Here is a 115,343-nt window from a genome sequence, read left to right as displayed (position 1 = left end):
TTTATTCGGAGTGTATGGAATTCTGGGAATCGGATTAATGATGTTTGTTTTGCGTGGGCTTTATCCAGACCGACAATGGAATGATAAATTAATAGGCTGGGCTTTCTGGATGATCAATATCGGATTGCTGGTAATGGTAACCATCAGTCTCCTTCCTATAGGGATAATGCAGTCTGTAGCATCCATAAAAGAAGGTTATTGGTATGCACGTTCTGCAGAATTCATGCAGACAGATATCATGCATTTTTTAAGATGGATGCGTGTTCCAGGAGATATTTTGCTGACTGCTGGTGAACTGCTTTTGGTCATTTTTATCGTTGGATTGAAATTTGGCTGGTCACTGAAGGAAAAACGGTAGTATATTTTATTCAAAACTCAAAATTCTTTTTTATAAACATAAAGCTTTTCATCTGTAATTCTTATAATTTTAAAGGGTGCAAAGAAAGCGACTTTGTCGCGAATTAAGCATTATAATAATACATTTGCCTAAAAATGATCAATAAAATTGATCAAACCTCTTTGCTCCCTCAATATATAGAATCAAGCATTTAATTCTTTACGCTTATAAAATAAGATTCCATTTACATTAAAAAAGCCTTTAAATATCGAATTTAAAGGCTTTTATTTAAGATTTACTGCGTTACTTTCATTAGCGCATTGGTAATTTCAAGTTCTTTTTTTCTGGAATACGTAGAATCAAAAGGCTCCATCACATTGAATAAATACTGATAAAAAGGAGCAATCTGACGAACATTTTCAGCTTCCTTTACCGCCTTTTCTTTACCCATCTGCTGAAGTCCCTTTATAAAAACACTGAACTTTTTATCAATTGGTTCCATTGATTTTAAAATGTAAGCATGCGCTTTTTCGTTCTGTCCCAAAGTTTTGTAAGCATCAGTAACAGCTGAAACCACGATTGCATATTCCATCGGTTTTGATCTCATCTGCCTTTTGGCTATTGCTTTAAATGAAGGAGAAAGTTTTTGATAGTAATTATATTCTTCAAATATTCCTTTCTTAAGTGTTTCTGCCAGCTGAAGCCCTTTTTGTTCCTGTCCGGCAGCAATATATCCGGTAACCATTGCACCTAATGAACGTGGATCGTTGTATTTCTCAACGGGAATTTCTTTTGTGGCAAGATCCAGTAATTCCAGTGCTTTAGCTTTCTGCCCGCTTACCACAAGTGCAGATACAGCTCTAGTAGCAGACATTCTGTAGCCCAGAATATTAGAGGTAGCTGTTTCATCATAATAAATACTCAGGTCTTTAAAATTCCCCCATCTGAAGTTTTTTACCACCTGATAAAGAGAATTGGCATCTACTCTTCCCTTATCTCCATCTGGACTCTGAGGGGTATGGATAGGAACCAGCCTATAGCTGAAACCGTCAAACTGAAGATAGTCATCCAGATAAAAAATATTTTCACTGTCATACATTCCGCCTGAAGAGAAATTTATAGGACGTTTCCAATCAAAATTGGCCAGCATATCCAACATCATCAGGTTACTTTTGTAAAGCATATTCGCTTCGTAATTAATCATAATCTGATCTACAGCCTTGGGAAGGTCAGCTTTATTAATAGTACCTGATTTTACAGCATTTTCTTTATTTACAGGAAGAATAAATTTGCTCACCGGAAGAATATTGTATTTTTCATAATTTTCTCCAACATACATTTTCAGCAGCTCATCTTTTTCGGGTGATTTTAATTTCAGAAATTTCATAGCATCCTTTAAAGTAAGTGAATCCTGAGTCAGATATTTTCTGAACTCCTGAAAAGCCGTGTCTGGTGCACCCTGCTCTTTCAACATTTGGAAAATCTGTTCCCAATTTTGTTTTGTCATCAGATATACTGCGTCATTTACACCATCTCTGTATTCTTCATGGGTTAATTCTCCCGGAATTCCCATGGCATTATATGTTCTTCTTTTTACCTGATCAATACTCCATGGAGTGGCTAAAAGGGTAAAGTTGACCGTTTTAACATCATCCCTGAATCTTTCCGTTTCCTGAATCGCCCATACCGGAAAAGTATCATTATCACCATAAATAAATATGATATCATTTTTAGGCAGCGAGCGTAAGAACGAATAGGCGTAATCACGGGCTGCCGTCTTCTTGCTTCTGTCGTGTGAAGTATAATTCTGAAACCCCATCATAAAAGGAATTCCAAGTAAAACTATTCCCAGAACAATTTGAGCCGCATTGGATTTGACCTTAGCCTGAATCATCCAAAATATTGCTCCCGCACCCAAACCTATCCAGATCGCAAAGGCATAAAATGAACCCACCATTGCATAATCTCTTTCCCTTACTTCAAACGGCTTTACTCCGGTATAGAAAACAATCCCCATACTTGTCAGAATAAACAGAGAAAGTATTGCATAAAATCTCCCGAAATCTCTGTTCAGCTGGAAAAAGAAACCAATCAAACCCAAGATCAATGGCAAAAAGAAAAACTTTACTGTGCTTTCATTTTTAAACTTAGCAGGCATATGATCCTGATCTCCCAGTAATGCGTTATCAATAAAAGAAAAACCTGAGATCCAGTTACCATTGGTATTTTCCATATGTCCCTGAAGATCATTCTGTCTTCCTACAAAGTTCCACATCAGGTATCTTACAAAATAATATCCGTTCTGAAAGGAGATAAAATAATCCATATTCTGAGCCAAAGAAGGACGTTTTACCTTGATAATATCATAAGGCTTTACCTTCAGATAATCTTCTGCAGTAATGGAATCTCCTTCATATTTTGCTCTCAGTTCTTCGAAAATTCTTTTGGCTTCCGGATTGTTTGCTGCTTCTTCATTATCATAATTAAAGGTAAAATCAGGAGCTCCGTATAAAGAAATATAGTTGGCCATCACTTCTTTATCTTCATTGAACATTCTCGGCATAAAGCTGATGTGAGATTTATTAAACACATAGTTGAATCTTTCTCCGGCCTTTCTGTAAGTTCCTGTTTTTTCATCTTTTTCGTAAATATCTCCTGTGATCTCTTTTTTATAATTTCCATCTTCATCTTTTTCCAATCCGTTTTTATCGAGAAATGCGGTGTAGTTCTGCCCGTAAATGGTAGGCCAGTCCCCGTATTGCACCCTGTTATAATAATCTCTCATTCCGATAGCTGTATCCGGATCATTAAGGTTCATCGGAGGATTGGCGTTCGCTCTGATCGGAATTACCAACCAGCATGAGAATCCAATGATCATATACACAAGAGATAAAACTATGGTCTGATATACCTTTCTTTTGGTTTTTCTGGCATATTTAATCAACAGATAACTTATTACAGACATAAGAATAAATGCAGCAATGGTGCCTGAATGAAAAGGAAGCCCCAACCCGTTCACGAAAAAAATTTCAAGTTTTCCAAAGATCGTCATAATCAAAGGGAAAATAATCTTGAAAACAAATGCAAGAATTCCCAGCGTAACTAAATTAGCCGTCATAAAACTCTTCCAGGAAAAAGTATAATTCCGGGCATAATACACAAGACATATAGCCGGAATTGCCAGCATACACATCATATGCACTCCTACAGAAAGCCCTATGATGAAGAAAATAAGAATAATCCATCTCTCACTGTCAGCTGCTTTGGATTCGTTTTCCCATTTGGAGACAAGCCATACCAGCAAAGCAATAAACATAGAAGCCATAGAATATACCTCTCCTTCTACTGCTGAAAACCAAAATGTATCTGAAAATGTAAAGCATAAAGCTCCGATTACACCGGAAAAAAGGATAGAAACCTTCTGAGAACTGGTAATTTCTTCAAAATCTTTATGTAAAAGCCTTCTTAAAAAATGGGTAATTGTCCAAAACAGGAACAGAATGGTAAAGGCACTGAATAATGCTGACATGGCATTAATCACAATAGCATAATTCTCTGTATTTCCCAATGCAAAAATACTCGCTACCGCTCCCAAAATCTGAAACAAAGCAGCGCCCGGAGCATGGGTAACTTCCAGTTTCACTGCGGAGGAGATGTATTCTCCACAGTCCCAAAAACTCAGAGAATGTTCTATCGTTGAAAGATAAGTAACAAGTGCAATAGCGAAAAGGAACCATCCCAGTACGGTGTTCCATTTTTTAAAAGACCAATTTTTCATATAATATTTTCCAATATGTATATGACAATTGGGGAAAAGGGTTTATTACATGAAAGTTTAAAATTTCAGATAAAACGACTTTCAAATCATTTTAAACGTTCTAAAATATTTAAAATAAAACTTTTGTGGTTTAAAAATACCTACTGCCTTCTTAAATAGTAGAATTTTAGTATGTATTATTCAACCCACCATCCAAAGGAATGCTTGTTCCTGTAAGATAATTTGAATATTCTGAAGCCAGAAAAGCTACCAGATGACCGTATTCTTCAGGCTGCCCGAATCTTTTCATCGGAATTTTATTTTCCCTAGTTCTTTTTATTTCTTCTTCCGGAGCACCACTTTGCTGAGACTCATGAGCTACCAGTTTTTGAATTCGTTCCGTGTCAAAATATCCTGTTAAAACATTATTTACCGTGATATTATGCTGTGCAATTTCATTAGAAAGCGTTTTTGCCCACGCAATGACTGCGGAACGGATAGAATTGGACAATGCCAGATTCCCGATCGGTTCTTTTACTGATAAAGAAGAAACATTGATGATCCGCCCGTTTTTCTGTTTAATCATATTTGGCAAGGCCAGTAGTGTTGTTTCGCAAACTGTTTTAAAAAGAAGATCAAATGCTTTTTGATAATCATCTGTATTTTTATCAATGGCCAAACCTGGCTCTGGACCATTTGTATTGTTCACCAGAATATCTATTGAATGGTTATTAAAATATCCTGCAATAATTTTTCTATAGCCTTCAAAATCAGAAAAGTCAGCTACCAGATATTCATGTTTCTGATCAGCATGGATGACAGGCAGTGAAGAAACGAAATCTTTAAGTTTTGTTTCATTGCGGGCCATCACCGTTACATTGGCTCCACATTTTGCCAGTTCTATGGCAATTCCGGCTCCGATTCCCTGTGTAGCTCCTCCTACTAAGGCATTTTTTGAAAAAAGTTGAATATTCATCTTGATAATGAGTATTGATTAATTGATATAAATGTATGAAAAGCTTCCCCTTAAAAAAAAATCAGATTGAAATATTACAGAAACTACTTCCTGAATACAATAAAGCACCGGTATAAACCAGTGCTTTAGTATTTGTGTTATTAGAATCTTCTTTGGATGATTACTATTTGTTTGGGAACATTCAACAGATTAATCTCCAATTCGGAAAACAAGTATCTGGGTAGATGTTGCGGAAAGATTCATTCCTGCCCCTGAACAATTACCAGACTGGCCTCTTCCTAATGAGATTGTCCAGTTTCTGTTAGCTGGAAGTGTAGTGGCATAAGTAATTGTCCCTCCATGATTGGAAAGAGCACCTTCCGAATGTGACGCTGTATTATGAATTCTGGAAGTTGTAGCATCTAAAGGAAAATCTACAAAATAGGAACTGATTGTACATCCTGTAGCGTTGTGCTGCGCTTCATAAACAAATGTAATCTGGTAAGTTCCGGCAGGAAAAGTTATTGTACTTGTACCAGCATTATAGCTCATCCCCGGAATAGAATTCTTTATATTGGTCATAGGTACCACCTGCGACCCTCCTGCTCCTTGTGCCTGCAAAAAGTTAGTCTGAGACGTTTCTAATCGGAAAACCGCCGGACTAGGAATAGATAAAGAACTTAATGTACCAATGTTCTTTACAACTCCATTAGCATCAATCACCAACAGAGGATCCGTAGTACTGTTTCCTGCTCCCACTCCCTGCAGCCGTAATGGATTAGATCCGTTGATATGGAGCTTATTCGTCGGAACCGTGGTTCCTATTCCCATATTTCCACCAACGGTAACTGCTACGTCATTGGCTTGTTGTGCTACAGAAGGGATTCCAGTAGTGGGGTTATCCTTTGCACCATCAATATTAAATACTCCTTGTGGATTTGTTGTATTAATACCTACCTGTGCACTCAAAAAAAATAAAATTACTTGTCAAAAGAAGTAAAAGATAGACGAGTTTACGTTTCATAATAAATTCCTTTTTAGTTAATATTTAATACTTTTCTGAAATATGAAAGTGATTATTTCATTAAAAATTCAATTAATATAATCGCTGTCACTAAATCAAATATAGTGAATTTCACAAACAAGTGAACAATTTAAATGAAAAATAATAATTTATTTTTTAAAAAATAAACACAAACATACATGAAATAGTAAATTATATTTAAAATAATTTACTATTTATTAAATATTTAAAACATTCACTACTGCCGTATTTATATAAAAATTTGGTTCTTCAGAGCAGAACAAAACTCTTTATTATAAATAAAACAGAATGTTTATAAGTCAACTCAATAAAGAAACAGCCCTTCAATAAGTGATTGAAGGGCTGTTTTTAATTTTTGCTTATGAATTACTTCACCACGGTAGCTTCGAGCTCAACCTTTAATGTTTCAAATAAACCATTTACTTCCAGCATAGTTAAGGCCTGCTGAATTTCATGCTGAGCAATCCACTCCTGAAGAATAGGGAAATAAGGCCAAAGTTCTTCTGCAGAAGTTGTATAAATATTTAATCTGACAATACCTTTACATTCATAACCTGCTGAGATGATTATTTCTTCCAGATTGGCAATAGCCTGTTCCAGCTGGGATTTCATATCTTTATCACTGGATGTTCCGTCAGGATCAATAGCTGCCTGTCCTGAGCAATATAAAGTGCTTTCAACATTTTTTACTTCTACAGCCTGAGAATAACTTCTCTCATTCTGCCATTTCCACGGATTAACTGTTCTTTTTTCCATTGTATTGAATTTACTATATGTTTACAGTGCAAAATTGCAGAACAGGTATGACAAATTCCCGTGATCCGGATCACGATTATGATGTGAGTATTATCACATTTTATAGAGGCAATCGGCTCAGAGTTTCTCTGGACACACCTAAATAAGCAGCTAAAAGAGATTTCGGAACCCGCTGAACCAAAGACGGATATTTTTTTAAAAGCTGGTCATACCTTTCTTTAATTCCGGTTGTCATCATTGAAAGAGTACGCTGCTGGGCAGTAATAAATCCCATATAAGCTTTTTCAAGGAAGAAATGCTCCAGTTTAGGAAGTTGTGCACAGAGTTTTCTATAATCATTCAGCTGAAGACATAATACTTCTGTATCTTCCACACATTCGAGGGACATGGTTGCAGCAGTTTGTTGATAATAAGCAGGAAAATCAGTCTCCCACCAATCTTCCATAGCAAAACCGATGATATGTTCTTTTCCTGTCTCATCTGTATAAACCAGTTTCAGAAGACCTTTCAATACAAAATAATGATAAGTCACCGCCTCTCCTTCCTGAATTAAAAACTGATGTTTTTTATATTTTTTATAGGTAAAGAAGGATGATATGAGTTCAAATTCATCATCGTTAAGCGGAATTATTTTCTCGATATGTATTCGCAGCTGATTCAGCATATTAATTTCTCATGATCTAAAATACTATTTAAAAACTAAGGCTTTTGTTTCAGCAGTTCATCAATCTGTGTGCAAAATGAGCTTTTACTGTAATCTGCCAGCCCTTTATGATGCAGCCGAATTTCACCTTTTTTATCCAATACTACTGTTGTAGGTAATGAACCATTGTAAAGCGTACCAGGAATATTACCGGCAGGAACGAGGAAAGGAACTGTAAAGCCTTTTTCTTTTAAATAAGCTTTTCCAAGAGCAGTATTATCATCAAGGTTAACGGTAAGAAATACCATTTCCGGGTTGCTTTTGTAGTGATCATACAGTTTTTGGACAGACGGAAATTCTGCTCTGCATGGAGGACACCATGATGCCCAGAAGTTAATAAAAACAACTTTATTTTGCAAAGCAGAGGAATCAATAAGGGTTCCGTCTTCACTTTTCAGGATAAATCCGGCATAGGTAACTTTTGCTGAAGCATTTCGTAATTCTTTTGGCTCAGATATGCTTGAATTGAGAATTCCCGTGGAAGCAACCTGTCTCATCAGCCATGCCTTTGCATCTTTATTTACCAATATGATAATGAATAAGACGGTCAATATTGTGGTAAAACCATTCTTCTTTAGCCATGTTTTCAGATTTTCCATATTCTTCCACTTAATTCTTAGCCAATATAAGATTAATATTCCGATCAATATTCCAGATAAGCAATTTTTTAAAGCAAAAAAGCCTTTAAATTCTAAGATTTAAAGACTTCCTCTTCATTTATTTCAAGTTATTATCATGGTAATATTTTTTTCAATAGCTATATCGCATTCAATAGTTTTTTTCTGAAAATGAATAATAATGAGCTGAAAAATATCAAGTATGCAATATTGAATATCGCTCCTCCAACCCATCCGGAATAAGGAAGCGGCAAAAGACTTTTTATTGGAATAATAAACAAAGTCAGTACAAAAGGTGTTAGCAAAGCCATCCATCTCGGCAGCATGGTCTTATTTAAAAGGATGCAGACTGCAAAGGAAATCCATCCAATAGCCAGTACACCAATAGCGGATCCCCAGGCGATATTCAACATTTTCATAAAACCTCTTCCCGTTTCTAAGAGATAAGGATGAGAAACCGGATCCGTATGATAAACTGCTTTATAAATTTCCCCAACGTAAAAAAATCCGGCATGACCCAAAGGAGATAAAACCGCTCCAGCCATTAACACCCAATAAACAAAAACAGCATACCATTTTTGACCATCTCTAAAAAACCGATAGACAAGCCATGAGGCAGGAAGTAGTAAAGGGCCTGTAAGAGCGCCAATCAAAGCACCAAACATCAATCTGGAAGCCGAACCTTCCAACATCAAAGTGGCAAATTCAATATTTGCCTGATCAGCATACGTCTTTGAAAACAACGGATAATCTGCAGGATTCGGATCAAATCCTGCAACATAAATATCACCAATGATCCAACATATTGATACTGCTATTGCAGCAGCAAAAGACCAGTTTATTTTACCTGAATATTTCATAATTTTTTAAATAATTAATTTCAATAAATTTTACATAATTCTACTCTACACTTTCTCAATTAAATAATACAGAAAGCCTATCTTATTATTAAGAATAATTCTAAATAATAATTATCTTTGTGCAAAACTATTGTAAACATTCAACAGAAAGGGTACGTAAAACGGAATAAAAAGTCCGTCAAAAGGAAATTCTAAAAAAGGAACACTATGACATTACGGCTGTATGATGAAAACTTAGGAAATATACTGATGGAGAAGAATGATCCTGTCCCTTATTTCTTACCTGACGGGAATATTCAGGAATGCATCACCAAACTCTCTCCTCCCTATGGAAATGGTTTTTATCATGAAATAAGTTTTGCTAATGTTCATATCAGTTTCGGAAATATATCATTGACCAATCGGCTTCAGCTTTATCTTGAAAGTGATTTTGATTCGGTAGAAATGCATTTTAGCCTGAAAGGAAAAAGTAAGGCCATTTCAGGAAACTTTCAGAAAACCGTAGAATTTGACAGCTGTCAGCATAATATTATCTATGCCCATCACATGGAAGGCAGGATGGAATTTGAAGGCCCGGAAATGTATCTGTTTGAAATTAACCTGGCACCGGAATTTTTTATAAAATTTCTACCGGAGGATTCGGGACTGTTTGAAATGTTTAGAAATTCGATCAACAAACAAAATTCATCACTCATCAAGCCAGAGCATAACCGTATCACACCGGTAATGTATGAGATCCTGAATGATATTGTACATTCCAACAGAAAAGGAACTTTCAAACGAATCTATCTTGAAGCTAAAGTAAGTGAGCTTCTTTTGTTACAGCTTGAACAGTTTTTTGATAACGACTTCTTACCCTCTTCTCTTCAGAAAAAAGATATAGAAAAAATGTACGCTGTAAGGGAATATATTCTGAATAATTTAAAGTCAGAAAGTTCTCTGACTGAGCTTGCCCATCTTGTGGGAACAAATGAATTTACTTTAAAGAAAAGCTTTAAGGAACTTTTCGGAACAACCGTTTTTGGATTCTGGAACGACATCAAAATGGAACAGGCAAAAAAAATGCTTCTCAACAGTGATCTGAACATCAGTGAAATTTCAGACAGTATTGGTTATAAAAATCCGAGACATTTTTCTTCGGCCTTCAAACGTAAGTTCAATATACTGCCCAGTAAAATCAGAAACAGATAAAAGCTATAGCTTGTGGAATCCTCATTTATTTATTTTTTCCTGATAATAATAAAATTTGACTAATAATCGTTAATAATTTGTTCTTTAACAAAATCAATTGAAAAACAATAATAAATCAATATACAATGCATAATATTATTTTTTATGTAACAGTCTTATTTTATCCTTGCTTTTAAAATTCCCGAAAACCTGTTTTTTAATGGATTTATTTCATAATTAAATTGTTACGTGTAACAAATCCCCTATTCATCTAACTAATCGTACATCAATTAAATATTAATTCATATAAAAGAGATCTACTACTTTAAAATAAACTAATGCAAACATCCTTTTTAAAAATTACCGCTGCCACCGCTGCGCTCTGCTTCAGCACCCTGGCAATGGCTCAACAAACCTATTCTGTGAGCGGAACCGTGAAAGACAAAAAAAACGGAGAACTATTGATCGGAGTATCAGTAAAAGTAAGTGAAGATCCCTCCATCAACGTTGTAGCCAATGAATATGGGTTTTATTCTCTTTCATTACCCGAAGGCAATTATACCATCATTATTTCCAATCCGGGATATCAGGACTTTGAACAGCAAATTAAAGTAGATCAAAATATTAAACTTGATCTTCCTCTTTTCCCTGCAGAAACCACAGCAAAAGCTATTGATGAGGTAGTGATAACAGGTATTAAAAAGGACAAAAACCTGACCTCAGCTCAGATGGGAGCGGAAACATTAAGCATTAAAAACATAGAAAAACTGCCTGTTCTTTTCGGAGAAAAGGATGTTATGAAAACCATACAGCTGTTACCAGGTATCAAAAGCAATGGTGAAGGAAGCAGTGGATTCAGTGTAAGAGGTGGTGCTACCGACCAAAACCTGATATTACTGGATGAAGCTCCGGTTTATAATGCATCTCACCTTCTTGGTTTTTTCAGTACATTCAACAGTGATGCCCTGAAAGATGCCAGCATTATTAAAGGAAACAGCCCTGCACAATATGGAGGACGCCTTTCTTCTGTCCTGGATGTTAAAATGAAGGACGGAAACAACAAAGACTATAACATCAACGGAGGAATCGGTCTTATCAGCAGCAGACTAAGTGTGGAAGGACCTATTCAGAAGGAGAAATCCTCATTCATTGTTTCAGGAAGAAGAACTTATGCCGATTTGTTCCTTAAAACCAACAAAGATTACAAAGACAACAAATTATATTTTTATGATCTGAATCTAAAAGCCAATTATCAGATCAATGAAAACAACCGTATTTACCTTTCCGGATATTTCGGAAGAGATGTTCTTGGATTGGGAGATACTTTCAATACAGACTGGGGAAATACTACAGCAACATTGAGATGGAACAGTATTATCAGCAGTAAGTTATTCTCCAATACATCTTTCATTTACAGTAATTATGACTATAAAATCAGTCTGAAAAATGATGACACTGTATTTGATTTGAATTCAAAAATACGTGACTGGAATCTTAAACAGGACTTTACATGGTTTGCAGGAAACAAGCACTCTGTACGTTTTGGTCTGCAGTCTATTTATCACACTCTTACTCCGAGCAGTGCTTCCGGTACTACGGTGAGCAGCTTTGCAAGAAATCCGAGATATTCATGGGAAAACGCGGTTTACATCAATGATGATTATAAAGCTACAGAAAAGCTAACAATTAATTATGGAGCAAGACTTTCCATGTTCAGCGTACTGGGAGGCGACACATTTAACACCTATGAAAATGGTGTACTCACCGATAGTAAATTCTTAGAGAAAGGAAAATTCGGGAAAACCTATGTGAATATTGAACCCCGTATTAGTGCCAACTACCGTATCAACGAAGTCAGCAGTGTAAAAGGAGGTTATTCCAGAAACACTCAGAATCTTCACCTTTTAAGCAACAGCAACAGTGGAAATCCTACAGACCAATGGATAGGAAGCAGCTATACGGTAAAACCGGAAATTGCAGATCAGATCAGTCTGGGGTACAGCAGAAATTTCAACAATAATAATTATGAATTGAATGCTGAGATTTATTATAAAGACATGAAAAACCAAATCGACTTCAAAAACGGGGCTCAGATTGGTTTTGATACAGGAGCTGATGTAGAAAGTGAGCTGCTATTCGGAAAAGGAAGAGCCTACGGTCTGGAACTAATTGCTAAAAAGAAAAGCGGAAAACTGACAGGTTGGATTTCTTATACTCTTTCTAAGACGGAAAGAAAGATCAATGGAATTAATAATAATGAATGGTATAATGCCAGAATGGACAAAACCCATGATCTTTCTATTGTTGCCACTTACCAGCTTAACCCTAAATGGAGTTTTTCAGGATTATTCGTGTACAGTACAGGAAATGCGGTTACCTTCCCTACCGGAAAATATGAGCTGAACGGCCAAACCATATTCCAATACAGCAACAGAAATGCAGACAGAATGCCAGCCTATCACAGAATGGATCTGAGTGCCACTTACGAACCGAGTTCCAATAAGCGATTCCGAGGTTCCTGGACATTTGGTATTTATAACCTTTATGGTAGAGAAAATGCTTATACCATTAATTTTGAAGACAATCCTGACCGTCCCGGAACAACGCGTGCCATGCAGACTTCTTTGTTCCGCTGGGTACCTAACATCACTTATAATTTCAAATTCTAAATCATGAAAAATACTTTTTATATCATATTATCTCTCTTTGCATTAACTTCTTGTGAAAAAGAGATCGAGTTGGATCTGAATGATCAAAGCGGAAACATTGTTATCGAAGGAAACGTAACAAACAAACCGGGGCCTTATACTGTAAAAATCACCAAATCGGTCAGTTTTTCAGAACCCAATCAATATCCGGCTGTAACGGGTGCCCAGGTTATTTTAAGTGATGATACGGGACAAACGGAAACGCTTCAATATACAGGAAACGGAATGTATCAGACTACTGCATTTACAGGAGAACCTGGGAGAATCTATACCTTAAAAGTACAATCTGAAGGAAAACAATATACTGCCCAGAGCAAGATGCCCGCTGTGGTTAATTTTGAGGGATTAGAACAGAGCTCTTTCAAGTTTGGAGATAAAAATACGTATACCCTTTTACCTCTTTTCACAGATCCAATGCCGTTGGGTAACCGTTATCTTTTTAGTTTTACAATCAATGATCTTACTAAAAAATATATGAATACATTTTCGGACAATGTGAATAACGGATTAGCCAATCAACAGCCACTTATTCTTCCTAATGATGATAATAAAGGCAGGGATCATGAAGTGGTAGTAGGAGATAAAATTCATGTAGAAATGCAGTGTATTGACAATAATATATTCACGTATTACAGTTCTTTGCTTCAGATTTCAGGAGGTAATGGAGGAAGCGCTACTCCAGCAAATCCGCCAAGTAATATCAGCAACGGAGCTTTAGGCTATTTTTCAGCCCATACAACAGATACGCAAACTTTTGTGATCCAGCCTGTTACTCCATAAATTTAAAAAGGATATTCCAACTAACGGAATATCCTTTTTTATTCTCTGTCTTATCTTAATTTTCTTTTAAAAGCATAATACCTGTACAGAAGCCTATCATATCTGATCACACAAAAAAGTATTCCTGCAGTCGCAATCAGTACTTTTAAACGAATTATGCTATAGCCAAAGCCCCCAAGAATACATCCTGAAAAAAAACAGGTAATAATCACCAGTTTCAAGGCAATATTCTTTTTAAGCTGTCTCTTTTCATTTTCCCTTTCCTTAAAGAAAAGTTTTGAAAGCTCTATTCCTAAATCAGTAAATAATCCTGTAAGATGAGTAGTTCTCACCACAGATTGTGAAACTCTTGTTACCAATGAATTCTGAGCCCCCATTGCAAAAAGCAAAAGTCCGGCAATCGTATAAGGAGATATTGAGATTTTCAATATCTTATTATCTGCTATTCCCACAAAACTTAATATCAGAATTTCGGTAACCAAAGGAATAAGATGTGGCCGGAACATTTTATGTCCTGATGAAAATTCAACCATAAAACTTGAACAGAATGCTCCTCCCAGAAAACATATAATAAAGATAAAATATGTAAAAGCTTCACTGTAATGATCGAGAAGAATCTCTTCAGAAAAGAAAGCAAAATGCCCCGTTATATTGGTTGTAAGAACTCTAACAGACAATACCCCTACAATATTCACTATTCCTGCAACAAACGAAAGTGCTGATGCAAGCTTAAGATTGTGAAAGTAGGTTCTGTTTTTCCCTCTGTGTCTGAACATTTTAATTTTCTATAAGGGTTCTATTTTTAGGACTTAAAAAGAACAGCTGGATAAAATAAATAAGTAAAAAAAATAAATTAGAAATGTCAGCATAAAGCCGTGAAAAACATGTCCGCTTAAATATTTACCCAGTGTTCTTTAATTTACTATATCATTTTTTCAACGTAAATTCCTGATGTTTCATAATAAACAATGATCTTCTTATGAAATGAAAACAGCTTTCACAAAGTCCTCAGAAATCTATTGTTTCTTATTTCAGCACCAATTTTATTATTTTTGTAAAAGTAATTCGTTCAGAAAAAAAAGCTTGTGATATAGATCCGCTTAAAATGTGATTTAAGTTAAAAACTGAACGTAAATTCAATAGCCTGTATAGAAAAATTATGATCTCAAAATTTATTTTTAATAATCAGTATCTTTTTGATGAACTGCCTGAATATGATAAGAATCTGCTTACAGGAGCTATGAAAACAAAGAACTATCGTAAAAATGAGCCCATCTTTACTGACGGAACAAAACCTAATGGCGTTTACTATCTTAATGAAGGCAGAATAAAGAAATACAAGGTTGATAATGACGGAAGAGAGCAGATTATTTACATTTACAGTTCCGGTGAATTTTTTGGGTATTCTGCCATTCTGAGTAATGAATCTTATGGAGATACCACCTCAACACTTGAAAATTCTGTCATCTCATTTATTTCAAAAGACAGTTTTCTGGATATCCTAAGCCAGTCATCGGTACTTTCAAGGTTATTGCTGAAATCTTTGAGTCATGAATTCAGTGTAATGGCCAACCTTATTGCCGTTTTATCCCATCGTACAGTCCGGGAAAGAGCTGCTCTCAGTTTACTGATTCTTCATGATAAATATAAATCAAATGATGCACCTGATAACGAAGTATTTATTTCTCTTTCCCGTGTGGATCTTGCCAATATGGTAGGAACAGCCAGAGAAACTTTAGCCCGCATCATCAATGATTTTAAGCAGGAAAAGCTGATCAGATCTGAAGGACGGAAAATACAAATCACCGACTTTAAGCGGTTGATTCATATTGCCAACTTTTATTAATAAAACAATTGAAATTAAAAACTTCTTTTTCCTACTGACAAGCTGTTGTCATAACACTATCCTACTTTTGTCATGTAATTGTATAAATATAAAACAACATGAAACTTACCTCATTAAGAATTATCAGCAAAGATATCAAGACAGCCGTAGAATTTTATGAACAGACTATAGGGATAACCGCAAGATGGTACACTGAAGACTTTGCAGAGCTCTCTACAGATTCTATCACCATCGCTATTGGAAGTACCCGAACGATGCAGATGTTTTCGGAAGGCCTTACAGATTTCGCAGGAACAAAATCCACAATCATTGAGTTTTTGGTTAAAAATGTAGATGAAGAATATGAAAGAATTAAAAGTATAACGTCAGAAATCATCCAGGAACCTACAACAATGCCTTGGGGAAACAGATCATTGCTGTTCTGTGATCCGGATGGAAATATGATTAACTTTTTTACTCCCGTGAGTGTGGAAGCTGTAAACAAATTCAATTAAACTCTTTCATCAGTAAAAAATAGAAACCGCTGTAGTATTCAGCGGTTTTTTTATGCATTTTATTTAAATTTTATTTTCCTAGAAACTCAATGGCTTTCTCTACAAAAGCATTATGATACTGATAAAAAGAAGCATGTCCTGAATCCGGAAAAATTACCAGTTCCGCATGATCTAGATTCTGAGCCATATTTTTAGCATTCTGAACAGATACAGGAAGATCATTCTCACCATGCACAATCAGTACCGGATTTTTGATCTTATGTATTTCGGTAAGCGCAGCAGCATTAGGTTGAGCCCAGCTCAATACCGCTGTAAATTGCGAATTGGAAGCAACATCACTTAACGGAAGGTCTCTATCTGTTGTACGGAGCAGAACTCTTGCATAAGAAGCTTTTCCCTCCGCAACACTTTGGGCAGATTCTGTAAAGCCGAATTTCAGAAAGGAGGCCTCAGGGCTTAATCCTGCTGTTCCTGCAACAATAGTAGGAAGGTTAGACAATCCGATTGCCCCTTGAGGACCCGTTCCCGTTAATATTACTTTATTAATCAATGCTGGATTCGTTAGCACAATTCTTTGGGCAATAAAACCTCCCATGGAAAATCCCATGATATTAACTTTACTCAAATTCAGTGCTTTGATAAAATCGACTGCATCATCTGCCATTGCCTGAACAGTATTTGGGGTAGTTCCTTTTGAAGAGGCCACTCCTTTATTGTCGAAGATAATGACCTTATATTTTTCTGCCAATCCATCTGTCACCGCAGGATCCCAATCATCCATTGAGCCACCTAATCCTGGCAGCAATACCAATGGAATTCCATCTTCTTTTCCTAAAACACGGTATGCTATGGCATTTCCTTTAACAGTTATGAATTGGGTTTTGGCAGTTTGGTGGTTCCTGTTTTGTATCTCCTGCATCGTGGGAGGCTCGTTTTCTTCAGAGCAGGACATTGTCACTACTGTAAAAAGAGTTAAGCATAATAAGCTAACGGCTGAGATTTTTCTGATTGTTTTCATTGTTGTTTATTTTTGTATGATTATGGTGCAAACATAAAATACAAAAACAGGCGAAACACTCAAAAACATATGGAACAGGACATTTCGGCAGTTTAACTAGACAATTCAAAAACCGAAAAAGAGAGAGATTATGGTCTGCCTTAAAAATTTCAAGATAACCAAATCATTTCATTTTCATCATTATTTAGTTTTTTTCATCATTCTCTCTATCTCAGCCTTATCCAGATAGAAATTATCTGTCATCGAAATTCCATTTTCACTGATTGTAGCGCTCTTTGATACAAATTTCTTATCATTCCAATTAAGAATATAGGTTCTGGTATTGGTCATATAATTATTTGTTTTTTCAGTGCCATCCGATCTCATCGCAGTAATCCGGTTGAATTTGGCTTCATCCACTGCGATTGGTTCATTATTATATAAATATATCATTCTGTATTCCAAGATACAGCCATAATATTTCATTGCATATTCGTTGCAGTTCTGTTCTCTTAGCTTTATACTTTGGGGTCATAACTGGTTGATTTTTTCAATTTTTGTCTGGTCATCATTACCGAGATTATCAAACTTTATTTGTTCTATCAGTGACTGGCCCAGGCACACCTGAAAAACTACAGCAAAAAAAAGGATAAAAAAATTCTTCATAACGGAATTACTCAAAGTTAAAAGAGATGGGCTTAAGTTTAACCATAAAGTTAAAAATTAAACTTAAGGTGTACACTTACATCAATTATTTTTTAAAGTATAAAGAGCTTCCATTGCTTTTTCAGCATCTTTTTTCGATATAAAAATATGGTCATGGAAATAAGCTGCCACTACATTACAACTGATATTTTCTTTTTTCAATGCATTGGCAAAAGCTGCAGTGAGTCCTACAGCTTCCAGAGAAGAGTGAATATTCAGAGTGATCCAGGAAGAAATATAACTATACTCCAAAGACCATTTATCAGCAATAACCTTTTCTAAAACAATGGTAACCGCTTCAGTTTCCCGAAAGAAAAAAAGAATCTTTTCTATATCCGGTATTCCACCCAGGTTTTCAACGGTACAGAATACATATTCTCCATCATTTAATACCGGTTCCATATTCTGAATCAAAATGCTTAAATCTTTTTCTCCTGACATCTTTTTTTGTTGCAAAACTAAGATATAGATTGCAGCATCTGTTTATCAAATGATAAAAAACAAAAAAGGAGGCAGACTGCCTCCTTTTTGTTGTACTTGTAACCTATCAACTGAACCTCACTATATGTGTTTGTGTTTTTTTAAAAAAATTTGGTTTTAAGAAGCCCTGTTTAAGGGTTATTCATACACTTCTAATTTTTCATCAATTGTTTTTTTCCCATCATTTGCATTCTTATAACTATCGTTTATTATTTGAATAGCTATAATCATTATTTGTGTTTATATGAAATTTTTAAAATCGAAAACCATTATTTCTCATTGGCTTTTTCATTACTTAAATTTCACAGTACAAAGGAACGACATTGCGGAATAAAATCTTCTATAAAACCCATCGATACATCTCGATTCGAATATCGATATTTATCTATAAAAAATATTTTGATGATAAGAAGTGTAAAATCTTCTAAGAATTTCTATAGTTTATGGTGCGTTTTGACAAGCTCAATCAGCTCAACCATATTTTCTATCTTCAATTTTTCAAAGATATTTTTTTTGATTGTGCTTACTGTATTTTGTTTTATATTCAGGGCATTTGAAATTTCAAGGTTTCCGTATCCATCAGCATATAGCTCTGCTATTTCTAGTTCTCGCTTGGTTAACCCCATAAGAGGGCTTATCAGATTCGGATTGTGAACCAACTGCACCATAAGATTCCTCAAACGCTCAGAAAAATATTCACCTTTCTCTATAAAAGCTGTAATAGCTTCTCTTACCTCTTCTTCTTCACTCAGCTTGCTCAGATAGCCATTGGCACCTGCTTTCACAAATTTAAGTCCATGCAGCTCTTCTTCAAGTCCTGTAAAAACTAAAATTTTAATATCAGGATTAATCTTTTTCATATCAGGCAAAATATGCAGGCTGTTTCCGTCCGGGAAATGCGCATCAATGATCACCATCTCTATTCCTTTTGATTCTATCATCTCCAGTACCTGATTCAGGGATGAAGTCTGATAAACTTGAGCCTCAGGGACAATATCACTGATGACAATCTCCATTCCCTGGCGTACAATGCTGTGATCGTCTGCCAGAAGAAATATAATTTCTTTATTTTGAATTGGTGTTTCCATTATTGTTAATATTTAAATTAATCCTGAAAGTTACTTTAGTTCCTTTATGCAGTTTACTTTCAACTGATATATTGCCATCAAAAAGCTCTACAATTTCTTTTACCAGGTTAAGACCCAGCCCGGCTCCCAGGTTATCTACTTCATCAGATACCATGCCCTGATAATAAGGATCAAAAATTTTACCAAGATCAGATTCTGATATTCCTACTCCGGTATCTCCTACCGTTGTAATCAGGCAAATTTTATTTTCTGCCACCGGCTCAGTATTCATCACAAGATCAATCTGCCCATTCTCTGTAAACTTGTTGGCATTTCCGAGAATATTCATAAAAATCTGGTTGATTCTGATATTATCTGAAAATACTTCTACATTCTCAGGAATTCTATCCGCTACCACAAATCTGTTGTTTCTGGTTTCCAGATAAGGGGTAATAACTTTTACAATAGAACTGATCTCTTCCTTAAGATTGAAAGCCGATTTTATAAGTTCTTTTTCGGCGTTCTCATTTTTGGTGTATTCCAAAATCTGATTAGACTGCAGAAGCAGAGTACTGTTTGTAAATTTTATAGATTTAAGATAATCCTTTATCGTTTCATCCTTGGTTGTTCTGTGGATCTTATCTATAAAAATATTGATAATTTTCAGCGGAGACCTTAAGTCATGGCTCAGCATTCCAAGAATTCTGTTTTTGAAGTTAAGATTCTTTTTAATCTCTTTATTGGCTGCATTCAGTTTTTGCTCATACACAAATGCCATTCTTGTAAAATACATGATCAGGATGGATACAATAAACATCAGGATCATCAGTCCCAATACCAGATTCGTTCTGATCTGGTTATTATTGGAGCTTTGCTCGTTGTACTCTCTTTCAAGCTCTTTTTTAAAGTCTTTTATTGCATTTTCGTACACCTCTATCAGCCCATTACTGTACACCAATAGTTTACTGAAATTACTATAAAACTGTAAATTTTTCTTTTGGCTTTGAGCAGCAAGCTGCTGCATTTTCTTTACTTCAGCAGCATAATGTTTATCCATAGATTTTATGGTGTTGTCCATTTTAGACTTTACCTGAGAAATATCTATGGTTTTATTGTTGGTCATCGTAATCACCGTACTTTCCTTCTGAACATCCACTTTTCCCGTTACAGCATCTTTTAAACGCCCAAAAAAGCCTTTCTTTTTAACGGTATCAGCATAGGTACGTGTCTGAATATTGAAATCTTCAAAATCATTTTTATACTTTGCAGGTTCAAATGGTTTGTCCTCAATATTTGAAGGTGGGTTCAGGGAATTCTTGTATACAGAATCTATCAGTGTCTCCAGTTTTGCTGTCTTCTGTGAATCCTGGCGATGAGCTTCCAGACTTTTTTTCAGTCTTGGACTTGTATTTTCATATTCTCCAATCTTATCAAAATTGGTTTTGAGCTTTCTCAACGATTGAAAATAGAGCTGCAGATCATTATTATCCTGAGTAGCCATATATTTTTGCAGATGATCCTGTGCATCTAGAAAATCTTTCCGGGAATTGTCCGTCAATCCTCCCAGTGCACGGCTCTCCTCCAACTGATCTTTAATAAATTTCAGCTTTTTCCCGTTGACAAATTCGTTATAAAAAAATATGGCAATGATAACCTGTATCAATAAAATACAAAGGATCATTGAATAATGAACAACTTTTCTCAATTTAAAATTTAAGAATTTATTTTTCATATTTGTTTATCAGTTAAATTAATTCTTATACCCCACAAGTGAGTTTGATATTAATTCTCAACAATATACCATTATTTTCAGTAATTCTGCAATAGCTATATATCATTCATTTGGCAAAGTTAAAGTAATTTTTGTCTTCTTCTAATAATGAATATTTGATAAAACCCATAAAAATTAATTGTATTTTATATGAAAACGCTCTGTTAGCACTAAGTTTTATTCACGTAAACTCATTTTTTTAAATCAATTGCAAAAACTTGATGCTCAGTAAAATATTACTCATCTGTCTATTTTATTATAAATATTAAATGATACCCCGCAAAATGATGTCTGAATCACAAACAGCCATCTATTTTTTCCACTCCTTTTAAAGATTGAAACTCCCTGCTGTATATGGTTTTATTACCATTCCGTATTTCTACTCAATACAATAATTGGTTATTTACACTCTAAGAATATATACCCCCTTCTTTGTTACTTTGAAATGCTTTATTAATAGTGATAATATTCAATGGGAAACCAGAATATTCACATGTACCGGCAGATTCGTCTCTATACTTAACCTATCGTATAGCTAAGGCTCAGAGATTATTAAAGACCAGTAATGGTGGTACATTCCCTCATATAGTTGTCTTTACTTTTTCTGTGCCTCTTCAATACGATTATAAAAATAAAAAAATAACCTATGATTACAGAAAACTACGACGTAATTGTCATTGGCGGAGGAGCAATAGGTCTGGCCACAGCTTATCATCTCGGTCAGCGCCAGGCTAAAACTCTGGTGTTAGAGCAATACACCTTTGTGAATCAGCTGGGCAGTTCTGCAGGGGTATCACGTCAGTTCCGGATTCCCTATCCGGATGAATATATGGTACAAATGGCTTTGGATGCACAGCCTTATTGGGATGAACTGCAAAAAAAGACAAATACTCAATTGCTCGACAAAGTAGGAACATTATGGTTTGGAGATCCTGAAGTACACTCCACCGAAGGTAATATTGCGGAAGCTGAAAAATCTTTAAAGGCTTTAGGTGTTCCTTATACCACCTTAACATCAAAGGAAATTGAAGAACAATATCATTTCAAAAACCTTCCGGATAATTATACAGGCTTATTTCAGCCCGATGGTGCAAGCATTAATTTTAAAGCCACTATTGAAACCCTTTTAGGCCTTTGTCAGAAAGAAGAAACCGTTGAACTTAGAGAAGATTCTCCGGTATTGGAAATCAAACAAAAAGGTGAAATTTTTGAGCTCACCACTCCCAATGGAATTTATATCGCGAAAAAACTGGCTATTATTCCAGGGCCATATATCAACAGTGTCATCAACCTGCTTGATTTTAAAATAGAAGCCACATACTGGAATATGTCTTCTGCCTATTTTAAAAAGACCGATCCTACAATACAATATCCAACCTGGTTTGTATTCCAGAATGCAGCAGGAGATAACGGCAACCAATTTTATGGCTTTCCTTCCGTTGAATGGGATCATCCGCAATACATCCGTGTAGCACCGGATTTTGTCATCAAACCTTTAGATGAACCCAATGACCGGACTTTGATTCCCAATCCTCAGGAACTGGCTTATACTTCCCAATGGGTTCAGACTCATATGACCGGACTGAGCACCGAACCGGAATATACCTCAACATGTCTTATCGCACTGAGCACAATTCCCAATAAAGAACTACTGATTGATTTTGCGCCTTCTTATGTACCCAACCATAAAAACATTGTGGTCTATGCCACAGGATGGGCCGCCAAATTCACTCCTTTTTTAGGTAAAATCATGTCGGATCTTACATTAGACGGACACACTGATTTTGACATTACTCCTTTCCAATTAGGATATAAATATTTCTTAGCACTTTAAAATTATACAACCATGAATCAAGAAAACGTAAACAAAGATACCCCGCTGTATCCGGGAATGCAGCCCGACCTGAAAGTAGAAGTAGCCATCATTGGTGCCGGAACTTCCGGACTATACACTGCTTTCCGTCTGGTAACAGATAATAAATACAAAGGTCACGAAGTACAAATCTTCGATATGAGTGACAGATTGGGTGGAAGACTGGAATCCGTAATCATGCCCGGAATGAATTTCTGGGGTGAGCTCGGAGGAATGCGTTATCTGACTTCTCAGGAAATTGTAACCACTTTGATAGAAGGTTATCCGTTAAAAGAAAAAGACCTGAATAAAAGAACACCCGTATTAAAAGATAAGATGACTCCTGTTGAATTTCCTATGGGTGAACCGGAAAAACTCTATATGTACATCAGAAAAGAACGTTTTAAACAAAATGCATGGACAGAAGAGCAAAAACAGGACAATAAGCTGATTACCCGCTATTTTCTGAATGAAAATGATGAGGGATTCAGTTCTGATCAGTTATTTAATAAAATTATTTATAATGTATTAATGTCTGATCCGTGGGTAGCAGCAACCTATAAAGACAAGATCCTCGCAGGATCTGGCATTTATGATTTTACATTCAAACTGGACAGCAGAGATTGGGATGCTATAAAACCTAGAATGATTTACAATTTCCCCGGTTCTCCTTATGACAAACGTCTGGTAAATGATATCGGTTTCTGGAACCTGATCAAAGACCAGGTTTCTCAGGAAGGATATGAGTTCCTGGCGAATGCCGGAGGATATTATTCCAATACGATCAACTGGAATTCTGCCGAGGCATTTCCCTATATGGTAGGAGATTTTTCTGCCGATACTACTTATAAAACGATTGAGGAGGGATATGACAGCATTGCTTATGCAGTTGCTAACACCTATATGGAATATGACGGAGCGCGAATCTGGTCTGAAAATAAACTGATTACTTTCACTAAAGATCATCACTTAACAGCCACTCATAAATACGAGCTTACTTTCCTGAATATACAGAGCAACACGACGTGGAAAGTATACGCCAATTCAATAGTATTGGGCATGCCGAGAAAATCTCTTGAACTTCTGGATCAGAATAATTTCTTTTTCGATGCCAACAGGCATCAGGAACTGAATAAGAATATCCGTTCTATCATTATGGAACCGGCATTTAAAATCCTGATGGGCTTCGAACGCCCATGGTGGAGAGATCTTGGAATTGAGTCCGGCCATTCCATTACAGATTTGCCGATGAGACAATGTTATTACTTTGGTACCGATACTGAAACCAAAAATTCAATGTTATTGGGAAGCTACGGTGATATGGAAACTGAAACATTCTGGAAAGCGCTTTCCGATGACAAGGTTCTGTTTAAAGTAAGAGCTGCAAAATCCGCATCTCTGGAGGAATTACATAAATTCGATGACGTTCAGGCTACTCAGTTTATGGTGAATGAATTGATGAATCAGTTGAGAGAATTACACGGTGTAGATATCCCTGAGCCTTATGTAACTTATTTCAGAGACTGGACAGATGATCCTTATGGTGCCGGATATCACGCATGGAAAGCAGGTTTCTCCGTAAAAGATGTGATGCCTTATATGAGAAAACCATTGATGGATGAACAGATTCATATTATCGGAGAAGCTTATTCTGATCAGCAGGGATGGGTGGAAGGAGCTTTCTGTGAAGCTGAGAAAATGCTTCAGACCCATTTTAAATTAGACTGGCCATACTGGCTGGACACCAAGTATTATCTAGGATGGTAATCCTAAATACATAGTAAGATGATGTATAAATAAAGCTTCGGATTGTTCCGAAGCTTTATTGTTTTTAATTTTTATCTAAGAGATCCATTGTGTTATCAATTAATTTATTACATTTGCATAACTAGTTATATAATCAATTATACTTTATGGAATTATTTGAAAAAACAGGAAAAATTGCATTAGGCAGCAGACTGCGGTTTATGGCCTCAAATATTACGGATGAAGCTGCGAAAATTTATGAGCTGTATGATGTGGATTTTTCACCAAAATGGTTTCCGGTATTTTTTGTTCTTTCTGAAGAAGGTTCTAAAACCATTACCGAAATTGCTGAAGAAATAGGACATTCTCAGCCATCGGTGACAAAGATTATCAAAGAAATGATCTCAGCAGGCTTGGTAAAGGATAATCAAAAATCAGAAGATAAAAGGAGAAATATTGCGGGACTTACGGAAAAGGGAATAGAACTCTCTGCCAAAATAAAAATTCAGTGCACAGATATTGATCATGCCATAGATGAAATGATTAGTGAAGCGGCAAACAATCTTTGGGAAGCCCTAGCAGAATGGGAAAATCTGTTTGAGCAAAAATCTTTGCTCGCAAGAGTAAAAGAACAGAAAAAAATACGTGAAAGTAAAAATGTAAAAATAGTTGATTATCATCCAAAATACCAATCTGCATTCAAAGCATTCAATGAAGAGTGGATCTCGACTTATTTTGAAATGGAAGACGCCGATTATAAAGCATTGGATAATCCTGAAGAATATATTTTAAAGAAAGGCGGAAAAATCCTTGTCGCTCTATACAATGAAGAACCGCTTGGAGTCTGTGCTCTAATTAAAATGGATGATCCTGATTATGATTTTGAACTGGCAAAAATGGCTGTTTCTCCCAAAGCACAGGGAAAAAATATTGGCTGGCTGCTGGGAAGATCCATCATCAGCAAAGCCAAAGAATCCGGAGCATCAAAAATATACCTTGAAAGCAATACCATTCTGAAACCCGCCATCAGCCTGTATTACAAACTAGGCTTCCAGAAAGTAACCGGACGCTCAACCCCTTATCAGCGCTGTAATATTCAAATGGAATTAAATATAAAAGATTAAAATATGTACGATAAAAAAGTAGCCATCGTCATTAAAGATGATCTGCTGCCATGGCAGAAGCTTAATGTTGTTTCTTTTTTGGCCGGAAGCATCGCTATTGAGTTCCCGGAAACTCACGGTGAAAAATTTGTAACTGCAGACCAGGAAGAATTTCTCCCTTTCATAAAGCACCCTACGCTTATTTATAAAGCAGATAATACAGAAAAACTTCAAAGGGCATTTCGCCGCTCAAAAGACCGGGATCTCGCAATCGGGATCTATACCCACCAGCTTTTTGACACCCGGTCCGGTGAAGAGAATGTTCTTGAAATAGCAAAACATACTGCAGATAACCTGGACCTGGTTGGTATCATCGTGTACGGTGACAATAAAAAGGTAGATAAAGCTTTAGACGGATTAAAATTTCACGAATAAACACAGGCAACGTGGAAGATTTACCCCAAAATAACACCTGATTATTAAATGCTGGTAACTACAAATGCACAAATTTTTTATTTGTGCATTCTTTAATATAAAAACTAATATCTATCCTTCTAAGCGCTGTCAAAATATGAGCTGTTATATACTAATTCCATATCGCAATCATTAGTATTTTCTATTTTTCTAATGGAATCCTGAAACTATATTTTCCTAACTTTTCAGTTTGAAACAAAATAAAAAATGCATCGGATAATTCATTGTGTTATCTGAAATATTTAAATGGAAAACAACAAGCAAAACAGATTCATCATCTTATGACAGATAAAAATTTTAATCCTCAGAAAGGTTACACATTCAGTAAACATGTACCAGAGGAATTATCACATTTTGAACGGGTCTTTGATGTCTTCAAAGATTTGCTTACCCACACCTCCGGAGATATTGAAGAAGCCTTCGAGTGGCTGGATATGCTTGATAAAGAATATGATATTTTCAATGATGAATATACCTTACAGGATTTTGAAGAAGACTTGAAAAAAAGAGGTTATATCAAAGAAGAAGATCCTGAAGAAGGCAATACAGGAGGTGGAAAAGGCAAAAATATATTAACTCCCAAATTGGAGGCCGCTCTTCGTGAGTATGCCCTGGATCAGATTTTTGGAAAGCTGAAAAAAAACGGAGCAGGAAATCACCGTACCAATAAAACAGGAATCGGAGATGAACGCGATGGTGAAAACCGCTCCTTTCAATATGGAGATGATCTTGCGGCCGTAAACATGACGGAAAGCCTGAAAAATGCACAGATCAACAACGGAATTTCAGACTTGCGCCTGACCGAGGAAGACCTTATTGTAGAGGAAACCAAACATAAGGCACAGATGAGCACTGTCCTGATGATCGACATCAGCCACTCTATGATTCTATATGGTGAAGACCGCATTACCCCAGCCAAAAAAGTGGCTATGGCACTCGTGGAAATGATTAAACGGAAATATCCTAAAGATTCAATAGATATTATTGTTTTTGGAAACGAAGCATGGCCTATCAAAATCAAGGATCTTCCCTATTTAAAAGTTGGGCCTTATCACACCAATACAGTGGCAGGGCTCGAGCTTGCCATGGATATTCTCCGCAGAAAAAGAAATACCAACAAACAGATTTTCATGATCACCGATGGAAAACCGAGCTGTATTCAGCTGCCCAGCGGTGAGTTTTACATGAACAGTTTTGGTTTGGATGAAAAAATTGTTAACCAATGCCTCAACAGAGCTGCACAGGCCAGAAAACTGAAAATTCCAATTACTACTTTTATGATTGCACAGGACCCTTATCTCCGCCAGTTTGTAGAAGAATTTACAGCTCAGAACAAAGGAAAAGCTTTCCTAACAGGACTTTCAGGTTTAGGACAAATGATTTTTGAAGATTACGAAAAAAACAGAATAAGAAGAATATAAAATTCAGGTTTCAACCTTTAAAGCATTAAAAAAATCTTATCAGATAATTAGTATTACAAGAAAATGAAAAACGATATTACATTCAAAGAATTAAAAGACTCCGGTTATACCCATAAAACGATTAATGAGGAAATTCAGGCTAATTTAATTGCCCGAATTAAAGCTAAAGAACCCGTATTCGAAGGGCTTTGGGGTTATGAAGACACGGTTGTTCCGCAATTGAAAAAAGCGATTCTTGCCGGACACCACATCAATCTGCTGGGCTTGCGCGGACAGGCAAAAACAAGAATTGCAAGAAGTATGGTTAATCTGCTTGATGAATATATGCCTATCGTAAAAGGCTCTGAGATCAATGACAGCCCATTTGAACCCATTTCAAAATTTGCCAAAGATCTTATTGCTGAATTAGGTGATGAAACACCTATTTCATGGGTACACCGTTCTCACCGTTTCTATGAAAAGTTAGCAACTCCGGATGTGAATGTGGCTGACTTAATTGGAGATATAGACCCCATCAAAGCAGCTACCCTAAAATTGCCTTATTCCGACGAGCGTGTTTTACATTACGGAATGATTCCGCGTGCCAACCGTTCTATTTTTGTTTTAAATGAATTACCGGATCTACAGGCAAGAATTCAGGTTTCCCTGTTTAATATTTTACAGGAAGGAGACATTCAGATCCGCGGATTCCAGCTGAGAATGCCTCTTGATATTCAGTTCGTTTTCACAGCGAATCCTGAGGATTATACCAACAGAGGAAGTATTGTAACGCCGCTTAAGGATAGAATCGGGTCGCAGATTTTCACCCATTATCCAAAAACAATTGCGCTTGCAAGACAGATTACAGAACAGGAAGCACAGATTTCCGCCGAAGATAAAACACAGATACAGATTCCTGATCTGGCGAAAAATCTTTTGGAAGAAGTTGCTTTTGCAGCCCGTATCAGTGAGTATGTGGATGCGAAAAGCGGTGTCAGCGCCCGCCTTACTATCAGTGCTATGGAAAACTTAGTGGCAGCAGCTAAATTACGTTTGATTGAGTCCGATACTGAGAAAACAACCATCCGCCTGCTTGATTTCATGTCGATCATTCCATCGATCACAGGAAAAATTGAACTGGTATATGAAGGAGAACAGGAAGGTGCAGATTATGTAGCTAAAATCTTAATTGACAAAGCAGTAATGGCGCAATTTGAAAGTATATTCCCGCGTATTTCCAAACTGGAAAAAGAAGGAATCAAAACCCCTTATACCGACCTCATCAGATGGTTTAACAAAAATCATCTGGAGCTTAATTACAATGATACGGATGAAGAATTCTACGCTAAACTTGATAAGATAGCTCCTCTGACAACCATAGTGGAAGAAAATGCTTCTGATTTAAGTCCGGAAGACCAGAATTTCTGCAAAGAACTTATTCTATGGGCTTTAACCATCAGTAATAAAATTGATAAATCTGAGAATCAGAATGCCTTTACTTTTGACTCACCTGGTATTGGGCAATTCTTACGTAACTAAAATCACTGTGATAATATAAAGACAAAACCTTCAGATCAGCTGAAGGTTTTTATGTTTTTAAGAAATAAGATCAGTTTTACACCATATTGCCGCTTTTAAGTACGGCTGCACCAAAAGGATTATCTACAAGCCATAGCCATTCTCCCTCTTCATTTCTTTTCATAATACAGGAAGTATGACCTGTCATGTGTATAGAATGTCCGTCAGGAGCAATTCCTGTCATTTCCCACTGATCAATCCACATCGCAAGATCATTCACAACAGTGATATATGGAGTTTCGCCTTGTATATCCAGTTTTAGTCTGCAAATCTCACTCATTGCAAGTCCTATCTGATCAAGTCCTCTCAGCTCTCTCCCATCTCTGTCTATGTAGACTGCTTCAGGGTGAAAGCAACTTAATGCTCCTTTGGTATCTCCGTTTTTTATACAATTACGGAAATAGGCTACGGCACCCACTTCTGTTTTTCTGTTAAAATCATTCATTATTTCAGATTTCGGGATTCTATTTCCCTTTTCAATGCTCTCTTGTCTTTATTCCAGCTATTGGCGACAAAAAAAGCAAAAATTATAGGTAAAAAAGTCATTAAACCCAGGCCTTTACTTATCGTACTATAAATAGCAATACCAGCCAATACTCCCAGAATTATTGCATTGACAATATTTCGGGCTTCAATTGTTCTTTTCTTCTCTAAGAGCTCCTGATCGGTTAATTCTGACAATTCTTTTTCCATGGTTTAGTATAAGTTTCTGGTTGTTTTTGTTTTTAAGAGGGTAAAATATATTATTTCGAAATTCATTTTTCCTGAAAGCTAAAATACAATATTGCTGAGACATTTTTTTATTTCTTTTATTTGTAATTTATTTACATCGCTTATTTCGGAAAAATTTCAAAGCTTATGGAAGACAACCTGAATTGCATTTACAGAGTTATCAATTTCATGGAAAAGAATTACGATCAGCCTGTTTCTGTAAAGGAACTGGAAGATATTTCCCATTATTCTTACCGGAATATCCAGCGTATTTTTAAGTACAGCTGCGGAGAAACAATCGGAGCTTTTCAACAAAGATTAAAGGTAGAAAATGCTTATAAACGAATTCTTTACACCCAGGAAAACCTTACCTCCATTGCCATTGAAGTAGGTTTCGCCAATATCGCTTCTTTTTCCAAAGCTTTCAAACAACATTTTGGGATTTCCCCAAAAGCAGCAAGATTAAGTAAAGAAAAACTTCTGTGTGAAGATGAGATAATTCCTGTAACTTCTGACGAACTGCTGGAGCCGGAAATTATATATATTCAACCACTACAGGTGTACTACCAAAGCATTAAAACCTATTATAACAATGAAGAAATTGAAGTACTCTGGGAAAAATTCATGGAAAATGAGTTTCCTGATTCCGTAACAGAATATTTTGGGGTAATAGCAGACGAACCTTTAATTAAAACTGAAATCAACTGTAGGTATGATTCATGTGCTTCCATTCAATCTGCCAACAAAAAACTGCCTTCAAAAACAATTTTTGGAGGAAAATATGCCCGTTTTACGCATGCAGGAAGCTATGAAACAATAGACGAAACCTATACTAAAATTTATTCACGCTGGATTTTTAATTCAGGGCTTGAATTTTCGCACACTCCTATCATAGAAAAGTATGAAAGACATGCTAAACATGAAGATGATCAGCACAAACAGCTGACTTATATTTTATTGCCCTTGAAGTAAATTGTCAATTTGGGACAACTTTAAAAATTTTTGCAGATCTAATTTTGCATTATTAAAAAATAGATCAATTATGCAAAAAAAGAAAATTTTATTTACGCTACTCCCTGCTCTTTTACTTTCGTGTTCACAGACAGATACACCGGAACTTCCAGGTACTACAACCCCTGTTACTCCTGTTTACAAAATGCCGGAAGAATCTGCAACACACGAAGGAACCTGGCTTCAGTGGCCACACCAGTATCAATATGGAACAACCTACCGAAACCGTCTGGATGCAACCTGGGTAGCAATGACCAAAGAGCTGGTACAAAGTGAAAAAGTTCACATCATTGCCTATGACAGTGTAGAAAAGAACCGTATTACAGGACTATTAAACAGTGCCGGAGTTCCGCTTACCAACATTAATTTCAAACTTTATCAGACCGATGATTTCTGGGTAAGAGATAACGGGCCGATCTATGTGAAAGACCAAAATGGCCAGTTATTTATTCAGGATTGGGGATTTAACGGTTGGGGAAACAAAGCCGAATATAGCAAATGTAATGTGATTCCATCCAAAATAGCGGCAGAAACCAATATTCCAAAAATCAATCTCAATTCAGTGATGATCAATGAAGGCGGTAGTGTGGAAATTGATGGAAACGGAGTGTTAATGGCCTGTAAAAGTTCCATTCTTAATAATAACAGAAACCCGGGAATGACTCAGCAAGAGGCAGAAGCGATATTTACTAAAAATTTAGGAGTAACGAAATTTATCTGGCTGAATGGAAAAGCAGGTCTCGATATCACAGACATGCACATTGACGGGTTTGCCCGATTTGCCAATTCATCTACCATTATCACAATGAATCCGGATGACCTTAATTACTGGCAGGTTCCTAATGATGATATTGATAAACTGTATGATGCAACCACCAAAAGCGGAGCTGCCTATGAGTTTGTAAAAGTTCCTTTAACCAGAAATGACGTGATCACCACTTACGGAAAAAATGTAGGCCGTGCTTCTTACATCAATTATTATATTGCGAATAACCGTGTATTGGTTCCTAATTATAATGACCCGAATGATGCGGTAGCCAATAATATCATCCAACAGCTCTACCCTGGCAAACAGGTGGTTGGAATAGACTGCCGTAATTTATTTGCCAATGGCGGAATGGTACACTGTGTAACTCAGCAACAACCTCAATAAATAATCTTAAAAATAAAGCCTGCTCATTTTTTAGCAGGCTTTAATGATAGAGAATGCCAGTCGCCAAAAATAGCGTAAATTTGCTCTGCCCATCTTTGTAAGAGATGGTTTTCTATTGTAAGTATTATGAAAAAAACAGCACTTTCTTTATTCGTTCTTTTGAATATTGTTTGTAAGGCACAAAATTTTGATGTAATTCCCCTGGGGATATATGGTGGTGAGCAGGAAGACAATTTATCAGCTTATCTGGTAGGCGCTCCTAAAGACAATGCATTTCTTTGTCTTGATGCCGGTACTGTAAATGCAGGAATCCGAAAAGGGATTGAATTGAAAAGTCTTGAAGGATCAGCAGAATCAGTTCTTAAAGATCAGATAAAAGGATATTTTGTATCACATGGCCACCTGGATCATTTATCAGGACTTATCATTAATTCTCCGGCAGATTCCAAGAAAGATATTTTTGCTATTGCACCTGTAATTCAGATTTTGCAGAATCATTACTTTATCACAGATACCTGGATCAATTTTGCTGATCAGGGACAAAAACCTATTCTTGGAAAATACCATTATAATGAGCTTCAGGAAGGAAGTGAAATTCCTGCACCTAAAACTCCGTTTTTTATTACTGGTTATGAACTGAGTCATGTAAATCCTTATAAAAGCAGTGCTGCACTGGTAAGAAAAGACAATCATTATCTGCTGTACCTGGGAGACACTGGAGCAGACCGCATCGAAAAGTCTGACCGTCTGGATCATCTTTGGAACACGATAGCTCCGCTTGTTAAAAAAAGACAGTTAAACACGATATTAATTGAAGTTTCTTTTCCTAACAGCCAGCCTGAACATTTGCTGTTCGGACATCTTACTCCTAACCTGCTGATTGAAGAATTAAGTAAATTAAAAGAGAAAACCGGACAAAACAGCCTTGAGGGACTCAACATCGTAGTTACTCATAGAAAACCGACTGGTGATAATCCCGAACTTATCAAAAAAGAGCTATTGAAAAATAATCCTCTGAAAGTAAATTACATCTTCCCTGAACAAGGCAAAAAGATTAGTTTACCATAACAAAACATTAAAAGATGAAGCAAAAACAAGCTTCATCTTTTTTATTTTGGATATTCTCATCTACAATAGAAAATTTTAAAACAATGAAATACAACAACTTAAATCCAATTTATTAAAATTAGTAGATTTTTTCATTGTTTAATTAATTTATCATCGTAATATTGCAATATAAAATTAAAACAATGGGAGTTACTAAAACAGAAATTTATACTGAAGAACAAAATAAGCTTGCTTCTCTTCTTAAAGTTTTGGCGCATCCCGCAAGAATAGCCATTTTACAGTACATTATTAATCAAAAAGCATGTATCTGTAACGATCTTGTTGAGGAACTTGGACTGGCTCAGGCTACCATTTCTCAACACTTAAAAGAGTTGAAGAATATCGGAATCATCAAGGGTTCTATTGAAGGAAAATCTGTATGTTACTGTATTAATGAAAGTACCTGGAAGCAATTTCAAAACGAATTCAACCTGTTTTTTAATCAGGATGTAACTATAAAACAATGCTGCTAAGGCATTTTTTTTGAATAAACACATCGTAATATTGCAATATAACACTGAATAAATTTTAATCTATTATGAGACTATCAAAAATTAAAGAAATTCTACCTACACTGGAAAATGTAGAATTTCAATTAGAAAACGGAAGCTTTGTCCCAGAACATTTCCATGTAACGGAAATAGGACAAATTGTAAAAAACTTCATCGATTGCGGAGGGGTAATCCGAAATGAGAAAGTGATCAACTTCCAGCTTTGGGATGCCGATGATTATCAACACCGTCTGAAACCGGGAAAACTGCTTCACATCATTCAACTTTCTCAAGAACAACTGGGAATAGAAGATTCAGAAATTGAAGTAGAATATCAGGGTGAAACTATTGGCAAATATGATCTGGAATTTAACGGGAAAAACTTCATTCTGAAAAACAAAACAACCGCCTGTCTTGCTCAGGAAGCCTGCGGAATTCCTTCTGAAAAACAAAAGAAAAATCTGTCTGAATTACCTGTAACCCCAACGTCAGCGTGCAATCCGGAATCAGGCTGCTGCTAATTAATCCTAATAAAAATTATGTATCAAGAATTATTAAACACAATTAAGTCTTTACAATGGAAGGCAATAGATACCGATAGAAAAGAGGTTCTGGAACCTTTGATCAGCTTTATCCAACAAAAAGTTAACGATAGCAAAGAAATCAATCTGAATTTTATCTGCACCCACAATTCCCGCCGAAGTCATTTGGCTCAGGTTTGGGCACAGGCAGCTGCTTCTTTCTTTACTATTCCGAAAGTTCACTGCTATTCCGGAGGTACGGAAACAACGGCATTATTCCCAAAAATAGCGGAGACTTTAGCTATGCATGGCTTTACAGTTTTCAGTATTGCGGATACAGAAAATCCGGTCTATGCTATCAAATATGACGACAACAGCCATCCAGTTATTGGCTTTTCAAAAAAATATGACAGTCCGTTCAATCCAGTATCAGAATTTGCAGCGATCATGACATGCTCACAGGCAGATGGTGGATGTCCGTTCATTCCAGGAGCAGAGAAAAGGATTTCTATTACGTTTGAGGATCCTAAAGTTTCAGATAATACTCCGGAACAGGCATCAGTATATGCTGAAAGAAGCTTGCAAATTGCAGAAGAAATGTTCTATGTCTTTTCAAAAATCACAAAATAATTATGCAGCCCAGATTAAAATTTCTTGACCGTTATCTTACTTTATGGATATTTCTCGCCATGGGTATAGGGATTGCCTTGGGATATTTTTTTCCGGTTATTCCTACTATTATTAACTCGCAGTCGGTAGGAACCACTAATATTCCCCTGGCAATCGGGCTTATTCTTATGATGTATCCTCCATTGGCAAAGGTTGACTACTCTCTTCTGCCATTGGTATTTAAAGATAAAAAAGCAATTAGTGTCTCTTTATTTCTCAACTGGATCATCGGTCCGCTTCTGATGTTCGGTCTTGCTATACTCTTTTTAAGGCATGAACCTGATTACATGGCTGGTTTGATCCTTATCGGGCTGGCCAGATGTATTGCTATGGTCATCGTCTGGAATGACCTTGCCAAGGGCAACAGAGAATATGCAGCTTTGCTGATTGCTTTGAACAGTATCTTTCAGGTATTTACTTATAGCTTTATGGTTTGGCTGTTCATCAATGTACTTCCCAACCAACTGGGGCTTGCAAGTTTTAATGTAAATGTTTCCATGAAAGACATTACAGAAAGTGTACTGATCTATCTGGGAATCCCTTTTCTGGCAGGATTTCTAAGCCGTTATTTTCTTATAAAATCAAAAGGTTCGGAATGGTACAACAGAAAATTTATACCTCAGATATCCCCTGTTACGTTGTATGCTTTATTATTTACAATCGTTCTGATGTTTAGCTTAAAGGGCTCCAAAATACTGGAATTGCCAATGGATGTCATTAAGGTAGCAATCCCTTTAATTATCTATTTTGTTTTGATGTTTTTCGTAAGTTTCACAATCAATAAAGCATTAAAAATTCCATATGATAAAAATGCATCTATTACCTTTACAGCTACCGGAAATAATTTTGAGCTGGCTATTGCTGTTGCGATCTCAGTCTTTGGTATACATTCACCACAAGCATTTGTAGGCGTGATTGGTCCTTTGGTAGAAGTTCCGGTATTAATACTTCTGGTAAAAGCAAGTTTATTATTGAAAAGAAAATGGTATCATCAATAATCTGATAACCGCTAAAAAAAGCATCACCGAAACAGTGATGCTTTTTTATCTGGATGATATCAGTTTTTAATTAATTTATAATTTCCATTGCTCTCATCCTTTACTATATTATATCCGTCAGCTAATTCAAGGGTCCAGCCATCTCCCGATATCTTTTTATTCTCTGTTTTCACAGGACTTGATATTGAAATTTTATCCCAATTAGGACTCATTAAGGCTCCATTTTCAACAGTCAGAATGCCCCATAAATCCGTTACCCTAATATTAGGATATACAGTGCCCTTATCTTCCAATGGTACAATATTTCTTGGATCAAACGAAACATTCATTTTTTCAAATTTGATTTCAAAATGAGGCTGTTGAATGAATTTCAATTTGTATTCAGCAATCAGTTTTTTAGTTTTTTCTTCCCTCTCGGCTTCTTCTTTCATAATTGCCTTACCATTATATGCTCCGGATAATTTTTCAACTGTCTTTTGCAGAACAGCCGGAATCCTGATGTCAAAACTTTTAATGAAATAATCTGTCAGATCAGTTTTTGCATTGATTTTTTTGTTCCAGCTTGGGTCTCTCTGATAGAGCAGATATCCGTAAACAGGAGTTGTATGATAAGCGAATGAACGTACAAATGTGGGATTCTTCATAAAATCCTCTATCCCGCTCAAAAGAAATGATTTTGTCTGTTCATTATTTCTTCCACTCACAATGATTCCCGTAAACTCAGCCATTCCTTCATTCAGCTCCAATAAGTTTTCTGTGTTCCCCGAATCTTTATAAAGTATATTTCTATATTTTCTGAAAGTAAGCGCATTGGCCAGATGTTTCTGTAATTCTTTTTCTGAAGTTGACCGGACAGCCTTTTTCAGTGCTTCAAGTTCCAGCCGGAGATAAGCCCTGCCCTCTTTCTGATCAAGGTGATTATTTTCTACATTATTAAGCGTAAACCCCAATGAAGGTTGAATCCTGTGAAATGATTCATGCGCCAGCAGATTGATTCTGTTATTTCTATCGGAAGTAAGGGGAAGCATGATCATTGCCCATCTTTTGCCGGCCCAATTGATCGCAGTATTGGCAATATTAATCTTCGCAGGCAGAATTCCGGAATACATATTTCCATTGTGCTTCAGAATTCCTTCTGGATCCGGCTCATTGGTATATAATTCTCTGGTTTTCGGGTCAATTAAAATGACAGGGCCATATAAATCTTTATTCCAAAGTTGGATATTTTTCTTTGAGGCTGTTTTTAGTTCATTAAAATAAACAGCAATACTATCTTGCTTTTGCGCCTTTATACTGAAAACTGACAATAAAAATAAAGCGGTAAAAATAATCTGTCTCATGGTTAGTTTCATTATTATTAAGCTGTATCTACTATGGAAATGTAAGTATTAACATCTATATCAGATATTATTCTGGTTACGAATATAATGAATTACTAAAGATCATAATTACAGAAATATTTTATTCGGCAATAACTAAGATATGTGGAATATTTTTATCTATTTTAAATACAAAAAAATTAAATCTCATCAATCACAGGTCTATTCTTATCACCTTTCGAATCGGCATAACGGTAAACAAAATACCAGGTAATAACAATCTGAAACAAAATTACAGTGGGCAGAATAAAAGGATAATGCACAAATATATTTAATGAATCTCCGTGTGCCAGCATCATAGGTAAATCAAGGAAATTAAAGATAATAATTGTCCAAAGCAAAGCCTTGCTTCCTTTAAAATACCACCAGCAAAATAGTCCATAAACAAATTCAATGATAAAATTCAGAATGGGATAATCAAGAATACCCAATCCAAAAACCGGTTTGGCAGAGAATGGTGACAGCTGAATATCCTTCTCATGAAAAATAACATCAATCATGACATGAGATAAAACTCCAATGGCAAAAGCCAGCGCCAATTTTCTGTTTTTATACCCCCAGTTGATCACACAAAACGAAAGTACTGCCGCAGCAACTCCTGAAAAAACTGAATGTGAATACGGCAGGAAATCGAGATGTACCCTACCTCCGGAGATTGAAAAATGTTCCCAACCCAAATAGTTAAAAAATACCCATAACACTTCTACAAGTTGTACAGAAATCAAAAGTGGAAACAATGGAAGTTTTGGATTATTTTTTTTAATGAGTAAAGCTGTAGCAGCGTGATTAATAGCATACATAATATCATATTTATATATGCAAAGATGCGCCAGCTATTTTACATACGCTTGTATGATTTGGCTATTCTGCAATAAAATTGATGGAGACTGACCGAACATCCTTTTGAAAGTCCGGTTGAAGTGAGGAGCATCTGAAAATCCCGCTTCCAGAGCAGCTTCTGTGATATTCTGCCCATCGAAAATATATTGCAAGGCTATCAAAAGTCTTGCCCAAAGAATATATTTTCTCACCGGAATACCTACCTGCTCTGTAAATAAATGAATAAGCCTGCCTGGAGATAAATGAACCAAAGCCGACAGGCTTTCAATTTTCAGAGTCCCATTTTGTGGCTGCTTAAGAACTTCCAGAATTTTAATAATCCTGTCATCCATATTCTCACTTTCATTTGTGTCTGACAGTTCCTGAAGAAATTGAAGTACTGTATTAAAAATAGGATCAGCAGTTGTATTATTAATCAATAAGGGTTTCATATCCGTCAAAAGTTCTTCCACTACAGATTCCGGTAGTGCTGCTATTTTTTTCTCAGATAAGTAAACTTTCTTAAGCCTCGTTCCTATTTTACTTTCCGGATCAATATTGATCAGTAAAAAAGTATTGTCGCGGGTTCTGCATTCGTGAGGTTCATCAGAATTGATAATAACAGCTCTATATTTCATAACAGAGCCTGATGAAATCACTTCTATTTCGTTCTCAAGACTTATAGCAATCTGGATTGCATGATGCTCATGAACTACAGTATCAACGGCGTGTCCAAGATAGATAAAGTATCCGGTCGAGAAGAACAATAGCGGTTGGGTCATATAAACTTGGATGTATAAGTTTTTTATATTCAAATATATTTAAATAAAGATACATGAATCACACCTGCCGGATAAAAATATTAAATTTCTGTGGAGAAGAGAATGGTCATAATACGGCACATAAGCATTTTCAATCGTTGAATTATCGGGTGCTTCAATAGGATGCTGCTTCCATCAGGCTATGCTTTTTATATTTAGTTCTTGCAGCTTCAGACAAAAACAGATAATCAGTATCAATCCAATCGCTCTGTTCTTCATAGAATGATTGGAAAAAAGGCCCTATTTCATAGGGCCATGGGTATTGTAAAATAGAAACATCCTGTTGTTTCATCTTTAAAATTTAACTGCTATAGTAATTACAGACTCTTATTTGATGTATGATTATCTTCAGGCCAGGCAAAACCAATTCCTCCATGTTTATATCTGTTTGTTTCCAGATAAAATGTGTTCACACCCTGAAGCCCAACACCTGCATAGTAAACAAATTTATCGATGTATTCCTGATATTCACCAAACTCCCGATACTCTTTATGTAAACCCATCAAACTTGCCAGTTCTTCATTATGAATACGCAAAGCCTCTGCACAAGCATCTTCCAATGAGAGGTTATATTCCTGCTGTAATACGAAAACCAAATTAAAAACTTCTGTTCCTTTAGCCATTTCTTTAGGCAGAGAATGAAGATCATTTTGCCAGGCGACAACCAGAGTCATATGGGAAATCATTTTTTGTACCACGATATGCTCAAAGATATGTTCCGGCAGGACAAGACCTGATTCAATCTCGCCAAAAATCAGATAAGGACGCATGAGAACCGAATATTCACGAATAGTTTTATAAAGATTCAGTGACGGCGGGCGGTGTGCTATTTTGTAAGGATACTCCAGTTCTATTCCATATCTGAAGGATTGATAAAAATAGTAAACAAACCGCTCAAACCATAGATCTGGCATAAAAGCACGAAATTCATCCCGGATCATTGCCATATGATGACAGAGTGCATTTTCCTCCGGCAAGGGTTGAGCACCCTTGAGAATATCGGTACAACGAATCCGTAACTCCTGAATTTCCTCAAGAGACGAATGTTCCACCTGATCATCGAGAGCAACATACTGAAGCATGAACCTATTGCATGGAATGGCCTGCTCATAGGTTAGGTGTGGCCACATACGTGCAGTACACCTATGCAGCTCCATTTTTTTATAAATTTTGCGTTGTTTTTCAGTCAAAAAAGTATAATCATTATCAATCCAATCATCCATATCTTTTCCCATTTGTTCAGCATGTGGATTAATAAGATCAGGCCATGGGTAACATCCCCGTGGTAAATAATCTGCACTATTAAATTGTTCTGGTGTCATTTTTATTTATATTTTAAAATTATTTGTACTTAAGTTTTATGCTAAAAAAATCCAGTTGTGATTTATTTAGCATATTGATTGTTGCTATAATACCGCTTTATATTTCATAGATCATGCATTCACATATGGGTATATCCATCAATCTGTTCTGCACATCTGGCAGGTACTCAATGTATAATCGCCACGAGGTTAATGTCTTTTCAAACACTGCGGTAATCATTCATATTTTATTGAAATTGGTTCTGTCCTAAGGTTTCTTTTAATTCGGAAGCACTAGGAAATTCAGTCCTGTTGTAACGGTCAAGCTTGGTAGATATATTTTTCCAGCCGCTCAGTACCATACTCATATAATGTACCCAATTGACCACAGCCTCGTGCCATACACCAAAGTCTGGAAGTGAGGCCTGCAGGGTTACAAATTCCTTCAGATCTTCATTATGAAGCCGAAGATCTTCCAGGCAGGCTTCCTCTAATGAGACCCTGCGTTCATTCTGGATCACCTTCACGATATTATAGTAAATGCTGCCTGTTGCTTCATCTTTTACTACAGATTGAACTTCATTGAAAAAAGTTACCAGATGACAGGCAAGTGCCTGCAGGCGGCGGATCACAGGATGATTATGAATTTCAGGAGGCAGAGTGATGCCTGTTTCAACTTCGGTGAGCTGCAGGAAAGGATACAGACAAATGGAATCTTCCCTTAGGACAATGCATTCTGCTGTTGTAGGAAATATCTTATTCTTCTTGTATTCCTGTTCTTTTTTAAGACCACTAAAATACCTGCTGATCATCTGTGTAAAACGATGCATTGATTCTTGTGGAATAAACTGAAGCAATTCCTCTCTTAACGAAGCAAGCATAGAACCGAGAGGTATTCCGGACTGGACTGCACTGATCTCACCATACAGTATGGCAATAGACTTGGCATGTATAGTATCTATCTCTTCAGGATCGCTTTCCTCATACAAATCATCATTGTATAAGGTCCATAGCATCAGCCTGCAGATTGGCTTGAACCGGTCAGCAGAAGCAGTTGGAAACCACTGTGCTGCGATATGTGCAGTCTTCGTTTTTTTGTACTTTTTACGCACATTAGGATTGTTTTCGTAGAGCCACAAATATTCTCCATCAATCCATTGATTTTCAGTAATCTCCTGGAGCTGTTCAGCATGTGGATTTTTTAGAGTTGGGAATGGATACCTGAACTTATTCTGGAGAAGTTCAAGGGGATTAAATTTTTCATTACTCATGATTGTATGTTTTAATAGTTATAGTTTTTTCACCCATATATTATTTTATTGAATATATCCAGCCTCACAAAACGCTGAAAAACACATTTAAAACAATATACCTAACTCATTAACAGCAAGATACAATCATTAATTATATACTAAATATACAATTAATTATATTACATTTTACATAAAAAACACAATATAACTAAACAATGTTCAATATGCTGATTATCAAATAATTACTTACTGAATTTTAACATAACTCATATTTACAACACAGAATATCAACCATTTACAATGTTAAAAAACCAAAGCTATTTCTAAAAATGATTTTCTCTGAAATACCAGACGTTTACTTATCGGAAATGGAGTATCTTTATGTATTACAAATTTTTTACAACCTATGAAGTTAGAATTATATCAAATAGATGCTTTTACAGAATCTATTTTCCATGGAAATCCGGCGTGTGTTGTTCCATTAAAAAATTGGTTACCCGATGAAATTCTCTTAAAAATAGCCCGAGAAAATGCAGTAGCAGAAACCGCTTTCTTTATAGACAATGGCAATAGTGTTCATCTTAGATGGTTTACCCCTGAAATAGAGATGGATTTATGCGGACATGCTACCCTTGCCACAGCTCATTGCTTAATCTCAATCTTAAATTATCAAAGTGATAGAATCATTTTTGAAACGAAAAGTGGTGAGTTGACAGTTGAAGCTAAAGATGGAATTTATTATATGGATTTTCCATCAAGAATGCCTGTACCCTCTACCCTTCCGGACAGCATATCCAGATCGCTTAATATACAGCCTAAAGAGGTCTTCAAAGCGAGAGATTATGTTCTGGTCTACGATTCTGAAGAGGATATACAAAATATCAAAATTGAAAGATCCATATTTGATCTTATCAATCTTGATCCGGGTGGTGTGGTTGTAACTGCGGCAGGCACTGACTGTGATTTTGTTTCAAGGTATTTTACCTCGCAATCCTCTATTCTTGAAGATCCTGTAACCGGTTCTGCGCACTGCTCACTCATCCCCTTCTGGTCATCAAGATTAGGAAAAGATCAGCTTTTTGCCCGTCAGATATCTGAAAGAGGCGGACAGCTCTATTGTGAAAACAAAAATGAAAGAGTAATTGTGGCCGGGAAAGCCAAAACGTATTCTATGGGGTATTTCTGGATTGAGTAAAAAGAGATCAGTAGCTCTTGTGATAATAGTGCAAATATAATACAATAAAAAAGCCTTGAATCATTTGATTCAAGGCTTTTTTATTTATATTGCTGGGATGATTCCTGTAATTATGTTTTCATTTTAAATTGGATTAAAAAATTCTATTGATAGTTCCCATGTTCCTGCTATTGAATTGACTTTTGAGCTTTATCTATGGATGTCGCATCACTAGTAATTAGAGGGAAATTAGGATGTTGAATATAAATCTTACCTTTTCCATCAGAAAATTTGAATTCTATTTCAGATACTCTTTGTTCGTAAGAATCAGTTTCTTCATCATAAGTCAAAATTTTATATTTGAGATTACAATTATCAGTATTTTTAAAATCACAAATTAAGTTTTCAACTATCTTGAATCTAATAAATAGCTCATCTTTTTCTTTATTTAGAATCTTTAATTCAATTAAATCATTTTGAATCTCATATTTAATAGGCGTATACCATTTATTTCCATCAATAGGAAGTGTATAAGCAAAATATGTTAAGCTTTTAGGACAATTATTTTCTAAGGTTTGACAGAATAATGATTGCCAAACTGAAGATAGAACAAAAATTATAAATAATTTTTTAAACATTATTTTAAGTTATTTTAATCCATTTTTTAAATGAGAACCAATTCAATAAAGCGATTAAAATTTTTATGAAAATAAATAAAATTCCTTTTCATTGTTTTTTTGTTTTCTATCACTTCGATATCTGAATTGTGGTCTTTCATTGATTGAACATGAATAAATTAATAAAAAGGAAATGATGGATATAATTAACTTTATTTTAGTCATAAATTTTAAATATTTCGTTATTATTTTTTATAAATATTTATTGTAATATCCTAACATCTATATATTAAATAACATCCATTAATACAGCTACCATTAGCTTACAGCTAATGCATCTTAAATAAATTAAAAAGCTGGATTTTTTGAAAGAATCAACGAGTCTAAATCTTTGACTTTTTTATATTTATTAATATGCTTCGTAGCAAACTTATCCAGTTCTTTACTTTTATAAACATACCAGCAATTTCCAAATACAATTTTCCCTGCTTTCGCTTCAGAAACCTTACCGATTGATTCCAATGAGTCTTTTTTCATTTTATTTATTTTAGGAGTCAAAAAAGAGTCTATTTCATCATCAAATAAAGCTGTTGCAACAGGGTCATAGAGCGTTTTATCTATATCATATATTCTATTAACAAGATCTTTATTCCCATAACCTTTCAATAGACATTTTTGTAAAGTTCTATCTTTAAAATTTTGTACTGTTAACTCTTCTTTAAAATTACTTTTATTAACCGTACATGAAAGTAGAAAACATCCTGTAATTATTATTGCTAATTTTTTCATATTTATTTATTGTAAAAACCAAAAAATAACACATTTTTTAGAGTCTCAAAATAACAATGATTGGCTTTACCTTTTTGATATTGTGATAAAACCAATCATTAAATCATCAGAACAAGTGTGGCTAATTCAAGTTATTTATCAAACTTAAAAACACTAAACCTTATTACCTAATGATACTGTAATCCTATTACACATTTATTCTTGAATTATTTTATTTTCTTGTAAATTTTATATACAAAATAACCCAGTAATACTATGAAAACTAAAATCAAAATTTGTATTACAAATAAACTAAAACTAAATTCACTAATCGTTTGTTCCATAATGTTATAAATTTATAAATAACTTGCAATTGCTAAAAACCACATCATTTTTTCATGATGAGTAAATGTGGTTATATTCTATACTAAACAGAGTTGGTTTCCTGTTCTGGAATTTATGGTTCAGGAACTATTCTTGAGCTATTCCCGGGGTGTTTTTATTAAGTTTTAAACGAAACATGGTTAAGGATTGCAATTGTTTACAAGTGGCTTAAAATTAAAATGATTGGCTTTACCCGATTAATATAACAATATTTCAATTTATTTCTCGAATATTGAGTCCTGCTACCTTTAAAATTAATTCTATAGATTCATAAAATTTGCCATGATATTCTTTTGAAATACCGTAACTATATAATTTTTTTGTAAGAGTATCTTTCTTTAAAATTATTGAATTATTACCACCGTCAGTTATAGATATCATTACATTAGGGTTTCGTGGTAGTTCTATATCTTTTTGATTAGTTTTTATAATCAATTCATAAATTTTCTGATACTCAACAAGTGTTATTCTTTTATTATTATATTGTTGATCATTTTTTAAAATTTTTACTATAACAGGTTTCTTTCTTTTACTATCTGCAGGAAGCAAGGTAATTGTCAATTTATCACCTTTTACAAACATTACATTTTCATGGTTGAGTTGTATATATTCATTGTTATTTTTTTGTGAAGTACATGAAGTCAACAAAAAAAAAGTGAAGATATATAGTAATTTTGCTGTAGATAAAATTTTATTAATCATAACTATTGCTTTATCAATGCTATATCTTTAGGAAAGTTCATTGGAAAGTCATTATTCTGCTCTACATAAGCATTTTGTTGACAGGTGTCATCATAAAAACTAGGTAAATATTGAAAGTGTAAGATCATTTGAGTAGGAGTAAAATTCGTAATAATTAATGTTGCCCGTCTACAAATAGTTTTAGGATAAAAATGATTGATATTGTGGTAATATCAATCATTTTTTAATGTTTTAAAAACTTTAGTCTATTGTTTTACTAAAGATATTGATTTTTTATAAGGTATAGTAGGTTGATAATTAGGTGGACATTCTCCCCATGTAATATCTGCATCTTGTAACATGAGAACACTCATTTTATTAGGAGTTTCTGGTTTAATTCTTAAATAAACAATACCTTGTTCACCACAAGCAAATTCACTGTTGCCAATAAAATTCATCATATATGCTTTTAAGTCAGGTTGAAAATTATCACCTCTGAATTTAGTTTTTGTATCATCGGTTTCATTAAAAGTATTATAGATAATATTCCCATTAGAATCAGTTACTTTCATCCTTCCAATTAATTTATCTTTTTTTATATCCTCACCAAGATTTAATTTCTTTATAAAATTAAATTCATATATTTTTCCGTTATAATTTCCCTTCCATGTTCCTGCATATTTATCAAGAGAGTTACTACTGTCTTTTATATATGTGAAGTTTGGACAATTTGATGTTGCTCTACATTGAGCAGCTGTTTCCAATGATACTGTCTGTGCGCTACATGAAGCAGTAAAAAGTGTTAGTGCAAAAAATAAGTATTTCATAATATTTTTTTTAGTTTGGACAATTTGTTTCTGTTGTATCTGTCTTATCATCATTGAGTCTAATTTCTGTGTTTGTTCCGTCTGTATTCATTCTATACAAACTTACTCCTCTTGCACTCATATTGTCATTAATAAATTTAAGAAAACCAATTTCTAAACTTTTCTGATTTCCAATTCTATCTTTCATGAAATCCGTGTAAACGTCTCTAAAAGCTTCAACTTGAGCATCTGTAAAAGTTTTAATTTGATATTCGGTTCCAGTAAAACGGATTTGATAATTTACAGAACTCGAAACCATTATAGCATAAACTTCTCCTAAATCATTAAAATTATCTTTTGCATTCTTTATCATATCCATAAAGTATCGTACATCAGCAGGAGAAAATATCTTTATACCTAACCTTGTGGCATCTGCTCCTTCTGTAGTATCATAATATGTAAAGTCATTGACATGAGTATGCATATACCCTTTTATATTTTTGTTTTCGGGCAAATTAGCATTAGGAAGGCCTAAAGAGTTATTTGTCTCGGTGGCTGTGGCATTGTCTTTATATTCATAATCATTATTATTTCTCTGAATAAACCCTGTTTCCATTTTTAGTCCTGTATTAGATTCCAACAAGCTCATTCTAGCATAAAAGTCAACGTTGCTTCTTTGAGTTTTTATTTTTCCACAAGGTGTATATTTTGGATGTACAAAGGTCGGTGTTGTAGGAGTTCCTTCATTCGGTCCACTTCCTAAGCCTGTAGTAGGTCCCAATTCACCACCTCCTGGTGAACCATCATCTCCCAAGGCTGTAGTTGCTGTGCAGACTAATGCAACTGTAGTAATGTGTTGAGCCGGATATCCTCCTTCACTTTTCCATTTACAGCCTCCCCATTCACTTTCATTATCTGCATCATGTTCTCCCGTATAACAAGCGAAGTACATATCTACCGTTTGATAAGAACAAGATTCTACAGTTCCCATACTATTAAAAACTCCCCCTCCATAGGTTCCTTTTGCAAGTTCCATGGCTGTAGCCTTTCCTTTAGTTTTCACTCCTTTTCCTGCAAGTAAATCCTTTTTTTCCTGTGGTGTAAAATTGTAAGTTACTAAAAGTTCTTTATAAGTTCCGTCAGGAAGCGAAGATAATACCAAATTTTCTAGAGGCGCATTTTCAGGTGCATTTTCTCTTACCAAATTAAATGTGTAGGTGTGGAAAGTAGGTCCAACCTCAATATAAGTTACATTGTCAGTATCAATCGAAACTCCATTTGCATAATCAACCGATTTGCCTGATGTATTAGTTGTGATTTCTGTCAGATTCTCTTGTGCTTTTTGCAATTCATTTTTAAGAACTAATTTGTGTTTACTCTCTTCTAAACGAATTGTTTTGGATGTTGGTCTGAATTGACTGCTGTTACTGTAAGTCTCTTGCTCTGGTGAAAGTTCATTCCTACAGGAATACAACAAGACCATGATGGCTACTGAGGAAAGTAACCTCGAAATAAATTTGTTTTTCATTATTTGTGTTAATTTTAAGTTTTAGTTTTCTTGGCTTAAAATTATAACAATCATTCAATTACACATTACGGGAAACCATATCTTGTATAACAATACAAATGTGCATTCTCAATGCGACAAAACTTGTCGTGTGTACAAGTAATATGTACAAATAGGATTTACCTGTATGATCTGGAAAATAAAATATTTCTGGTTTGGGAATGTTTCCAAATAGGAATAAAGAAAAAAGTACAATAAAAAAGCCTTGAATCAAATGATTCAAGGCTTTTTTTGCGGAGAGTGAGGGATTCGAACCCCCGGACCTGTTACAGTCAACAGTTTTCAAGACTGCCGCAATCGACCACTCTGCCAACTCTCCCTAAACTCCGGCTATACCGTTGTTTTCAGTGGTGCAAATATAGAACGATTTTTATTTTCTGCAAAACTTTTCCATCACAAATTTTAACAAAACTTAATAATAGACTAGAAATCAAGGGAATTATTTTTCACTCTTTCACTAAAGTTTTAATATAAAAATCTAAAACGCCTTTGTTTTGGGGGAATCCTATTATAGAAAGGCGTTTGTACGACAAAACTTACACCTCTATTTACAAACACACACATTTTTCACTACATTTGTAAAAACACAGCTACCCTATGACAATGGAGAAACTAAGAACTATAAGAAAGCAGAAAGGTTATACTCAGCAGCAGATTGCTGATATTCTGGCAACCGATGTCTCCAACTACAGCAGAAAAGAAAGTGGAGACGTTAGAATATTTGACGATGAATGGGAAAAACTTGCAAGAGCTTTAAATGTTTCTGTGGAAGATATTAAAGAGGAAAGAGTTTCTCAAGCGCAGACTCAAAATGCTATCCTTAATGACAGCTCAAGTCTTAATGATAATGCAAGCATTAATTATAATCTTTTTTGCAATGTACCCAATTATCTTTTGGAAAATCAGCAGGAATACATTAATCTTCTGAAAGAGCAGATTAAGGCTTTAAAAGAAGAAAATGAAAAATTGAAAAAGAGATAATCTCTTCTATATAAGAATAAAAAACGGCTTCCAGTGGAGGTCGTTTTTTTATTGTCTATCTCAAAAATTCCGTTTACCCCCTTCCAAAGCCTCTATAGCCCCTTGCTTAACCCCCTCTACCCCCTTACCCAAGGGGGTAGAGACCCTTCACTAAGGGGGGGATACCCCGTTCCGAAGGGGGTAGAGACCGTACATGAACCCCCTGGAGGGGGTTCTATAAGGGTCTGGAGAGGGTTTCATAACTACCTGGAGACCGTTCCAAACTGGCTGGAAGTGATTTTAGATGAGAATTTTCGAAAACCACCCCGTCAAAAATTCTTTGAATTTTCGCCACCCCTCCAAAGGAGGGGAATGATTACGTCTTCAGTTCTGATATATGTAGTAATACGGGTTTCAGAAGTTTTCTGGTAAAAATCAAGCTTGCTACTCTCCTGCCGGTTCGAACAATTCGATCTTGTTTCCTTCCGGATCCAGGATGTGTACAAACTTTCCGTATTCATACGTAGCAACCTCATCCAGTACCGTAACGCCTTCTTTTTTTAGCTCTTCTACCAATGCTTCAATGTTCTCCACATGATAATTGATCATAAACTCTTTGGTAGAAGGTTCAAAATATTGGGTAGATTCCTTAAAAGGGCTCCACAGTGTATATCCTTTTTTATCAGACTCTTCATCTTTCCAGTCGAATTTGGCGCCATATGGGCTGGTTGGTAATCCAAGATGGGTTTTATACCATTCATTTACTTGTTCCGGGTCTTTACACTTAAAGAAGATTCCTCCGATAGCGGTTACTCTTTTCATTTTTATTCGTTTTTATTCAGTTGATAGTTTCTTATGTGCAAATTCAAATCGTTTTGCAATTTCACAAATATATCAATGTTTTTGTTACTTGTTTGATGATTTTCTTTGATTTTTTGTTCTAAATTTTTGGCAAAACGCAAGGGCGCTAAGAATATATAAAACATGCTGTTGTAAGGCGCTAGGATTTTATCTCCGATAAAATGGATTCCTGTTACATGATAGCTAGAAAATTATCAGGTTGGATTCCTGCGGAATGACAAATACGACGCTTAGTTTATCCGTACAGTTTGTCATTCCGTAGGAATCTCCGTATGGATTGGTTGGAAAACACAAAAGCGCGAGTTGTTTTTTAAGCGGTATATTTTAAGGTGCCAGGATTTTATCTCCGATAAAATTGATAACTGTATATTTTAAACCTTATATAAACTTAAACCATTAAGAGAAATTAAATGATTAAGAATAGTAAGATGAAACGTAACGCTTTCTACAACATCTTTGATGTTTTCTTAACTTTCCTTCAACTTCAATGAACTTAATGGTTCAAAAAACAATACAAAAAAAGCGCACCCATCAGGCACGCTTTGTATTGTAAAAACTGAATATAATTAGTGTAATTCAGCTAAATATTTTTCTGCATCCATTGCAGACATACATCCGCTTCCTGCAGCTGTAATAGCCTGTCTGTAGATATGATCCTGAACATCCCCGGCAGCAAATACTCCTGGAAGATTTGTTCTTGAAGAACCTTTTTCAGTAACGATATATCCGTTTTCATCAAGATCTACCTGACCAACGAAGATATCTGTATTCGGTTTGTGGCCGATTGCAATGAAGATCCCTTCTACATCCACAGTAGATTTTTCCTGAGTCTGGTTATTGATGATTACAGCTCTTTCTACCAGACTGTTTTCTCCTTCAATTCCGATTAATTCATGGTGGAATTTCACTTCAATATTCGGAGTGCTTTCCACTCTGTGAACCATTGCTTTTGAAGCTCTGAAAACGTCTTTTCTTACCAATAAAGTTACTTTTTTACAAAGTTTTGCAAGGTAAGTAGCCTCTTCTGCTGCCGTATCTCCTGCTCCTACTACTACCACGTCTTTTCCTCTGTAGAAGAATCCGTCACATGTAGCACAAGCTGAAACACCACCTCCTGCATATTTTTTCTCGTCATCAAGACCTAAATATTTTGCAGTAGCTCCTGTAGAGATAATAACTGTTTTGGCAAGGATTTCTTTGTTTCCTGCATATAATTTGTGAACACCGCCAACTTCCTTAGAGAACTCAGCTTTAGTGATCATTTCGTAATGAACTTTGGTTTCAAATCTTTCTGCCTGTTTTTGCAGATCCATCATCATTTCAGGACCTGTAATCCCGGCTGGATACCCTGGGAAGTTGTCAACTTCAGTAGTAGTTGTTAATTGTCCGCCCGGCTCCAGACCTGTATACAATTCAGGTTTCAAGTCTGCTCTTGCTGCATAGATAGCAGCGGTGAAGCCAGAAGGCCCAGATCCAACGATCACACAATCTAAAATGTTTTGCTCCATAATTTACTTTGTTCGAAAAGATTTAATTTGAATTAAGACTGCTAATTTCGGAATTTTTAATTTCTCCTTAAAGTTATTTTAATGATACTTGTCAATATCTGATATGTTGAATTTCGATGGTGGTTATTGTTGGGTTCTGAGATTTGGTTCGGTATAAAAAATTAAAACTTTATCCTTTAACCCCTCGAATCACATATCTTGCTATCTCGAATCTCCTTACCTCGCAACTCGGCACCACGCCTTACACCTTCATCTTAATCTTATCTACATTGATAATTTTGTATACCAACTCCCTGATCAGTTCTGCTTCACCCATATTGACAGCTCCAAGCCCTTTTCCTTTCATATCGAATTCGCGTAGAATAGAAATGACTCTCGTCGCATGTTTTAAAGGATAAAGCCTTGCACTTTCCGCATAGTCTTTGATGAAATAAGGATTTACTCCCATCTGTGACGCAATAGCCTGTGGAGACTGCCCCGCCATAGTCTGATAGATAATAACGTTTGAAAAATAATTGTAAAGACTTGCCAGCATCATGACAAAAGGGTTGTTCTTTGGATTCTTACCCATAAAATGAGCAATCTTAAAAGCTGCATTGGCATTTTTAGTTCCTAAAGCTTTTTGAAGTTCAAAAATATTGTACTCCTTACTGATACCGATGTGGTTTTCAACGATTGTTCCATCAAGAACATCCCCTTCTTTAAGGATGATTTTTAATTTGTTGAGCTCATTCGCAATTCTTGACAAATCGTTACCCAGATATTCTGCCAGAAGATGAGAAATATTGGGGGCTGTATTGATTTTAAGCTTTGCACATTCATCAGAAATCCATTTAGGAAGATTACTTTCCTTTACAGATTCGCTCAAAAAAAGGGCTTTAGCTTTATCCAAAGCTTTGGCAGCCTTTTTTCTGCTGTCCAGTTTCTTGTGCTTATGAGCAAAAACCAAAACCGTAGAAGGCACAGGGTTTTCTACATAAGATTCCAGAATTCTGTTTTCCTCTTCATTGAGTCTTAAATCCTGAGCTTCTTTCACGATAATCACCTGCTTGTCTCCCATCATCGGAAACTGTCTTGCCAAAGAAAGAACTTCCTGATAAGACGTATCTTTTCCGTAGGTAACCGTTTGGTTGAAAGCTTTTTCATCTTCTTCCAAAAAGTTATGTTCAAGGGCTTTTACAGCAACATCAATAAAGTAGGCTTCTTCTCCGTGGAAAAAATAAATAGGTAAAACTTCTTTATTTTTAATATTTTTGAGGATTAAATCTAATTCTTTCATCTTATTAATGGAACTTCCAAAACTGAATTTTCAGGAAACTTTTGATTTTAAATTCAAGAAAGACAAAGATAAGTTTTTTATTTATGATTTGGTTCGTAAAACTTATCTTCTGCTCACTCCTGAGGAATGGGTAAGGCAGCACTGGATACATTATTATCTTACTGTAAAATCCTATTCTACATCAGCCTTGATCACCGAAAAAAAGATTGTCCTGAACGGTCTTACCAAACGTATTGACCTTCTGGTTACAGAAAAAACAGAACCCGTAATTCTCATTGAATGTAAAGCTCCTCAGATCAAATTAACAGAAAAAACATTCGAGCAGACCGCCAGATACAACTCCATCATCGGAGCAAGGGAAATCATCCTGACAAACGGTCTTCAGCATATCAATGCCTATTATCAGAATGGGCAGTATCAGTTTTACAGACCGGAATAAATAAAAGCAGAAATTAAATGTAAAATCACTCTCAGCAGTAATTCACAACAATATTAATTATGAAAATAAAAAACATCATATTCGATTTCGGAGGTGTACTTATGGACTGGAATCCGAGATATTATTTCAAAGATTATTTTAAGGATAATGAAAAAATGGAATATTTCCTTGAACATATTGCTCAGGATGAATGGAATATTGAACAGGACAGAGGAAGAAGTCTTGCCGAAGGAACAGAAATTCAGGTGAAAAAATTCCCGGAATGGGAAAAAGAAATCCGCGCTTTCTATGACAACTGGACGGTAATGCTGAAAAGCGATATTCCACAAAATGTAGAGGTTCTCAGAAAGCTTAAAAATACAGACTATAACCTATTCGGACTGACTAACTGGTCGGAAGAAACCTTTCCTTACGCATTAGAAAACTATGATTTTTTCCAGATCTTCGAAGGCAAAATTGTCGTTTCAGGAACAGAGAAACTAATTAAACCTGATCCTAAAATCTGGCATGTGCTTCTGGAAAGATATAACATCAAGGCTGAGGAATCGGTTTTTATTGATGATAATACGAAGAATATTGAAATGGCAAAATCGCTGGGATTTACTACCATTCAGGTTTCTCCGGATACAGATTTAACACAAGAATTAAAGAAATTCGGAGTTGAAGTTTAGCGCTTTTTAAATATTTCCTTACCTTTAATACGGTCTTACAATTCACAAACAATTAATTATGATACGTTCCATCTTATTAACCACAATGATTATGGCTTCAGGAACCCTTTTCAGTCAAAAACTAAAAACCGTATCCTACCAGGACGGCGCACAGAAACTGAATGGTCTCATTACCTCCAATGCAGGAAAAAAACTTCCGGGAGTCTTGATTCTTCCAGCCTGGAAAGGTATTGATGAAGAAGCTAAAACAGCTGCCATTGAACTTGAAAAGCAAGGTTATATTGCCTTTATCGCAGATATTTACGGTGAAGGAAAGATTCCGGCTGACAATGAATCTGCTGCTAAAACTTCGGGATATTACAAACAGAATTATCAGGAATATCAGAAAAGAATTTCGCTGGCATTGGAACAGCTGAAAAAAAATGGAGCAATTTCTGACAAAGTAGCTGTTATTGGCTACTGTTTCGGTGGTACTGGTGCATTAGAATCAGCAAGAGGGCATCTGCCTGTTGCAGGAGTGGTTTCTATCCATGGCAGCCTTGCGAGAGATCAGAGCCGAAAAAATGAAGCTTTAAGTGCTAAAATCCTGGTTGAAAATCCCGCAGATGATAAAAGCGTTACTCCTGATGATTACAACAACCTCATCAAAGAAATGAACGAAGGAAATGCCGACTGGCAGATTATCACATATGCTCATTCTAAACATACATTCACCGATCCGAAATCACCGGATTATAATCCAACAATGGCCAAAAGAGCCTGGAATCATACGCTGTTGTTCCTGAAAGAACTTTTAAAATAAACATAAAAAAGGCAAATTCAATACTTCTGAATTTGCCTTTTTACTTTTATATTTTTAAGCTTACTCTGGTTTAGCCTGCAGCTCCACATCATATTTCTTTGGAGAATATTTGGTTAAAGATCCTGTAGCAGCATCAATTCCCACTCCTATTGCTCCTCCCAGAATAATGTTCAGTAACGTTACGGCATTAAAAGTTTTTGTCAGTTTTACTTCTTTCTTCTCAAATCCCTCTTTTTCAAATGCAATCATCTGCTTACCTAAACCTCTTGGAATCTTAGTAGTACAAGGTGTTGTACATTTTTCTATTCCTTTGTGAAACACTTTTGCTCCTTCAGGATTTGAAGAAAAAGCGATTGAATCCTGAGTTCCGGTAAAAATACTAGCACATGAAGTGGTAGAAAGCGTGATTCCCAGCATGAGTACAATTGATAATTTGTTTTTCATAGATTTTAATTAGTTCATTTTTTTAAGTCCGCGAACTTACAAAATAATTCAAAAACAACTGCTACTAATTGGAGTAAATCTTTCACAAAACACAGTATCCATCAGGTTTTCAAGTTTATAAATCACAAAAGCGCACCAAAGTGCGCCTTCTCATCAATATTAGTTTTTACCGGTACATATTTATTTTTTTATCAATGGCAATGAACCTGAACTTCCGTTACTGGAACTCCAGTTGACATAATAGGTTCCTGATAATGAGGTTTGAATATCAATAGGCAGTTTAGCAGCTCCGGCTTCAATATCCGTCTTATATCCGTATACTGTTCTGCCTGCAATATCTGCAACCATTACAGTAATGGTTTCTCTTCCTGAAGCAGTATATAATAGTTCTGATAATCCGTTGCTTGGGTTTGGATAAAGTTTCGCTTTATTCTGTTCAGCTGTATTTGATTTACTCATCGTTGAAATCACAGGAGGACATGGCTGACATACATTACAAAGAAATTTAGTACATTGAAGAAGATATTCTGTAGATGCGGTACGGGTAAGAGTTACTCCGTATCCATAACTGTTAGTGGGACCAATATCATAGTATAATCCGCGATCCATATCAGGTGACCAGCAACCTGGAATAATCGTAGTAGAACCTCCAATGGCTGTTGGAACCGGATAGTATTTACTTGTCAGCCCGGGATTAGGAAAATAAACTTTGAAAGTCCGGATTGACGGTGGATAGCCCGGAAGTGAAAAAAGTAATGGAAACGTATAGATATGAGGGGCAGTTTGGGTTGTTGTAAAAACTTTGGTTTCTGGTGTTGAACCCGACTTGATTTCCAATGATACAGGAGAAGGTACAAATCCAGGCACGTTAGCTCCAACAAACTGTCTGGTTACATTTACTTTTGTACCGGAAACTGGAACAGATGGAACACCAGGATCCGTAATTACTGTTATCTGAGCACTTAAAGCCGTACTGCAAAATAAAGCAGCAAAAAGAAGAAAACCAGCTTTTCTTCCTTTTAAAAGCGAGTTTGATGATCGAAAGATCTTAGTTAAAGTTTTTTTCATAAGATAATATTTTTGTGATGGCATTCTTTGATTATCACGGGATGCCGTTACCGATAAACAGGTACAAGTTGTCTCTTTTTTAAGGAAAAAAAAAGAACTAATGAGCAAGTGAGCAGGATAAAAACCCAGGTGAGTATTTTGATGGTTTCAATGAGAAAAAGAGCTGTAAATATGACACATTCGGGTATTTCTCATTCTGGAGATTTTTCTATATTAGCCTGAAAACTATGTATCATTACCGTCTCATATTATTCCTTCTGTTTCATAGCCTCCTGATGTACAGTCAGAAGCCGCAACTTCGTCACTATAGCTTAAGTGACGGATTACCCAGCAATACGGTATACTCTGTCTATCAGGACAGCAAAGGGTTTATCTGGTTTTGTACAAGCTGGGGAATTTCCAGATTTGACGGGCATCATTTTGAGACCATTACCAGTAATCACGGACTTCCGGACAATGAAACCTTTCAGGCATGGGAAGATTCCTGGCAGCGATTATGGGTAAGCACCTATAACGGAAGCCCAACTTATATATATAATGGAAAAGTATATTCTGTACAGAATGATAAGCTATGCCGCCTCATGGAAAAAAGAGGAATCGATTTTTACGACATTGCTCCAAGATGGGATCTTTATTCTGATCAGCATAAGAAATATATTATAGGTAAAAACAGCATTTCCAATCCCAAAGACAGCACAGCACAATCTCCCCATCTGCATTTTTCTGATCAGGGCAATAATTATTACATTACTTTGAAAAAGATTATAAGGAAAGATAATCCGGGATTGACAACCATTTACACATTTAAGGAAAAAGCTGTAAGAGCCAGTTTTTATCTGAATGGCCATCTGTATGTAAGAAATTTAAAAACATTATATGATATTGTATTTAAAGGAACTACACCTCTGATTAAAAAAATTGAATTACCCAGCAATATTATCGACCTTACAATAGGTAAAAACAATAAAATATGGTGCTGTACCACAAGTGGAATTCTGGAATACGATCCTGATCGGCCAGCAGGTCAAAATCCATATTATATTGCCATGAAAGACATTGTAAGCTACAGCAGCTTTATAGATAAACAGGGTAATTGCTGGTATCCAACCAATGAAGGGGTCTATATGCAGCCGGCCAATAAAACCTTTATATATACCACGGCTGATGGGCTTATAGATAATAATGTTTTAGCTGTAAAATATTTGCCGGGAGGAAAACTTCTTGCAGGATATAGCAACAGTGCTATTATGATCAGAGATAAAAACAGCTTCAGACCTTTATATACACTGGGTGACGGACAATGGAACAGACTACGGTATTTTTTACCTATTGATAAAGATGCATTTTTTGTCGGAACAGACAGAGGTTTATACCAATGCAGTCTGACCGGAAATCAATACACAAAACTTCTGGAATTTTCTCAAAAATCAGCCTTCATCAGAAATAATACCGTACTGATAAGCTATACCAGTACAGAAAAAAAGAATCATCTTATTTATGACCTTAAAGAAGGAAAATTTAGACTGTTGCCAGCATTGAGTACCAATATAGCCGCCCCGGCAGCGGCCATTGATGCAAAAGGAATCTACTGGCTCGGAACAATACATGGATTATTTTATTATCATCCGGCTTTAAAAAAATTCATCCAGGATCCTGCTTTAGGCAGAAACCGGATAACGTCGCTGAATTTTCTGAAAGGCAGACTTGTTATCAGTACTCATTCTGATGGTATTTTTATTCGTGATGGGCAGAAAGTAATTAAGATAAATAAGACCAATGGGCTCATCAGTAATATCTGCGAAAAAGCTTATATAGATGAGAAAGAAAGGCTGTGGATTAATACAGACAAAGGATTATCCAGAGTCACTTTTGACGATCACATGCACTACTCTATTTACCACTTTTCGGCAGCCGATGGAGTTCCAAGCCACATGATTAATAACATTACATTCGGGGAAGGAAAAGCCTTTCTTGCTACGTCAAATGGGATTATTGTGATCAATCAGGATCAGGTTAGTAAAAGCCAGCCTTACAAAGTATATTTCCTGAAAGCCTCTTTTAAAGACAGTCTTGTTTATTACCCTAAAAAGATCAGCCTTAAATACAATCAGAATAATGCTCAAATCTCCTATACCGCTATTTCTTATCTGGATGAGAAGGATATTAAGTATAAATATCTTCTGTCCGGAGCAGAAAATGATACGGTAATCACAGAAGAAAGTACCTTAAATCTGGGAGCTTTAAAGCCCGGCAGCTATCATCTCAACATCTGGGCTTCCGGAAAAAATAATATCTGGAATACAACACCTGCAGTACTTGCCATTGTTGTAAACCCTCCCTTTTGGGAAGAACTATGGTTTATGGGAGGAATATTTCTGTTACTACTGATCTTAATGATCGTCATTTACAGACACCGTGTCAATATTATCCGCAAAAAAGAGGCTGAGAAAACGGAAAGAAAAAAGATGATTGCCGAGCTGGAAATGCAGGCGCTCCGTGCCCAGATCAACCCTCATTTTATCTTCAATGTTCTGAATGCCATTCAGAATTATTATGGTAAAGAAGATGAATTGAACGCCAATTATTATATGGCTGCCTTTTCGGACCTGATACGCAAAACCCTCACCCATTCCAAAGAACATTGGAATACGATTGAGAAAGAAATGGCTATGCTGAAAACATATATCGAGCTGGAGCAGATGCGTTTTAAAAATCATTTCATCTATGATATTTCTGTAGAACCGGGATTGGAGCAGATCAAAATTCCTACCATGCTTCTTCAAACTTATACAGAAAATTCCATCAGTCATGGATTGAGACATTTAAAAACCGGAGGAATTCTAAGGATTTCCTGCAGCCAAAGTGATGATTCTATCATATGCATCGTAGAAGATAACGGTGTAGGATTTGAAAAAGCCCGTGAATTTGACAGCAGGCCAGATGATTATAAATCTATGGGACTGAAAATTACTGCCGGCAGAATTTCCGCCATTAATGAGCTGTATGGAACCTCTATTTCTACAGAGATTATGGATAAGAATACTACAAATCCGGATGTACAGGGAACCATTGTCAAAATAACCATCAAAAACACTCCTTTTCTATGAGCAAAATAAAATCTATCGTTGTAGATGACGAACAGGAATCACGCGAAACCCTTCTTCGTTTCTTATCGAAATATTGCCCGGACGTTGAAATAATCGGGGAAGCAGATTCTGTGAATCAGGCTCTGGAAGTCATTAGAGAAACATCTCCGGAACTGGTATTTCTGGATGTCAATATGCCTGTAGAAAATGGTTTCAAGCTGTTTGAAAAGATATCGGACATTCATTTTTATACCGTATTCGTTACAGCTTATGATCAGTATGCTGTACAGGCATTTAAACATCATGCGGTAGATTATCTTCTAAAGCCCATTGTGATTCATGAACTGATCATTACAGTAAACAGGGTTGCCAAACTTTTAGAAGATAAAAATAAAATACAACAATTATCTGCCCTGCTTCAGCATATTAAAAACCCTGTAGAACAGAGCAAAATTGCACTGCCAACCATGGAAGGACTTGTTTATGTACATACCATGGATATTGTACGTCTTCAGGCAGATGATAATTATACGTCCATCTTTTTCAAAGGAGGAAAAAAAATGATGATATCCCATACACTGGCTTATTTTGAAGATACATTAAAAGACCAGGGCTTTGTCCGTATTCATCATCAGCACCTCATCAATCTTCAGCATGTCGAAAAATACATCCGGGGACGGGGTGGTTATATTATTATGAGCGATGAAACTTCTTTACAGGTATCTCAGAGGAAAAAAGATGAGTTTCTCCGGATTATTAAGAGATTAAAATAATAGAAAAAGGCAAATTCGCTGATTCGCCAATTTGCCTTTGTATGTTTTGATTTTATTAATCTACTCCTTATTCTTCTCTGTTTACCAGCTCCATAGAGAAAGCAGGCAGACAGATTGCAAGGTATTCGCAAGGTTCTGAAAACGGGTTGCTGTAACGGATTCTTGCTCCTTTTTCAATAAGAATGCTCTGTCCTTTTTCCAGAACAACAATTTCACCATCAATTTCAAATTGCTTTTTTCCTGAAATGATATAGGTAAATTCATCAAATTCTGGCGTCTGGTGAGGCTCGCTCCAGTCCGGAGGTGCTACCATATGAGCAATCGAAATAGTAGAATTTCCTGTAGAATTTCCCCAATGTTCTTCGATTAGTTTTCCGTCTGTAGTAGGCACTACAAATGGGGATTGCTGAATTTTATATTTTTTCATGCCCAGTCTTCTTTTTTGATTTCATAAACGAAATTGGTTCTTGAAGGTTCTGCAAAATAAGCCACTTCTTCTTCAGCAATTTTTTGTCCTCCCAATCTTTCCAAAGCGGTCTGCGAACGGAAATTTTCTTTTCCGATATGGAAGTGAACTTTATCTACAAACTGGAAGATATAATCCAGCATCAGCTTTTTAACTTTAGGATTGATTCCTTTCCCCCACGATTTTGTTCCATAGAAGGTATATCCAATGAAAATATGATTATCATCTTCATCAAAATCATAATAACGGCTGCTTCCCAATACATCTCCGGTAGCTTTATCAATAATTTTGAAAGCACCATTACTCTCTATAGCTCCTCTAAAAAAGTTTTCAAAAACCTCTCTCTTATAACGATCTTTATTGGGGTGTTGTTCCCAGACTTTAGGATCGGAAGCTACTTCATATAAAGATTCAAAATCCCCTTGCTGTAAGGGGATTAATTGAAATTCTTCATTCTCTAAAACAGGCTGAACAGAAAAATTCATTCTTTAGCTCTTTTTAGTAGAATCTGATTCTATTTTCTTGATTTCTTTCAACTTATCGGAAATCTTGATTACGGTATCTAATTTTGATGGTTTCAAAGGAACTTCAGCCTGAGCCATATCCCACTTGATCACCAAATTCCCTGTATTTTCATCTGTAGGATTCAAAGTGATTTCAAACCATTCCTGTTTGTCTGTCAATGTATTAACCGGTACCGTAACATCTACTACATCCTGCTTAGGGTCGTAAGTATATGCTCCCCATTGTTGGAAGTCCTTATTCAGGATTACTTTCCATTCTTTTTCTGTAGGAACAATGAATAATCCGTATGTTCCTGCCGGAACTGTTTTTCCACCGAAATTAACGGCCTGTCCGAAAGTAATTTTTGTAGACGAGTTAGCGCCTGCTCTCCAAACCTGACCGTAAGGAACCAATTCTCCGAAGATCTTACGTCCTTTCACCCCCGGTCTTCCATAATCGATGGAGATCTTAGACATTGAAAACTGCTGCTCAACCTTCTGACGCGGGCTTGCTGCCGGCACAGAATAATCCTGAGCAAAACTGAATGCTGACACTGAAATGCAAACTGCTATTATTAAATTTTTCACGTGTAAATTTTTGCTTAAAATTACAAAAATCAAAACAAAATAGCTTTCACAAACTTCGTTAATTTTTGTTTTACCGATATTTTTCTACGAAGGTATTTTTTAACCAAATCCTTATAAAAAGTAAATTATTAACTATTGAATATTTTACTTTTCTTAATAGCTTTCCCTTTTCTAAGTTGTATTGAATGAAAAACAGAAGGAACATCATTCGTCCAGGTTTTCAATATGAAAAGAATAGCGATAATCTCTGCTCTTGTCAACAATCCAACCCAAAAACAAAGGGTAAATAAAACAACAGACTGACATTGTAAAATTACCTGGACCAGTGTTCCAAAAAGCAATAAAGTCCAGATCTTGGCACCGATAGAATGTGTAGCTACCTCTTTTCTGAATTTTAAAAAGCTTACCAGATAAATAAGAGCTTCAGCTCCTGCAAGAATTATTATTTTGTAGGCATTTATTTTGAAAAACTCAGGACACTGAATATAAGCTGCAATCCCTACTGAGACAAAGAAAATCTGATCAACAGTAGAATCCAGACGTCTGAGTTTTTGTGTGGAAACATTCAGATGCCGGGCGATAATTCCATCAAAAATATCCGTCAATAATCCGATTGATAACAAAATAACTGTAATTATCTGATAGTTTTCGATTTTCAGAAGACTTAAAGAAATGATGATAAATCCGATAATCAGTCTGGAAAAAATTAAAATGGACGGGATTTTCGATTTCATAAAAAGATGGAAAAAACTTAATTTAAGTGGAGAAAGATAGGAATAAAAATGTTTTTACTATTTCTAAAACAAAATAGCCTTTTCCAGCTCCAGTAGTTTTTGTTTTCTCCAGATACCCCCTGCATAGCCAACCAATTCACCGTTTGAGCCTATCACACGATGGCAGGGAATTAAAATGGCAATTTTATTGATTCCGTTGGCTGTTCCTACGGCACGTATCGCCTTGGGATTTCCCAGTATTTCTGACTGCTGTTTATAGGTTCTTATTTCTCCCATCGGAATTTCACGAAGCAACTGCCAAACTTTTTCCTGAAACTCGGTTCCAGTAATAAACAACGGAACTTCAAAATGACTTCTTTTTCCTTCAAAATATTCTTTTAGTTCATCTTCCAGCTGCATGAAATGAGGATGTTCTTTTTCTACAATCTCTGCTTTCAGAATCTTTGACAAAGCCTTCAGCTGTTTTTCAATATTTTTCCGGTCTATGAACTCAAGCAGGCAGATTCCTTGATCTACGGCACAGGCAATCATTTCTCCCAATGGGGTTGATATGTTTTTTTGGTGTATAATTTCCATTAATTTAAAATTAAGCTTTTTTCGGAAATCATATCTTCTTTTTAATGCATTAAAATTCTTTTTATCTGCTCAATATGTCTTTCGTTATGATAAATTACAAACCGGAAGGTATCCCCCAGCTTCAGTTTGATCAGCGTTGAAATACTTATACTTGTTTTTATTTTTTCCAAATCAATATCTTGGGCTTTTTCCAGTAATTCAAGCATTTTTTCCTGCTGTTTTATGAATGTATCTATTACATCTTTATTCAGTTGGCTGTGGATGGGGTTCATTGTTTTAAGCGTTTTCATCTTATTCGGTTTCTCTTTGGGAAGCATGCTTTTAGCAAAATAATTCCCGAGAATTCCTGGCTTAAAATAAGATTGGGTAGATTTTCCTGCGGAGGAAATATTACGATTGATTTCAGGAATATAAAAATTTCCGTAGCGGTTAAGATGCTCCAGACATTCCAATGTACTCCAGCTGTCTGCTGAGGCTCTGAAGTTCAGCTCTTCTTCTGTTTTTAGTGTGAGTGTCCGCACATATTCTAAATGCTGGTATGTTCTTTCCTTTAATTCATTTAATAATGCTGAAGCTGAAATTTTCATTACTTTTTTTATGCAAATATCCTGATCTGATTTTTCTTAAATCTTGACTGAACTCAAGATTTTTTAAGTCTCGACAACGTTTCCGGCGACATTCTCAGATAATTGGCAATATATTTATTAGGAACTTCCTGAAAAAGCTTCGGGCTTCGTTTTAAAACCCTCTCGAAACGTTCGCCAGGAGCATTGATCAGCAGGTCTTTTTCTCTTTCAAGCTGCTGCAATACCAGATCTTCCAGAACATTTATCCAGAATTTCATATGTTCCTCATCTGATTGTACAAACTCATAAAAATCCTTTTTTGAAGCTATTTTTACTGTTGCTTTCTTAATCGCCTGAATATAAAGATCTGATGATTTTCCCGATAAAAAAGAATCCAGACTGACAATAATATTTCCGGTATACCCGAAACGAATAATCCTTTCCTCATTTTCATCCATCATAAAAATCCGGACACTTCCGCTTTCAATATAATAAATGCTAGTATCCGTACTGCCCGAAATTTTGAGAAACTCATTTCTCCTGAATTCTTTCTTTTCCCAATAGATTCCGCTCTGAAGCAATTTTTCAACCATTTCATTTTATTATTTGCTTTTCCAAAGATAATAGGTAATTTTAAAGTTTTAAAACACTAATCACTGATAATGCTCAAAAGAACAGTACTTTTCATACTGCTTTCTGCCGGATTTTATGGTATGAAAGCACAACAGACCATTCCCTTCCGGATCACAAAGCACAATAATATTATTGTCAAAACCCTTGTCAACAAAAAGGATTCACTCGATCTGATGTTTCAGATCGCCATGAAAGATTACTCAATTTCTCCCGAACGAAAACGGAAAGCCGATCATATTATTTTCAACAAAGAAGAAATAAGTGACCACAATACCGTTCAAATCGGAAAAATTACCCAGAAAAATGTGCGTTTTTTTGATAATCAGTTAACAGGACATGAAGCTGACGGAAAAATAGGAACAGGAATTTTTGGCGGGAAAGCATTTCAAATTGATTATGACAACAACCGGTTTGTGATATACGATAAAATTCCAGATCTGAAAGGGTATCAGCCGATCAATATCATTTTAGACCATGACGGGTTTTACCTTGCCGGAGATAATATCATTGATGACCAACAGCAGGAAGCCTATTTTGTACTGCAATCAGGATTTTCAGGAGCTATTCTGTACAGCAACGAGTTTGCAGAGGCAAAACATCTGGACAAAAAACTGAAGATAACCGGAGAGAAAACCCTGAAAAACTCTGAAGGCAAAACTTTAACGACTAAACAGGCCATTCTTCCTTTTTTTAAGTTGGGAAATAATACATTTAAAGATATTTCCGTAGGATTTTTCTCAGGCGAACTTAAAACACAAAATGTAAGTTATCTCGGGGCCGATATGCTCCGCCGGTTCATTTGGATTTTTGATGCTGAGAGAAAAATGGCTTACATCAAACCCAGCAAATATTTTTCGGAGCCTTATTATAAAATGAATTAGAATACTATAAATTATTAAGAAAGATGATGAAGCTTAAAACTATCGCAGTCCTTTTACTTTTTCAATTGGTTATTGTTAGTTGCCAGAAAGAAGAGAAAAAAGTAGTAACTACAGAATCAAAAATCACGAATGATACTATAAAAACAGTAAAAACTGAAGAGAAAATAGATTACAGCAACTTTAATATTTTCAGTCTGTCTATCATCTCATCAGCAGAAAAGGATTCTGATATGGATATTTTTATTTCTGTTTCGGATATTTATGAAGGAGCACAACCTATTCCTGCAGATATTATTAAAAATCAGAAGCAGATGACTTATGAAGAACTACAACATTTTGAACTGGATGCCTCCAGCAGAAAAAAACTGCTCAGCGGGATTCGCCTTACAGAAAAGGATTCTCTGTATATTTATGAGCATGGCTCTAACAAACTTCAAAGAATGCCAGTCAGCCAATTAAAAGCTGTAGCCTATTTAAGTCCCTATTCAGATAGTGAAGAAGTAGACCCGGAGTCTTATATGATGGGATTTCAGGTAGCCACTCACCAAAAAACAACAGACTACGACCGATACAATAATGCCATTGCTTATTTTGGAAATAAAAATCCTTTTGTAGAAAATAAAATGAAGGCTGTGAAATGGCAAAAAGCCGGAGCTGATATTTCAAAAAAATACTTTTCTCACTCAAAACTGGCTCAGGGAAAAACTTATCAGTCACAATATGAAAATATGACCTATTATCTGCAGGATTATCTTGAAGAGGGAAATACTGTGGAGCGTAAACTTGCAGTCATCAATGATCGTAAGGAAAAGATTGCTGAGAAAACATTTAGTCTTGCAGGAAGTGATGGTGGAGAATTTCTTCCTCTTTATGGAATAGATGCCGATGAAGCCAATGTTTTTCAATATACAGGTCATCTTTTCAAAGGAAAACCTCCTGTTATTTTCGGATTCATTGCGCAATCTTTTGGCTGTCCTTCTGTTAGTTTTTTAGATCAAAAAGAGAAGGATTTTCCGATTAATTGTGATAACAGACATTAACTTTTGGAAAAGGTTTGCCTGGATTCCTACGGAATGACAAACTGTGCGGATAGTCTTTTAGAATAAATCTGCATTAGCAAAACTTCATTTTAGAATTATAATAAATAAAAAAGCAAATCTGTTGATGAACAGATTTGCTTTTTTTTGTTACTATTTCTTAGGATAATATTTGTCTTTCAGACTCATAAAATAGGTTTCGGATTCTGTAAAACCATTGCTCTTCATGAATTTGATCACTACATTCAGATAAGCTTCTGATGGAGTAAAGTCTGTACCCATTTTTTCGGAAAACTTTTGATAATCTTCTTCCAGCAGTTTGGGATTTTTTGCCAACTGTTTTATATCGGTTCTGAACCCTTTAAATATAAACTTTAAAGCTTCATAATTTCCGGGATAGGAAACGGTTCCGTGGGTTTCTCCTGCAAAAAAACTATGTTTATAGTTTAGAGTTCCGTTCTTTTCTATAATTCCTTTAAATTCTTCAATAGCCTGTGTCATATCAGAATTCCAGTTTTTCTGCTGTTCTTCATTATCTGCCTGAGAAACATACAATGATTTTTTTTCAGGAAAGTTCTTATTCTTTTCCAGATAATCTTTCGTTCTTGCAATGGTCACTTTATTATCCCACCATAAACTGGGATCATTCGCAACATAAGCATTAAAATAATCAGGATGTAAAAGGAAGGTATTGATGGCAAACAGTCCTCCGAAAGAATGTCCTACCAACACAGAATAATTCTGAGTTCTGTAGTTTTTGCTGATAAAAGGTTTCAGCTCTTCCTGCATAAATTTTACAAATTTTTCACCTCCTCCGCTGTCTGCAAAAAGAGTAAGAGCAGGATTTACCGGACTTTTCTTTTCAGATTTTGTCGGGGTAAGATCTCTAGTTCTTTCTGTGTTTTTAATTCCGACAACAATACATTCCGGGATATCGGCATACGGTGTTCTGGCAATGAAATCCGTTAATCCTGTATAATATTCAAAATTGATTTCTCCGTCTAAAAGATAGATGACCGGATATTTTGCGGGATTGATGGTATTGTCGTTATACGTTTTAGGCAGATGAATCCAGATTTCTCTGTTTTCGTTTAAAACTTTTGAAAATAAGTTCTGCTTCTCTCCTATCGTCAGTTTTTCCTGGGCTTTTCCCAAGGAAAACAATAAAAATAAGGGAAGGTAAATTATTTTAAACCAGTTGTTCATGGTGTGAGTCTTTTCTATGTTGATGAATATTTTTAATTTCGTTATTCTTTTTGGGTGATTTGTTTCTTCTGCCCCACCAGATCAGGAATCCGGTAATTGGGAGACTTGTACATATAATTCCGATAATGAACGTGAATATTTTACCGAACATTCCGCCCCAATAGCCCACATGAAGATCAAAATTCATATGTTCTATTACCTCATGCATCTGAACTTCTTTAGGATAATCAATCTCTTTTCCGGTGTATTTGTTGGTTTCCATACTTTTTCCGTTGACAAGGCTTTTCAACCCAATAAACTGAGCTACTCCCACATGATATACCGTTGCGGAATCATTTCTCGGAATACTCATTCTGAATTGTTTTGCATCGGGAAACTCCTTAAATTTTCTGTCTATAAAATCAGTATAGGACAATGCTTTTTTCTCCGGATCAAACTTAGGTTCATATTTTTCTGCAATGGTATGGACATCCACAGCTCCACCGAAAGTCTTCTGAGTAAGATTGGTTAAAACTTCATAAGCCATAATCAGTCCTGTAATGGTAATAAACACTGCCGGAAACAATGAGTAAAATCCAAAAACATTGTGAAAATCATAGTTTTTTCTGCGCCATTTTGTTCCGGATTTGATTTTAAAAGCGGTTGTTCTTGTTGTTTTGTTCCATTTTTTAGGCCACCAGAGAATTAATCCACCGATGAGCTGAATAAAGAAGATGATTGAGGCAATTCCAACCACTGTTTTCCCGAATTTCCCAGCCAACAACTGGGCGTGAATATGGGCTACAACATAGAAAAACTCATAGCTTTTTGTAGAACCAATGAGTTTTCCGGTGTAAGGATCAAGATAATGATAAGCAAATACACCTCTTGGACCTCTCCCTTTCTTCTTTGGTTTTTCTGCTTTACCTGTAGTTTTATCTTTAGGCGGTTGAGTTGCTGAGGCTACTCTGAAACTTCTGTCTGCTTCTTTGTAGGTATCAAAATAGAATGCTTTTCTGTCCGGAACCTGTTGATGAAACTGTGCAAGCAACTCTTCAGGTGCCATTTTTTTAGCATTGACTGGTACTTGAACGTATTTAGCACTTCCTCCGCATAGATCTATGATTTCGTCACAGAAGACAAATACAGTCCCCGAAAGAGTAACTGTAAGCACAATGATCCCGGAAACCAGCCCGAGCCAGAGGTGCAGCCAGCCGGTGATCCTTTTGGTAAGAGATTTTCCCTGCTTTTTTTTAGGATTCGTTTTTTTGTTCTCCATATCTGTTTTCATCCACTTGAAAATGTAGGTGTAGAAAATGCAAAGGCGCAATAGAATTTATAATGGCGTGTTTGTAAAGTGAAAAGAGTTATTTCTACTGCCATTTTACTTTAGCATATTTGAAGGCTTCAGAAATAGATTGTATTATAAATCAAAGCATTGCACCTTTGCGGTTTTCATCCTTATATTTTCTTTGAGATTATTTTTTGTTCTTTTTATGATTAAAATTTGAAGGCAAAATTGGCAAGGATTTCTCTCGGCTTCTGCGGCTGTCCGTAGAAGTTCCAGTAGCTTTCATTCAACGCATTATTCATTTTCAGACCGATTCTGTATTTTTTCTTGTCATAGAAAATAGTAGCCCCTACAGTAGTGTAAGAAGGAGCTAGAAAATGATTAACAATGTTGATGTACGTTTGATCTACAAAATTAAATCCGGCTCCGAAACCAAGTCCTTCATAAGCACCATCCATAATTTTGTAGCTTGTCCATAGGTTGGCTACATGTTTTGGTGTCCAGGCGATTCTTTTTCCACTGTCTTTGCTTCGGTCGTCATATTTATTATCATTATAACCATATCCTGCAACGATATTCCATCCTTTGAAGGGGTTCGCAATGATACCTATTTCCAGTCCCTGACTTTTGATATTCCCATCCTGAATACTTCCTATTCCACCAGGATCTGCAACCAGTCTGTTTTTAACATTAATATTATAATAACTTACGGTTGTCAGTAATTTTTTATGAAAAAGATCTACTTTAAAACCTGTTTCAATCTGATTTCCCTGCTCAGGATCCCATTTTGTCAAAACACCGGTTTCATTCAATGATGGGGCATAGTTTTTAAATCCATTCACGTAATTGGCAAAGAATGAAATCTGATCTTTTACTATCTCATACACCAATCCGAACTTTGGTGAAAACTGGGTCTGGCTGTACCCTGTAACTTTATTTTCGGGATATCCGTTTTTGGTAGAGATTTCTACACCGTTTACTACTGTATCGTCATTTTTATAACTGTCTACTCTCAAACTTGCCATTACCAATAAGTTATCTGTGATATTCAAAACATCAGAGATATAACCGCTGATTGTTCTGAATGTTGTAATATCCGATTCTGTAGATTTTCTTTCCTTATTCATGAATTTGTTTCTTGAGATAGGATCCCATGCTGAAGAACTGTCCAGATTTACTTTATCATAAGGCATGAAAACATTGCTGTATCCGTTGGCTTCGTAGTAAGGGAACTGATATTTTGTTCTTTGCTGGAAGTAATCTATTCCCACTACCAGACGGTTTCTTAGATTTCCTATTTTAAAATCTCCAGTGAAATTCTGCTGAATATTGTCTGTGGTTACTTTAAAACTGTCAAAAGGACGGATCATTCTTTCTACCTGATTGTTATTCAAATATCTAAGAACTAAAAAGATAGATTCATTTTCATTGGCTTCTCCTCTTTGGTAAGATGTTCGAGACGTCCATTGATCATTGAATTTATGAGTCACCTCAGCCATCGTTACAAAATTGGTTCTTTTGGAACCGATATCATTACTTGTAAATGCTCTTTTATAGGCTACTTCCAGATCTTTCATCGAATGTAAAGTCAGTTTTTCTGAGTTTCTTACATACGCATTCAATGTTTTGTCCGGTGCATGAAACTCAGTATCAAGTATTACTGTGGTTTTGTCACTTACTTTATATAAAACACTTCCTGAGAAGAACAGACCTTTGTTATAGCCTGCATCCTGAAAAGAATCCTGAGAATACGCAGCGACATTGAATCTTGCCAATGCTGTTTTTTCTTTATTTAAAGGGGTATTCACATCTGCTGTGATTCTGTTCATTCCCCAGCTTCCGGTAGTATAATTGATAATTCCTCCGAAATTTTCCTGTGGCTTTTTAGTCACAATATTTACCACTCCGCCATAGTTGGCTAGTGTTCCTCCGAATAAGGTTCCGGATGGCCCTTTAATTACTTCTACTCTCTCGATATTAGCGATCTCCGACTGTACTCTTGGGTTTTGAGTCAATCCGTTTCTAAAACTGGCGTTTGAACTAAATCCTCTCATGAAAATATCGTTTCCGCTGTCATTAACACTGTTGCTTACGACTACACCGGGAGCAGAAGCCATGGCTGTATTGAAGTCCATTGCGCCCATTTCACTGATGATTTCTTTGGGAACAAGGTTGTAAACTGTAGGGTTTTCAAGGTTTTCCAGAGGAAGTCTTGCGATGGATTCAGATTTTTTGGTTCTGTAATTATGAGTTCCCTGAAGTGATACGGACTGAATTTCGGCCACTTTAATGGTATCCGTTTCCTGGGCACTCAGCATCGTTACTGCTAATAGAGCTGCAGAAATAATCGTTTTTTTCATGTTTATAATTAAGTTAGTTCTGCAAAATTATCTTATTTTTATTAATTCTAAATAAAAACATGATACAAATCATAAAACTTCCTTCATGAAACAGCCCTTCAATAAAGGATTTTATGAAAATAAACAACAATTAGAATTTAAATTTTTCTTATCTTCATGACTCAAGTAAAGCTAATGATTGATTATAATTTTTAAAAATGAGCAACTATATCCAAGAAACCATTCAGCAATTTCTACAGTTTATGTCGGAAAGAAATCTAACAGAATTAACTGATCTTTTTTCTGATACTGTAGACTGGTATATCCCTGGTGATGAACAAAAAGCGCCATGGCTGGGAATAAGAAATAATAAGCAGGAAGTCTCCGCCTTTTTTGAACTGTTATGGAAAAATACAGAACCCATTTCTGCAAAAATTGATCATATTTTCAACGATGATGAAAATGTTGTGATCACTGGAGAATTTGTAACGAAAATGCTTGAAACAGGCCATATTGTAGAGTCTTTATTCTGTATTCAGATGCGTATTCAGAATAATAAAATTACTCGCTACAGACTGCTGGAAGATAGTTTGGCTGTTTCAAAGGCTCTGGAAAAATAGTTAAGGACTACTTAAATGAGATTCTTTGAACAATGTTCGCAGAACTTCATTCTGTGTCAGAATGACAAAAGTCGAATGATTCGACTTTTGAGATAATGATAGGTAATAATTTTTATTAAACCTAAAATTACCTTTTCTATATCACGGCAGCTGCCATCATCGACATATAATAATTGGCACAATGGAGTGCGTTGATTAAAACAATTTCTTTTTCCGGAAAGGTTTCAAAAGCATCAGATGTAGTAATCTGGTATTCATAATTCATGGAAGTCCATTTCAGATGGGGTTTTATCACCATCAGCTCTACGCCATCCTGATCTGTGAGGACAAATGATTCTTTAAAAATGCCTCTGTGTTTAAAAAGATAGCCATTTTTAATCCCATCAAAATAGGTCTGCACTACAATTTCCCCATTCCAGTTCATTCTGAATTTCAGAAGTACTCTTTCATGATCTTTCAGCTCAATAGTGGTTCCCCAAAAACCTTTTGGCTCCACCTGATAGGTGCGACCATCTGCAATTTCAATGACAGCATTAAATTTGAACCAACTTGTATAAGTAAGTTTTCCAATTAATTTTTCTTCTCTTGTGACTTCAAAAGATAAAGAATTGCTTGATTTTGCGTAATATTCTGCCATGGTTATATTATAATTTGGTGGAATTTTTATTAGTTTTTAAAAAATAATAACAGCTTGAATTTTAACGCTCTAATTTATAAATAATTCGGTAAACATAATGTAATTTTTAAGCTGGTGTGATAAAAATGATTGATAATTAATTATATTAATCTTCCTTTATTGGGTCAATTGCTTGTAAATTTTCATTAAAGACAATAATCAGCAGATTCTTTTGCCATAAAAAACCTCATAGCTTTCAGAAATCTATAAGGTTAAATCTTTTGCAGATCAATTTTATTCAATCTTTGTAAAATGAAATTTTAAAGTTCTAATTTATTTTATAAACATAATCGTTCGTGATAAGCCTGCTTTTATCCTTCAGGTCCGCAGGATAAAAAATTGTTCCATCAATCTCAACACTTTTAATCCTATATCTCCAGCTGCCATTATAGCTTTTGTAAATTTTTGTTGTTGAATTTGGATAAAGCTCAAGAACAATGGAAGAATCTCTCACTTCTATTTTTTCAAGAGACTTTGGATTCTTGATTTTATAAAAAGCCCGGGGTGACAGTATTCCATTCTCATAATTAAACCCAAAACTGCCGGATTCATTATCAATTGATTTTGAAATGGGATAACTGTAATTGATCTTTATTATTTTTTTGGAGCCAGCCAGGTTTTGAATATAAAAATCAGTTAACCAAGAACATCCTGAAAATATTGTTATGAAAATAAGACTTAAGAGTCCTATTGTAATTGATTTTATACTCATGTACTTAAGTTTAAATGGTTTTGTAAAAATAAACAGAATCTCTTATTTTTTCTAGATTAATTGATAAAAAAACCCACAAGAAAACTTGTGGGTTTTTGAATATTTATTTTTCGAAATTACATCGTCTCCATTTTGAAGCTCATGCTTTCGATTACTTTTAAGATGGCTTCTACTGTATCCATTGAAGTTAAACAAGGAACACCGTTTTCCACGCTCATTCTTCTGATCTGGAATCCGTCTCTTTCAGCCTGTTTACCTTTTGTAGTGGTATTCACAACATACTGAACTTTTCCTTTCTGGATCAGGTCGATAAGATTTACGCTTTCTTCTCCGATTTTGTATCCGATTTTGCAAGGAATTCCTTTTTCTCCGAAGAACTTAGCAGTACCTTCCGTAGCCCAGATTCTGAATCCAACTTCATGGAATCTTGCTGCAAGTGCTGCTGCTTCCTCTTTGTGCTTATCAGCTACTGTGAAAAGGATAGAACCGTGCATAGGAACTTTTCTTCCAGCTGCTACCAATCCTTTGTAAAGTGCTTTTTCAAGCGTGGTATCTTTCCCCATAACTTCTCCTGTAGACTTCATTTCTGGGCCTAAAGAGATGTCAACTTTCGTTAGTTTAGAGAAAGAGAATACCGGTACTTTTACAAATACTCCTTCTTTGTTTGGAACCAATCCGTTTTTGTAACCTAAATCTTTCAGTTTTTGTCCCAGAATTGCCTTTGTTGCAAGGTTCGCCATTGGAACTTCTGTGATTTTGGATAAGAAAGGAACTGTTCTTGATGAACGAGGGTTTACTTCGATTACATATACGTTTCCTTCAAAAAGGACGTACTGGATGTTCATTAATCCGATAACTTTTAATCCTTTTGCCAGTCTTTGTGTATAGTCTACCAAAGTGTCAATCTCGCTCTGAGAGATATTTTGCGGCGGATATACTGCGATAGAGTCTCCGGAGTGAACTCCTGCTCTTTCGATGTGCTCCATAATTCCCGGAATCACTACAGTTTCACCGTCACAGATGGCATCTACTTCAATTTCCTTTCCTACCATGTACTTGTCTACCAATACAGGGTGCTCAGGGCTTGCTTCTACTGCATTTTCCATGTAGTGAGCCAATTCTGCTTCTGCATATACAATTTCCATCGCTCTACCTCCAAGAACGTAGCTTGGACGCACCAATACCGGATATCCGATTTCATTAGCGATTTCTATAGCTTCTTCTTTCGAAGTTGAAGTTCTTCCTTTTGGCTGAGGAATTCCCAATTCCTGAAGTGCTTTTTCGAATTTATCTCTGTTTTCAGCTCTGTCAAGATCTTCCAGTGAAGTTCCTAGAATCTGTACTCCGTGAGAGGCTAATTTATCTGCAAGGTTGATCGCAGTTTGTCCTCCGAACTGTACTACAACTCCTTTTGGTTTTTCAAGTTCGATGATGTTCATTACATCTTCTTCTGTAAGCGGCTCGAAATATAGTTTGTCAGAGATTGAGAAGTCTGTAGAAACTGTTTCAGGGTTGTTGTTGATGATAATCGCTTCATAACCCATTTCTTTGATTGCCCATACTGAGTGAACCGTAGCGTAGTCAAACTCGACTCCCTGTCCGATTCTGATAGGTCCAGAACCCAGTACAATGATTTTTTCTTTGTCTGAAACAACACTTTCGTTCTCTTCTTCGTAAGTTCCGTAGAAATAAGGGGTTTCACTTTCAAATTCAGCCGCACAAGTGTCTACCATTTTGTAAACCGGCATGATTCCGTTTTCTTTTCTGAAGTTGAAAATCTCACGTTCTTTTACATCCCAAAGCACTGCAATATTGATGTCTGCAAACCCTAATTTCTTAGCTTCAATTAATGTTTCTTTATCAAATTTGTTGGCAGCGATTACTTTTTCAAAATCAACTAACTTTTTCAGTTTCCAGATAAAGAACTTGTCGATTTTGCTCCATTCTACGATCTGTTCCCAGTCGTATCCTCTTCTTAAAGCATCTCCGATGATGAATAATCTCTCATCATCACATACTCTGATTCTTCTTTCGATTTCTTCAGCAGTAAGTGCCTCAGCTTGTTTTGTTTTTAATCCTAAGTGTTTGATTCCTGTTTCTAATGAACGGATTGCCTTCTGTAAAGATTCTTCCAGGTTTCTTCCGATCGCCATTACTTCACCAGTTGCTTTCATCTGAGTAGAAAGTCTTCTGTCTGCAGTTTCGAATTTATCGAATGGGAATCTTGGGAATTTTGTTACTACATAGTCAAGAGCCGGCTCAAAACATGCATATGTTTTTCCTGTTACCGGGTTCATGATTTCATCCAGAGTCAATCCTACAGCAATTTTCGCTGCAATCTTTGCAATCGGGTATCCTGTTGCCTTACTTGCCAGTGCTGATGAACGGGAAACTCTAGGGTTTACCTCGATGATATAATATTCAAATGAATGTGGATCTAAAGCTAACTGTACGTTACATCCACCTTCAATTCCTAAAGCTCTGATGATTTTCAGAGAAGCATTTCTCAATAACTGATACTCTCTGTCTGAAAGCGTCTGAGAAGGTGCCACTACGATAGAATCTCCTGTGTGAACTCCTACCGGGTCTATATTTTCCATGTTACAAACCACAATGGCATTGTCGTTTGCATCACGCATTACTTCATATTCAATTTCTTTGAAACCAGCGATTGATTTTTCAATAAGACACTGAGTAACCGGACTGTGTTTTAGTCCCAATTCGGCAATCTCTTTCAATTCAGGTTCTGTGGAAGCGATACCTCCTCCGGTACCTCCCATTGTAAAGGCAGGACGAACAATTACAGGATAACCGATCTCATTAGCGAAAGCAAGTGCTCCTTCTACCGTATTTACGATATCAGATTCCGGTACCGGTTCGTTCAGTTCTCTCATCAATTCACGGAAAAGGTCTCTGTCTTCTGCTCTGTTGATGGCAGAAAGCTTAGTTCCTAATACTTCCACTTTGCATTCTTCAAGAATTCCTGATTTTTCCAATTCTACCGCCATGTTCAGTCCTGTCTGACCTCCCAATGTTGGTAATAATGCATCCGGACGTTCTTTTCTGATAATGTGGCTTACAAACTGTAATGAAATCGGCTCGATATATACTTTATCAGCGATTTCCACATCCGTCATGATCGTTGCAGGGTTTGAGTTGATCAAAATTACTTTGTAGCCTTCTTCCTTCAAAGACAGACAAGCCTGCGTTCCTGCGTAATCAAATTCAGCTGCCTGACCGATGATGATAGGTCCTGAACCGATTACTAAAATTGTTTTTATATCTGTACGTTTTGCCATTTTTCTTTTTTTATTAGAGTCAAGAATCTAGAGCCAAGAGCCAATATTTCCAGACTTTATTTTAAATTATTTTTGAATGAGTAAATCATTCTTTGAATTTCAGAAACTTCATTTAATAAAGCATTTACTTTGTCTTCAGTTAAAAGATTCAACTCTTTCACCAAAATCAATTGAGTTTGCAATTCAAATGCAGAGCCTAAAGCAATAGCAAGAAAATGATTAAATTCTTTACTGCTATTTCTCCCAGAACCTTCAGCAATATTAGAAGGAATAGAAATGACACATCTTTTAATTTGAGAAATTAAACCATACTTTTCATCACTACTTATCTCTTTACAAATAATATAAATATTTTTTGCCAACGCAATAGATTTTTGCCAGAAAAGTAGTTTTTCAAAGTTGTGCATCTGTATGTTTTTTCCGTCTTAAGTCTTGACTCTTGGTTCTTGGCTCCTTATTTTATTTTTACTTTTTAAAGTCCTCCATCATTTGAATGAACTCGTCAAACAGGTAGTTTGCATCTTCAGGGCCTGGGCTCGCTTCAGGGTGATACTGAACTGAGAAACAAGGGTGGATTTTGTGTTTTAATCCTTCGTTTGTTCTGTCGTTCAAAGCGATGTGCGTTTCGATAAGGTCTGTTCCTTTTAAGCTTTCCTGATCTACAGCATATCCATGGTTTTGAGAAGTAATGGCTACTGTATTTTTCTCCAGATCCAATACCGGGTGGTTTCCTCCTCTGTGTCCGAATTTCAGTTTGAAAGTTTTTGCTCCACAAGCAAGACCGATTAATTGGTGTCCTAAACAGATTCCGAAGATGGGAACTTTTCCTAATAATCCTCTGATCATATCTAACGCGTGTGGTACATCTTCCGGGTCACCAGGACCATTTGAAAGCATGATTCCGTCCGGATTCATCAATAGGATTTCTTCTGCCGTTGTATCATGAGAAACCACAATGATATCACAGTTTCTTTGAGACAGTTCTCTGATAATTCCCAGTTTTGCACCGAAGTCTACCAATACTACTTTGAAACCTCTGTTTGGGTTAGCATAAGGTGTTTTTGTGGAAACTTCTTCTACCTGATTAGTTGGGAAACTTGTTGATTTCAATTCAGAAGCTACTGCAGCTTCGTCAGCATCAGCGTTTACAATTTTTCCTTTAACAACTCCGGAGTTACGAAGAATTCTTGTCAGTCTTCTTGTGTCGATTCCTGAAATTCCTGAAAGATTTTTCTTTTTAAATAATTCATCTAAAGTAATCTGAGTACGGAAATTGGAAGGAAGATCGCAAAGTTCTTTTACGATAAGCCCTTTGATTGCCGGCTCAATACTTTCATAATCATCACGGTTAATACCATAATTTCCGATAAGCGGATAGGTCATACAAACTATCTGACCGCAATACGATGGGTCAGAAATCAATTCCTGATACCCTGTCATTCCGGTATTGAAAACTACTTCCCCTGCAGTTTCCAATTCTGCTCCGAAACCTTCTCCATGAAACACTTCACCGGACTCCAGTATTAATTTTTTCTTCATTTTAAACTTTTATCTCTTATTATTTTATTATATATTATTAACAGGCCGCCCCTCCGAGGCTCTTTAACTTTTAGCTTCTTACTTTTAACTTGGTTCTTTTACCCTTGTTCTTACTTAAAGGTATATCCTTTACTTTCCAACGCTTCTTTCAAAATGGCCATTCTCGCAAAAACTCCGTTCTGCATTTGTTTGAAGACTCTTGACCTTTCACATTCTACAAGATCTGAATCTATTTCCACTCCTCTGTTGATTGGAGCCGGATGCATGATGATTGCTTCTTTTTTCATGGCCTGTTCTCTTTCTTTGGTCAAACCGTATCTTCTGTGATATTCTGAAGCTGTGAAGCTCATTGCATCATCATGTCTTTCGTGTTGTATTCTTAACAACATCAGAACATCTACTTCAGCAATCAGTTCGTCTACTGACATATAAGTTCCGTTGATCAGGGCTCCTTCGTCAAACCATTGTTCAGGTCCTGAGAAGTATACTTTAGCGCCTAATCTTCTTAAAGCCTCTGCATTGGAGTTGGCAACACGGCTGTGTTTTACATCTCCTACAATTCCTACCTTTAATCCTTCAAACTTTCCAAATTCCTGATAGATCGTCAGCAAATCCAGCATACATTGTGAAGGATGGTTTCCTGTACCATCTCCTCCGTTGATTACAGGGATCTTAATATTCTTTAATTCCTCAAAGTATCGGTCTTTCTTATCGCGGATCACTACAAGGTTCACTCCTATACTTTCAATGGTCTTTACTGTATCATAAAGGCTCTCTCCTTTGTTTACCGAACTGTGTGATGCATCAAAAGGAACTACCTGAAGTCCCAGTTTTCTTTCTGCAAGATCAAAACTTGTTTTCGTTCTCGTACTGTCTTCGAAGAAAAGGTTTGAGCAAAAAACTTCTCCTTCAATTTTAGCAGTTTTCCCATTTGCAAAAGCCATTGCTTCTGTCAGTATACTGTTGATTCTCTCGGTGCTTAGTTCTGTAATCGTAAACATAATTCTTATTTTTGGGCATAAAAAAAGCGAAGACAACAATCTTCGCTTAATAACAATAAATATCGTAAAGGGCGCTTTCGCCCGGTAAATCTAATGATATAAATGCTTTTTTATTCATTAGGTGCAAAGATATAACAATTTTATGAACCTACAAAAATTATGTTTAAAATAAATTAAAAACTTCAGTCTTTCCTTATTCTCATTTAAAATTAATATTTTTGTTAAAACTCAACTCAGTTTATGGATTTAAAAGACAAAATGATTCTCAGTATTATTCAGGAAGACTCTACATTATCGGTTAAGGAAATTTCCGAAAAGATAGGTCTTACCTTTACTCCTACGTATGAGCGAATCAAACAATTGGAGAAACAGGGGATCATTCAGAAATATGTTGGCCTTTTAAACCGTGAAAAACTGGGTTTAAATATTGTAGTCTACTGTAATGTTCGTCTTAAGGAACAATCCAAGAAAGTATTGGAAACCTTTGAGGAACATATTGGAAACTATGATGAAGTACAGGAGATCATCAGTCTTTCCGGAGAGTATGACTATATGTTGAAGATTATCGCCAAAGACATCAATTCTTATAACGAGTTTGCCGTTAATGTTATTTCAAATATTCCTAATATAGGGCAATATCACAGTTCCATCGTACTTCATGAGGTAAAAAAATCTACTAAGTTTAAAATTGATCTGGAATAAATTCTTTTAATTAAACCATTAAGAGCTTTTAAGAGGTGAAGGATAATTAAGGAATTCGCAAGCGAATTTTAAAACTATACAGCTAAAAAATCGCAGATTTTCTTAACTTACCTTACAGTCTTCATCTACCTTAATGATTCAGTTTATCAATCATCAAATTCAAAGAGCGGAATTACAATCCAGCCATTAAGATCACTTAAGCAGTTAAGATTTATTAAAGATTAAGGTTCACAACGAAAAGACAGCAGGCTAAAAATAATTTTTAGAATTCTACTGATACTGCCTAAGTTTTAATGACCTCAATGGCTTAGATTCTAACCCAATAATTTATTTTTCAGTTTATTGAACTGATATTCTATTTTATCCAGACAAAGATTTCCAATACTTCCCTGATGGGTATGTTCAAGATTTCCCTGTTCAAATTCAAACGCGTTGTTTTCAATCTCCTGCCCTACTTTCACATAGGCATCACGGAATGAGCTTCCGTTTTTCACTTCTTCATTGATCTTTTCTACACTGAAAAGATATTTGTACTTTTCATCTTCCAGAATTCCATCTTTTACCTGAATATTGGGTAAAGTATAGCTTAAGATTTCCAGACATTCTTTTAGAGAATCTATTGCAGGGAAAAGAATTTCCTTGGTCAGCTGTACATCTCTGTGATATCCTGAAGGCAGATTGTTTGTCAGAAGAATCAGTTCGTTCGGAAGTGACTGGATTCTGTTGCATCGTGCACGAACCAGCTCAAAGATATCCGGATTCTTTTTATGAGGCATAATACTGCTTCCTGTAGTAAATTCCTTTGGAAAGCTGATAAAGTCAAAATTCTGACTCAGATACAAGCAAACATCATAAGCAAACTTCCCAAGTGTTCCAGCTAAAGTAGCCATTGCCATTGATAACATTTTCTCCGACTTTCCACGGGTCATCTGAGCATATACCGAGTTATAATTCATCGACTGGAAGCCCAGATTATAAGTGGTACTTTCACGATTGATCGGGAAAGATGAACCATAACCAGCTGCTGATCCCAGTGGGTTTTTATTAATGATATTCTTTACAGAAAACAACATTTCTACATCATCCAAAAGCGCTTCTGCATAAGCTCCGAACCACAATCCGAATGATGAAGGCATTGCAATCTGCAAATGGGTATATCCCGGAAGCAGAACATTTTTATGCTGATCTGCCAATTGAATTAAAATCTGGAAAAACTCGTCTGTAAGCGCTGTTATTTCACGGATCTCATCCAGTAAGTACAACTTTATATCCAGTAAAACCTGATCATTTCTAGATCTTGCCGTATGGATTTTCTTTCCTGTATCGCCTAATTCTTCAATGAGAATAGCTTCTACCTGAGAATGGATATCCTCAGCATCTTTATCAATTTCAAAACTACCATCTTCAATTTTACTTAAAATAGTATTCAAAACAAACAACATCTGTTCTGATTCTTCCTGAGTGATAATTCCGGTTTCTGCCAGCATTTTGCAATGTGCCATAGAACCTTTCACGTCATATTTGGCTAAACGTTCGTCAAAGTCAAGATCTTTCCCGACTGTAAATTGATTGACTAATATATTGGTGGCAAGGTCATCCTTCTGCCATATTTTTTTCATGATATAATTTGATTTAAAATATTTGTTGATTTTGACATGCCCGGCAAGGCAATCCTTATTACTATTAACTATAAAAAAACATTTCCTTATGTAAAGCTTTCATTTCTAATTTTCTTTTTTGCATAAATCTTATTAAAAACTAAACTTCAATGCCTGCCGGGCGAAGTCAAAACATATATTGAGCTGGAAGCCTGAAGCTGGAGGCTGAAAGCTGGTAACATACCGTAATAACTTCCCTCTTCCTACATCCATCTTCCATTTTTATAACACTTTTTCTAAAATTCTGATGTAGATTTCTATTCCTTCTTCTATTTCCTGGATATAGATAAATTCATCCGCAGTATGAGAGCGCCTACTGTCTCCAGGTCCCAGTTTTACTGATGTACATGGAATAATCGCCTGATCTGAAGAGGTAGGTGAACCGTAGGTTGTCCTTCCAATTTCAATTCCTGCTTTTACAAACGGGTGATCCATCTCGATTTTTGAAGAATTCAGTCTGAACGATCTCGCTGTTAAAATAGATTTCATCTGAGACTGGATGATTTCAAATGCTTCCTGATTAGAATATTCGTCTGTCACCCTTACATCCAGTGTGAAATTACAAGACTCCGGAACAACATTATGCTGCACACCTGCATGAATTCCTGATAAAGTAACTTTAACTTCTCCCAGATATTCTGAAACCTTTGGGAATTTAAATTCTAAAATATTCTGCAGATCCTGCATACATTTTATAATCGAGTTATCATGATTAGGATGAGCGGCATGAGAAGGAGTACCTTTCATTTCTCCATCAATCACAAGAAGTCCTTTTTCTGCAATCGCCAGATTCATCTGCGTGGGTTCTCCTACAATGGCGAGTTCTACGTTAGGTAGCTGCGGAAACAGTGCTTCAATTCCATCAAATCCTGAGATCTCCTCCTCTGCCGTCAAAGCAATAACTAAATTATATTTTAAATCTTCTTTATCATAAAAATGTACAAAAACCTGCGCCATAGAAACCAAAGAAGCTCCGGCATCATTACTTCCCAACCCAAACAGTTTACCCTCTTTTTCAATAGGAATAAACGGGTCCAGCGTATAAGCTTTATTGGGTTTTACCGTATCATGATGGGTATTCAGCAAAACGGAAGGTTTAAAAACATCAAAATGTTTATTCACCGCCCAGATATTGTTTTTAAAACGTTTGGTAGGAATCTGGTGTTTTTTGAAAAAATTTTCAATTTCTACCGATGTATTAAACTCATCTTTACTGAATGAAGGAATCTCAATCAAATTTTTAAGCAATCCGACCGCATTATTCAATAGCTCTTCTTTATTATAAACAGATTTCAGTTCCTGCATGATGATTTTCTATATGGTTTTTCAATTCTGTTTCTTTGATCAGAAACACTTTATCTACATTATTTTTTATGGCTCCGAGAGCATTTTCAAGTTTGGGTAAAATCCCTTTGTGAAGCTTTCCTTCTTCTTTTAGTGTGGTAAAATCTTCTTCAGTAACACTTTTGATCACTGATTCAGGATCGTTCACATCTTCTAAAACGCCTTCTTTATCAAAACAATACAACAATTCAACTTCATATTTTTCTGAAAGAGCCTGCGCCATTACAGAAGCAATGGTATCTGCATTGGTATTGAAAAGATTTCCTTTTCTATCGTGAGTGATTGCTGAAAATACAGGAACAAGATCCAGCTTGATTAATTTTGAAACCAGCTTCCTGTTCACACTTTTCTTATTGATATCTCCAACAAATCCAAAATCGATTTCAGGATGTACTCTTTTTTTGGCCTTAATTAAGTTACCGTCAGCCCCGGAAAAGCCTATAGCATTGCATTTTTTATGCTGCAGTTTCTCAACAATATTTTTATTGATTCCTCCTGCATACACCATCGTTACAATATCCAATGTCTCTTTATCCGTAATCCTCCTTCCGTTGATCATTTTCTGCTCGATGCCCAGTTTATCAGCCAGCGTTGTCGCTAATTTGCCTCCACCATGTACAAGGATCTTCCTTTCCTGAATTTCAGAAAATTGTTCTAAGAATTGGGTTAATAATTCCTCATCATCAATTAAAGCTCCGCCAATTTTTATGATGTATAATTTTTCTTTCATTTGTCAACTTTTTGAGATCCTTGCCTCTTCTATCCTTGTCAAGATTTTGAACCTTGATAAGGATAATTATTTGGCTTTTAATTCATCTAAAATTTCACTGAACACAGCTTGTGCAGAGAAAATACGGTTTTTTGCCTGCTGGTAGATAATAGAATGATCTCCATCCATTACTTCATCGCTCAATTCCACATTACGGCGAACCGGAAGACAGTGCATCACTTTTGCATCATTGGTATTGGCTAGCTTATCGTTGGTAAGCATCCAATCACCTTTTACTTCAGGCATTGCAGCATAGTCATCAAAAGAAGACCAGTTTTTAACATAAATAAAATCTGCATCCTTCAAAGCTTCATCCTGATCATGGAATACTGTCACATCTTTTGTAAAGTTTTTATCCAGATCATACCCTTCGGGATTAGCAATTACCAATTCCACATCCATTTCCTGCATCCATTCTGCGAAAGAATTTCCAACTGCATGAGCAATAGGCTTGATATGCGGTGCCCAGGTCAATACCACTTTTGGCTTGTGGTCTTTTTTCCAGTTTTCTGTAATGGTAATACAGTCTGCCAGACTTTGCAACGGGTGACGGGTTGCAGATTCCAGAGAGATTACAGGTACTTTTGCATGTTTTTCAAACTGACTTAAGATACTTTCATTTACATCGTCTTCCTTACTCTTCATTCCCGCAAAACAACGTACCGCAATGATATCACAATATTGGTTTAAAACCTCAATCGCATCTTTGATATGCTCCACTGTATCACCGTTCATGACAGCTCCGTCAGCAAATTCAAGATTCCAGGCTTCCTGCGCAGCGTTTAACGTCAAAACATTTAAACCAAGATTTTGTGCTGCAATCTGACTGCTCAGACGGGTTCTCAGGCTTGAATTTAAAAATACAAGTCCGATTGTTTTTCCCTTTCCTTTTTCTGTTTCAGTAAGGGGGGCTGCTTTTATTTCTAAAGCTTTTTTTATGATTTCCTGTAAGTTTTCTACATCACTTACAGTGGTAAATTTTTTCATTTTAAATTGATTTTAAAGATTGTGTTTACACATTTTTGTCATTCTGAATGAAACTCAGTGGAATGAAGAATCTATAATAAACAACAAAGAGATTCTTCCTTCGTCAGAACAACAAATACTCCACTAAACTTCTTTCATTTTGTTTTTCAGTCTCTTAGATATTTTCTAATACCACTTTCAAAGCATTGATGAAAAGATCTGTTTCCTCTTTTTTGATATTCAGTGCCGGAAGAATCCTTAGTACTGTTTTATCATTAGAGTTCCCTGTGAAAATATGATGATCGAACAATAAGCTTTTTCTTATTTCTGAACAGTCTCTATCGAGTTCTATTCCAATCATCAATCCTTTCCTTCGGATGGATTTAATATGTGGTAAATCTTTAATTTCATTTTCAATATATTCGCCCATTTTCTGAGCATTTTCGAGAAGATTTTCATCTTTGATGACATCCAGAACAGCAATAGAAGCTGCACAAGCGAGATGATTTCCTCCAAATGTAGTTCCCAGCAAACCGTTGCTTGCCTGAAACTTAGGATGAATCAGAACTCCACCCACTGGAAATCCGTTCCCCATTCCTTTTGCTGTAGTAATAATATCTGCCTCTACACCAAATTCCTGATGAGCAAAGAAATATCCGCTTCTTCCATATCCGGACTGCACTTCATCCAGAATAAGAACAGCATCATATTTTCCGCACAGTTCTTTGATTTTAGATAAAAATTCCGGTGTTGGAATCATAATTCCTCCTACTCCCTGAATTCCTTCGATGATTACCGATGAAATTTCATTTCCAAATTTTTCAAAGGTATCTTCAAGCTGCTGTACATCATTCCATTCTGATTTGATAAATCTTTCGGAAAAGTTAACCGGAGCAACAATCTTCGGATTATCAGTCACAGAAACTGCAGCAGAAGTTCTACCATGGAACGAACCTGAAAAATAAAGCACTTTGCTTTTTCCATTATGAAAAGAAGCAAGCTTCAATGCATTTTCATTCGCTTCTGCTCCGGAATTACATAAGAAAAGGTTATAATCTTCATATCCTGAAAGTTTCCCTAATTTTTCAGCTAATTCTGTCTGCAATTCATTCTGAACGGAATTGGAATAGAAAGAAATTTTTTCCAGCTGATCCTTTAATTTGTTTTGATAATAAGGATGGTTATGCCCAATGGAAATGACAGCATGACCTCCGTAAAAATCAAGATATTGTTCTCCTTTATCATCCCAAAGAAAAGACCCCTGAGCTTTAACTGGATTTATGTTGAATAATGGATATACGTTGAATAAATTCATTTTTGTTGCTAGTTGTTAGTTTGATGGTTGATCGTTGAAAGTTTGCAGGTCTAAAAGTTATTCTTCGCACTACTGCAACCTATCATCTGCAACCTTCTACCTTATTAATAAATTAGAATGCTATTGGCTTCAGGCTCAGTCCTTCATTTTCTTCCCAGTTCATGGCCAGATTCATATTTTGAACTGCCTGTCCCGAAGCACCTTTTAACAAATTGTCAATCGCTGAGTGAATAACGACAACATTTCCACTCTTTTCGATCTGAATCACACAGCGATTGGTATTGACAACCTGCTTTAAATCAACTGCCCTGCTACTTACCGTAACAAAAGGCTCCTCCGCATAGAAATCCTGATATAATTGTTCTATTTCCTCCAACGTCAAATCTATCTTCATGGTGGAACTTGTAAAAATCCCTCTTGCAAAATCTCCTCTCCATGGAACAAAATTCAGGTTTACTTCTTTATTATTAAATGAAACCAGTTGCTGCAAAATCTCATCTACATGCTGATGAGTTAATGTTTTATAGGCTGATACATTATCATTTCTCCAGGTAAAATGAGTGGTAGCCTGCAAAGACTGTCCGGCTCCCGTAGAACCTGTAATCCCTGTAGTAAAAACTTCACTTAATGCTCCTTTTTCCGCTAATGGCAATAAAGCCAATTGAATGGCTGTTGCAAAACATCCCGGGTTGGCAATGCTTTTTGCACCTGCCAGTTGTTTTTTATTGATTTCCGGTAATCCATAGATAAAATCTCTGTTTTCGAAATTTCCTTTTAAACGGAAGTCGTTTCCAAGATCTATAACCAGCGTTTCATCTTTAACAGGATTCTGAGTTAACCAGTTTTGACTTTCTTTATGAGGAAGACACAGAAAAAGAATATCTACGTTTTCAGGTTTATCAGTCAAAACCATTTCGCAAACTGTCGTTAAATCCGGGTACAGATCCGAAATTCTTGTTCCCGAATTTGAACGACTATATAAAAAACTCAATGTCACATGGGGATGAAAAGCCAGTAAGCGTATCAGCTCACTTCCTGTATAACCGTTGGCACCAATTATTCCTACTGTTTTCTTCATTTTGATTCTGACAGCGTTTTGTTCTGTCTTTCATTACATCGTCCTTTCGGAACTAGTTGATATTTTGGTTAATCTGGTGGTATATATTTAAAGAATTGCTTACAATCTTTGTGTATCCCTTTACATCATCACCTGTCCAAGCTCTGTTGGCTTCTCCATAGCTTCCGAATTTATCAGACATCAGATCATGAGCAGATTCAATTCCATTCAAAATAAATCTGTATGGATGAAGGGTTACAAATACTTTTCCACTTACTGTTTTCTGAGAATCTGTCAGGAAAGACTCAATATTTCTCATAACAGGATCTAAGAAAAGTGCCTCATGAAGCCAGTTTCCATACCAGTCGGACAACTGAGACTTCATCATTTGCTGATATTTTGAAAGGGTATGCTTTTCCAATAAATGGTGTGCTTTGATGATCACTGATGCGGCTGCCGCTTCAAATCCTACTCTTCCTTTAATCCCAACAATGGTGTCTCCTACGTGGATATCACGGCCGATTCCGTATGCTGAAGCTAATTCTTCTATTTTTTGAATGGCATTTACTGAATGTTCAAAGCTTTCTCCGTTTACTCCTACAACTTCTCCGTTTTTAAACTCGATCTCCAGTTCTGAAGGCTGAGTTTCTTTGATTTGAGACGGAAAAGCTTCTTCAGGAAGATAATTTCTTGAAGTTAAAGTTTCTTTTCCTCCTACTGAAGTCCCCCAAAGTCCTTTATTTACGGAATATTGAGCTTTCTGGAATTCCATTTCATAACCGTGATCTTTCAAAAACTCAATTTCCTCTTCACGGGATAAAGCCATATCGCGAATTGGTGTAATGATTTCAATATTCGGACACATCACCTGGAAAATCAAGTCAAAACGAACCTGATCGTTTCCAGCCCCTGTACTTCCGTGAGCAATAGCATCTGCTTTTACTTCAATCGCATATTTTGCAATTTCCTGCGCCTGAATAGTACGTTCAGCACTTACAGAAAGAGGATACGTATTATTTTTCAGTACATTTCCGAAAATCAAGTATTTCACACATGAATTATAATAATCTTCCTGAGCGTCTACACACCTGTATTCTTTTACCCCAAGGTTTAAAGCTTTTCTCTCCAACTCTTTTTCTTCTTCTTTTGAAAAACCTCCGGTATTTACAGTAACTGCATATACATCATATCCTAGTGTTTCACTAAGATATTTAGCACAGTAGGAAGTATCTAAACCTCCGCTAAACGCTAAGATGACTTTCTTTTTCATCTGGACTTCTTTTATTTTTATTAATTGTCAAATGGAACTCACCAACGGAATTTTGCGCAGAATACCCAAAATCGGTTTGGCTCATTTCATTATATTTAGTTTCAGGTAGATTATCTACTACCTCATCTTTTTTTTTATCATTTTCAGGAACAAATAACATGGCTGTACACAGGCAGTTCTTGCGTTCCTTCATCATTAAAATTTCATAGTTTACACAGTTCTTGCATCCATTCCAGAATTCCTCATCCTGAGTCAGTTCAGAATAGATTACCGGTTTATAGCCTAAATCGCTATTGATTTTCATCACTGCCAAACCTGTTGTTAATCCAAATACTTTCGCATCCGGATACTTATCTCTAGATAATTGGAAAACTTTCTGCTTGATCTGAGTTGCTACTCCCCCGTTCCTGAATTTCGGTGACACAATCAGCCCCGAATTGGCCACAAACTTTCCATGTGACCAGGTCTCTATATAACAGAAACCTACCCATTCACCGTTTTCAGTGGCTACCACAGCATTGCCTTCTGAAATCTTCTTACTCAAATATTCTATAGAACGTTTTGCGATACCCGTTCCTCTACGCTGTGCAGAATCGTACATTTCCTGCTGTATTTCACTCACATACATTAGATGTTCGCATGAGGAAATTTCTATTTCCATTTATTTATCTAAATTTTTTGGCAAATTTAAAATATAATTTCTTTTAAATCCAAATAAAAAAGATATTTTTTTTGTTTTAAAATTTTAAACAGGTAAAATTATCTTTACAACAAAATATATATTTGCTAATTTATTATATATTTGCTAAAATAATATAGTTATGGAAAACACTTGTCCTAAATGCAAGAGTACCAAAGTGGTAAAAAGCGGTATTATCAATGAGAAACAGCGCTTCCACTGCAAAGACTGCAATTATTATTTTACCGTTAAGAAACTTGGAAAACAAATTGATGATTACTATGTCACCAAAGCACTTCAGCTTTACCTGGAGGGTCTAAGCTACCGTGAAATTGAAAGAATTATCGGCGTTTCACACGTTACCATAAGTTCATGGATCAAAAAATACAATATCACCAGACCTCCTCATTCTGAATTCCATCCTGTCTATAAAATATTAAAGCAGAGTGAACTCATTGAGTATATCGCTCAGGAAGAAAACATTAAAAACTCCGGGATTATCATCACTCAGTTTGCTGATAAATACATGTTAATTAAATGGGAAAGGTTTAAGAAATAAGTAAGGAATGAAGATAGCAGATTAATATATAACAGACTGATAAATAATATATTTGACATCTCATTTGTATATAAAATATACTATTACCACCAATATATATTAAATTTTCATAAATAAATTATTAATTACAATTTGGCATTCACAAAAAACAACGCCAAAAATTGATAATTTATGAAGAAATTACTCACATTCATTGGATTAGCTTTAATCAGCAGTTCCGTATACTCACAAGGCTCTCCTGATTATGGCAATGGCTTAAAGATAAACCTCAATCAAAATGGTGATAAATTCGTCAGATTTATTTTGTGGGACCAGTTTTGGTTAAGAAACACTTCCATGAACCCCGGAACGATGGTAGGTGGCGAACCTACTGACAACTCCTGGAGCTTAGGAAACAGACGGTTACGTGCTCTTACTTACGCACAGATCTCTAAAAGATACATGATCCTCCTCCATTTCGGAATTAACAATCAGACTTTCATCAATGGCGGTGCCTCAGGTACTTCGGGAACAGGAGGATATGGAAACGGAAAGAAAACCCAATTATTTTTCCATGATGCCTGGAATGAATATGCAGTTATTTTACCTGGAGAAGCAGGAAAATTCAGTTTAACTTTAGGAGCAGGTCTTCATTACTACATGGGGCTTTCCCGTATGACTATGGCTTCTACGCTTAATTTCCTAACATTAGATTCTCCCGTTTTCTCATGGCCGTTAATTGACAATTCAGACCAGTTTGCAAGACAGCTGGGAATGTTTGCAAAAGGAAAATATGGTAAACTAGAATATCGTTTCAGCTTGAATAAGCCTTTCGCAACGGATCTTACCCCGGTGAACGTAACAGATCCTTCGAAAGCTGCAGCAGTAGACAACAATGGAAATCCAAGTTTCTCAAAAGCAGGATATATTGAATATCAGTTCCTTGACGAAGAATCCAACACACTTCCTTTCAAAGTGGGATCTTATCTTGGAACGAAAAAAGTTTTCAATGTAGGTGCCGGTTTTTATCACCAGGCAGACGGAACAAGAACTTCTGTGAACTCCAACATTGAAAAGCACGACATTACTCTTTTTGCAGTAGATGCTTTCGCCGATATTCCTTTGGGTGAGGCAAAAAACAAAATGGCCGTTTCAGCATATGCCGGATATTACAACTACAACTTTGGACCTAATTATGTAAGAAATCTGGGAACTATGAACATTGGAGCATCTGATCCTAATTTTATCGGCAATAAAGCCATCGCAGGAGCAGGAAATCTGCAACCTACTATCGGAACAGGTAATATTATCTACGCACAGGCCGGTTTACTATTACCCAGCCAGGCAGAAAAACCAAAAATCAGAATACAGCCTTTTGCAGCCTATACCCACAAAAGTTTTGAGGCTTTTGATAAATCATCCTCACAGTTTGATGTAGGAGCCAATTGGTTCATAGATGGGCATCATGCTAAAATCACAACACAATATTCAACAAGACCTGTTTATACAAGTCCTACGGAAAGTCCTTCTTCTAAAGGGGAGTTTATTGTGCAGTTTCAAATCTATTTGTAAAGTTTAAACCATTAAGAAGAGTAAAGATTGTAAGATGAATTAAGGATACGTTCCCAAAATTCAAATAATTTGACTCTTGTCATTGACTACGTCGAATCTTTGATTTCTGACGAAGGAAGAATCTTACTAACAGCCAGACACACATGAGATTCTTCATTACATTTCATTTCATTCAGAATGACACTTTTGAAATAACCCCAAAGCATTGAACTTAATCATAAAGTCCTTAATGGTTCAAAAAAAATCAAATTAAAATCCTATTCCAATAACATCAAAAACTAATCTATATGAGCGAAAATCATCACGAAACCTACGAAAATATGACCGACAGGCAGAAAAACCGCACCATCTGGAGCGTGATCACTGCCTCATCTCTCGGAACATTGATAGAATGGTATGACTTCTATATTTTTGGAAGTTTAGCCGTTGTTTTAGCAACCAAGTTTTTCCCTGCTGATAATCCTACTGCAGCATTCTTATCTACATTAGCAACATTTGCTGCCGGATTTGTTGTAAGACCTTTCGGAGCATTATTTTTCGGAAGACTCGGAGATATTATCGGGAGAAAATACACTTTCCTTGTTACGTTACTGATCATGGGATTTTCTACTTTCCTGATCGGATGTATTCCAAGTTATAAAACCATTGGATTTATGGCTCCGGTTTTAGTTTTAATCTTGAGACTACTTCAGGGACTTGCTTTAGGAGGTGAATACGGAGGTGCTGCCACTTATGTAGCTGAATATGCCCAACCTCATCGCCGTGGATACTGGACTTCATGGATCCAGACTACCGCAACAGCCGGCCTGTTCATTTCATTAATCGTTATTTTAATTACCAAGACAACACTTTCTGCAGAAGAATTTGACAATTGGGGATGGAGAGTTCCTTTCTGGATTTCTATTTTAATGGTGGCTGTATCTTACATTATCAGAAAGAATATGAAGGAGTCGCCTCTTTTTGCGAAAGCTAAAAGTGAGGGGAAAACATCCAAAAACCCCTTAAAAGAAAGCTTTGGGAATAAATACAACTTTAAGTTTGTCTTACTGGCTTTATTCGGGGCTGCGATGGGACAAGGAGTCATCTGGTATACAGGGCAGTTCTATGCTATGAGTTTTCTTCAAAAGGTAATGAATGTAGAATCTGCACAGGTGGATTCATTAATGGCTACCGCTTTATTTTTAGGAACTCCTTTCTTTGTATTTTTCGGATGGCTGTCTGATAAAATCGGGCGAAAAGCGGTGATGATGACGGGAATGCTGGTTGCAATTTTAGCTTACAGACCTATTTACGACAGTATGTTCAAAAGTGTAAACCTCGAAAATAAAACGGTTGCACCCAATGGAATTACAGAAAAAAGAACTGCAAAAATCCACAGTGAGATTGCTACAGACAGCCTGGTTACTTTTCACAAAGAAACACTTTATACAGATGGAACTTTAATCAAAAAAGACAGTATCGTTCATTGGTCGCCTGCAGGAGTTGTCATGAAAGACGGAAAAGCTGAGGAAGCCAAAGTTTCTCAAAGTTTAAAATTAAGCGATAACACCAAATGGTATCTGGTCTTCCTTGTATTCATTCAGGTGATATTTGTAACGATGGTATACGGACCTATCGCAGCGTTCCTTGTTGAAATGTTCCCTGTGAGAATCCGATACACCTCAATGTCATTGCCTTATCACATCGGAAATGGGGTATTTGGAGGACTTCTTCCGGCAGTGGCAACTTATCTGGTAACTACCGGAAAAGAAGCGGGACATGCGACATGGTATCTGGAAGGACTGTGGTATCCGATTGGAGTTGCCACAGTATGTTTGATCATCGGATTATTTTATCTTAAAAATAAGAACAATAATCTTCACGATTAGGCACTGAATCACTCAAATTTTTATTAATTTTAAAACAACTAAAATGAACGGACTAAAAAAAATATTAGGCATTCTCTGGATCGCTATCGCGGTGATTGTAGGATATTTCGGAATTACCGTATTGGGAATCCCAAAAATCACTTCCGGAAAACAGGAAGATCTGGTTTTTGGCATCATCATTCTTTTTGTACTGATGCCGATTATCTCAGGCGGAATGGCCATTTTCGGTTATTATGCTTTAAAAGGAGAATATTCCGACGATAAAATTTAAAAGCAATATGGATAATTGATGAATGCTGTCATTCATCAATTATCTTTTATCAAAAATCATTTATGAAAAAAAGACACGAACAAAAGCTTATTATACTGAGCATAGGTCTTATGATCGCTTTCAGCATTCCTATTTCACTGCTTTTCAACAGTGACAAGGAAGCTTTGGGCTATCCTACGATTCTGATCTACCTGTTCGCGGTCTGGATGATTTCCATTGTGATTTCTTTTGTAATTGTAAAAAGACATGATGAGTAGTTTCGCATTATTTTTTGTTGTTCTGTTTTACCTTGCTCTTCTTTTCTTAGTTGCTCATCTGGCAGAGAAGAAAAGGAGTAAACTATGGATCAACAATCCTTACATTTATGCTTTGTCTCTTGCAGTATATTGTACAGCATGGACATACTATGGAAGCATTGGTGTGGCAGCGACAAGCGGACTAAACTATCTTCCGATTTACATTGGCCCTATTATGATTATTCCGGCATGGATTTACATTAATACCAGGATTGTAAGGATTTCAAGAGTTAACAAAATAAGCAGCCTTGCCGATTTTATTTCATTGAGATATGGTAACAGCAGAAGTCTGAGTGCTATCATCACCATAGTCTGCCTTCTGGCAATCGTTCCATATATTGGGCTGCAGATCAAAGCCATTTCCGAAACCTTTCACCTGGTAACGGAAACACCGATGTCCAAAGATATTCTGACTGATAATGCGACTTTCGTAGTCGTTTTAATCGCCTTATTTTCTTCTTATTATGGCACCCGATATGTGGACGCTTCTGAAAAACGTTTGGGTATTATTTCTGCCATTGCACTGGAAAGCTTTTTAAAACTATTCTTTATTATTATTCTCGGACTTTTCGTGATCTATTATGCCTTTGATGGATTCTCAGATATTTATGAGAAAGCCAGCAAGTTTGAAGATTTTAAAGAAAAAAATACATTCAACGGGATTGAAGGTGCTATGAACTGGATGATTCTCTGCATGATTTCCGCTACGGCGATCTGCATTTTACCGAGACAGTTTCACACCGCAATTGTTGAGAACAGGCAAGAAAAACACATCAGAACAGCCATATGGTTTTTCCCGCTTTATCTTTTAATCTTTACTATTTTTATTTTCCCGATTGCATGGGGAGGAAGGCTGATTTTTGACGGACAGAAAGTAAATCCTGAGTTCTACTCTATCCTTATTCCACAGCATTTTGATAATACTTTGATCACTGTGCTTGTTTTTCTTGGAGGATTAAGCTCATGTATTTCCATGATTATTATTTCTGCAATCACTTTATCTATCATGCTTTCCAACAACCTGATCATCCCATATGGATTGCTTGGAAAATTGAAATCTGAAAGTGAAGAAAAAAATACAAGAAGTATTACCAATATCAGAAAATTCAGCATTTTTGCTCTGATCATCATGGCTTTTGCCTTTTATAAATATTTCATTCTGAAAACCTCACTGGATTCTGTAGGATTAATTTCATTTGTGGTGATTGCACAATTGGCCCCTGCATTTTTCGGTGCCTTATTTTGGAGAAGAGGAAGTTATAAAGGCGCTGTTACAGGACTTTTAGCTGGATTAGTAATCTGTTATTTCGGACTGATTATTCCACAGTACTATTTTTCATACAATCAGGAGTTTAAAGGAGTAATCAGGGAAATGTATGACGCTTTCGGCTTTTTTACCATCCCTTATCTGGAAAGAATTCCTCAGATCTTTTTCTGGTCGATGCTCGTAAATACAAGCCTGTTTACTATTGTTTCCGTAAGTTCTAAAGGCAATTACCGTGAAAGAAACTTTGCTGAGCTGTATGTAGATATAGACAAGTATATTCAAAATCATGAAAATGCTTTCATCTGGCGCGGAACAGCCTACATTTCGGATATTCAGAATATTCTGGAACGTTTTTTAGGCAAAAAAAAAACAGAGCAGGCACTCCGAATTTTTAATTTAAAATATAACATCGACTCCAAAACGGAAACTGCAGACTCAAGATTTATTAAATTTTCAGAGAACCTTTTGGCAGGAAGAATCGGCACCGCTTCAGCAAAAATTTTGATTGAAGGTGTCACCAAAGAAGATAAAATATCTTTAAAGGAGGTTTTGAATATCCTCGAAGAATCACAGGAAAATATCAGCTTAAATAAGCAACTTACCGAACAGTCTGAGGAACTGCAGAAACTTTCTGATGACTTAAGAACCGCCAACGAAAGCCTCATTGTCAAAGATCGTCAAAAAGACGACTTCCTTGACTCTGTTGCCCACGAACTGAGAACCCCTATCACTGCTATACGCTCTGCCGGAGAAATTTTAGCCGATGATGACGATATTCCTTTCGACATCAAACAGGAATTTTTAAACAACATCATTACAGAATCTGACAGATTGAGCGAAATTATCAATGACATTCTTTATCTGGACAAATTACAACACGGTGAAATCTCCTTACACATTCAGGAAAATACTATTATTGAAACTTATAAAAAAGCACTAAACCCGCTTCTTCATCTGATACAGCAGAAAAATATTCATTTAAGTGAAGTTAATCTCCTGAATCATTTTATATTTGAATATGATGAAGCGAGAATGATTCAGCTGTTTCAGAATATCTGGGGAAATGCCTTAAAATTCACAGAAGAACAGGGAACAATCCAGACCAAGTTATTTGAAAAAGACGGACAGCTCACCATCACTATTTTCAACACCGGGAAACATATTCCGGAAGAGGATCTGGAAATGATTTTCGACAAATTTTATCAATCGAAAAATCAAAATATTTTAAAGCCTACAGGAAGCGGACTGGGACTGGCCATTTCCAAAAAGATAGTACAGGCGCACGGAGGAAATATAAAAGCAGAAAACAGCGGACTGGGTGTAACTTTCACCATAAGCATTCCCGGAAAAACTAAAAAAGAGATTACAAATGAAGTTGAATACCATTAAAACCTTCTTATGAGAAAGATAATTATTGCGGATGACGAACATAAAATATTAATGTCGTTAGAATACAGTTTTAAGAAAAACGGATACGATGTCTATATTGCCCGAGACGGAACAGAAGTCCTTGAATTCCTGAAAACAATGGTTCCGGACGTAATCCTTCTCGATATTATGATGCCTAATCTTGATGGATACAGTACTTTAGACCTCATTAAACAGGATGAAAAACTGAAAGACACCAAAGTTATTTTTCTGAGTGCCAAAAACAATCCCAGAGATATTGAAAAAGGATTGGAAATGGGAGCAGATGCCTACATCACAAAACCCTACTCTATCAAGAAGCTGATGCAGCAGATTGAGGAAATGTTTTAACATGTAAAATAAACCATTAAGATTCATAAAGAGATTGCTTCGCCTTCGGCTCGCAATGACATGTGCAAATACTAAAACACTACTATTAACCTTGATATGGAAACAGATACATTATTTAAACAAAGCATAGAAAGCAAGGAAGATTTCTGGAAAGAACAGGCCGGACGAATAAAGTGGTTTGATTTCCCCAAGCAAATCCTTTCTAAAGACGAAAATAATTACCCACAATGGTTTTCCGACGGAAAGCTTAATATGTGCTATTTGTGTATTGACAAACATATTGAAGACGGTTTCGGAGATCAGGTGGCGATCGTTTATGATTCCCCTGTAACCAATCAGAAGAAAACTTATACTTTCCATCAGGCGAAAGAGGAAGTTGCCAAACTGGCAGGAGGATTGGTTTCTCTGGGATTAAATAAAGGAGACACGGCCGTTATTTATATGCCAATGATTCCACAGACGCTTTTTGCTATGCTTGCCTGCGCAAGAATCGGGGTTATTCATAATGTGGTTTTCGGAGGTTTTGCGCCTCATGAGCTTGTCGTGAGAATTGACGACTGCAAGCCGAAAGTTTTAATTACTGCTACAGCCGGTGTGGAAATTGCCAAAAGAATTCCTTATCTGCCACTGGTAGAAAAAGCGATTGAACTGGCGCAGGATAAAGTAGATAATATCATTGTATACAACAGAAAACTGGTCGATAATCAGGATGAAATGTTCGATGGGTTGATTGATTATGAAGAATTGGTAGAAAAATCCGCTCTGGCAGACTGCATTTCTGTAGAATCTACCCATCCGCTTTATTTGCTTTACACATCAGGAACAACAGGAAAACCTAAAGGTATCGTTCGTGATACCGGAGGCTATGCCACTGCATTACAATTCTCCATGACCCATTTTTATGGTGTAGAACCGGGAGAAACATATTGGGCAGCTTCAGACTTCGGATGGGCTGTAGGACATAGTTTTTCCGTGTACGGACCATTAATCAACAGAAATACAACGATAATTTTCGAAGGAAAACCGATCATGACTCCTGACGCAGGTACTTTCTGGAGAATTATTTCAGAATATAAAGTTTCGGTGATGTTTACAGCACCTACTGCGATCAGGGCGATTAAAAAAGAAGATCCTAATGGAGAACTGGTAAAAAGATACGATTTATCACATTTCAAAAAGCAGTTTCTGGCTGGTGAAAGATGTGATGTTGCAACTCTGGACTGGTTTGCAGAACACATCGGTGTTCCGGCCATAGACCACTGGTGGCAGACAGAATCCGGCTGGCCAATGCTTGGGCTGCTGACTCATGATAAAAACTATCAGATCAAAAGAGCTTCCGCAGGAAAACCCGTTCCGGGATATGATATTAAAATTTTTGATGAAAACGGATTAGAACTAGATCCTCATCATGAAGGTTATCTCGTGATCAAACTTCCTCTCCCTCCGGGTGCCATGCTTGGAATTTGGAAGGACTATGAACGCTTTGAAAACAGCTATCTATCCCAATATAAAGGCTATTATTTTTCAGGAGACGGTGCCATTCAGGATGAAGACGGCTATATTTTCATTACAGGAAGAGTGGATGATGTGATCAACGTGGCAGGGCACAGACTCTCCACCTCTGAAATGGAAGAAATTGTTTCTTCACATCCTGATGTTGCAGAATGCGCTGTGGTAGGTATTGACGATGATTTGAAAGGACAGGTTCCTTTTGCCACGGTTGTTTTAAAGAACGGTTCAACTATTTCTGAAGAAGAGATTGAAAAAGATATTATTCAGATGGTCCGCAATAAAATCGGAGCAGTAGCATTTCTGAAAAACGTTATGGTTGTCAAACGCTTACCCAAAACAAGATCCGGAAAGATTTTAAGAAAACTGATCAGAACGCTTCTTGACGGGAAGGATTTCCAAATTCCATCTACGATTGATGATGAGAAAATCATTGATGAAATTCAGGAAAAAATAAAGGAATACAAGGCTTAAGCCAGAAATTAAACATAAATTTAAAATAAAATAAATTCAAATTTCAAAAAACGAAAGGGATATGAGAAATTACTTAATAGAAGATTTACCACAGTATTTTGAAGATTATAAAAAGTCTATCAAAAATCCTAAAAAATTCTGGGATAAGGTAGCAGATCAAAATTTCGTGTGGTATCAAAGATGGAGCAAGGTTGTTAAGTACGATATGAATGAAGCGAAGATCACCTGGTTCAAAAATGCTAAACTCAATATTACCAAAAACTGCATCGACAGGCACCTTACCATAAGAGGAGAAAAAACAGCGATCATCTGGGAACCCAATGATCCTAAGGAAGAAGCACAGCATATTTCTTACAATGAACTCTATACACGCGTTAATAAAACAGCTAATGTTTTACGTGATATGGGTATTGAAAAAGGAGATAGAGTCTGTATTTATCTTCCTATGATTCCTGAGCTAGCTATTACCATGCTTGCCTGTGCAAAACTGGGAGCCGTGCATTCTGTCATTTTCGCTGGATTCTCTGCTTCTGCAGTTGCTTCAAGAGTGAATGACTGTGAGGCAAAAATGGTTATCACATCGGACGGGAGCTACCGGGGAAATAAAGTTCTTGACCTGAAAACGATTGTAGATGATGCACTGGAAAAAACGCCGACTGTTGAGAAAGTTCTTGTCGTAAAGAGAACCCACAACGAAATTACCATGAAAGAAGGGCGAGATTACTGGATGGCTGATCTGTATGAGAAAGCTTCCCCTGATTTCGTTACTGTCATTATGGATTCTGAAGATCCGCTTTTCATTTTATATACTTCCGGATCTACAGGAAAGCCTAAAGGAATGCTTCATACCTGCGCTGGCTATATGGTGTATACCGCTTACACCTTCAAAAATGTCTTTAATTATAAGGAAAATGATATTTACTGGTGTACAGCAGATATCGGGTGGATCACAGGACATTCTTACATTCTTTACGGACCTTTATTGAATGGGGCTACCACTGTAATTTTTGAAGGAGTTCCTACTTATCCTGAACCAGACCGTTTCTGGGAAGTGATTGAAAAACATAAAATCACTCAGTTTTATACCGCTCCTACCGCCATCCGTTCTTTAGCAAAAGAAAGTACAGAATGGGTAGATAAACATGATCTTAGCTCTTTGAAAGTTATTGGTTCTGTAGGTGAACCTATCAATGATGAAGCATGGCATTGGTTCAATGATCATGTTGGAAAGAAAAAATGCCCGATTGTAGATACATGGTGGCAGACTGAAACAGGAGGAATTATGATTTCACCGCTTCCTTTTGTAACTCCAACCAAACCTACTTATGCTACTCTTCCACTTCCAGGTGTACAACCAGTTCTGATGGATGATAAACGAAATGAAATTACAGGAAACCAGGTGACCGGAAATCTTTGCATCCGGTTTCCATGGCCGGGAATTGCAAGAACCATCTGGGGTGACCACCAAAGATATAAGGAGACTTATTTCACAGCTTTCCCCGGAAAATATTTTACAGGTGATGGCGCTTTGAGAGACGAGGTTGGTTATTACAGAATTACCGGTCGTGTAGATGATGTGATCATTGTTTCCGGACATAATCTGGGAACTGCACCTATCGAAGACAGCATCAACCAGCACCCTGCTGTTGCAGAATCTGCTATTGTGGGTTATCCTCATGATATCAAAGGAAATGCATTGTACGGTTATGTAACACTTAAAGAAACCGGAGAAGGACGTGATAAGGAAAATCTGAAGAAAGAAATCAACCAGCTGATTTCAGATCAGATCGGGCCGATTGCCAAACTGGATAAGATACAGTTTGTTTCCGGACTTCCAAAAACACGTTCTGGAAAGATCATGCGTAGAATTCTTAGAAAAATTGCAGAAGGTGACTTCAGTAATTTTGGAGACATCAGTACTCTTTTAAACCCTGAAATTGTAGAGGAAATCAAAAACGAAAGAATCTAAAATTTAATCAATTTTTTAACCAATAGAAGCCCTGGAAGTCATTTTCAGGGCTTTTTTTATTGTTTTAAAGTCACCCATTTTATTTCGAATCAAACCCTTGAAGCATCAAAGATAAATTAGAGTTATACACCCTTAAACTTCTCTACTTTTCCCAGAATCAGCAACATATTGAAATATCAATTTTAAAAACCTCAGATTGTTCAATTGTTAAAATTAAACACATGTTCAACAATTATTCTTACATATTATCATTTTCTATTGAAAACAGAATATTAATTAACAAATTATATTACCTTAAACATAATAATAATCGGAAAATTATTACTAACTTTAGTCATAACTTTAAAACCAATTAACTATGTCACATATATTAGCTGGACTATTTGATCATCACAGCGACTACAAAAAACTGGAAAATGATCTGGAGAATTCAGGATTTGAAAATTCAGATTACATTGTATACCTTAATAATGGTTCTAATAATTCCCAATATCTGGCAAGTGTTACCGTAAATGATATCAATCAGATTGATCTTGCCCGGAATGCATTTATTCAGAATGCAGCATTGAAATCATATTTATTTGAAAATATGAACATCAATGAAACGAATTATGATACTATTAAAAAGTATATTGATGCAAGAAACAGAGCTGAAATTCAGAACAGCCCTGATATTAAAATCAAAACGTCAAGCGACGGTATGAATTCTGAAGTGAAATTCTAATCGATATAAAATCTAATAGCCGGAGATCCGCAGTGCATACTGCGGATCTTTTATCTTTGAAAAAACTAAAAAATTTCGTATTTTCGTCTTATTATAGGCATGCGCACAAATGAGTTACGATTTAGAACAAGAGAATAAGGAGATCCTTGCAAGGTATAAGGATCTGATTTCTAACACATACAGAACGTTGGATGAGGAAAATAATAAGCTCATCCGAAAGGCATTCGACATTGCTCTGGATGCCCACAAGGATCAAAGGAGAAAATCCGGAGAGCCTTACATCTACCACCCTATTGCTGTTGCTAAAATTGTAGCCACAGAGATTGGTCTGGGTGCAACTTCTATTGCCTGCGCGCTTTTGCACGATGTGATTGAAGACTCCGATTATACCTACGAAGATCTGAAAAAAATCTTCGGCGAAAAGATTGCCAGTATCGTGAATGGATTAACAAAAATATCCATCATGAATCATCAGAACATCTCTGTACAGTCTGAAAATTACAGGAAACTATTATTAACATTATCCGAGGATTTCAGGGTTATTCTGATCAAAATTGCAGACCGCCTTCATAATATGAGAACGCTGGAAAGCATGGCTCCGGACAAGCAGAAAAAAATCGCTTCTGAAACGGTTTATATCTATGCCCCGATGGCTCACCGTCTCGGATTGTACAACATCAAATCTGAGCTTGAAGATCTTTCCTTAAAATATAACAGCCCCGAAGTATATAATGAGATCACGGAAAAATTGGAACTTGCCAAAGAAAACCGTGAGCGATATATTAACGAATTTACCAAAGAAGTATCAGCAAGACTTGGTGAAGAAGGCTTAAACTTTAAGATCAAAGGGCGTGCAAAAGCCATCTCTTCCATTTACAGAAAGATGCTGAAACAGGGAGTTTCCTTTGAAGAAGTTTTTGATAACTATGCCATCAGGATTATTTATAAATCGGATGCAAAAAATGAAAAATTCCTGGCCTGGAAGATTTACTCTATCGTTACGGATGTATATCACAGCAACCCTTCAAGAATGCGTGACTGGATTACCCAGCCCCGTTCTACAGGATATGAAAGTTTACACTTAACGGTTTTAGGACCGGACAGAAAATGGATTGAAGTACAGATCCGTTCAGAAAGAATGGATGAAATTGCTGAAAAAGGGGTTGCCGCTCACTATAAATACAAAGAAGGTTACAAACAGAGTTCTGATGACAGGAACTTTGAAAAATGGGTAACTGAGATCCGTGAAGTACTGGAACAGCAGCAGAATCTTTCCACTTCGGAGCTTTTGGATAATATTAAACTGAACTTATATTCGAAAGAAGTATTTGTCTTTACGCCAAAAGGGGAAATTAAAATTCTCCCAACCAATGCTACCGCACTGGATTTTGCATTCTCCGTACACTCCGATCTTGGAATGAAGTGTTTGGGAGCCAAAATCAACGGAAAACTGGTTCCTATTTCCTATATCCTACAAAACGGTGATCAGATCGATATTCTTTCCTCACAGAATCAGAAACCAAAATCCGACTGGCTGGAATTCGTAGTGACTTCGAAAGCCAAATCCAAGATCAAAAGTTATCTGAATTCTCAGAAAAACCAATTGGTAGAGGAAGGAAAAGAAATTCTGCAGAGAAAACTTCGTCATGCGAAAATCAATTTTAATGATGAGGAAATTAATAAACTTCAAAAGTTTTTTAATTTAAAATCTTCACAGGAACTCTTTCTTAAATTCCAAAGTAATGAACTGGACGTAAGCAGCTTAAGAAAATACATTGAAAGTAAAAACGTATTCAATAATTTACTTTCAAGATTCAGAAAATCACCTAATAAGAGCCAGCATTTCGAGGAACATAAAGAGGAGAACCTTGACATGATTGTCTTTGGAAAAGATGAAGAAAAACTGAACTACAGCTATGCAAAATGCTGTACAGTGATTCCGGGAGACAAAATTTTCGGATTCATCACCATCTCAGACGGAATTAAGGTTCACAGTGACACCTGTCCGAATGCCATCAATCTGAGAGCACAGTATGATTACCGTGTCATCCCGGCCAAATGGGTGAATGCAGAAAGCTTCAAAAACAGAGTGAAAATTGAGATTGAAGGGCTTGACAGAATGGGTATGATCAATGATATCACAACTGTCATCAGTGGAAGTATGGGAATGGATATGAAGAGTATGTCTATTGAATCCAACAATGGTGTTTTCACAGGAAATATCAATCTCGAAGTCAAAAATAAAGGCCAGCTGGAAGAGACCTTTAAAAAACTTAAAAGTATTAATGGTGTTTCAAGAGTGAGACGACTACAATCGTAAACATGAATTTATCTCTATATTTTAAAAAATTTTTCAACAACAGTCAGTCCTCAGGAATTATTCTTATTTTCTGTGTGCTTATTTCATTGCTTATTGCCAATTCATCTGCTGCAGAGAATTTTCAGCATTTTTTAGACCAGGAAGTGGGCACTCATCTTTTTGGATTGGAATATCCTGTCAGCATCTGGATCAATGACGGATTAATGGCGATATTCTTTCTTTTGGTAGGTCTTGAAATAAAACGTGAACTTGTAGAAGGTGAGCTTTCATCTTTTAAAAATGCTTCCCTTCCCATTTTTGCTGCAGTAGGCGGAATGCTTGTGCCAGCTGTTATCTACAGCATTTTCAACACAGGAACAGAATACAGTAACGGCTGGGGGATTCCAATGGCTACAGATATTGCTTTCTCTCTGGCTATTATTTCAATGCTGGGTAAGAAAATTCCTAATTCTATCAAAATATTCTTAGCTGCATTGGCTATTGTAGATGATCTGGGAGCTATCCTTGTGATTGCTGTTTTCTACACTGAACAGATTCACTGGAGCTATCTTTTGTTATCTTTTGGGGTGACTGCTCTTCTATTTGTTTTGAATTTTTTAAAAGTAACCAAAACGATATTTTATATCATTCCAGGTCTTTTTCTATGGTATTTCCTTCATCATTCCGGAATTCACGCTACGATAGCTGGCGTTTTATTGGCCTTTTCAATTCCTACCAACGCTTCGAATGTAGAAATTTCACCACTGGAAAAACTGGAGCATCAGCTTCATATTCCGGTAAGTTTTCTGATCATGCCTATCTTTGCTTTAACCAATACCAATATCACTTTTTCCAGTGAAATGGTGGCCGGTGTTACCAGTACATTAGGATTAGGTATTATTTGCGGTCTGGTATTGGGGAAACTGATCGGGATCAATCTGTTCTCACTGATCGCTATCAAATTTAAGCTTAGTGCTCTGCCCCAAAACAGCAACTGGCTTCAGATGATTGGGGTGGGTTTATTGGCCGGAATCGGATTTACCATGTCCATTTTCATTGCATTGCTTTCCTTTAAAGGTGAAATTGAGATTCAGGATGAAGCGAAATTTGCTATTTTAATTGCTTCCTTTATAGCTGCCGTTGCTGGATTTACTATATTAAGTATCAGTTCAAAAGAAAATCCCGAACTGGAAGAGAATTAATCTTTCTTCCGGTTTTCCAGTTTTCTCTTATGTTCTTCATCACTGTCAAAATCAGGTTCTGTAATTGCAGTACGATAATGTATAGTTTCTTTCTGAATTTCATCAGACAGCAGTTTCTCTATTCTGAGCTTTCTGATGGCCATATTCAGTTCGTTCCCGAATAAAAGCAGATATACATTCACATTCACCCAAACCATCAGCAGAATCATACTTCCAATGGACCCGTAAAGTACATTATATCGTGCAATATCCTTTACATAAATGGCAAAGATATAAGTAGTCACCACAAACAGAACAGTCGTTAAAATAGCACCGGGAACTGCCTGACGGAATCTTGTAATTTTCACAGTTCCCAGCCAGTAAAATAAAGTCAGTAGTATAAAATAAAAAAGAGGAAAAGAAACAAACCCAATAATACTGGAAAGATTATCTACAAGCCAGGTAATATCGTAAGCAGGAGTAAAGAGTTTCATTACGACCTCCACATAATAGACCCCGAAAAGCGCTAAAAAAACAATGGTGATAAAGCCTATGGTGATAAAAAATGAAAGAATAAACTCTTTTACATCACTTAGCTTTTCATCCGAATTTTCATTAAAACCATTTATCAGGGAAAACGTACCATTGGTAGCAAAAACAAGTGCCAGAACGATTGTCAAATTACTGATCCCTCTCATATTCGGGATAATATTGCTTTCTATATATCCTCTTACGTCGCCTTCCATATTCGAGGGAAAAACATTATGCATCAGTACATCAAAAATATAGAACTGCAGCTTGTCATAATGCGGCATATAAGGCAAAACGGAAAGCAAAAAAAGGATAAACGGAAACAAACTTATGGTAAAACTCCAGGAAATAGCGGCCGCTTTTCTTCCTATTTTCCCTTTGAAAATCCCCGAAATATAGATCTGAAACATCTGCCAAAGCGATATTCCCAAAACAGGAATATGGATGCTGTCAAAAAACTCTTGAATCTTCAAAATAAATTTAGGAACCTTTACACTCATCGATCTGTTTGTCTTTATACAAATGTAGGGGAATTAAATTAAATAGGGAAAAGATTGGGGTGATAGGTGGCAGGAATTAGGTGTTAGGTTGCAGGGATTAGAGAGTTTGAGGGTGTAGTTTGAGTTTAACATTGTGAGTAACTCGCACCCTAAAAAAAACCAACAACAAAATAAACCAGCAACAAAAGAACCTCGCAACTCGTAACCCGAAACCAGCAACAAATTCACCGCGAAACCCTATCTTTGCGGTCTGAAACTTCTTACAATGCGAATCAGTTTACTTTGTATCGGTAAAACAGATGATAAGGAAATTACATCTTTAATCAATTATTATCTCAACCGTTTACCCAAACACTGGAATTTTGAAATTACTGAAATACCGGATGTTAAAAATGCCAAAAACCTGTCTTCTGACCTTCTCAAGAAAGAGGAAGCCAAGTTATTCTTAAATCAGATTGACAAAAACGATCTGGTAATCATTCTTGATGAAAAAGGAAAACAGTTTACCAGTCGTGAATTTTCTCAAAAAATTGATACCTGGATGAATTCTTCTGTGAAAAAAGTACATATTCTGATTGGAGGAGCCTATGGTTTTTCTGAAGAAATCTACAGCAGAGCGAATGAAAAAATGTCTTTATCTAAAATGACTTTTACCCATCAGATGATCCGCCTTTTTATTGTGGAACAGCTTTACCGTTCTGATCAGATTCTGCAGGGAAAACCTTATCATAACGATTAAAACAAAACCCTTCTGGATCCAGAAGGGTTTTTTATTTCTTTAGGCTTTGATGCCTTTCATTGATTGAAATTGATTATTTCAGACTGATCTGTCTCTTTGCTTCACCCACCACAAAAGCAACGGAATTGGCAATATTAAAGCTTCTGATAAGCTTCGACATAGGAATGGTTAAATGATTTTCAAAACGGTCCAGAACTTCTTTGCTCAATCCTACACTCTCCTTTCCGAAAACCAGCCAGTCTCCGTCCTGAAAATCGGTTTCAAGGTATGATTTTTCAGCATGTGAGCTCATTAAAAAAACGCGTGACAGGTCAGGAATATTGCTAATCCATTCTTCTACATCTGCATATTCAGTAACATCGAGATGCACCCAATAGTCCAGTCCGGAACGTTTCAGGTTTTTATCATTAATTATAAATCCAAATGGATGAATCAGGTGTAATCGGCTTTCGGTTCCTACACACAATCTTCCGATATTTCCTGTATTATTAGGTATTTCGGGTTCTACAAGAACAATATTCAACATCTCTCTATCGCTTTATTCGTTTTTTAGTATGGATTTATTTAAATGATTTGGATCAGATTTTTCAATTTATTTCTTTACACATTTAGCGTAAACATCTGTCAGTACAGCTTTTTCATACCCTAATGCTACTGCTTTATTTAAATTTTCACAGGCTTCCTTAGGTTTGGAAGTATCGAACAGAATCATAGCTTTGCTCACATAAGACTGTGCAAATTTCGGATCTATGGAAATCGCTTTATTCGCGTCAATCAGTGCTTCCTTATATTTTTTCATTTTAAAATAAACATCTGCCCGGCCGTTGTAAAGCAGTGATTCCGGTTTTTCTGCAAGAAGTTGATTATAATCTTTTAAAGCTCCATCAAGGTCACCATTATTCTTTTTAAGATTGGCCAGCCCGGTCTTTGCAAAAAGGTTATCAGGAGCAAAAGTCAGAATCTGATTAAGGTCTTTTATTGCAAGGTCTTTTTTTCCCTGGCTGTCATAAATTTTGGAACGTGTAAGATATAAATCCGGAGTTTCAGTATTCACCTGAAGTCCTTTTTCAATATATTCCAGTGCTTTCACTTTATTTCCCTTCTGGCTGTACAGTGAAGAAAGATTGGCATAAACAGAAACCGACAACGGATTTGCTTTCAAAGCAGATTCATAGGATTTAAAAGCCTGAGTCGTCTTCCCAAGTCTTCTCTGAGCTGTACCCAGATAATCGTAATATTCCGACTGGAATTTTTGGATCTGTTCTTTCTCTGCCAGTTTTAAATATTGCTCTTCGGCACATTTATAATCGGCTTTATTAAAACATTCTTCAGCCAGTTTTTTATCCTGGGCATAGAAATTAAGGGAAACACAGAGGGAAGTTACTAGTAATACAATTTTTTTCATGAGGTTATAGATTGTTTATTGATCACTTTCTTGGCGAGTGCACCAAATATCACTCCCAATAAAGATCCAACAAACGCCCCCACCAAAATATCTATCGGGAAATGCACTCCTAAATATATACGGCTGTAGGAAACCACCAGAGCCCATACAAATATAGCATATGGAAACCATTTAAGTTTATTTTTCAATAAAATACTTAAAAAAGAAGCCAAAAAGAACGTATTGGAAGCATGGGCAGAATAAAACCCAAACTGTCCACCGCATTTCACGATTCTCATATGATGTTCCAGAGTAGGATCATGGCAGGGTCTCAGCCTCGCCACACCGTATTTGAAAACACTGGCCAACTGGTCAGAAACTGTTGCGCCAATAGCCAAAAATATAAGGATAAAAACTAAAGATCTTAGTTTATAATTTTTGTATAAAAAATAAAGAAATATAATATAAAGAGGCACCCAGATCCAGGTACTTGAAATCAGCATCCAAAACTGATCAAAAGATGAATCCCCCAAATTGTTAAGGTAAAGAAATACCGCTTTATCTTCCTGAATAATCTCTTCCATGATTATCTGCTTACAGGTCCTTCGTAAGTATCATCATCTGCCGGCTTCGGTTTTGGAGGCTCATTAGAAGCGACTGAAGAAGGCTCCGTAAGAATATCTTTCTTGATATCATTCATCGGATTGAAATCTTTTGCAGCATCTTTCACTTTTTCAATTTCGCGCTTGATCTCAGAAACAGGATTATCTGTTTCCTTCATGATTTCAGTTTTGATATCTTCTACTGCTCCACGCATTTTTCTAACGCCTGCACCTAAGTCACGCGCAATCTGAGGCAGTTTATCCGGACCGAATAATACAACGATTGCAATGGCAATGAGTGCCATTTCTCCAATGCTTAATTCCATTTGGTAAAATTACAAAAGATTATTGCATTTACGGACTGTAAACTCAAAATTTAAACAAATTTTAAGATTTTATAAAAGTTCAGTGTTTCGGGTTGCGAGTTTTTTTGTTACGGGTTCTTTTTGTTGCTGGTTACCCACAACTTTAAACTTTAAACTTTAAACTTTAAACTCTCACCCCTAATCCCTGTTACCTATTACCTAATTCCTGCTACCTACCATCTGCTACCTATTAATTAACAAATACTTAATTCAAAACAATGAGAATTATGTAATAATTCTGTATATTTATGATACACAACTCAATAAATATTTATTATGAAAAAATTAGTGACTACTTTTAAAGTTTTCGCTGTATTATCGGTATTGGCACTCCACAGCTGCCGTAACGAAGACAACGAAATAAACCAACAGGAAACAGCTCAGGCTAAGGTAACCGCAGATGATCTGAAAAAAGAAATTACACCTCTCCCATCACAGATTGTTCCGGATGCTGTACAGCTTCAATTGAATGAATCCGGAAAAAACCTTGAAACGTATCTCAAAAATGACTTACAGATTTCCAAAGTGACTGTATTAGGGCAAATTTCAACCCAAAAAGGTATTGAGCTTTCTAAAAGCCTGATTGCTGATAAAGACCAATACATTGCATCCGGGAACATTATGGATCCATCTTCTGTAAAAATCGGAAAGATTGGTGATCTCTATAGCAGTGATGATCTTACAACAGCACAGCAGGGACTTAAAGAAGCTATCACTGAAGAAGTAAAATCCGGCACTAATGTAATGGAAGTAACCTGGGACAGCAAAAACGGAAAATTCACCACTGTATGTTTTTACAATGATTCAGGAATTATCTGGGACAATATCTTCGGAGGTCTTATTATGATGGATACCCGCGGAAATTCCGAAGCCTTCAACAACAAGCAGGCAGCAAAAGTGGTTTCTACATGGTATAAACAATGGTGGACAGCCAACTGGCTTTGGGGTTCTAAAAGAGGGGAAGCAGGATATCAGATTACTATTTATTATTCCGGCTCTACAGTTTCCAATGCAGATGTAAGCGACTGGGGATATATCAGTTTAGGAAAGGCAAAAAGTGAGAGCAAGATTACAAAGAGTTCAGGTGCTTACGGACAATGTCGTTATGCTTTAGGGCTTTGTACTCCTACAGGTTCTTTAAGTTTCAATTCCAGCAATTTCTCGGTGTCATTCTCAGGATTGGGCAGCAATATTGTAAGTAACGGGACAAAATCCCTTTATCCATAGTTATTTTTCATAAAAATCAGATTTTAAGAGAAACGGGAAGCTCGCTGAGCTTCCCGTTTTTTATTGTTAAAGATTATATTTCTGAATTTCTACCAAGCCTCAACTTTCGATTTCAGGGCTTCTATTGCATTTTCTTTTAACCCAAAAGTATTAACCAGTATTTCATGCAATTGTATTTCATTTTCTATAGAGATGGATTCTTTTGCTCCATTATCAGACCGAATATTCATAACATGATCCATAATATAGGTATAGCGGGCATTCTCATCTACTTTTGAAAGAATCAGCCTGTTCTTAAAATGAGAATCAGGATGAGTAGACAAATACCAGTTGGAAATATCAAGATCAATAGGTTCTACATGCTCAGGTATAAAGCGGTATACCGGAAGCCACTGCTCCTTCCACATCCAGAGCGTATATGTTTCTTCTTTATGGGAAATTTTAAATATTCCGTTGGGGGTTTGCTGCTGATCTTCTTCATTTAAAAGAATGGGTGTAGTAAGTGTAGCTGTTCCAAAACCGCAGTCTGCCACATATTTTTTTCCTTCAAAATCAACAATAAGCAAAAGATGGGTTTGTGCAGCAATGCTATCCTCCTGTCTGCCCCACACTACCCTTCCGAGCTGGAGTTTTACGTTGAATCCTAATGTTTTTAAAACTTCACTTAAAAGCAGATTCTGTTCGTAACAATATCCTCCCCTGGATTCTATAACCAGCTTTTTGAATATATCATCCAAATTCAGAGAAGGAACTGTTCCTGTATAAGAATCAATATTCTCAAAAGGAATATATTTGGGATGAAGCTGATGTATTTTTTTCAAGGTCTCCATATTCAACTCCGGAGTTCCGGAGAAATGAATTCGTTCGAAATACTTTTCCAGGTCTGATGTATTCATAATTTGTTTTTTATGGTTTCAAAAGTGAGTAAAAACTACTCTTGTAAAATTATTGAATAGATTGAACCCGGAACAGCATATATATTCAGAATAGAACAAATCTATTGTTTATAAAAGATCTTTTTTCGATGTTACATCCACTATATCCTTCCCTTTTTTCTTAAAAGCAGAATAGGTAATCACCACACTGATCGCCATTAAAATAAATGCTAAAAAGAAAGGTGCTCCGGAAAACTTGAACGGTGCTTCATCATGCGTGAAATAGTAAAACAGATTCGTCATCATCGGAGGCCCAATAATAGATGTAGCACTCATCAAACTCGTCAATGCTCCCTGAAGTTCCCCCTGTTCATTAGAAGGGACACTTTTCGTAATAACAGACTGCAAGGCCGGACCACAAATCCCTCCTAAACAGTAAGGTACCAAAAACACGAACATCATCCAGCCTTCAGAAGCAAAAGCAAACAACAGCATTCCTACAGCATAGAAAGCCAATCCGTAATAAATACTTTTCTGTTCTCCCAGCCTTGGTGTCGTATACCTGATAAGACCTCCCTGTACAAGGCCTACTAATAAACCTACAACTCCTAATGAAATTCCTACCATTCTTTCCGTCCAGCTGAACTTATACATCGTAAAGAAGCTCCAGTTACTCTGTACAGCATGACCTGCAATATAGATTAAGATCAACGAAGCGATCAATCCGGAAATTTCGGGATGTTTACCTAAAAATTTAAATGAACCTATAGGATTGGCGCGTTTCCAGTCGAATTCTCTTCTTTTATCTTTATCCAAACTTTCTGGAAGAATAAAATATCCATACAAGAAATTAAGCAAACATAAACCTGCGGCCGCATAGAAAGGAACTCTAGCACCATAATGTCCCAAAACTCCACCCAGAACAGGTCCTATAATAAAACCTAGTCCAAAGGCCGCTCCAATCAGTCCAAAATTCTTTGCCCGATCTTCATCCGTGGAAATATCTGCAATGTAGGCACTGGCCGTGGTGACACTGGCGCCCGTAATTCCCGCAATTACTCTTCCCAAAAACAGCCACCAGATGGTGGGAGCCAATGCAAGGAAGATATAATCTACCGCAAATCCAAAAAGAGAAATAAGAATAATTGGTCTTCTTCCGTATTTGTCACTCAGATTTCCAACAAGCGGAGAGAATATAAATTGTGTAAATGCATAGGCAAATCCCAGCCAGCCGCCATATTTTGCAGCTTCGCTGATATCTGCATGAATGAGTTCCTCAATCAATTTAGGAACCACAGGAATGATGATTCCCCATCCTGTAATATCTATCAGTAAAGTAATAAATATGAAGCCTATAGCCGCTTTTTTCTTTGAATTTTCCATGATGATGCAAAATTAATCAAATCTGGAAAATAATGATTCTAAATTGTATGGTATTAAAGAAGTATAATATGAATTAGTAAACTAAGCCGTTCAGCAAAAACAAAAACCTGCATCAAACTCATTGTTGAAACAGGCCTTAATATTAATTAGAAATCATTTTGTTAATTACTGTTGAGCTTTGTATAGAGCACCCTGTTGGTGATGATACATTTGATCAGACAGCTTTGCTTTAAGGTTACTTTAACCACGTTGCTGTATTGATAAGCCGTTGTATTCCCATTCAATACAGACCTTACCCCTCTACGGTAATAAGTTGTCTGTGTAACTGGCGGAGCATCATAAGTAGAAGATGTAGCATTAGTAATGTTCGTAAATGTTACATTATCCGGAGAGCTCTGCCACTGATATTCCGCAGAACCGCTTATCTGCACTGCTGCAGTTTGGCTAAATGCAGCAGGATCATTACTGATATCCATACATACCGTCTGGTCTGCAGCAATAGTTCCCGGGCTGTTTACCGAATTTACAAAAAGCCGTCCAATAGTAGAAATTGCCTGGAAGGAACAGGTATGAAAGCTGGAGTTGGCCACCACTCGATACTGATTATTATTAAACCCTACAGGAACATTGCTGATAGTAAGTGTTGATGAAGTAACATTGCTGTAATTGGTATCATTCGTGAGATTAGTCCATGTACTGCCGTTAAGAACCTGCCATTGATACGTAATATTATCAGGAGTTTCATCTGTAGTTGTATTATTGATAACGGCAGTCATTGTTGTAGAACCACCTGCAGCCACAGTTTTATCAGTAGGCTGAGACAAATAGGTCATAGGAGCAAGATAATACTCGGAAAGAATATTATACACCCTCATCTGGCTGAATGAAAACCCAATACCAATAGCTTCTCCAAAAGCAAGCTGTACTTCATCCCAGGCTGCAGTAGAAATCACTTTAATGATCCTGCGCTCCTGATTATCTCCGAAATCAAAGAAAAAATGCCCATTGATCCCCGTACGATACACTTCCTGCCCATTATTATAGAAAACAAAGTTTCCACCATTAAAACTGGGATTAAAATTAAACCCATCTGAAGCAAAATCAATATAGACTGGTTTATTTGCCTGAAAATCGGCTCCGGTGGTTCCTACTCCTATGTACATACTGCAAAAAAGCCCCGCACCAGTACCAGGCTTCAGAGAGGCAAATGAGTTGACATCCGTATCTGTCATATTATTAGGATTGGCAGCTTCTTTTCCCAATCTGAAACAAAGAAAACCACCATCGCTTGAACTTGAAGTATTAGTATCCAGTAATCTTCCACATCCGCCATTGGGCAGAGCTACCATTTCCTGAGCCATCATTTTGTTTGTTACAAAAAGAAATACTGCTATAAGCAAATAGTTTACTATTGAATTTGTTTTCATCATCAATAATTTTTAAAGTTAGTTATCATGGAAGGATATTCATCCCAGGGTGAGGATGCTCATAATGACGGTATGTCACTTCAAATTATTTGATTACAAATACAATATTAACGAAAGAGCAGGCAGTAGCTGTTCCCACTACATCATAGCGCAGGATTCCGTTGGCATCAATGCTTACATTACTAAGAACTGTATTATCAAAATCTGTCACATAATAATACAGATCTGTTGCATTGGTAAAGAAAGGAATTGCACCCGGAGCTCCGGTACTCGAGACTTTCGGGGTAGAAAACTGAGCTTTATAAAGCTGAAATAAATCTTTTGTTCTTGCTGTACCGGTAGTAGAAGTATCAATACTAATGGAAGGCATATAAAAGAATTTAACAATATTACCACTAATCGGAACCCAGTTCGGACTGGCGGATGTTCCGATATTTTGAGCTAATGCCTGTCTTTTAAGATCATAGACCAACAAACCGTTCGCTGGAGTAGGAATTGTTGACAGATCAAGAATCCTGGGAATCAATACCCCTTTATTAGTGTTGGTAACATCCAATGCAGCACTTTTATCAGGATTAGGAATTCCAATCCCAACCTGTCCAAACAGGAAACTGCCAGCAATTAATGCTACAGGAATGAATAATTTTTCGGCTTTCATTTTTGTTTTGTTTTATGTAAATATAAAATAATTTATTACATAAAACTCTTATTTTTTAATATTTTTCAATCAAATCAAATATTTTATTAAAAAGTCACAAAAATCCTTTATTATTCGACCATTACAAATAAATAAATTATTCTCCAAAATTAGACTTATTATACATAATTCTAATTTAATGCAATTGTGAAAAAGAATAATTCACAAAAAAATATTGAAAAAAATATTATTAAGAATATCAATAAATAATTACATGTATAAAACATATAAAATAATCATAAATTAAATAAAAACATACTTATTCCAATCAAAACCATGTAAAAACATGCAGATAGATCTAAAATTTACCCTTAGAAATACAGGTTCATCAAATCTACAGCTTGGTTTCTGTCTCTAGTAAAGTCGATAGTATATTTGAACCCTTGAGTTACTAAAAGAATAGTAAAAAAACCTGCTTCAAACAACTTATTGAAACAGGCTTATTATTAATTAGAAATCACTTTGTTAATTGTTTTTCGGCTTCGTATAAATCATTCTATTGGTAATGATACCTTTAACCAGGTTCACATACAGATTTCCTACATTGGAAATCTCCTGAAAGGAACAGGTATAAAAACTGGAGTTGGCAACTACTCTATACTGGTTATTATTAAAACCTGCAGGAACATTGTTGATAATAAGTGTTGATGAAGTAACATTGCTATAATTAATATCATTCGTGAGATTAGTCCATGTACTTCCGTTAAGAACCTGCCATTGGTACGCAATATTATCCGGAGTTTCATCTGTAGGAGTATTATTGATCACAGCAGTCATTGATGCAGATCCGCCAACAGCTGCTGTTTGATCCGAAGGCTGGGACAGATAGGTCATTGGAGCAAGATAATATTCAGAAAGGATATTATACACCTTTATTTGGCTGAATACAAGACCAGCACCTAAAGCCTCATTAAAAACCAGTCTTACTTCATCCCATGCTGCCGGAGGAGTCACTTTAATGATCCTGCGTCCCTGATTATCTCCAAGGTCTAACAAAAGATGTTCATTAATTCCTGTGCGATAAACTTCCTGACCGTTATTGTAGAAAACAAAGTTTCCGGCATTAAAACTGAGATACAAATTAAAACCATCAGAGGCAAAGTCAATATAAACAGGTTTACTGGCCTGAAAATCGGCTCCCGAAGTTCCTACCCCTAAAGACATACTACAAAACACTCCAGCACCTGTTCCAGGTTTAAGAGATGCATAGGAGTTCACATCCGTATCCGTCATATTATTAGGATTAACAGCCTCTTTGCCCAGCCTGACACAAAGAAGACCTCCATCACTTGAGCTTGAAGTATTGGTATCCAATAATCTTCCACACCCACCACCGGGTAAGGATACCATTTCCTGAGATATCAATTTTCCTGATACAGCAAGGCATACCAACGTAAGGATACATTGTACTATTGAATTTATTTTCATCATCAATAATTTTAAAAGTTAATTGTATACAAGAGCACACCCATCCCCGAGTAAGGATGATCACAATGACAGTATTTCATTTAAAACTATTTGATTACAAATACAATATTAACAAAAGAGCATGCAGTGGCCGAACCAATCACATCGTAACTCAATATTCCGTTAGCATCAATGCTTACATTACTTAAAACCGTATTGTCAAAATCAGTTATATAATAATACAAATCCGAAGCATTAGTAAAAAAAGGAATTGCCGCCGGTGATCCCGGACTGGAAACTTTCGGGGTAGAAAACTGAGTTTTATAAAGCTGGAATAAATCTTTTGTTCTTCCTGTGCCTAAAGTAGAAGTATCAATACTAATAGAAGGCATATAGAAAAATTTAACAATATTACCACTGATTGGAACCCAGTTGGGACTTGCTGGTGTTCCGATATTTTGAGTTAAGGCCTGCCTTTTGAGATCATATACCAGCAAACCATTAGCCGGAGTAGCAATTGTTGACAGATCTAAAATTCTGGGGATCAAAACCCCTTTATTAGTATTGGTAACATCTAATGCAGAACTTATATCAGGGTTTGGTACTCCTATTCCGATCTGCGAAAAGAGAGAACCACCAGCACATAATGCCACAGCAATGAATAATTTTTCGATTTTCATCTTTGTTTTGTTTGGTGTAAATATAAAATAATCTACTGCATAAATTATTATTTATAAATAAAAATAAAATA

At 36.2% G+C, this 115,343-nt stretch carries 110 protein-coding genes and 1 tRNA gene (1 of these 111 running past the window's edge); 44 read left to right on the top strand and 67 right to left on the bottom strand.

Features of this window, described 5'->3' with window-relative positions; genetic code table 11:
* Positions 1–358, top strand: partial view of a nitric-oxide reductase large subunit gene (locus LKL37_RS03320; RefSeq protein ID WP_431609179.1) — the final stretch only. It extends 1,886 nt beyond the left edge of the window; only the last 358 of its 2,244 coding nucleotides appear in the window; the start codon falls outside the window, past its left edge; the stop codon is at positions 356–358.
* 274 nt (positions 359–632) lie between these two features.
* Here the strand turns inward: LKL37_RS03320 and LKL37_RS03315 are convergent, their stop codons facing one another.
* The 7 genes from LKL37_RS03315 to LKL37_RS03285 all read right to left on the bottom strand — a co-directional run bounded on the left by LKL37_RS03315 (position 633) and on the right by LKL37_RS03285 (position 9,030).
* Positions 633–4,115 (bottom strand): glycosyltransferase family 117 protein, encoded by a 3,483-nt coding sequence (locus tag LKL37_RS03315; RefSeq protein WP_431609178.1) that lies wholly within the window; start codon positions 4,113–4,115, stop codon positions 633–635.
* Between the two features lie 166 nt (positions 4,116–4,281).
* Positions 4,282–5,070 carry an SDR family oxidoreductase gene (locus LKL37_RS03310; RefSeq protein ID WP_431609177.1) on the bottom strand — a complete coding sequence of 263 codons (789 nt, stop codon included), beginning with the start codon at positions 5,068–5,070 and terminating at the stop codon, positions 4,282–4,284.
* Between the two features lie 189 nt (positions 5,071–5,259).
* The gene (locus LKL37_RS03305) at positions 5,260–6,018 is read right to left on the bottom strand and encodes a hypothetical protein (RefSeq protein ID WP_431609176.1); all 759 of its coding nucleotides are present in this window, start codon (positions 6,016–6,018) and stop codon (positions 5,260–5,262) included.
* Positions 6,019–6,460: 442 nt separating this feature from the next.
* On the bottom strand, positions 6,461–6,850 hold the full coding sequence (locus tag LKL37_RS03300; protein ID WP_431609175.1) for a RidA family protein: 390 nt from the start codon (positions 6,848–6,850) through the stop codon (positions 6,461–6,463).
* A gap of 100 nt (positions 6,851–6,950) precedes the next feature.
* Positions 6,951–7,514 carry a Crp/Fnr family transcriptional regulator gene (locus LKL37_RS03295; protein WP_431609174.1) on the bottom strand — a complete coding sequence of 188 codons (564 nt, stop codon included), beginning with the start codon at positions 7,512–7,514 and terminating at the stop codon, positions 6,951–6,953.
* Between the two features lie 35 nt (positions 7,515–7,549).
* Positions 7,550–8,152 (bottom strand): TlpA family protein disulfide reductase, encoded by a 603-nt coding sequence (locus LKL37_RS03290; protein ID WP_431609173.1) that lies wholly within the window; start codon positions 8,150–8,152, stop codon positions 7,550–7,552.
* A gap of 158 nt (positions 8,153–8,310) precedes the next feature.
* Positions 8,311–9,030, bottom strand: a complete 720-nt coding sequence (locus LKL37_RS03285; protein ID WP_431609172.1) for a DUF6796 family protein — start codon at positions 9,028–9,030, stop codon at positions 8,311–8,313.
* Between the two features lie 207 nt (positions 9,031–9,237).
* Between LKL37_RS03285 and LKL37_RS03280 the strand changes: the two genes are divergently transcribed.
* The 3 genes from LKL37_RS03280 to LKL37_RS03270 all read left to right on the top strand — a co-directional run bounded on the left by LKL37_RS03280 (position 9,238) and on the right by LKL37_RS03270 (position 13,688).
* Entirely contained in the window at positions 9,238–10,221 is a 984-nt protein-coding gene (locus tag LKL37_RS03280) for a helix-turn-helix domain-containing protein (RefSeq protein ID WP_431609171.1), read from the top strand.
* Positions 10,222–10,538: 317 nt separating this feature from the next.
* Complete coding sequence (locus tag LKL37_RS03275; protein ID WP_431609170.1) at positions 10,539–12,869, top strand: TonB-dependent receptor; 2,331 nt, start codon at positions 10,539–10,541, stop codon at positions 12,867–12,869.
* Positions 12,870–12,872: 3 nt separating this feature from the next.
* The gene (locus tag LKL37_RS03270; protein WP_431609169.1) at positions 12,873–13,688 is read left to right on the top strand and encodes a DUF4249 domain-containing protein; all 816 of its coding nucleotides are present in this window, start codon (positions 12,873–12,875) and stop codon (positions 13,686–13,688) included.
* Between the two features lie 50 nt (positions 13,689–13,738).
* On the opposite strand, the gene LKL37_RS03265 is transcribed toward LKL37_RS03270, so the two are convergent.
* Positions 13,739–14,464 carry a YoaK family protein gene (locus tag LKL37_RS03265; protein WP_431609167.1) on the bottom strand — a complete coding sequence of 242 codons (726 nt, stop codon included), beginning with the start codon at positions 14,462–14,464 and terminating at the stop codon, positions 13,739–13,741.
* Positions 14,465–14,847: 383 nt separating this feature from the next.
* On the opposite strand from LKL37_RS03265, the gene LKL37_RS03260 reads away from it, so the two are divergent.
* Together LKL37_RS03260 and LKL37_RS03255 are read left to right on the top strand one after the other, a co-directional pair.
* On the top strand, positions 14,848–15,534 hold the full coding sequence (locus LKL37_RS03260; protein ID WP_105704164.1) for a Crp/Fnr family transcriptional regulator: 687 nt from the start codon (positions 14,848–14,850) through the stop codon (positions 15,532–15,534).
* Between the two features lie 98 nt (positions 15,535–15,632).
* Positions 15,633–16,028, top strand: coding sequence for a VOC family protein (locus LKL37_RS03255; protein WP_431609166.1), 396 nt, complete (start codon positions 15,633–15,635; stop codon positions 16,026–16,028).
* Positions 16,029–16,098: 70 nt separating this feature from the next.
* On the opposite strand, the gene LKL37_RS03250 is transcribed toward LKL37_RS03255, so the two are convergent.
* The 5 genes from LKL37_RS03250 to LKL37_RS03230 all read right to left on the bottom strand — a co-directional run bounded on the left by LKL37_RS03250 (position 16,099) and on the right by LKL37_RS03230 (position 21,009).
* Positions 16,099–17,046, bottom strand: a complete 948-nt coding sequence (locus LKL37_RS03250) for an alpha/beta fold hydrolase (RefSeq protein ID WP_431609165.1) — start codon at positions 17,044–17,046, stop codon at positions 16,099–16,101.
* Between the two features lie 180 nt (positions 17,047–17,226).
* Positions 17,227–17,478 carry a hypothetical protein gene (locus tag LKL37_RS03245; RefSeq protein ID WP_431609164.1) on the bottom strand — a complete coding sequence of 84 codons (252 nt, stop codon included), beginning with the start codon at positions 17,476–17,478 and terminating at the stop codon, positions 17,227–17,229.
* Between the two features lie 294 nt (positions 17,479–17,772).
* Positions 17,773–18,171 (bottom strand): ACT domain-containing protein, encoded by a 399-nt coding sequence (locus tag LKL37_RS03240; protein WP_431609163.1) that lies wholly within the window; start codon positions 18,169–18,171, stop codon positions 17,773–17,775.
* Between the two features lie 473 nt (positions 18,172–18,644).
* Positions 18,645–19,298, bottom strand: a complete 654-nt coding sequence (locus tag LKL37_RS03235) for a response regulator (RefSeq protein WP_431609162.1) — start codon at positions 19,296–19,298, stop codon at positions 18,645–18,647.
* Positions 19,276–21,009, bottom strand: a complete 1,734-nt coding sequence (locus LKL37_RS03230) for a sensor histidine kinase (RefSeq protein WP_431609161.1) — start codon at positions 21,007–21,009, stop codon at positions 19,276–19,278. Before LKL37_RS03230 ends, LKL37_RS03235 begins: the two co-directional genes overlap by 23 nt.
* Positions 21,010–21,694: 685 nt before the next feature.
* On the opposite strand from LKL37_RS03230, the gene LKL37_RS03225 reads away from it, so the two are divergent.
* From LKL37_RS03225 to LKL37_RS03200, 6 genes are all read left to right on the top strand, one after another.
* Positions 21,695–22,882, top strand: a complete 1,188-nt coding sequence (locus tag LKL37_RS03225; protein ID WP_431609160.1) for an FAD-dependent oxidoreductase — start codon at positions 21,695–21,697, stop codon at positions 22,880–22,882.
* Positions 22,883–22,894: 12 nt separating this feature from the next.
* Positions 22,895–24,667 (top strand): flavin monoamine oxidase family protein, encoded by a 1,773-nt coding sequence (locus tag LKL37_RS03220; RefSeq protein ID WP_431609159.1) that lies wholly within the window; start codon positions 22,895–22,897, stop codon positions 24,665–24,667.
* 146 nt (positions 24,668–24,813) lie between these two features.
* Positions 24,814–25,770 (top strand): bifunctional helix-turn-helix transcriptional regulator/GNAT family N-acetyltransferase, encoded by a 957-nt coding sequence (locus tag LKL37_RS03215; protein ID WP_431609158.1) that lies wholly within the window; start codon positions 24,814–24,816, stop codon positions 25,768–25,770.
* Between the two features lie 3 nt (positions 25,771–25,773).
* The gene (locus LKL37_RS03210; RefSeq protein WP_431609157.1) at positions 25,774–26,184 is read left to right on the top strand and encodes a DUF2000 family protein; all 411 of its coding nucleotides are present in this window, start codon (positions 25,774–25,776) and stop codon (positions 26,182–26,184) included.
* 320 nt (positions 26,185–26,504) lie between these two features.
* On the top strand, positions 26,505–27,644 hold the full coding sequence (locus tag LKL37_RS03205) for a vWA domain-containing protein (RefSeq protein ID WP_431609156.1): 1,140 nt from the start codon (positions 26,505–26,507) through the stop codon (positions 27,642–27,644).
* Between the two features lie 63 nt (positions 27,645–27,707).
* Positions 27,708–29,162, top strand: a complete 1,455-nt coding sequence (locus LKL37_RS03200; protein ID WP_431609155.1) for a sigma 54-interacting transcriptional regulator — start codon at positions 27,708–27,710, stop codon at positions 29,160–29,162.
* Positions 29,163–29,238: 76 nt separating this feature from the next.
* Here the strand turns inward: LKL37_RS03200 and LKL37_RS03195 are convergent, their stop codons facing one another.
* Together LKL37_RS03195 and LKL37_RS03190 are read right to left on the bottom strand one after the other, a co-directional pair.
* The gene (locus LKL37_RS03195; RefSeq protein WP_431609154.1) at positions 29,239–29,646 is read right to left on the bottom strand and encodes a YybH family protein; all 408 of its coding nucleotides are present in this window, start codon (positions 29,644–29,646) and stop codon (positions 29,239–29,241) included.
* On the bottom strand, positions 29,646–29,894 hold the full coding sequence (locus LKL37_RS03190) for a hypothetical protein (protein ID WP_431609153.1): 249 nt from the start codon (positions 29,892–29,894) through the stop codon (positions 29,646–29,648). Before LKL37_RS03190 ends, LKL37_RS03195 begins: the two co-directional genes overlap by 1 nt.
* Before the next feature lie 165 nt (positions 29,895–30,059).
* Between LKL37_RS03190 and LKL37_RS03185 the strand changes: the two genes are divergently transcribed.
* The 7 genes from LKL37_RS03185 (at position 30,060) to arsB (ending at position 35,862) form a co-directional block, all read left to right on the top strand.
* The gene (locus LKL37_RS03185) at positions 30,060–30,884 is read left to right on the top strand and encodes an AraC family transcriptional regulator (protein ID WP_431609152.1); all 825 of its coding nucleotides are present in this window, start codon (positions 30,060–30,062) and stop codon (positions 30,882–30,884) included.
* Between the two features lie 70 nt (positions 30,885–30,954).
* Positions 30,955–32,076: an agmatine deiminase family protein gene (locus LKL37_RS03180; protein ID WP_431609151.1), complete on the top strand. Its 1,122-nt coding sequence runs from the start codon at positions 30,955–30,957 to the stop codon at positions 32,074–32,076.
* A gap of 126 nt (positions 32,077–32,202) precedes the next feature.
* On the top strand, positions 32,203–33,144 hold the full coding sequence (locus LKL37_RS03175) for a 3',5'-cyclic-nucleotide phosphodiesterase (protein WP_431609150.1): 942 nt from the start codon (positions 32,203–32,205) through the stop codon (positions 33,142–33,144).
* 182 nt (positions 33,145–33,326) lie between these two features.
* Positions 33,327–33,656: an ArsR/SmtB family transcription factor gene (locus LKL37_RS03170; protein WP_431609149.1), complete on the top strand. Its 330-nt coding sequence runs from the start codon at positions 33,327–33,329 to the stop codon at positions 33,654–33,656.
* 65 nt (positions 33,657–33,721) lie between these two features.
* Positions 33,722–34,195 carry a DUF6428 family protein gene (locus LKL37_RS03165; RefSeq protein ID WP_431609148.1) on the top strand — a complete coding sequence of 158 codons (474 nt, stop codon included), beginning with the start codon at positions 33,722–33,724 and terminating at the stop codon, positions 34,193–34,195.
* Between the two features lie 18 nt (positions 34,196–34,213).
* Positions 34,214–34,825: a low molecular weight phosphatase family protein gene (locus LKL37_RS03160; protein WP_431609147.1), complete on the top strand. Its 612-nt coding sequence runs from the start codon at positions 34,214–34,216 to the stop codon at positions 34,823–34,825.
* A gap of 2 nt (positions 34,826–34,827) precedes the next feature.
* The gene (gene arsB, locus LKL37_RS03155; protein WP_431609146.1) at positions 34,828–35,862 is read left to right on the top strand and encodes an ACR3 family arsenite efflux transporter; all 1,035 of its coding nucleotides are present in this window, start codon (positions 34,828–34,830) and stop codon (positions 35,860–35,862) included.
* A gap of 59 nt (positions 35,863–35,921) precedes the next feature.
* Here the strand turns inward: arsB and LKL37_RS03150 are convergent, their stop codons facing one another.
* The 6 genes from LKL37_RS03150 to LKL37_RS03125 all read right to left on the bottom strand — a co-directional run bounded on the left by LKL37_RS03150 (position 35,922) and on the right by LKL37_RS03125 (position 41,453).
* The gene (locus tag LKL37_RS03150; RefSeq protein ID WP_431609145.1) at positions 35,922–37,202 is read right to left on the bottom strand and encodes a hypothetical protein; all 1,281 of its coding nucleotides are present in this window, start codon (positions 37,200–37,202) and stop codon (positions 35,922–35,924) included.
* Positions 37,203–37,381: 179 nt separating this feature from the next.
* A complete protein-coding gene (locus LKL37_RS03145; protein WP_431609144.1) occupies positions 37,382–38,041 on the bottom strand; it encodes a hypothetical protein in 660 nt (219 codons plus the stop codon).
* Positions 38,042–38,074: 33 nt separating this feature from the next.
* Positions 38,075–38,842, bottom strand: coding sequence for a helix-turn-helix transcriptional regulator (locus LKL37_RS03140; protein WP_431609143.1), 768 nt, complete (start codon positions 38,840–38,842; stop codon positions 38,075–38,077).
* A 154-nt stretch (positions 38,843–38,996) separates the two neighbouring features.
* Positions 38,997–39,173, bottom strand: coding sequence for a hypothetical protein (locus LKL37_RS03135; protein ID WP_165790569.1), 177 nt, complete (start codon positions 39,171–39,173; stop codon positions 38,997–38,999).
* A 25-nt stretch (positions 39,174–39,198) separates the two neighbouring features.
* Positions 39,199–40,203 (bottom strand): terpene synthase family protein, encoded by a 1,005-nt coding sequence (locus LKL37_RS03130; RefSeq protein ID WP_431609142.1) that lies wholly within the window; start codon positions 40,201–40,203, stop codon positions 39,199–39,201.
* Between the two features lie 227 nt (positions 40,204–40,430).
* A complete protein-coding gene (locus LKL37_RS03125) occupies positions 40,431–41,453 on the bottom strand; it encodes a terpene synthase family protein (protein ID WP_431609141.1) in 1,023 nt (340 codons plus the stop codon).
* Between the two features lie 388 nt (positions 41,454–41,841).
* Between LKL37_RS03125 and LKL37_RS03120 the strand changes: the two genes are divergently transcribed.
* Entirely contained in the window at positions 41,842–42,630 is a 789-nt protein-coding gene (locus tag LKL37_RS03120) for a PhzF family phenazine biosynthesis protein (RefSeq protein WP_431609140.1), read from the top strand.
* Positions 42,631–42,797: 167 nt separating this feature from the next.
* Here LKL37_RS03120 and LKL37_RS03115 read toward each other — a convergent pair whose 3' ends face one another.
* The 6 genes from LKL37_RS03115 to LKL37_RS03090 all read right to left on the bottom strand — a co-directional run bounded on the left by LKL37_RS03115 (position 42,798) and on the right by LKL37_RS03090 (position 47,751).
* Positions 42,798–43,247, bottom strand: a complete 450-nt coding sequence (locus LKL37_RS03115; RefSeq protein ID WP_431609139.1) for a hypothetical protein — start codon at positions 43,245–43,247, stop codon at positions 42,798–42,800.
* A 327-nt stretch (positions 43,248–43,574) separates the two neighbouring features.
* Positions 43,575–44,015 (bottom strand): hypothetical protein, encoded by a 441-nt coding sequence (locus LKL37_RS03110; RefSeq protein ID WP_431609138.1) that lies wholly within the window; start codon positions 44,013–44,015, stop codon positions 43,575–43,577.
* Positions 44,016–44,591: 576 nt separating this feature from the next.
* Complete coding sequence (locus LKL37_RS03105; protein ID WP_431609137.1) at positions 44,592–45,080, bottom strand: hypothetical protein; 489 nt, start codon at positions 45,078–45,080, stop codon at positions 44,592–44,594.
* 245 nt (positions 45,081–45,325) lie between these two features.
* On the bottom strand, positions 45,326–45,886 hold the full coding sequence (locus LKL37_RS03100) for a DUF6705 family protein (protein WP_431609136.1): 561 nt from the start codon (positions 45,884–45,886) through the stop codon (positions 45,326–45,328).
* Positions 45,887–45,896: 10 nt separating this feature from the next.
* Positions 45,897–47,393, bottom strand: a complete 1,497-nt coding sequence (locus LKL37_RS03095) for a hypothetical protein (RefSeq protein ID WP_431609135.1) — start codon at positions 47,391–47,393, stop codon at positions 45,897–45,899.
* A 273-nt stretch (positions 47,394–47,666) separates the two neighbouring features.
* A tRNA-Ser gene (locus LKL37_RS03090) sits at positions 47,667–47,751 on the bottom strand.
* A 284-nt stretch (positions 47,752–48,035) separates the two neighbouring features.
* Between LKL37_RS03090 and LKL37_RS03085 the strand changes: the two genes are divergently transcribed.
* Positions 48,036–48,413, top strand: a complete 378-nt coding sequence (locus LKL37_RS03085) for a helix-turn-helix domain-containing protein (RefSeq protein ID WP_431609134.1) — start codon at positions 48,036–48,038, stop codon at positions 48,411–48,413.
* A gap of 423 nt (positions 48,414–48,836) precedes the next feature.
* Here LKL37_RS03085 and LKL37_RS03080 read toward each other — a convergent pair whose 3' ends face one another.
* The 3 genes from LKL37_RS03080 to holA all read right to left on the bottom strand — a co-directional run bounded on the left by LKL37_RS03080 (position 48,837) and on the right by holA (position 52,040).
* On the bottom strand, positions 48,837–49,214 hold the full coding sequence (locus LKL37_RS03080) for a VOC family protein (RefSeq protein WP_414846594.1): 378 nt from the start codon (positions 49,212–49,214) through the stop codon (positions 48,837–48,839).
* A gap of 605 nt (positions 49,215–49,819) precedes the next feature.
* Entirely contained in the window at positions 49,820–50,761 is a 942-nt protein-coding gene (gene trxB / locus LKL37_RS03075) for a thioredoxin-disulfide reductase (protein ID WP_431609133.1), read from the bottom strand.
* A gap of 241 nt (positions 50,762–51,002) precedes the next feature.
* A complete protein-coding gene (holA, locus tag LKL37_RS03070) occupies positions 51,003–52,040 on the bottom strand; it encodes a DNA polymerase III subunit delta (protein ID WP_431609132.1) in 1,038 nt (345 codons plus the stop codon).
* A 7-nt stretch (positions 52,041–52,047) separates the two neighbouring features.
* Here holA and LKL37_RS03065 point away from each other — a divergent pair, with 7 nt between their 5' ends.
* The 3 genes from LKL37_RS03065 to LKL37_RS03055 are packed head-to-tail and all read left to right on the top strand — an operon-like array spanning position 52,048 to position 53,952.
* Positions 52,048–52,479 (top strand): type I restriction enzyme HsdR N-terminal domain-containing protein, encoded by a 432-nt coding sequence (locus LKL37_RS03065; RefSeq protein ID WP_431609131.1) that lies wholly within the window; start codon positions 52,048–52,050, stop codon positions 52,477–52,479.
* Positions 52,480–52,538: 59 nt separating this feature from the next.
* The gene (locus tag LKL37_RS03060; protein ID WP_431609130.1) at positions 52,539–53,150 is read left to right on the top strand and encodes an HAD family hydrolase; all 612 of its coding nucleotides are present in this window, start codon (positions 52,539–52,541) and stop codon (positions 53,148–53,150) included.
* A 58-nt stretch (positions 53,151–53,208) separates the two neighbouring features.
* On the top strand, positions 53,209–53,952 hold the full coding sequence (locus tag LKL37_RS03055) for a dienelactone hydrolase family protein (RefSeq protein WP_431609129.1): 744 nt from the start codon (positions 53,209–53,211) through the stop codon (positions 53,950–53,952).
* A 60-nt stretch (positions 53,953–54,012) separates the two neighbouring features.
* Here LKL37_RS03055 and LKL37_RS03050 read toward each other — a convergent pair whose 3' ends face one another.
* Together LKL37_RS03050 and LKL37_RS03045 are read right to left on the bottom strand one after the other, a co-directional pair.
* Positions 54,013–54,396 carry a PEGA domain-containing protein gene (locus tag LKL37_RS03050; RefSeq protein WP_105701652.1) on the bottom strand — a complete coding sequence of 128 codons (384 nt, stop codon included), beginning with the start codon at positions 54,394–54,396 and terminating at the stop codon, positions 54,013–54,015.
* 180 nt (positions 54,397–54,576) lie between these two features.
* Positions 54,577–55,464 carry a T9SS type A sorting domain-containing protein gene (locus LKL37_RS03045; RefSeq protein WP_431609128.1) on the bottom strand — a complete coding sequence of 296 codons (888 nt, stop codon included), beginning with the start codon at positions 55,462–55,464 and terminating at the stop codon, positions 54,577–54,579.
* Between the two features lie 275 nt (positions 55,465–55,739).
* Between LKL37_RS03045 and LKL37_RS03040 the strand changes: the two genes are divergently transcribed.
* Positions 55,740–58,571, top strand: coding sequence for a histidine kinase (locus tag LKL37_RS03040; protein ID WP_431609127.1), 2,832 nt, complete (start codon positions 55,740–55,742; stop codon positions 58,569–58,571).
* A complete protein-coding gene (locus LKL37_RS03035) occupies positions 58,568–59,323 on the top strand; it encodes a LytR/AlgR family response regulator transcription factor (protein WP_431609126.1) in 756 nt (251 codons plus the stop codon). Before LKL37_RS03040 ends, LKL37_RS03035 begins: the two co-directional genes overlap by 4 nt.
* Positions 59,324–59,390: 67 nt before the next feature.
* Here the strand turns inward: LKL37_RS03035 and LKL37_RS03030 are convergent, their stop codons facing one another.
* From LKL37_RS03030 to LKL37_RS03000, 7 genes are all read right to left on the bottom strand, one after another.
* Positions 59,391–59,750, bottom strand: coding sequence for a cupin domain-containing protein (locus LKL37_RS03030; RefSeq protein WP_431609125.1), 360 nt, complete (start codon positions 59,748–59,750; stop codon positions 59,391–59,393).
* The gene (locus LKL37_RS03025; RefSeq protein ID WP_431609124.1) at positions 59,747–60,274 is read right to left on the bottom strand and encodes a GNAT family N-acetyltransferase; all 528 of its coding nucleotides are present in this window, start codon (positions 60,272–60,274) and stop codon (positions 59,747–59,749) included. Before LKL37_RS03025 ends, LKL37_RS03030 begins: the two co-directional genes overlap by 4 nt.
* A gap of 3 nt (positions 60,275–60,277) precedes the next feature.
* Complete coding sequence (locus LKL37_RS03020) at positions 60,278–60,880, bottom strand: DUF2911 domain-containing protein (protein ID WP_431609123.1); 603 nt, start codon at positions 60,878–60,880, stop codon at positions 60,278–60,280.
* 128 nt (positions 60,881–61,008) lie between these two features.
* Positions 61,009–61,614 (bottom strand): CDP-alcohol phosphatidyltransferase family protein, encoded by a 606-nt coding sequence (locus LKL37_RS03015; RefSeq protein WP_431609122.1) that lies wholly within the window; start codon positions 61,612–61,614, stop codon positions 61,009–61,011.
* 63 nt (positions 61,615–61,677) lie between these two features.
* Positions 61,678–62,190 carry a methylated-DNA--[protein]-cysteine S-methyltransferase gene (locus LKL37_RS03010; RefSeq protein ID WP_431609121.1) on the bottom strand — a complete coding sequence of 171 codons (513 nt, stop codon included), beginning with the start codon at positions 62,188–62,190 and terminating at the stop codon, positions 61,678–61,680.
* Between the two features lie 41 nt (positions 62,191–62,231).
* Positions 62,232–62,777, bottom strand: a complete 546-nt coding sequence (locus LKL37_RS03005) for a DinB family protein (protein ID WP_431609120.1) — start codon at positions 62,775–62,777, stop codon at positions 62,232–62,234.
* 53 nt (positions 62,778–62,830) lie between these two features.
* Positions 62,831–63,349, bottom strand: a complete 519-nt coding sequence (locus LKL37_RS03000) for a Crp/Fnr family transcriptional regulator (RefSeq protein ID WP_431609119.1) — start codon at positions 63,347–63,349, stop codon at positions 62,831–62,833.
* A gap of 69 nt (positions 63,350–63,418) precedes the next feature.
* On the opposite strand from LKL37_RS03000, the gene LKL37_RS02995 reads away from it, so the two are divergent.
* Positions 63,419–64,270 carry a hypothetical protein gene (locus tag LKL37_RS02995; protein WP_431609117.1) on the top strand — a complete coding sequence of 284 codons (852 nt, stop codon included), beginning with the start codon at positions 63,419–63,421 and terminating at the stop codon, positions 64,268–64,270.
* A 23-nt stretch (positions 64,271–64,293) separates the two neighbouring features.
* Positions 64,294–65,310: a hypothetical protein gene (locus LKL37_RS02990; RefSeq protein WP_431609116.1), complete on the top strand. Its 1,017-nt coding sequence runs from the start codon at positions 64,294–64,296 to the stop codon at positions 65,308–65,310.
* A gap of 150 nt (positions 65,311–65,460) precedes the next feature.
* Here LKL37_RS02990 and LKL37_RS02985 read toward each other — a convergent pair whose 3' ends face one another.
* From LKL37_RS02985 to LKL37_RS02975, 3 genes are all read right to left on the bottom strand, one after another.
* Positions 65,461–66,513 carry an alpha/beta hydrolase gene (locus tag LKL37_RS02985; protein WP_431609115.1) on the bottom strand — a complete coding sequence of 351 codons (1,053 nt, stop codon included), beginning with the start codon at positions 66,511–66,513 and terminating at the stop codon, positions 65,461–65,463.
* Entirely contained in the window at positions 66,497–67,771 is a 1,275-nt protein-coding gene (locus LKL37_RS02980; RefSeq protein ID WP_431609114.1) for a PepSY-associated TM helix domain-containing protein, read from the bottom strand. Before LKL37_RS02980 ends, LKL37_RS02985 begins: the two co-directional genes overlap by 17 nt.
* Before the next feature lie 221 nt (positions 67,772–67,992).
* On the bottom strand, positions 67,993–70,143 hold the full coding sequence (locus tag LKL37_RS02975) for a TonB-dependent siderophore receptor (protein WP_431609113.1): 2,151 nt from the start codon (positions 70,141–70,143) through the stop codon (positions 67,993–67,995).
* 197 nt (positions 70,144–70,340) lie between these two features.
* On the opposite strand from LKL37_RS02975, the gene LKL37_RS02970 reads away from it, so the two are divergent.
* A complete protein-coding gene (locus LKL37_RS02970; protein ID WP_431609112.1) occupies positions 70,341–70,742 on the top strand; it encodes a nuclear transport factor 2 family protein in 402 nt (133 codons plus the stop codon).
* Between the two features lie 136 nt (positions 70,743–70,878).
* Here LKL37_RS02970 and LKL37_RS02965 read toward each other — a convergent pair whose 3' ends face one another.
* The 6 genes from LKL37_RS02965 to LKL37_RS02940 all read right to left on the bottom strand — a co-directional run bounded on the left by LKL37_RS02965 (position 70,879) and on the right by LKL37_RS02940 (position 77,969).
* Complete coding sequence (locus tag LKL37_RS02965; protein ID WP_431609111.1) at positions 70,879–71,379, bottom strand: hypothetical protein; 501 nt, start codon at positions 71,377–71,379, stop codon at positions 70,879–70,881.
* 307 nt (positions 71,380–71,686) lie between these two features.
* Entirely contained in the window at positions 71,687–72,130 is a 444-nt protein-coding gene (locus LKL37_RS02960) for a hypothetical protein (RefSeq protein WP_431609110.1), read from the bottom strand.
* A 116-nt stretch (positions 72,131–72,246) separates the two neighbouring features.
* Entirely contained in the window at positions 72,247–75,429 is a 3,183-nt protein-coding gene (gene carB, locus LKL37_RS02955) for a carbamoyl-phosphate synthase large subunit (RefSeq protein WP_431609109.1), read from the bottom strand.
* A 56-nt stretch (positions 75,430–75,485) separates the two neighbouring features.
* Positions 75,486–75,836 (bottom strand): four helix bundle protein, encoded by a 351-nt coding sequence (locus LKL37_RS02950; RefSeq protein WP_105701632.1) that lies wholly within the window; start codon positions 75,834–75,836, stop codon positions 75,486–75,488.
* 58 nt (positions 75,837–75,894) lie between these two features.
* Positions 75,895–76,968: a carbamoyl phosphate synthase small subunit gene (locus LKL37_RS02945; protein WP_431609108.1), complete on the bottom strand. Its 1,074-nt coding sequence runs from the start codon at positions 76,966–76,968 to the stop codon at positions 75,895–75,897.
* Positions 76,969–77,078: 110 nt separating this feature from the next.
* A complete protein-coding gene (locus LKL37_RS02940; protein ID WP_431609107.1) occupies positions 77,079–77,969 on the bottom strand; it encodes an aspartate carbamoyltransferase catalytic subunit in 891 nt (296 codons plus the stop codon).
* Positions 77,970–78,209: 240 nt separating this feature from the next.
* Between LKL37_RS02940 and LKL37_RS02935 the strand changes: the two genes are divergently transcribed.
* Positions 78,210–78,671, top strand: coding sequence for an Lrp/AsnC family transcriptional regulator (locus LKL37_RS02935; RefSeq protein WP_431609106.1), 462 nt, complete (start codon positions 78,210–78,212; stop codon positions 78,669–78,671).
* A 314-nt stretch (positions 78,672–78,985) separates the two neighbouring features.
* On the opposite strand, the gene argH is transcribed toward LKL37_RS02935, so the two are convergent.
* The 8 genes from argH to LKL37_RS02895 all read right to left on the bottom strand — a co-directional run bounded on the left by argH (position 78,986) and on the right by LKL37_RS02895 (position 87,711).
* The gene (argH, locus tag LKL37_RS02930; RefSeq protein ID WP_431609105.1) at positions 78,986–80,290 is read right to left on the bottom strand and encodes an argininosuccinate lyase; all 1,305 of its coding nucleotides are present in this window, start codon (positions 80,288–80,290) and stop codon (positions 78,986–78,988) included.
* Positions 80,291–80,551: 261 nt separating this feature from the next.
* Positions 80,552–81,634 carry a M20 family metallo-hydrolase gene (locus tag LKL37_RS02925; protein WP_431609104.1) on the bottom strand — a complete coding sequence of 361 codons (1,083 nt, stop codon included), beginning with the start codon at positions 81,632–81,634 and terminating at the stop codon, positions 80,552–80,554.
* The gene (gene argB / locus LKL37_RS02920; RefSeq protein ID WP_407293081.1) at positions 81,609–82,403 is read right to left on the bottom strand and encodes an acetylglutamate kinase; all 795 of its coding nucleotides are present in this window, start codon (positions 82,401–82,403) and stop codon (positions 81,609–81,611) included. Before argB ends, LKL37_RS02925 begins: the two co-directional genes overlap by 26 nt.
* Positions 82,404–82,469: 66 nt before the next feature.
* Positions 82,470–83,429: an N-acetylornithine carbamoyltransferase gene (locus LKL37_RS02915; RefSeq protein ID WP_431609103.1), complete on the bottom strand. Its 960-nt coding sequence runs from the start codon at positions 83,427–83,429 to the stop codon at positions 82,470–82,472.
* A gap of 154 nt (positions 83,430–83,583) precedes the next feature.
* Complete coding sequence (locus tag LKL37_RS02910) at positions 83,584–84,723, bottom strand: aspartate aminotransferase family protein (RefSeq protein ID WP_431609102.1); 1,140 nt, start codon at positions 84,721–84,723, stop codon at positions 83,584–83,586.
* A gap of 112 nt (positions 84,724–84,835) precedes the next feature.
* Complete coding sequence (gene argC, locus LKL37_RS02905) at positions 84,836–85,801, bottom strand: N-acetyl-gamma-glutamyl-phosphate reductase (RefSeq protein ID WP_431609101.1); 966 nt, start codon at positions 85,799–85,801, stop codon at positions 84,836–84,838.
* A gap of 52 nt (positions 85,802–85,853) precedes the next feature.
* A complete protein-coding gene (locus tag LKL37_RS02900; protein WP_431609100.1) occupies positions 85,854–87,050 on the bottom strand; it encodes an argininosuccinate synthase in 1,197 nt (398 codons plus the stop codon).
* Complete coding sequence (locus tag LKL37_RS02895; RefSeq protein WP_431609099.1) at positions 87,022–87,711, bottom strand: GNAT family N-acetyltransferase; 690 nt, start codon at positions 87,709–87,711, stop codon at positions 87,022–87,024. Before LKL37_RS02895 ends, LKL37_RS02900 begins: the two co-directional genes overlap by 29 nt.
* Before the next feature lie 160 nt (positions 87,712–87,871).
* Between LKL37_RS02895 and LKL37_RS02890 the strand changes: the two genes are divergently transcribed.
* The 12 genes from LKL37_RS02890 (at position 87,872) to nhaA (ending at position 103,476) form a co-directional block, all read left to right on the top strand.
* Complete coding sequence (locus LKL37_RS02890; RefSeq protein WP_431609098.1) at positions 87,872–88,288, top strand: transposase; 417 nt, start codon at positions 87,872–87,874, stop codon at positions 88,286–88,288.
* Positions 88,289–88,459: 171 nt separating this feature from the next.
* A complete protein-coding gene (locus tag LKL37_RS02885; RefSeq protein ID WP_431609097.1) occupies positions 88,460–89,839 on the top strand; it encodes a porin in 1,380 nt (459 codons plus the stop codon).
* Positions 89,840–90,126: 287 nt separating this feature from the next.
* The gene (locus tag LKL37_RS02880; protein ID WP_431609096.1) at positions 90,127–91,707 is read left to right on the top strand and encodes an MFS transporter; all 1,581 of its coding nucleotides are present in this window, start codon (positions 90,127–90,129) and stop codon (positions 91,705–91,707) included.
* Positions 91,708–91,750: 43 nt separating this feature from the next.
* The gene (locus LKL37_RS02875) at positions 91,751–91,978 is read left to right on the top strand and encodes a DUF6814 family protein (protein ID WP_047423321.1); all 228 of its coding nucleotides are present in this window, start codon (positions 91,751–91,753) and stop codon (positions 91,976–91,978) included.
* Positions 91,979–92,040: 62 nt separating this feature from the next.
* Positions 92,041–92,235 (top strand): hypothetical protein, encoded by a 195-nt coding sequence (locus tag LKL37_RS02870; RefSeq protein WP_431609095.1) that lies wholly within the window; start codon positions 92,041–92,043, stop codon positions 92,233–92,235.
* On the top strand, positions 92,228–94,930 hold the full coding sequence (locus LKL37_RS02865) for an ATP-binding protein (protein WP_431610429.1): 2,703 nt from the start codon (positions 92,228–92,230) through the stop codon (positions 94,928–94,930). The genes LKL37_RS02870 and LKL37_RS02865 overlap by 8 nt, the downstream gene beginning before the upstream one ends.
* 9 nt (positions 94,931–94,939) lie before the next feature.
* Positions 94,940–95,299 carry a response regulator transcription factor gene (locus LKL37_RS02860; protein ID WP_431609094.1) on the top strand — a complete coding sequence of 120 codons (360 nt, stop codon included), beginning with the start codon at positions 94,940–94,942 and terminating at the stop codon, positions 95,297–95,299.
* A gap of 96 nt (positions 95,300–95,395) precedes the next feature.
* Positions 95,396–97,282, top strand: coding sequence for an AMP-binding protein (locus LKL37_RS02855; RefSeq protein WP_431609093.1), 1,887 nt, complete (start codon positions 95,396–95,398; stop codon positions 97,280–97,282).
* A 61-nt stretch (positions 97,283–97,343) separates the two neighbouring features.
* Entirely contained in the window at positions 97,344–99,251 is a 1,908-nt protein-coding gene (acs, locus tag LKL37_RS02850) for an acetate--CoA ligase (protein ID WP_129036766.1), read from the top strand.
* Positions 99,252–99,609: 358 nt separating this feature from the next.
* On the top strand, positions 99,610–99,975 hold the full coding sequence (locus LKL37_RS02845) for a hypothetical protein (RefSeq protein WP_431609092.1): 366 nt from the start codon (positions 99,610–99,612) through the stop codon (positions 99,973–99,975).
* Between the two features lie 109 nt (positions 99,976–100,084).
* Positions 100,085–102,295 (top strand): RelA/SpoT family protein, encoded by a 2,211-nt coding sequence (locus LKL37_RS02840; RefSeq protein WP_431609091.1) that lies wholly within the window; start codon positions 100,085–100,087, stop codon positions 102,293–102,295.
* A 2-nt stretch (positions 102,296–102,297) separates the two neighbouring features.
* The gene (gene nhaA, locus LKL37_RS02835; protein ID WP_431609090.1) at positions 102,298–103,476 is read left to right on the top strand and encodes a Na+/H+ antiporter NhaA; all 1,179 of its coding nucleotides are present in this window, start codon (positions 102,298–102,300) and stop codon (positions 103,474–103,476) included.
* Here the strand turns inward: nhaA and LKL37_RS02830 are convergent.
* Positions 103,473–104,486 (bottom strand): YihY/virulence factor BrkB family protein, encoded by a 1,014-nt coding sequence (locus LKL37_RS02830; protein WP_431609089.1) that lies wholly within the window; start codon positions 104,484–104,486, stop codon positions 103,473–103,475. The genes nhaA and LKL37_RS02830 overlap by 4 nt on opposite strands.
* Before the next feature lie 265 nt (positions 104,487–104,751).
* On the opposite strand from LKL37_RS02830, the gene LKL37_RS02825 reads away from it, so the two are divergent.
* The gene (locus LKL37_RS02825; protein WP_431609088.1) at positions 104,752–105,225 is read left to right on the top strand and encodes a 23S rRNA (pseudouridine(1915)-N(3))-methyltransferase RlmH; all 474 of its coding nucleotides are present in this window, start codon (positions 104,752–104,754) and stop codon (positions 105,223–105,225) included.
* A 73-nt stretch (positions 105,226–105,298) separates the two neighbouring features.
* On the opposite strand, the gene LKL37_RS02820 is transcribed toward LKL37_RS02825, so the two are convergent.
* From LKL37_RS02820 to LKL37_RS02805, 4 genes are all read right to left on the bottom strand, one after another.
* On the bottom strand, positions 105,299–105,751 hold the full coding sequence (locus LKL37_RS02820) for a tRNA (cytidine(34)-2'-O)-methyltransferase (protein ID WP_431609087.1): 453 nt from the start codon (positions 105,749–105,751) through the stop codon (positions 105,299–105,301).
* 66 nt (positions 105,752–105,817) lie between these two features.
* Complete coding sequence (locus LKL37_RS02815; RefSeq protein WP_431609086.1) at positions 105,818–106,630, bottom strand: tetratricopeptide repeat protein; 813 nt, start codon at positions 106,628–106,630, stop codon at positions 105,818–105,820.
* Complete coding sequence (locus LKL37_RS02810) at positions 106,627–107,193, bottom strand: phosphatase PAP2 family protein (protein WP_431609084.1); 567 nt, start codon at positions 107,191–107,193, stop codon at positions 106,627–106,629. The genes LKL37_RS02815 and LKL37_RS02810 overlap by 4 nt, the downstream gene beginning before the upstream one ends.
* Before the next feature lie 2 nt (positions 107,194–107,195).
* A complete protein-coding gene (locus LKL37_RS02805) occupies positions 107,196–107,537 on the bottom strand; it encodes a Sec-independent protein translocase subunit TatA/TatB (RefSeq protein WP_105701607.1) in 342 nt (113 codons plus the stop codon).
* Between the two features lie 315 nt (positions 107,538–107,852).
* Here LKL37_RS02805 and LKL37_RS02800 point away from each other — a divergent pair, with 315 nt between their 5' ends.
* Entirely contained in the window at positions 107,853–108,803 is a 951-nt protein-coding gene (locus LKL37_RS02800; protein WP_431609083.1) for a hypothetical protein, read from the top strand.
* Between the two features lie 89 nt (positions 108,804–108,892).
* On the opposite strand, the gene LKL37_RS02795 is transcribed toward LKL37_RS02800, so the two are convergent.
* The 6 genes from LKL37_RS02795 to LKL37_RS02770 form a co-directional block, all read right to left on the bottom strand.
* Entirely contained in the window at positions 108,893–109,699 is an 807-nt protein-coding gene (locus tag LKL37_RS02795; RefSeq protein ID WP_431609082.1) for an arylamine N-acetyltransferase family protein, read from the bottom strand.
* Positions 109,700–109,807: 108 nt separating this feature from the next.
* Positions 109,808–111,061, bottom strand: coding sequence for a TCR/Tet family MFS transporter (locus LKL37_RS02790; protein WP_431609081.1), 1,254 nt, complete (start codon positions 111,059–111,061; stop codon positions 109,808–109,810).
* A gap of 161 nt (positions 111,062–111,222) precedes the next feature.
* Positions 111,223–112,488, bottom strand: a complete 1,266-nt coding sequence (locus tag LKL37_RS02785) for a hypothetical protein (RefSeq protein WP_431609080.1) — start codon at positions 112,486–112,488, stop codon at positions 111,223–111,225.
* An 85-nt stretch (positions 112,489–112,573) separates the two neighbouring features.
* Positions 112,574–113,146: a hypothetical protein gene (locus LKL37_RS02780; protein WP_431609079.1), complete on the bottom strand. Its 573-nt coding sequence runs from the start codon at positions 113,144–113,146 to the stop codon at positions 112,574–112,576.
* A 504-nt stretch (positions 113,147–113,650) separates the two neighbouring features.
* A complete protein-coding gene (locus tag LKL37_RS02775) occupies positions 113,651–114,613 on the bottom strand; it encodes a hypothetical protein (RefSeq protein ID WP_431609078.1) in 963 nt (320 codons plus the stop codon).
* 86 nt (positions 114,614–114,699) lie between these two features.
* Positions 114,700–115,272 carry a hypothetical protein gene (locus LKL37_RS02770; RefSeq protein ID WP_431609077.1) on the bottom strand — a complete coding sequence of 191 codons (573 nt, stop codon included), beginning with the start codon at positions 115,270–115,272 and terminating at the stop codon, positions 114,700–114,702.
* Positions 115,273–115,343 lie beyond the last annotated feature (71 nt).

The sequence above is a fragment of the Chryseobacterium sp. 'Rf worker isolate 10' genome, assembly GCF_050753305.1.
Taxonomy (GTDB): domain Bacteria; phylum Bacteroidota; class Bacteroidia; order Flavobacteriales; family Weeksellaceae; genus Chryseobacterium.
Note: the sequence above shows the minus strand (reverse complement) of the source record. Positions and strands in the feature narration are given on the sequence as shown.

Excerpts from the sequence above, each read along its gene's own strand:
- LKL37_RS03315 (WP_431609178.1), bottom strand. The coding sequence starts at position 4,115 with ATGAAAAATTGGTCTTTTAAAAAATGGAACACCGTACTGGGATGGTTC.
- LKL37_RS03310 (WP_431609177.1), bottom strand. The coding sequence starts at position 5,070 with ATGAATATTCAACTTTTTTCAAAAAATGCCTTAGTAGGAGGAGCTACA.
- LKL37_RS03300 (WP_431609175.1), bottom strand. The coding sequence starts at position 6,850 with ATGGAAAAAAGAACAGTTAATCCGTGGAAATGGCAGAATGAGAGAAGT.
- LKL37_RS03295 (WP_431609174.1), bottom strand. The coding sequence starts at position 7,514 with ATGCTGAATCAGCTGCGAATACATATCGAGAAAATAATTCCGCTTAAC.
- LKL37_RS03290 (WP_431609173.1), bottom strand. The coding sequence starts at position 8,152 with ATGGAAAATCTGAAAACATGGCTAAAGAAGAATGGTTTTACCACAATA.
- LKL37_RS03285 (WP_431609172.1), bottom strand. The coding sequence starts at position 9,030 with ATGAAATATTCAGGTAAAATAAACTGGTCTTTTGCTGCTGCAATAGCA.
- LKL37_RS03280 (WP_431609171.1), top strand. The coding sequence starts at position 9,238 with ATGACATTACGGCTGTATGATGAAAACTTAGGAAATATACTGATGGAG.
- LKL37_RS03275 (WP_431609170.1), top strand. The coding sequence starts at position 10,539 with ATGCAAACATCCTTTTTAAAAATTACCGCTGCCACCGCTGCGCTCTGC.
- LKL37_RS03270 (WP_431609169.1), top strand. The coding sequence starts at position 12,873 with ATGAAAAATACTTTTTATATCATATTATCTCTCTTTGCATTAACTTCT.
- LKL37_RS03265 (WP_431609167.1), bottom strand. The coding sequence starts at position 14,464 with ATGTTCAGACACAGAGGGAAAAACAGAACCTACTTTCACAATCTTAAG.
- LKL37_RS03260 (WP_105704164.1), top strand. The coding sequence starts at position 14,848 with ATGATCTCAAAATTTATTTTTAATAATCAGTATCTTTTTGATGAACTG.
- LKL37_RS03255 (WP_431609166.1), top strand. The coding sequence starts at position 15,633 with ATGAAACTTACCTCATTAAGAATTATCAGCAAAGATATCAAGACAGCC.
- LKL37_RS03250 (WP_431609165.1), bottom strand. The coding sequence starts at position 17,046 with ATGAAAACAATCAGAAAAATCTCAGCCGTTAGCTTATTATGCTTAACT.
- LKL37_RS03245 (WP_431609164.1), bottom strand. The coding sequence starts at position 17,478 with ATGATATATTTATATAATAATGAACCAATCGCAGTGGATGAAGCCAAA.
- LKL37_RS03240 (WP_431609163.1), bottom strand. The coding sequence starts at position 18,171 with ATGTCAGGAGAAAAAGATTTAAGCATTTTGATTCAGAATATGGAACCG.
- LKL37_RS03235 (WP_431609162.1), bottom strand. The coding sequence starts at position 19,298 with ATGGAAACACCAATTCAAAATAAAGAAATTATATTTCTTCTGGCAGAC.
- LKL37_RS03230 (WP_431609161.1), bottom strand. The coding sequence starts at position 21,009 with ATGAAAAATAAATTCTTAAATTTTAAATTGAGAAAAGTTGTTCATTAT.
- LKL37_RS03225 (WP_431609160.1), top strand. The coding sequence starts at position 21,695 with ATGATTACAGAAAACTACGACGTAATTGTCATTGGCGGAGGAGCAATA.
- LKL37_RS03220 (WP_431609159.1), top strand. The coding sequence starts at position 22,895 with ATGAATCAAGAAAACGTAAACAAAGATACCCCGCTGTATCCGGGAATG.
- LKL37_RS03215 (WP_431609158.1), top strand. The coding sequence starts at position 24,814 with ATGGAATTATTTGAAAAAACAGGAAAAATTGCATTAGGCAGCAGACTG.
- LKL37_RS03210 (WP_431609157.1), top strand. The coding sequence starts at position 25,774 with ATGTACGATAAAAAAGTAGCCATCGTCATTAAAGATGATCTGCTGCCA.
- LKL37_RS03205 (WP_431609156.1), top strand. The coding sequence starts at position 26,505 with ATGACAGATAAAAATTTTAATCCTCAGAAAGGTTACACATTCAGTAAA.
- LKL37_RS03200 (WP_431609155.1), top strand. The coding sequence starts at position 27,708 with ATGAAAAACGATATTACATTCAAAGAATTAAAAGACTCCGGTTATACC.
- LKL37_RS03195 (WP_431609154.1), bottom strand. The coding sequence starts at position 29,646 with ATGAATGATTTTAACAGAAAAACAGAAGTGGGTGCCGTAGCCTATTTC.
- LKL37_RS03190 (WP_431609153.1), bottom strand. The coding sequence starts at position 29,894 with ATGGAAAAAGAATTGTCAGAATTAACCGATCAGGAGCTCTTAGAGAAG.
- LKL37_RS03185 (WP_431609152.1), top strand. The coding sequence starts at position 30,060 with ATGGAAGACAACCTGAATTGCATTTACAGAGTTATCAATTTCATGGAA.
- LKL37_RS03180 (WP_431609151.1), top strand. The coding sequence starts at position 30,955 with ATGCAAAAAAAGAAAATTTTATTTACGCTACTCCCTGCTCTTTTACTT.
- LKL37_RS03175 (WP_431609150.1), top strand. The coding sequence starts at position 32,203 with ATGAAAAAAACAGCACTTTCTTTATTCGTTCTTTTGAATATTGTTTGT.
- LKL37_RS03170 (WP_431609149.1), top strand. The coding sequence starts at position 33,327 with ATGGGAGTTACTAAAACAGAAATTTATACTGAAGAACAAAATAAGCTT.
- LKL37_RS03165 (WP_431609148.1), top strand. The coding sequence starts at position 33,722 with ATGAGACTATCAAAAATTAAAGAAATTCTACCTACACTGGAAAATGTA.
- LKL37_RS03160 (WP_431609147.1), top strand. The coding sequence starts at position 34,214 with ATGTATCAAGAATTATTAAACACAATTAAGTCTTTACAATGGAAGGCA.
- arsB (WP_431609146.1), top strand. The coding sequence starts at position 34,828 with ATGCAGCCCAGATTAAAATTTCTTGACCGTTATCTTACTTTATGGATA.
- LKL37_RS03150 (WP_431609145.1), bottom strand. The coding sequence starts at position 37,202 with ATGAGACAGATTATTTTTACCGCTTTATTTTTATTGTCAGTTTTCAGT.
- LKL37_RS03145 (WP_431609144.1), bottom strand. The coding sequence starts at position 38,041 with ATGTATGCTATTAATCACGCTGCTACAGCTTTACTCATTAAAAAAAAT.
- LKL37_RS03140 (WP_431609143.1), bottom strand. The coding sequence starts at position 38,842 with ATGACCCAACCGCTATTGTTCTTCTCGACCGGATACTTTATCTATCTT.
- LKL37_RS03135 (WP_165790569.1), bottom strand. The coding sequence starts at position 39,173 with ATGAAACAACAGGATGTTTCTATTTTACAATACCCATGGCCCTATGAA.
- LKL37_RS03130 (WP_431609142.1), bottom strand. The coding sequence starts at position 40,203 with ATGACACCAGAACAATTTAATAGTGCAGATTATTTACCACGGGGATGT.
- LKL37_RS03125 (WP_431609141.1), bottom strand. The coding sequence starts at position 41,453 with ATGAGTAATGAAAAATTTAATCCCCTTGAACTTCTCCAGAATAAGTTC.
- LKL37_RS03120 (WP_431609140.1), top strand. The coding sequence starts at position 41,842 with ATGAAGTTAGAATTATATCAAATAGATGCTTTTACAGAATCTATTTTC.
- LKL37_RS03115 (WP_431609139.1), bottom strand. The coding sequence starts at position 43,247 with ATGTTTAAAAAATTATTTATAATTTTTGTTCTATCTTCAGTTTGGCAA.
- LKL37_RS03110 (WP_431609138.1), bottom strand. The coding sequence starts at position 44,015 with ATGAAAAAATTAGCAATAATAATTACAGGATGTTTTCTACTTTCATGT.
- LKL37_RS03105 (WP_431609137.1), bottom strand. The coding sequence starts at position 45,080 with ATGATTAATAAAATTTTATCTACAGCAAAATTACTATATATCTTCACT.
- LKL37_RS03100 (WP_431609136.1), bottom strand. The coding sequence starts at position 45,886 with ATGAAATACTTATTTTTTGCACTAACACTTTTTACTGCTTCATGTAGC.
- LKL37_RS03095 (WP_431609135.1), bottom strand. The coding sequence starts at position 47,393 with ATGAAAAACAAATTTATTTCGAGGTTACTTTCCTCAGTAGCCATCATG.
- LKL37_RS03085 (WP_431609134.1), top strand. The coding sequence starts at position 48,036 with ATGGAGAAACTAAGAACTATAAGAAAGCAGAAAGGTTATACTCAGCAG.
- LKL37_RS03080 (WP_414846594.1), bottom strand. The coding sequence starts at position 49,214 with ATGAAAAGAGTAACCGCTATCGGAGGAATCTTCTTTAAGTGTAAAGAC.
- trxB (WP_431609133.1), bottom strand. The coding sequence starts at position 50,761 with ATGGAGCAAAACATTTTAGATTGTGTGATCGTTGGATCTGGGCCTTCT.
- holA (WP_431609132.1), bottom strand. The coding sequence starts at position 52,040 with ATGAAAGAATTAGATTTAATCCTCAAAAATATTAAAAATAAAGAAGTT.
- LKL37_RS03065 (WP_431609131.1), top strand. The coding sequence starts at position 52,048 with ATGGAACTTCCAAAACTGAATTTTCAGGAAACTTTTGATTTTAAATTC.
- LKL37_RS03060 (WP_431609130.1), top strand. The coding sequence starts at position 52,539 with ATGAAAATAAAAAACATCATATTCGATTTCGGAGGTGTACTTATGGAC.
- LKL37_RS03055 (WP_431609129.1), top strand. The coding sequence starts at position 53,209 with ATGATACGTTCCATCTTATTAACCACAATGATTATGGCTTCAGGAACC.
- LKL37_RS03050 (WP_105701652.1), bottom strand. The coding sequence starts at position 54,396 with ATGAAAAACAAATTATCAATTGTACTCATGCTGGGAATCACGCTTTCT.
- LKL37_RS03045 (WP_431609128.1), bottom strand. The coding sequence starts at position 55,464 with ATGAAAAAAACTTTAACTAAGATCTTTCGATCATCAAACTCGCTTTTA.
- LKL37_RS03040 (WP_431609127.1), top strand. The coding sequence starts at position 55,740 with ATGTACAGTCAGAAGCCGCAACTTCGTCACTATAGCTTAAGTGACGGA.
- LKL37_RS03035 (WP_431609126.1), top strand. The coding sequence starts at position 58,568 with ATGAGCAAAATAAAATCTATCGTTGTAGATGACGAACAGGAATCACGC.
- LKL37_RS03030 (WP_431609125.1), bottom strand. The coding sequence starts at position 59,750 with ATGAAAAAATATAAAATTCAGCAATCCCCATTTGTAGTGCCTACTACA.
- LKL37_RS03025 (WP_431609124.1), bottom strand. The coding sequence starts at position 60,274 with ATGAATTTTTCTGTTCAGCCTGTTTTAGAGAATGAAGAATTTCAATTA.
- LKL37_RS03015 (WP_431609122.1), bottom strand. The coding sequence starts at position 61,614 with ATGAAATCGAAAATCCCGTCCATTTTAATTTTTTCCAGACTGATTATC.
- LKL37_RS03010 (WP_431609121.1), bottom strand. The coding sequence starts at position 62,190 with ATGGAAATTATACACCAAAAAAACATATCAACCCCATTGGGAGAAATG.
- LKL37_RS03005 (WP_431609120.1), bottom strand. The coding sequence starts at position 62,777 with ATGAAAATTTCAGCTTCAGCATTATTAAATGAATTAAAGGAAAGAACA.
- LKL37_RS03000 (WP_431609119.1), bottom strand. The coding sequence starts at position 63,349 with ATGGTTGAAAAATTGCTTCAGAGCGGAATCTATTGGGAAAAGAAAGAA.
- LKL37_RS02995 (WP_431609117.1), top strand. The coding sequence starts at position 63,419 with ATGCTCAAAAGAACAGTACTTTTCATACTGCTTTCTGCCGGATTTTAT.
- LKL37_RS02990 (WP_431609116.1), top strand. The coding sequence starts at position 64,294 with ATGATGAAGCTTAAAACTATCGCAGTCCTTTTACTTTTTCAATTGGTT.
- LKL37_RS02985 (WP_431609115.1), bottom strand. The coding sequence starts at position 66,513 with ATGAACAACTGGTTTAAAATAATTTACCTTCCCTTATTTTTATTGTTT.
- LKL37_RS02980 (WP_431609114.1), bottom strand. The coding sequence starts at position 67,771 with ATGGAGAACAAAAAAACGAATCCTAAAAAAAAGCAGGGAAAATCTCTT.
- LKL37_RS02975 (WP_431609113.1), bottom strand. The coding sequence starts at position 70,143 with ATGAAAAAAACGATTATTTCTGCAGCTCTATTAGCAGTAACGATGCTG.
- LKL37_RS02970 (WP_431609112.1), top strand. The coding sequence starts at position 70,341 with ATGAGCAACTATATCCAAGAAACCATTCAGCAATTTCTACAGTTTATG.
- LKL37_RS02965 (WP_431609111.1), bottom strand. The coding sequence starts at position 71,379 with ATGGCAGAATATTACGCAAAATCAAGCAATTCTTTATCTTTTGAAGTC.
- LKL37_RS02960 (WP_431609110.1), bottom strand. The coding sequence starts at position 72,130 with ATGAGTATAAAATCAATTACAATAGGACTCTTAAGTCTTATTTTCATA.
- carB (WP_431609109.1), bottom strand. The coding sequence starts at position 75,429 with ATGGCAAAACGTACAGATATAAAAACAATTTTAGTAATCGGTTCAGGA.
- LKL37_RS02950 (WP_105701632.1), bottom strand. The coding sequence starts at position 75,836 with ATGCACAACTTTGAAAAACTACTTTTCTGGCAAAAATCTATTGCGTTG.
- LKL37_RS02945 (WP_431609108.1), bottom strand. The coding sequence starts at position 76,968 with ATGAAGAAAAAATTAATACTGGAGTCCGGTGAAGTGTTTCATGGAGAA.
- LKL37_RS02940 (WP_431609107.1), bottom strand. The coding sequence starts at position 77,969 with ATGTTTACGATTACAGAACTAAGCACCGAGAGAATCAACAGTATACTG.
- LKL37_RS02935 (WP_431609106.1), top strand. The coding sequence starts at position 78,210 with ATGGATTTAAAAGACAAAATGATTCTCAGTATTATTCAGGAAGACTCT.
- argH (WP_431609105.1), bottom strand. The coding sequence starts at position 80,290 with ATGAAAAAAATATGGCAGAAGGATGACCTTGCCACCAATATATTAGTC.
- LKL37_RS02925 (WP_431609104.1), bottom strand. The coding sequence starts at position 81,634 with ATGCAGGAACTGAAATCTGTTTATAATAAAGAAGAGCTATTGAATAAT.
- argB (WP_407293081.1), bottom strand. The coding sequence starts at position 82,403 with ATGAAAGAAAAATTATACATCATAAAAATTGGCGGAGCTTTAATTGAT.
- LKL37_RS02915 (WP_431609103.1), bottom strand. The coding sequence starts at position 83,429 with ATGAAAAAATTTACCACTGTAAGTGATGTAGAAAACTTACAGGAAATC.
- LKL37_RS02910 (WP_431609102.1), bottom strand. The coding sequence starts at position 84,723 with ATGAATTTATTCAACGTATATCCATTATTCAACATAAATCCAGTTAAA.
- argC (WP_431609101.1), bottom strand. The coding sequence starts at position 85,801 with ATGAAGAAAACAGTAGGAATAATTGGTGCCAACGGTTATACAGGAAGT.
- LKL37_RS02900 (WP_431609100.1), bottom strand. The coding sequence starts at position 87,050 with ATGAAAAAGAAAGTCATCTTAGCGTTTAGCGGAGGTTTAGATACTTCC.
- LKL37_RS02895 (WP_431609099.1), bottom strand. The coding sequence starts at position 87,711 with ATGGAAATAGAAATTTCCTCATGCGAACATCTAATGTATGTGAGTGAA.
- LKL37_RS02890 (WP_431609098.1), top strand. The coding sequence starts at position 87,872 with ATGGAAAACACTTGTCCTAAATGCAAGAGTACCAAAGTGGTAAAAAGC.
- LKL37_RS02885 (WP_431609097.1), top strand. The coding sequence starts at position 88,460 with ATGAAGAAATTACTCACATTCATTGGATTAGCTTTAATCAGCAGTTCC.
- LKL37_RS02880 (WP_431609096.1), top strand. The coding sequence starts at position 90,127 with ATGAGCGAAAATCATCACGAAACCTACGAAAATATGACCGACAGGCAG.
- LKL37_RS02875 (WP_047423321.1), top strand. The coding sequence starts at position 91,751 with ATGAACGGACTAAAAAAAATATTAGGCATTCTCTGGATCGCTATCGCG.
- LKL37_RS02870 (WP_431609095.1), top strand. The coding sequence starts at position 92,041 with ATGAAAAAAAGACACGAACAAAAGCTTATTATACTGAGCATAGGTCTT.
- LKL37_RS02865 (WP_431610429.1), top strand. The coding sequence starts at position 92,228 with ATGAGTAGTTTCGCATTATTTTTTGTTGTTCTGTTTTACCTTGCTCTT.
- LKL37_RS02860 (WP_431609094.1), top strand. The coding sequence starts at position 94,940 with ATGAGAAAGATAATTATTGCGGATGACGAACATAAAATATTAATGTCG.
- LKL37_RS02855 (WP_431609093.1), top strand. The coding sequence starts at position 95,396 with ATGGAAACAGATACATTATTTAAACAAAGCATAGAAAGCAAGGAAGAT.
- acs (WP_129036766.1), top strand. The coding sequence starts at position 97,344 with ATGAGAAATTACTTAATAGAAGATTTACCACAGTATTTTGAAGATTAT.
- LKL37_RS02845 (WP_431609092.1), top strand. The coding sequence starts at position 99,610 with ATGTCACATATATTAGCTGGACTATTTGATCATCACAGCGACTACAAA.
- LKL37_RS02840 (WP_431609091.1), top strand. The coding sequence starts at position 100,085 with ATGAGTTACGATTTAGAACAAGAGAATAAGGAGATCCTTGCAAGGTAT.
- nhaA (WP_431609090.1), top strand. The coding sequence starts at position 102,298 with ATGAATTTATCTCTATATTTTAAAAAATTTTTCAACAACAGTCAGTCC.
- LKL37_RS02830 (WP_431609089.1), bottom strand. The coding sequence starts at position 104,486 with ATGAGTGTAAAGGTTCCTAAATTTATTTTGAAGATTCAAGAGTTTTTT.
- LKL37_RS02825 (WP_431609088.1), top strand. The coding sequence starts at position 104,752 with ATGCGAATCAGTTTACTTTGTATCGGTAAAACAGATGATAAGGAAATT.
- LKL37_RS02820 (WP_431609087.1), bottom strand. The coding sequence starts at position 105,751 with ATGTTGAATATTGTTCTTGTAGAACCCGAAATACCTAATAATACAGGA.
- LKL37_RS02815 (WP_431609086.1), bottom strand. The coding sequence starts at position 106,630 with ATGAAAAAAATTGTATTACTAGTAACTTCCCTCTGTGTTTCCCTTAAT.
- LKL37_RS02810 (WP_431609084.1), bottom strand. The coding sequence starts at position 107,193 with ATGGAAGAGATTATTCAGGAAGATAAAGCGGTATTTCTTTACCTTAAC.
- LKL37_RS02805 (WP_105701607.1), bottom strand. The coding sequence starts at position 107,537 with ATGGAATTAAGCATTGGAGAAATGGCACTCATTGCCATTGCAATCGTT.
- LKL37_RS02800 (WP_431609083.1), top strand. The coding sequence starts at position 107,853 with ATGAAAAAATTAGTGACTACTTTTAAAGTTTTCGCTGTATTATCGGTA.
- LKL37_RS02795 (WP_431609082.1), bottom strand. The coding sequence starts at position 109,699 with ATGAATACATCAGACCTGGAAAAGTATTTCGAACGAATTCATTTCTCC.
- LKL37_RS02790 (WP_431609081.1), bottom strand. The coding sequence starts at position 111,061 with ATGGAAAATTCAAAGAAAAAAGCGGCTATAGGCTTCATATTTATTACT.
- LKL37_RS02785 (WP_431609080.1), bottom strand. The coding sequence starts at position 112,488 with ATGAAAACAAATTCAATAGTAAACTATTTGCTTATAGCAGTATTTCTT.
- LKL37_RS02780 (WP_431609079.1), bottom strand. The coding sequence starts at position 113,146 with ATGAAAGCCGAAAAATTATTCATTCCTGTAGCATTAATTGCTGGCAGT.
- LKL37_RS02775 (WP_431609078.1), bottom strand. The coding sequence starts at position 114,613 with ATGAAAATAAATTCAATAGTACAATGTATCCTTACGTTGGTATGCCTT.
- LKL37_RS02770 (WP_431609077.1), bottom strand. The coding sequence starts at position 115,272 with ATGAAAATCGAAAAATTATTCATTGCTGTGGCATTATGTGCTGGTGGT.